Source organism: Anaerobiospirillum sp. NML120449, from assembly GCF_023051105.1.
GTDB lineage: Bacteria > Pseudomonadota > Gammaproteobacteria > Enterobacterales > Succinivibrionaceae > Anaerobiospirillum.
Genome location: NZ_JALKIL010000007.1, coordinates 1 through 115343, shown reverse-complemented (window position 1 = coordinate 115343; position 115343 = coordinate 1). Strand labels below are relative to the sequence as shown.

62 protein-coding genes and 8 tRNA genes (1 of these 70 running past the window's edge) are annotated in these 115343 nt (G+C 51.4%); 39 read left to right on the top strand and 31 right to left on the bottom strand.

Annotation, left to right across the window (positions count from 1 at the left end; genetic code table 11):
• Window positions 1-1604, top strand: the 3' portion of a protein-coding gene (locus MXE41_RS03665; protein ID WP_247099407.1) for a transporter associated domain-containing protein. It extends 232 nt beyond the left edge of the window; 1604 of the gene's 1836 nt are visible here — the last part of the coding sequence; its start codon lies off the left edge, out of view; it ends in the stop codon at window positions 1602-1604.
• A 586-nt stretch (window positions 1605-2190) separates the two neighbouring features.
• Here MXE41_RS03665 and dctP read toward each other — a convergent pair.
• Entirely contained in the window at window positions 2191-4014 is a 1824-nt protein-coding gene (gene dctP, locus MXE41_RS03660) for a TRAP transporter substrate-binding protein DctP (protein WP_247099406.1), read from the bottom strand.
• 757 nt (window positions 4015-4771) lie between these two features.
• The gene (locus MXE41_RS03655; protein ID WP_247099405.1) at window positions 4772-5530 is read right to left on the bottom strand and encodes a hypothetical protein; all 759 of its coding nucleotides are present in this window, start codon (window positions 5528-5530) and stop codon (window positions 4772-4774) included.
• A gap of 1147 nt (window positions 5531-6677) precedes the next feature.
• On the opposite strand from MXE41_RS03655, the gene MXE41_RS03650 reads away from it, so the two are divergent.
• The 4 genes from MXE41_RS03650 (at window position 6678) to MXE41_RS03635 (ending at window position 10904) form a co-directional block, all read left to right on the top strand.
• Window positions 6678-7232, top strand: a complete 555-nt coding sequence (locus tag MXE41_RS03650) for a YceD family protein (RefSeq protein ID WP_247099404.1) — start codon at window positions 6678-6680, stop codon at window positions 7230-7232.
• Window positions 7233-7693: 461 nt separating this feature from the next.
• A complete protein-coding gene (rpmF, locus tag MXE41_RS03645; protein ID WP_246976642.1) occupies window positions 7694-7864 on the top strand; it encodes a 50S ribosomal protein L32 in 171 nt (56 codons plus the stop codon).
• A 681-nt stretch (window positions 7865-8545) separates the two neighbouring features.
• A complete protein-coding gene (locus MXE41_RS03640) occupies window positions 8546-9601 on the top strand; it encodes a hypothetical protein (RefSeq protein ID WP_247099403.1) in 1056 nt (351 codons plus the stop codon).
• 346 nt (window positions 9602-9947) lie between these two features.
• Window positions 9948-10904: a beta-ketoacyl-ACP synthase III gene (locus MXE41_RS03635; protein ID WP_246976648.1), complete on the top strand. Its 957-nt coding sequence runs from the start codon at window positions 9948-9950 to the stop codon at window positions 10902-10904.
• A 371-nt stretch (window positions 10905-11275) separates the two neighbouring features.
• Here the strand turns inward: MXE41_RS03635 and MXE41_RS03630 are convergent, their stop codons facing one another.
• Entirely contained in the window at window positions 11276-11521 is a 246-nt protein-coding gene (locus tag MXE41_RS03630) for a hypothetical protein (RefSeq protein ID WP_247099402.1), read from the bottom strand.
• Between the two features lie 139 nt (window positions 11522-11660).
• Here MXE41_RS03630 and fabD point away from each other — a divergent pair, with 139 nt between their 5' ends.
• The 4 genes from fabD to fabF all read left to right on the top strand — a co-directional run bounded on the left by fabD (window position 11661) and on the right by fabF (window position 16463).
• Window positions 11661-12602, top strand: coding sequence for an ACP S-malonyltransferase (gene fabD, locus MXE41_RS03625; protein WP_247099401.1), 942 nt, complete (start codon window positions 11661-11663; stop codon window positions 12600-12602).
• Between the two features lie 253 nt (window positions 12603-12855).
• Window positions 12856-13611, top strand: a complete 756-nt coding sequence (gene fabG / locus MXE41_RS03620; RefSeq protein WP_247099400.1) for a 3-oxoacyl-ACP reductase FabG — start codon at window positions 12856-12858, stop codon at window positions 13609-13611.
• A gap of 698 nt (window positions 13612-14309) precedes the next feature.
• Window positions 14310-14552: an acyl carrier protein gene (acpP, locus tag MXE41_RS03615; protein ID WP_246976661.1), complete on the top strand. Its 243-nt coding sequence runs from the start codon at window positions 14310-14312 to the stop codon at window positions 14550-14552.
• Window positions 14553-15212: 660 nt separating this feature from the next.
• Window positions 15213-16463, top strand: a complete 1251-nt coding sequence (gene fabF / locus MXE41_RS03610) for a beta-ketoacyl-ACP synthase II (protein WP_246976664.1) — start codon at window positions 15213-15215, stop codon at window positions 16461-16463.
• 296 nt (window positions 16464-16759) lie between these two features.
• On the opposite strand, the gene MXE41_RS03605 is transcribed toward fabF, so the two are convergent.
• Together MXE41_RS03605 and MXE41_RS03600 are read right to left on the bottom strand one after the other, a co-directional pair.
• Window positions 16760-17551: a GntR family transcriptional regulator gene (locus MXE41_RS03605; RefSeq protein WP_247099399.1), complete on the bottom strand. Its 792-nt coding sequence runs from the start codon at window positions 17549-17551 to the stop codon at window positions 16760-16762.
• A gap of 1097 nt (window positions 17552-18648) precedes the next feature.
• Window positions 18649-19782, bottom strand: a complete 1134-nt coding sequence (locus MXE41_RS03600) for a TRAP transporter substrate-binding protein (protein ID WP_247099398.1) — start codon at window positions 19780-19782, stop codon at window positions 18649-18651.
• A 247-nt stretch (window positions 19783-20029) separates the two neighbouring features.
• Here MXE41_RS03600 and MXE41_RS03595 point away from each other — a divergent pair, with 247 nt between their 5' ends.
• Window positions 20030-20212 carry a hypothetical protein gene (locus MXE41_RS03595; RefSeq protein WP_247099397.1) on the top strand — a complete coding sequence of 61 codons (183 nt, stop codon included), beginning with the start codon at window positions 20030-20032 and terminating at the stop codon, window positions 20210-20212.
• Window positions 20213-21998: 1786 nt separating this feature from the next.
• Window positions 21999-22703, top strand: coding sequence for a GntR family transcriptional regulator (locus tag MXE41_RS03590; RefSeq protein ID WP_246976673.1), 705 nt, complete (start codon window positions 21999-22001; stop codon window positions 22701-22703).
• 368 nt (window positions 22704-23071) lie between these two features.
• Here MXE41_RS03590 and MXE41_RS03585 read toward each other — a convergent pair whose 3' ends face one another.
• The 6 genes from MXE41_RS03585 to MXE41_RS03560 all read right to left on the bottom strand — a co-directional run bounded on the left by MXE41_RS03585 (window position 23072) and on the right by MXE41_RS03560 (window position 32845).
• Window positions 23072-23812 (bottom strand): GntR family transcriptional regulator, encoded by a 741-nt coding sequence (locus MXE41_RS03585; protein WP_246976676.1) that lies wholly within the window; start codon window positions 23810-23812, stop codon window positions 23072-23074.
• Between the two features lie 744 nt (window positions 23813-24556).
• The gene (asnS, locus tag MXE41_RS03580; RefSeq protein ID WP_247099396.1) at window positions 24557-25957 is read right to left on the bottom strand and encodes an asparagine--tRNA ligase; all 1401 of its coding nucleotides are present in this window, start codon (window positions 25955-25957) and stop codon (window positions 24557-24559) included.
• 565 nt (window positions 25958-26522) lie between these two features.
• The gene (locus MXE41_RS03575; protein WP_247099395.1) at window positions 26523-27365 is read right to left on the bottom strand and encodes a hypothetical protein; all 843 of its coding nucleotides are present in this window, start codon (window positions 27363-27365) and stop codon (window positions 26523-26525) included.
• Between the two features lie 228 nt (window positions 27366-27593).
• Window positions 27594-28073, bottom strand: a complete 480-nt coding sequence (locus MXE41_RS03570) for a hypothetical protein (protein WP_246976686.1) — start codon at window positions 28071-28073, stop codon at window positions 27594-27596.
• A 1577-nt stretch (window positions 28074-29650) separates the two neighbouring features.
• Window positions 29651-30733, bottom strand: coding sequence for a YeiH family protein (locus MXE41_RS03565; protein WP_246976689.1), 1083 nt, complete (start codon window positions 30731-30733; stop codon window positions 29651-29653).
• A gap of 1200 nt (window positions 30734-31933) precedes the next feature.
• On the bottom strand, window positions 31934-32845 hold the full coding sequence (locus tag MXE41_RS03560) for a LysR family transcriptional regulator (protein ID WP_247099394.1): 912 nt from the start codon (window positions 32843-32845) through the stop codon (window positions 31934-31936).
• Window positions 32846-34146: 1301 nt separating this feature from the next.
• On the opposite strand from MXE41_RS03560, the gene MXE41_RS03555 reads away from it, so the two are divergent.
• From MXE41_RS03555 to rbfA, 4 genes are all read left to right on the top strand, one after another.
• Window positions 34147-34626 (top strand): ribosome maturation factor RimP, encoded by a 480-nt coding sequence (locus MXE41_RS03555; protein ID WP_247099393.1) that lies wholly within the window; start codon window positions 34147-34149, stop codon window positions 34624-34626.
• Between the two features lie 37 nt (window positions 34627-34663).
• Entirely contained in the window at window positions 34664-36190 is a 1527-nt protein-coding gene (nusA, locus tag MXE41_RS03550) for a transcription termination factor NusA (RefSeq protein WP_247099392.1), read from the top strand.
• A 15-nt stretch (window positions 36191-36205) separates the two neighbouring features.
• Entirely contained in the window at window positions 36206-38779 is a 2574-nt protein-coding gene (gene infB / locus MXE41_RS03545; protein ID WP_247099391.1) for a translation initiation factor IF-2, read from the top strand.
• 637 nt (window positions 38780-39416) lie between these two features.
• On the top strand, window positions 39417-39890 hold the full coding sequence (gene rbfA, locus MXE41_RS03540; RefSeq protein WP_246976699.1) for a 30S ribosome-binding factor RbfA: 474 nt from the start codon (window positions 39417-39419) through the stop codon (window positions 39888-39890).
• Window positions 39891-40126: 236 nt separating this feature from the next.
• On the opposite strand, the gene MXE41_RS03535 is transcribed toward rbfA, so the two are convergent.
• A tRNA-Ser gene (locus tag MXE41_RS03535) sits at window positions 40127-40216 on the bottom strand.
• A 998-nt stretch (window positions 40217-41214) separates the two neighbouring features.
• Here MXE41_RS03535 and gdhA point away from each other — a divergent pair.
• A complete protein-coding gene (gene gdhA / locus MXE41_RS03530; protein ID WP_247099390.1) occupies window positions 41215-42567 on the top strand; it encodes an NADP-specific glutamate dehydrogenase in 1353 nt (450 codons plus the stop codon).
• A 2924-nt stretch (window positions 42568-45491) separates the two neighbouring features.
• A complete protein-coding gene (locus MXE41_RS03525) occupies window positions 45492-47105 on the top strand; it encodes a methyl-accepting chemotaxis protein (RefSeq protein WP_247099389.1) in 1614 nt (537 codons plus the stop codon).
• Window positions 47106-47551: 446 nt separating this feature from the next.
• Here the strand turns inward: MXE41_RS03525 and dapB are convergent, their stop codons facing one another.
• From dapB to MXE41_RS03505, 4 genes are all read right to left on the bottom strand, one after another.
• Window positions 47552-48328, bottom strand: a complete 777-nt coding sequence (gene dapB / locus MXE41_RS03520; protein ID WP_246976709.1) for a 4-hydroxy-tetrahydrodipicolinate reductase — start codon at window positions 48326-48328, stop codon at window positions 47552-47554.
• Window positions 48322-48858, bottom strand: coding sequence for a GNAT family N-acetyltransferase (locus MXE41_RS03515; RefSeq protein ID WP_246976712.1), 537 nt, complete (start codon window positions 48856-48858; stop codon window positions 48322-48324). The genes dapB and MXE41_RS03515 overlap by 7 nt, the downstream gene beginning before the upstream one ends.
• Before the next feature lie 409 nt (window positions 48859-49267).
• Entirely contained in the window at window positions 49268-51307 is a 2040-nt protein-coding gene (locus MXE41_RS03510) for a DNA repair protein RecN (RefSeq protein ID WP_247099388.1), read from the bottom strand.
• 727 nt (window positions 51308-52034) lie between these two features.
• Window positions 52035-52970: an NAD(+)/NADH kinase gene (locus MXE41_RS03505; RefSeq protein WP_247099387.1), complete on the bottom strand. Its 936-nt coding sequence runs from the start codon at window positions 52968-52970 to the stop codon at window positions 52035-52037.
• A gap of 1540 nt (window positions 52971-54510) precedes the next feature.
• On the opposite strand from MXE41_RS03505, the gene MXE41_RS03500 reads away from it, so the two are divergent.
• Complete coding sequence (locus tag MXE41_RS03500) at window positions 54511-55800, top strand: NCS2 family permease (RefSeq protein WP_247073741.1); 1290 nt, start codon at window positions 54511-54513, stop codon at window positions 55798-55800.
• 237 nt (window positions 55801-56037) lie between these two features.
• Here MXE41_RS03500 and MXE41_RS03495 read toward each other — a convergent pair whose 3' ends face one another.
• The 7 genes from MXE41_RS03495 to MXE41_RS03465 form a co-directional block, all read right to left on the bottom strand.
• Window positions 56038-57420, bottom strand: a complete 1383-nt coding sequence (locus MXE41_RS03495) for a class I SAM-dependent methyltransferase (protein WP_247099386.1) — start codon at window positions 57418-57420, stop codon at window positions 56038-56040.
• A gap of 26 nt (window positions 57421-57446) precedes the next feature.
• Window positions 57447-57602, bottom strand: coding sequence for a hypothetical protein (locus tag MXE41_RS03490; RefSeq protein WP_247099385.1), 156 nt, complete (start codon window positions 57600-57602; stop codon window positions 57447-57449).
• Window positions 57603-58031: 429 nt separating this feature from the next.
• Window positions 58032-59597: a class I SAM-dependent methyltransferase gene (locus MXE41_RS03485; RefSeq protein ID WP_247099384.1), complete on the bottom strand. Its 1566-nt coding sequence runs from the start codon at window positions 59595-59597 to the stop codon at window positions 58032-58034.
• Between the two features lie 892 nt (window positions 59598-60489).
• Window positions 60490-60579 (bottom strand) — tRNA-Ser (locus MXE41_RS03480).
• Between the two features lie 362 nt (window positions 60580-60941).
• Window positions 60942-64178, bottom strand: coding sequence for a carbamoyl-phosphate synthase large subunit (carB, locus tag MXE41_RS03475; RefSeq protein WP_247099383.1), 3237 nt, complete (start codon window positions 64176-64178; stop codon window positions 60942-60944).
• Between the two features lie 16 nt (window positions 64179-64194).
• Entirely contained in the window at window positions 64195-65334 is a 1140-nt protein-coding gene (carA, locus tag MXE41_RS03470; protein WP_247099382.1) for a glutamine-hydrolyzing carbamoyl-phosphate synthase small subunit, read from the bottom strand.
• A 1336-nt stretch (window positions 65335-66670) separates the two neighbouring features.
• Complete coding sequence (locus MXE41_RS03465) at window positions 66671-67348, bottom strand: hypothetical protein (protein ID WP_247099381.1); 678 nt, start codon at window positions 67346-67348, stop codon at window positions 66671-66673.
• Window positions 67349-67454: 106 nt separating this feature from the next.
• Here MXE41_RS03465 and MXE41_RS03460 point away from each other — a divergent pair, with 106 nt between their 5' ends.
• From MXE41_RS03460 to MXE41_RS03430, 7 genes are all read left to right on the top strand, one after another.
• Window positions 67455-67682, top strand: coding sequence for a hypothetical protein (locus tag MXE41_RS03460; protein ID WP_247099380.1), 228 nt, complete (start codon window positions 67455-67457; stop codon window positions 67680-67682).
• A gap of 551 nt (window positions 67683-68233) precedes the next feature.
• Window positions 68234-68308: transfer RNA gene (locus MXE41_RS03455), tRNA-Lys, on the top strand.
• A gap of 22 nt (window positions 68309-68330) precedes the next feature.
• A tRNA-Lys gene (locus MXE41_RS03450) sits at window positions 68331-68406 on the top strand.
• Between the two features lie 24 nt (window positions 68407-68430).
• Window positions 68431-68506: transfer RNA gene (locus MXE41_RS03445), tRNA-Lys, on the top strand.
• 6 nt (window positions 68507-68512) lie between these two features.
• A tRNA-Val gene (locus tag MXE41_RS03440) sits at window positions 68513-68590 on the top strand.
• A gap of 21 nt (window positions 68591-68611) precedes the next feature.
• Window positions 68612-68687: transfer RNA gene (locus MXE41_RS03435), tRNA-Lys, on the top strand.
• 4 nt (window positions 68688-68691) lie between these two features.
• A tRNA-Val gene (locus tag MXE41_RS03430) sits at window positions 68692-68769 on the top strand.
• 493 nt (window positions 68770-69262) lie between these two features.
• Here the strand turns inward: MXE41_RS03430 and MXE41_RS03425 are convergent.
• From MXE41_RS03425 to MXE41_RS03395, 7 genes are all read right to left on the bottom strand, one after another.
• Window positions 69263-71479 carry an ADP-ribosylglycohydrolase family protein gene (locus MXE41_RS03425; RefSeq protein WP_247099379.1) on the bottom strand — a complete coding sequence of 739 codons (2217 nt, stop codon included), beginning with the start codon at window positions 71477-71479 and terminating at the stop codon, window positions 69263-69265.
• A 198-nt stretch (window positions 71480-71677) separates the two neighbouring features.
• The gene (locus MXE41_RS03420; protein ID WP_246976740.1) at window positions 71678-72397 is read right to left on the bottom strand and encodes a DarT ssDNA thymidine ADP-ribosyltransferase family protein; all 720 of its coding nucleotides are present in this window, start codon (window positions 72395-72397) and stop codon (window positions 71678-71680) included.
• Complete coding sequence (locus tag MXE41_RS03415; RefSeq protein WP_247099378.1) at window positions 72394-73989, bottom strand: 3'-5' exonuclease; 1596 nt, start codon at window positions 73987-73989, stop codon at window positions 72394-72396. Before MXE41_RS03415 ends, MXE41_RS03420 begins: the two co-directional genes overlap by 4 nt.
• Window positions 73990-74294: 305 nt before the next feature.
• Window positions 74295-75440, bottom strand: coding sequence for a DarT ssDNA thymidine ADP-ribosyltransferase family protein (locus MXE41_RS03410; protein ID WP_247099377.1), 1146 nt, complete (start codon window positions 75438-75440; stop codon window positions 74295-74297).
• A 522-nt stretch (window positions 75441-75962) separates the two neighbouring features.
• Window positions 75963-76922: an SPFH domain-containing protein gene (locus MXE41_RS03405; protein ID WP_247099376.1), complete on the bottom strand. Its 960-nt coding sequence runs from the start codon at window positions 76920-76922 to the stop codon at window positions 75963-75965.
• Between the two features lie 314 nt (window positions 76923-77236).
• Window positions 77237-77773 (bottom strand): NfeD family protein, encoded by a 537-nt coding sequence (locus tag MXE41_RS03400; protein ID WP_246976751.1) that lies wholly within the window; start codon window positions 77771-77773, stop codon window positions 77237-77239.
• Window positions 77774-78372: 599 nt separating this feature from the next.
• Window positions 78373-79260 (bottom strand): hypothetical protein, encoded by an 888-nt coding sequence (locus MXE41_RS03395; protein WP_247099375.1) that lies wholly within the window; start codon window positions 79258-79260, stop codon window positions 78373-78375.
• Between the two features lie 764 nt (window positions 79261-80024).
• Between MXE41_RS03395 and guaB the strand changes: the two genes are divergently transcribed.
• From guaB to MXE41_RS03370, 5 genes are all read left to right on the top strand, one after another.
• Window positions 80025-81488 (top strand): IMP dehydrogenase, encoded by a 1464-nt coding sequence (gene guaB / locus MXE41_RS03390; RefSeq protein ID WP_247099374.1) that lies wholly within the window; start codon window positions 80025-80027, stop codon window positions 81486-81488.
• Between the two features lie 693 nt (window positions 81489-82181).
• Entirely contained in the window at window positions 82182-83747 is a 1566-nt protein-coding gene (gene guaA, locus MXE41_RS03385; RefSeq protein WP_246976847.1) for a glutamine-hydrolyzing GMP synthase, read from the top strand.
• Between the two features lie 1534 nt (window positions 83748-85281).
• Complete coding sequence (locus MXE41_RS03380) at window positions 85282-86253, top strand: hypothetical protein (protein WP_247099373.1); 972 nt, start codon at window positions 85282-85284, stop codon at window positions 86251-86253.
• Between the two features lie 331 nt (window positions 86254-86584).
• On the top strand, window positions 86585-87331 hold the full coding sequence (locus MXE41_RS03375) for a DUF4241 domain-containing protein (protein ID WP_247099372.1): 747 nt from the start codon (window positions 86585-86587) through the stop codon (window positions 87329-87331).
• A gap of 525 nt (window positions 87332-87856) precedes the next feature.
• Entirely contained in the window at window positions 87857-91102 is a 3246-nt protein-coding gene (locus MXE41_RS03370; protein ID WP_247099371.1) for a suppressor of fused domain protein, read from the top strand.
• Between the two features lie 401 nt (window positions 91103-91503).
• Here the strand turns inward: MXE41_RS03370 and MXE41_RS03365 are convergent, their stop codons facing one another.
• Window positions 91504-93450 carry a PC4/YdbC family ssDNA-binding protein gene (locus MXE41_RS03365; RefSeq protein ID WP_247099370.1) on the bottom strand — a complete coding sequence of 649 codons (1947 nt, stop codon included), beginning with the start codon at window positions 93448-93450 and terminating at the stop codon, window positions 91504-91506.
• Between the two features lie 2046 nt (window positions 93451-95496).
• Between MXE41_RS03365 and MXE41_RS03360 the strand changes: the two genes are divergently transcribed.
• The 9 genes from MXE41_RS03360 to MXE41_RS03320 all read left to right on the top strand — a co-directional run bounded on the left by MXE41_RS03360 (window position 95497) and on the right by MXE41_RS03320 (window position 114938).
• On the top strand, window positions 95497-99594 hold the full coding sequence (locus tag MXE41_RS03360; protein ID WP_247099369.1) for a virulence factor SrfB: 4098 nt from the start codon (window positions 95497-95499) through the stop codon (window positions 99592-99594).
• A gap of 49 nt (window positions 99595-99643) precedes the next feature.
• Window positions 99644-102721, top strand: a complete 3078-nt coding sequence (locus MXE41_RS03355; RefSeq protein ID WP_247099368.1) for a virulence factor SrfC family protein — start codon at window positions 99644-99646, stop codon at window positions 102719-102721.
• The gene (locus tag MXE41_RS03350) at window positions 102722-103831 is read left to right on the top strand and encodes a hypothetical protein (protein ID WP_247099367.1); all 1110 of its coding nucleotides are present in this window, start codon (window positions 102722-102724) and stop codon (window positions 103829-103831) included.
• A 53-nt stretch (window positions 103832-103884) separates the two neighbouring features.
• Window positions 103885-104538: a hypothetical protein gene (locus MXE41_RS03345; protein ID WP_247099366.1), complete on the top strand. Its 654-nt coding sequence runs from the start codon at window positions 103885-103887 to the stop codon at window positions 104536-104538.
• A 450-nt stretch (window positions 104539-104988) separates the two neighbouring features.
• On the top strand, window positions 104989-107148 hold the full coding sequence (locus tag MXE41_RS03340; protein ID WP_247099365.1) for a vWA domain-containing protein: 2160 nt from the start codon (window positions 104989-104991) through the stop codon (window positions 107146-107148).
• 666 nt (window positions 107149-107814) lie between these two features.
• Window positions 107815-109626 (top strand): ATP-binding cassette domain-containing protein, encoded by a 1812-nt coding sequence (locus MXE41_RS03335; RefSeq protein ID WP_247099364.1) that lies wholly within the window; start codon window positions 107815-107817, stop codon window positions 109624-109626.
• On the top strand, window positions 109626-110831 hold the full coding sequence (locus MXE41_RS03330) for an ABC transporter permease (protein WP_247099363.1): 1206 nt from the start codon (window positions 109626-109628) through the stop codon (window positions 110829-110831). Before MXE41_RS03335 ends, MXE41_RS03330 begins: the two co-directional genes overlap by 1 nt.
• 376 nt (window positions 110832-111207) lie before the next feature.
• Entirely contained in the window at window positions 111208-113118 is a 1911-nt protein-coding gene (locus MXE41_RS03325; RefSeq protein ID WP_247099362.1) for an SUMF1/EgtB/PvdO family nonheme iron enzyme, read from the top strand.
• Between the two features lie 167 nt (window positions 113119-113285).
• The gene (locus MXE41_RS03320) at window positions 113286-114938 is read left to right on the top strand and encodes a hypothetical protein (RefSeq protein ID WP_247099361.1); all 1653 of its coding nucleotides are present in this window, start codon (window positions 113286-113288) and stop codon (window positions 114936-114938) included.
• The last annotated feature ends 405 nt before the right edge of the window (window positions 114939-115343 follow it).

The following is a 115343-nucleotide window of genomic DNA, read 5'->3' as shown; positions in this document are numbered from 1 at the left end:
CGCTCATTGTGAACATGATTGAACCTCTGTTCTATATAGGTTCCAAGGGCATTACAGGACGAGACATCATTCTCTTTATTGGTGGTGTGTTCCTGCTTTACAAAGCTGTACATGAACTGCACTCCAAGCTCGAAGGCTTTGATGAAGAGCTGTCCGTATCCAAGGCTGCAGGTTCTGCCATGTATCTGGTAATTCTGCAGATCATGGTGCTCGACGCCGTCTTCTCCCTGGACTCCATTATTACCGCCGTAGGTATGGTCGACCACGTCTTCATCATGATGTTTGCCGTGATCATTGCCATGACTGTCATGACCATGGCATCACGCTTCATTACCGAATTTGTCGCGCACCATCCAACTCTGGTTATTCTCTGTCTGGGCTTCCTGCTGCTTATCGGCTTCAGCCTGATTGTTGAGTCGCTGGGCTTCCACGTTCCTAAGGGCTACCTCTACGCCGCCATCGGCTTCTCCATCCTCATGGAGATTTTCAATCAGATTGCCCGCAAGAACACCCTCAATCTTGGTGAGGGTAACAGCAAGATCTCCATGCAGAGCCGTGAGATTGCTGCCAACCTGGTATTAAGACTGCTCGGTTCCAACCAGAATCAGGTGCATACCTTAAAGGAAGCCATTGTTTCCCGTACCGGATCCCAGGTCTTTAACAATACCGAAAAGGAAATGGTATCCCGCGTTCTGCAGATCAGCTCCCTGCCGGTAAAGGCTGTAATGACTGCCCGTACTGATGTGAATGCTATCGATATTTCCGACAATATTGATACCATCATCAATGAGCTCAAGACCATGCCAAGCTCCCGCCTGGTAGCTTACAAGGACAGCCAGCGTGATGTACCGCTGGGCTATCTCAAGCGCGATGAGATCCTGGCTACCCGTCTGTTCATGGCCACCGGTGACGTGGTGCTGTCAAGCCGTCAGAGCATTACCTCTGAGGCTCAGGAGGCTGCCCGCAATATAGCTGCTGATCGTGAGCATGCCGACAGCCGCTCGCTGCTGGAAAGCAAGATTCGCGAGCCTCTGTACCTGCCGGAAACCATTTCAGTTACCAAGGCTCTTGAGGAGTTCCGCCGCTCCAAGAAAAACTTTGCTTTCGTATTTGACGAGTTTGGCAACTTCGAGGGTATTGTGACCCTTCATGACATCATGGAGGAGATTGCAGGTGAGCTGCCTGATCAGAGCGAAATCCCTGAGCTGGTATGCACAAGCCCTGGCATTTACAAGATTGATGGTGGCGCTATCCTCAAGGACGTCTCCCGCATTACCGGCTTTAATGTTCCTATTTCAGAGAACTATCACACCATGGCCGGCTTCATTCTTGATTATCTCCAGCGTGTACCTGAGGCAGGTGAGGTTATCTCTCTTACCAAGTGGAAGCTGGAAATACTCAAGGTTGATGAAAATGCCATTGAGAGCGTCATGCTGGTAAACATAGCCAAAGCACGGGAAAATGAGAAAAACCGCGCAGCCGCTCAAGGTGCAGCAGCCACAGGCGCAGCTGCCCAAGGCACTGGCACCTCCGCCACTGGCACCGCCCACACTGGTGATGCCCAGGCTGCAGCCAAAGCACAGCAGAGCGCTACCGGCAAGTAGCAAAGGCGTTCCTCATTTCATCTGACATCAAGCCCTGCAGCTCTGAGGCAAAGCCCTGGAGCTGTCAGTGCTTAAGGCTGTTGTAATCAGCCTGGTAAAGCCCGGATTTATCCGGGCTTTGCTGTTTCTGGGCTAAATTGATTAAATCTGATCTCCTTACTGTATTTTTATACATTAAATATTATCAATGCATTCAATCCGTACATGAGCATTAACAGTTTGGTTGTCTCCAGGGACTTTGTGATTAGTCTGTCAGGTAAGGGAAAGGCAAGAAAATGCATCAGAGGCAGGGCGACAGGCAGCATGGGGTTGTGCACATAGGCATGGATTTGGAGGCTGGGACCGTGCGTATGACGTCTTACCAATGCCTTTGATTGGCGTTTATGGGTTGATGGGGTTAATGGGGATGGGGTTGATGGGTTGATGAGGTTGGTGGTGGTGATGGGGCAGGAGGTTTGCGCCTCCTTCACAGATAGAGGCGCAGTTGGGAGGGGCAGTGTCCTGCCAGATTGTCTGGCAGGACGTGCAGGGCCGTATTCAGGTCAGAGCTGTGATCTTGATGCGGCCCTGTCAGGGCAGCCGCAAGCTACTTTTTGACGCTCTTTGTGGAGCGGGTGCTCTTGTTTGCAGTGGTCTTCTTGCGTACCGGAGTCTTGCTTTTCACTGCAGCCTTGCGGTTGGAGCTCCTGGCTGTGGATTTCTTGCTTGCAGTGCTCTTGTGGCGGGCAGCAGCCTTGCTGGTTGAAGACCTGGCAGAACTCTTTTGGGCAGCGGCCTTGCGAGTTGCAGCAGCATTTTTGGATGGTGCAGCCTTGCGGGTTGCAACAGCCTTTTGGGATGAGGCCGTGGCCTTCTGGTCAGCTTGCCTGGCATCTTTCTTCAGCGCGCCGGCGGCTACTGCTGCAGCTGCAGCACCCGCAGCACCGGCTGCAATGGCTGCGGCAGGCAGACCGTCAGCGGGCATGGTAAAGGCATTGCTGCCTGCGGTTGTACCGGCACTGCCTGGAGTGATTGCATCTACCCCGGCCGCTTGGGCAGCTGATGTGGCGCCGTTTTTATCCTTGCTGTCTGCAGTATTCTCTGTCTTTGCATCTGCTGCAGCTGCTGCTGGGGCGGCACCATCCTTACCGTCTGCTTTGGCAGGAGCGCTTTCCTTGCTGTCTGTTTTGGCGGGAGCTGCCTCTTTGGCGTCATTACTGGCAGCAGGGGCATCCTTTGCTTTGGCAGAGTCAGCTGCTTTGTCTTTGCCAGCCTCTTTTTCCCTGGCGGACTCAGCCTCCCTGGTGTCGGTGGCAGCACCTGCAGCAGCCCCTGCGGGAGCCGCGCCTGCGGCTGCAGGGGCCGCAGCGTCGCCGTTTTCACCATAATTCTTCATGGCTGCGGCCTCGGCAGCTTTTGCAGCACTGACAGCATCGTACTTGAGGGCGGCTTCATTGGCTGCTACAGCCTCATCGTACATTGGCTTGATTGATGGGGTTTCAGCCAGCAGTACATCGTGCAGAGGCATGATCTTTTTGCGGAAAGTGTCGACCTTGATGTCGAGGAATTTCACACCAATGTCCCTGGCTTTGGTACGAGCATCTTCTACAGCCTTATGCCAGGCCTCGAACTCTACTTTCTGGGCCTTGAGGGCAGCCTCATCAAAGATGCGGCGCTCTTCGGCGCTCAGAGAGTTAATGAAGCTGTTGGAGACAACCAGCATGTCAGGGCACATCTGATGACGGGTGTAAGAGTAGAAGCGGGCTATATCGCCATGTTTCTGATCGACCAGGACAATTTCATTGTTTTCAGCACCGTCTACCACGCCCTGCTCAATGGCCTCCCTGGTTTTGCCAAAGCTCATAGGGGTAGCTTCAGCACCAAAGGCATGCATCATGGTGACATTCATAGGGCCAGACTGGACACGGAATTTCTTGCCCTTGAGATCATCGACATCGTAGATAGGGGCAGTAGAGTAGAAATTTCTGGTACCGGCAGTAAAGGCTACTACTGAGCGGAAACCTACATGATTGGCGTTTACTGACAGTCGGGCTGGAATGTCAGGTCGTAAAATGAAGTTTTCGTAGGCACGCTCTGAGGAAAACAGGTAAGGGATGGAGAACAGTGAGTAAAGCTTATCCAGTCTTTCAAGATTTGGGGTGGAGATGATCAGATACTGTACATTACCTTTCTTGAGCTCTTTGAGTACGCTTTCGTTTGTTCCCAGCTGAGCATCTGGATAGATTTTGATCTGGTATTTGTCGCCAAGGCTCTTTTCCACAGCTTCCTTAAAAGCCAGGGCTGCCTTGTGCTCTGGATGGCTTTCCAGCTGCGAATGAGCAAGGATAATTTCTTCGGGCTCTGACTTGCAGCCGGTAATAACCAGGGCAGAAAAAGCCAGAAACAGGGCGGTTAGCGTAAATTTGCGCATAGAAAAGTCAGGTATCCAGGTGAATATCCACAATTCAGGAGAGAGACAGAAAAGATGAATTTTCTGCCATGACACTGCTGAAATTTAACCTCGTAGAATGAGGAGGGCTGTTCCCCGCTTCAGACACTGCAGCTGTCTGCTTTCCTTTGAAGTTCAGGCTTATAAGGTGTGAGTACAGGGAACAGGCAGTATCAGGAGGTACTGATTCAGTACAGGCGTGTACTGATTAAAAAATCACTACAGTATATCCGCCATGTGTCTTGCATAACATTTGCAGTTACAAATGTGTAAGGCATTTAATCAGCCTGCATGCTGCTCAGTCAGTGCAATGCTCCAGATTACCCCTTAAGAAGCCGGAGTTACAGGTTTTGGCCCTGAGGCCAGCAGTGTGAAGACGGTGGCAGCTATGACGCAGGAACGGCAGGGCGTGGGCCAGCCATGCCTGGCATGGGCTGGCCTTGTCTTGCATGGTCGGGCATGACCCTGGCCTTGCCTTGCATGGGCTTGCCTGGCATGAACGCTCTGCTATTGAGGAAGCTGGACAGGTCAGCTTGCCTGACCCTGGGCCTGGGACATGCCAGTGTACCGGTGGGTGCCAGGCGTCAGGTACAAACGGGCCGGCCGGGATATTATCCCAGACCGGCCTGTATGTTAGATTTGGCAGCAGCTGATCCTGTCAGATCCTGACTGGCCGGGCTCATGGTAAAGCCCGTGACGACGCTGTCATTTGCATGGGGTGTAGTTCTGTCGGGCAGGGTTACTTGCTCTCCTGCTTGACAGCAGGTGCGCGTGAACAGTCCAGATTGTTCAGAGCAGCACGACCGGAGATGAAGTAAGGGATCTCATCAATCATACGGTCAATGAAGAGCAGCACGTTTACGGTGCAGCCTTTGCGTGCAGTACGAATAGTCTTCTTGTCGTAAAAAACTGAGTCGTCAATACGCATGTCCAGGAGCATGCCTTTGTTCATGCTGGTAATGAAGAATGAACTGGTGGTAGGGTCAAAGCCGGTAGAAGAAACAGGGATATTGGTAAGGACCACAGGCAGCTTGCGCAGCTCACCGATGAGCTCGTTAAGAGTCTTCTGATTGAGCATGTCCATCAGCTGCTTGTAGGAAATGTAAAGACCGCCCTCACTTGAGAAGCGGGCCTTGTTATTGAAGTAGATACGGTCCTTGCCTGTATTGAAGTTGGCAATGGTCAGAACGCCCAGAATAGGGGTGTTAATCTTGCCTGTGTAGCCAGGGGAACCGGCAGGGAAGATAACAGTAGTGGACTGGTAGAGCTTGTCAAGACGGTTCTGAGTCTGGATCTCGCCTGTGATGGCTGACTGAGTTGGGCCGTCGAGATTCTCACCTTCCCCCAGTACGGCCTGATTGACGGCATAGTGCTCGCTTTTGAACACAGTCTTAATTTCATAAGCCTGGGCGGCCTGGGAGCCGGCAAGCATACCAAGGCACAGAGTGCCGGCAGTCAGCAGTGACTTAACAGCACTGGCAAATTTGGTCTTTCTCATAGTAAAAATCCATCCTTATTCCAGACATTTTCAGATTACCTTTCCGCAGCTTTATCAGTAATGACTGAACAGTTGCCTTGCGGTCATTACACAATGCAGGACAGGTCATACTTATGGCACAGAGTGCTGTGTATCTTTTAAGTTATGACTGAGTCTGCTGATAAGGCTCACCTGCCTGGTCTCACCTGCCGGTCCGGTGCTGTCTGCACAGCTCAGCACAGGCACATATGAATGCAGTAGAGATAAATGGGGAAAGGTCCTGACTGACCGCAGTCTGCCATATGCAGACCCACGGACCGCAGCAGCGCTCCATGGCCCTCAGCATGCTGAGGCGGAGCAGAATCATACTTGAATAAAACGGTAATACTCTGCACAGTGCAGTGCCGCATCAGAGATATATGCACTCTGCAGGCCAACAGCAGCGCGGCCGGGACAGCAGCGCTGCAGGGGCACAGGCGCAGCAGGGGGCATCAGCGCATGGTCTTTCCAGCGCCGGACAGTGTTTCTGCCCGTGCAGGAAAGCCAGTCCAGGTAGATGCTGCCATGCTTGAAGTGAGATTAAGACATATGTCTGTGTTTGGCAAGTTTGCAGTGCATTAATAAGTGCTCCGGTCGCATTAAATGAAAGTATGCCCGTAGCACTGCACCGATCTGATCCTGTCAGGCATGAAGAGATGAAATGTGATCATGTTGAGTTTGGCTCTATCCTTATGGACAGCAGGAGCCCCATGGACTGTCCAGTCCTCAATGCGTCATGACCTTAGGTTATTTCCTGCGGCTGTGGCATGCAGTAAGCTGCCTGCAAAGAAAAAAAGTTATCTGTTTGCCAGGGATGTGATTGCGCATCAGCAGCTGCAAGGTGGTGCCAGGCGTTGCCGGGAACAGACGGTGTTACCTCGCTGGACCTGGAACGGACGGGGCTGGGAGGGTACGAGGGCCTGAGCTGTGGGGAATTGCCAGGTTGAAAACGGGGGAAAGCTCGTGTTCTTATTGCCCCTGTGCATATAAAGAACCAAATTCTATACAGACTTTGCAGAAAGCTTATGCGATAATTACCCGCTAGAGGCTTTATGAGGCTCTGCTGTGTGCTCGTGTGAGTACACAGCAGAGCCTATTTTTATGTCTGGTTGAGCTTTTGGAGGTCCTGATGGAAAACACCAGAGTATTACTGCCTGTTGAGGTTGATATTGACAAGTGCATCTCCCTGAACTCCGCCTGGAAGGGAGCCCGTCTGGACAGTGAGCGTCTGACCCGTTTAAAGGAAAGCTGCGTCAGCATTGAGGGTGATGTTACTGCCACCGTAACTTTTGAGACTGATGCCAATGGCATGCGTATGATTAAGGGTATCTGCGAGGCTGATTTAACCCTGGTCTGCCAGCGCTGCGGTGAAAACTATGTCCAGCACCTGCAGTCCAAAATTAACTTCACCCCTGACTATGACAAAGCTAAAGCCTGTAATATTGAAAACCGCTATGATTTTGTCGAGCCTGGTGAAAACGGCCTGATTAATATCTACGACCTCATCGAAGACGGTCTGATTCTTGAGATTCCTACCGTACCTAAGCATGATGAAGAGGATCCACAGTGTTCCCGTCATGGCGATCAGTGGGAATATGGAGAGCTTGCCGAGGAAGCAACAGCCAGTCCATTTGCAGCTCTGGCAGCCTTAAAGGATTCCCTTGCTGCCAAAGAGAACAAGTAGGGCAGTAAGCTCCGCAGTGCAGGTAAGGTGGTGTCATCTGTGTCGGCAGGTCCGACAGACCTGGCCTGCAATGCAGTGCAGTGCTGCACTGTACGGCACTGACCAGTACTGCGATTTATTGCAGATGTTGAGCTGCTGTCTCCAAATATGAGGCCTGCCTGTCACCGACAGTCAGGCTTCATTCATATGTGCCCGTGGTGCAGAGCTGTGAGGGGCGGGCGCCTGTATGTACATGGAGATGGAGAGGGAGAGTGGGCTGGACAGCAGTGATAAATATGCTTGAAATAATTACTTAATCTCCATATAATATCGCGTCCGTGATCATGGCTTGGGAAAGCCCATTGTTCATGCGATTTAAATTTTTGATCAAAAAGAAACCAGGCATAACAGCCCCGCAGTGGTCTTGAGGACCATATTGCACAGCGGCTCTTATTGCACTTTATAGTATTTAGGAGACTATAATGGCCGTTCCACAGAACCACCAGTCCCGTTCCCGTCGTGACAAGCGTCGTACCCATGATGCCTTAACTGCCCGTCAGTTATCCAAGGATCCACAGACTGGTGAAGTTCACATCCGTCACCACGTAACCGAGACCGGCTACTACCGTGGCAAGAAGGTTATCGAGCTGTAAGCCATTTACTGGCATGCTTTAGCGCTAAAGCATAAGCAGTCCACAGCAGACTGCAACAACGGGGCCTCATGAGCCCCGTTTGTTTTTTCTGCAACTGCAAAAGTCTGCTCCATGAGCCACGGGCTTATGGGGCTGACAGGCGCACTGATTATCCTTTCCCTCTCCTGTTTCCTTTACCTGCTCTTCTTTCCCTTCTCACTTCTGCTTCATTCCTGCTCCTGCTTCCATTCCCGTACCTCTTTCCTGTCTTACTCTCAGCTCTTTCTCCATCATTTGCTCAGAGCTTTATGGGCTGATGCTGCAGGTCCGTCTCTCTGTCCTTATGTCTGAATGCCTTTTACTTCTGGACGCATAGCGGACCACGGTACATTGCTTTGCCTCGAACATCTCATGCCTTGCAAGGACTGGCTGTGTCGGGATGGCCGATGTGGGGCCTGGGAGTGAGCGTTTGTGGCTCAAGGCGGAGCTCTGGAAAAGTGAGCATTGACACGCAATTGTGTTTCCTGTTCTGATAAGCTGTATGCCCGTAAGTGTGCCCACGCTGATTGCACTGGCAGCATGGCTCAGTGGCAATGAAATGTGGGACTGGCGGTTAATGATTTTTTCTTAACCTGCTCTGCATTGTGGTAATGCGGGGCGGGCGCTGCGGCATGGCTTTATCAGATGCAGGACAAGATGGAAATGGCTGGAAAAGACGATCTCGGTAGTACGGTGGAAAATCCGGTAGTAGCGCTGGACGGTACAGGAGGTGACAGCAAGGATACCCGTCCTGTGGTTGATGCCGTGCGCTTTGCCATGACCATGGATCCCTCCTTAAACCTCATCATCTTTGGCAGCTCCCAGCTCAAAAACGATCTGGAGCGTGCTCAGATTAATTCAGGGCGCTATGAGTTCCGTCTGGCCCAGCAGGCCATTCCTCAGGATGAGCATCCGCGCTCAGTACTGCGCAACTTCACAAACTCAGCCATGTTCCGTGCTGTACAGTGCGTAAAAAATGGTGAGGCTCACTCCATGCTCTCAGGCGGTGGTACCGGCCCGCTGGTAACCATTGCCCGCCATTTGCTGGGTGTTCAGAAACTTTCCCCTTCCCAAGCAAAGCTCAAGCAGCGCATTGGTATTCCGGTGCGTGACGGTCAGGTACGTCCATGTTTTGCTGCCCGTATTCCAGCAGGTCCAGGCCGCTTTGCCCTCATGCTTGATCTGGGGGCCAATGCCAACTGTCAGGCCGCCGATCTCTTTGACTTTGCCTGCCTTGGCAGTGCATTTGCCAGCATAGCCCTGGAAATCGACAGTCCCCGTGTTGCCCTGCTCAACGTCGGTACCGAGCAGGACAAGGGATCTGTCATGGTAAGACAGGCCCGCAGCTATCTTGAACAGGTGCGCAGCCTGCAGTTTACCGGCTATATCGAGCCTAACCGCATTTTCCGTGATGATGCTGATGTTATTGTCACTGACGGTTTTACTGGCAATATTGCTCTCAAGGCAGCTGAGGGTGTTGCTGATTTATATGCCAGCTCCACAGGTGTAAAGAAGATCTTTGGCAAAATGGCCCGTCCAGACTGGCTGCTGCCATGGCAGTACAATGGCTCGGTGCTCCTTGGCGTTAACGGCCTGGTCATCAAGTCTCACGCAAGTGCCGGCAAGGAAGCCCTTGCTGTGGCCGTGGTTGAGGCCGCCCGAGCTGCCGGCAAGTCACTCTCTGTACGCATGCAGCAGCATCTGAACTCCGCCCGCTGATGCGGCGCATGCATCCGTAGTGCATGAAGCCTTAGCGCAAGCAGCAGCGCATGCAGCTGTAGCGACTGACGCAGCGCAAGCGCAGCTGGGCCCGACGCAGCACAGCATCGGGCAGCTATGTCAGCTGCATGATGTGGGGCTGTGGGGCTGTGGGGCTGAAATGGATGGAGCGGGGATGTGGTAATACAGGGTGGGCATAGTTTGCTGCAGGGCGCATGGGTATGGGCTTTGAGCGGAGCTGGGGCTGAGATTTTTTGCCTGATATCTACCATAATCCCTATTTTGCTGGCAAAATATGCGATTTAGACTGTGACTTTCTTTAGCCAAGCATCGAGTGGTGAAGCATTTGTATAGCAGAATTTTAGGTACCGGTGGTTATTTACCATCACAGGTCAGAACTAACGCCGATTTAGAGAAGATGGTCGAGACATCCGATTCCTGGATTGTCGAGCGTACCGGTATTCATGAAAGGCGTCTGGCCTCAGACACCGAGACAGCCTCCTTTATGGGTATTGAGGCTGCCCGTAAGGCTCTTGAAGCCGCCGGGCTGGAAGCTTCTGCCATTGATGCCGTTGTCTGCGCCACCACCTCCTCAAAGAATGCTTTCCCGTCTTCAGCATGTGAAATTGCTCTGGGACTTGGCATTCAGGGCGCTATTGCCTTTGACGTGGCTGCAGCCTGTGCCGGCTTCAGCTATGCCTACAGTGTTGCCCACAACATGATTATTACCGGTCAGGCCCGCAACGTGCTGGTTATCGGCTCTGATACCCTGGCCCGTGCCTGTGATCCTCAGGATCGCGGTACCATAATTCTTTTTGGCGACGGTGCCGGTGCTGTGGTGCTTGGTGCCTCTGAAGAGCAGGGCACTCTGGCCGTCAAGCTCTCCTCTGATCCAACCTGCGGCGATCTGCTGCGTCTGCCATTCCCTAAGCGTGGCTGTGCTGATAACAATGATGCCTGGCTTACCATGAAGGGCAATGAAGTTTTCAAGCATGCCGTAACCATGCTGGCCAACCTGGTCAAGGAAACCCTTGAGATGGCAAGTTTAAAAGAAGACGAGCTTGATTTCCTCGTACCGCACCAGGCCAATCTGCGCATTATTGCTGCCACTGCCCGCAAGCTCAAGCTCGATATGTCCCAGGTAATTGTTACCCTGGATCGTCATGGCAACACCTCTGCAGCCTCTGTACCCCTGGCCCTTGATGAGGGCATTCGTCAGGGCCGCATCAAGCGTGGCGACAATCTGCTGCTTGAATCCTTTGGCGGCGGCTTTGTCTGGGGCTCAGCTCTGGTACGCTATTGATAACAGTTCCTGAACGACACATCCCGTGCGTACTCAGGCTTAATAAGGTGTTACCTGAGCAATGTCCAGAGTAACGCCAGTCTGCAGGTATGATGCATAGCCTGCAGGCCTGTTAATGTCCTTATCCTTTTTTCTGATCACTGCCCAAAGTCTGGTGTAGTACCCAGGCCGTACAGCCGGGCGCTGCAGCCTGACCGAGGTGAACAGCCTGACAATGCAGGCTGACCGAGGCGAACAGCCTGACACTGCAGGCTGACCGAGGCGTACAGCCGGGCGCTGCAGCCTGACATTGGCTGCCCGTAGGACTGCACAGTGCAGGAGCAAACTGCGTGTCCAGGCACAGGCCATAGCTTGCCTGTCGCCATGGGGGCTTAAGCAGGCAATGCCGGATCGCTCTGAATGCCGGGCGGCGGATTGCTGGCAGTGACTGTCATTATTGCCTGATCGCTTATGGATACTTGTGAAAGCTGTGAGTATTGTCCACCACAGGTGTCTGTAATGGCGATCAAGGTACATTCCTTGTAAGTTTTATGCTTTTTCCCTGTTGTTACAAAATCAGCCTGTTGATTAGAATCCCTGAGTAAATCATATGCATGACGCATAAGCGTCAGGCTCATGTGTGTCAGAAGACATTGCCTTTGAGGCTTTGAGCCTTTGTGTTCTTTACTGGTCTGATGAAACAGGGATGTGGGCTGCTACAGTTTTTTATTCTTTATCAGGAGTCAGGGCGGCATTTTTGCCAGCCTGAGGATAACTATGAAGTCATTTGCAGTTGTATTTCCAGGTCAGGGCTCTCAGTCCGTTGGCATGCTGGAATCTTTCATGTCCAATAAGATCGTTGCTCAAACTTTTGAAGAAGCCAATGAGGCTCTGGGCTACGACTTAAAGAAAATTGTCCTGACCGGTCCGGATACCGAGTTAAACAAAACTGAAATCACTCAGCCAGCTATTCTGACTGCTTCTGTAGCTGCATGGCGTGCTCTGATGGCTGCTGCCGGTGGCGATCAGCCAAAGGCCTGTGCCGGTCACTCCCTTGGCGAGTACACCGCTCTGGTTGCAGCTGAGGCTATTTCCTTTGCTGATGCCGTACGTCTGGTACGTCTGCGTGGTCAGGCCATGCAGGAAGCTGTTCCAGCCGGTACCGGTGCCATGATGGCTGTTCTTGGTCTTGATGACGATGCCGTTGTAGGCGGCTGTGCTGATGTAAGCAAGGAAGGTGACGCCGTCTGGTCTGCAAACTTCAACACTCCAGGTCAGGTAGTTATTTCAGGTTCAAAGGATGCTGTGGCCCGCGCCGGTGAGTACTTTGCCGAAAAGGGTGCCCGTCGCTGCGTAGCCCTGCCTGTCTCCGTACCTTCACACTGCCCTATGATGCAGCCTGCTGCTGACAAGCTGGCCGCAGCTCTTGCTGATATTGAGCTTTGTGATGCCTCCATCCCTGTATATGCCAACGTACTGGCCCGTCCAGTTGTGGCTCAGGGTGAAATCATTGACTGTCTGGTCAAGCAGCTGGTCGGCTCAGTAAGATGGGTTGAGACCGTGCAGAACATGAAGGCTGACGGTATTGAGGCTCTGATTGAAGTTGGTCCGGGCAAGGTATTAACCGGTCTGAACCGCAAGATTGACAAGACTCTGGTTACCGGCAATATTGCCAGTGACGAGGAGCTGGCCAAGGTTTTAGAAAGCCTTAACGCCTGATTAATCTGACTTCCGTCCCGGCATTATCCTGGCCCTGTTATGGCCGGGCGGGACGGGCAGCTGCAGCTGACTGTCTGGCCTGAAGGCCGGCAGCCCGGTAAGCCTGGCCATGTCATGGCTCATGAGGCTTTGAGCTGCACAGTGCAGCGGCTCTGCGCTGATGCGGGTTTGCTTTGATTTAAGGCGGACTGCAGGCGCAGGGCTGACACGAGTACACAGAGTACATTTAGCTGATCAAATACAGGATTGATTCATGAATTTTAATTTTGCTGGCAAGGTTGTTCTGGTAACTGGCGCCTCACGTGGTATCGGTAAGACTGTTGCTGAGGAGTTTGCAAAGCTCAACGCTACTGTTATTGGTACTGCTACTTCTGAAAGCGGCGCTCAGGCCGTAACCGAGAGCCTGAGTGCTCTTGGTGAGGGCAAGTCCTTTGGTATGGTATTAAATGCCCTGCAGCCAGAGACCTTTGCTGACTTCGTTAAGGCTGCTGAGGAAAAGGCCGGTGCCACCATCGATATTCTGGTGAACAATGCCGGTATTACCCGCGACAATCTCTTCATGCGCATGAAGGATGAGGAGTGGGATCAGGTTATCTCCTGCAATCTGACTGCTGCTGCAAAGCTGGCTCAGCTGACCATGCGTGGCATGATGAAAAAGCGTAATGGCCGCATCATCAACATCACCTCTATCGTAGGTGAGACAGGTAACGCCGGTCAGTGCAACTATGCCGCCTCCAAGGCCGGCATCATCGGCTTCTCAAAGTCTCTGGCCAAGGAGCTGGCTCCACGTAACGTAACTGTTAACTGTGTTGCTCCTGGCTTTATCGAGACTGACATGACCTCTGTATTAAACGAGAACATTCAGGCCGAGCTGCTCAAGTCCATCCCTATGGGCACTATGGGCTCTACTGCTGACATTGCAGCTGCCGTGCTGTTCCTGGCATCTGACGGTGCCCGTTACATCACCGGTACTACCCTGGACGTAAACGGCGGTATGTACTGCAACTAACATCAGCACCGGGCGCGCTTTAAGGACCTGGTTGTGTTCAGGCCGACATAATCTGTGGCCAGGGCGTGACCGCTGCCGGATGTGGCGGCTGAGCCTGGGCGCTGACCGCCGCCGGATGTGACGGCTGATCCTGAGCGTGACCGCCGGCGGATATGGCAGCTGTGGCAGGGCGTGACCGCCGGCGGATATGGCGGCTGTGGCCAGGGCGCTGAGTGCGACCTGGATCATGCGGCGCACCGGCTGAGTTAATTTGTGAACCCTGACAAAGTAATACAATTTCCGGCCCATTTTAACGGGCCTGATCTACCATTAGAGGCTGATATTGTATATAATCAGCCTCGAACAGTTCTTGTCAATTTGATAAAGATGACCTGTAAATATCAGGTTCATTCTGCTGATCATGACAACTGACGTCAGCTCCGGACATGCGGAACGGTTAACGCCGGTACTGTCAGAGAGATATCACCCCGGACGGTGATGGATCTCAGAACGGGTTCCATTTACAGGCGCGGACAATGCTGCGGCACTAACGCGGTAACCAGAGGACTAAAGAGCTTTTCTGGCCGGTCAGCGCTGATCACTGCAGGTGAGGTGAGGCTGTCTCCAGCTGTCACAAAGCCAGTTATTTTTTTATCCCGGCTCTTGTCGGGTGACATTAACTAAAGGACAGAAGTGCCACGGCACTCTGACGGGGAAAAATGAGCGATAACAACATTGAAGAACGCGTAAAGAAGATTATTGTTGACATGTTAGGTGTCAATCCAGAAGATGTCGTTCCTGAGGCATCTTTTGTTAATGACCTCGGCGCCGACTCTTTAGATACTGTAGAGCTCGTAATGGCTTTAGAAGAAGAGTTCGAGACTGAGATCCCTGATGAGGAAGCCGAGCAGATCAACACTGTTCAGGCTGCTATCGACTACATCAAGTCTCACCAGGAGTAATCTCAGTGGCGGATTAGTCCGCTGCTTTCCTGTGTGAATCCGGCGGCGCGACCTGTATCAGGTCGAGCCGTTGGAGACAGTTGTACCTCAATCAGCCATGTGTTCATGGCCATAACAGCAAGCCCCGGCTTGCTTGTTTTGTTTCTGGGCACCTCATTTTTCATACAAGTGACGGTTTTTTTCACAGCAATCTGCATTGTATTTGAGGATTATCCCGTATTGTGGTACTGTTAGCTGTGCTGCGTTTCACGCCTGCAAGGCCTGTTAGAATCAAGTTTGTATCATGGTATGCGGCAGTGAAAAGAGCATACTTACTGTCTGAGAATGCTGCCTGAACTTATCAGGTACAGATGCAGCTGAGACAGGATGACGTCCCGGGAGTTTAAGGGACGTGCACGGAGCCCGGAAATCCGGGACCTGCTGACGCAGACATTGACTGTCGGTGCCCCGCATGACTGTAATTGCGGCTCTTAACACCCGGCACCGGTTTGGGCCTGAGGTCAAAGATAACTGTTTATCCTCAAAAGCATATGCCATTTGCATGCTGATACAGCAACAGAGCATTACAGCGCTGTACATATAACCGGATAACAGCATGACCAGTGCAGGTACGAGTCAATGAAGATAAGTTAGAATTTCTTATTTATGGAGGCACAAACGGTGCAAAAGCGCAGGGTAGTAGTAACCGGTCTTGGCATGTTAAGTCCAGTGGGTAATACCGCTGAGGATTCATGGAAGGCCTTACTTGCAGGTCAGAGCGGTATCTCCACCATTGAGCATTTCGACACCAGCGCCTTTAGCGTGAAAATCGCCGGCCTGATTAAGGGGTTTAACCCTGAGGACTGGGGTATCACCCGTAAAGACGAGCGCAAGATGGATCCGTTCATCCAGTACGGTATTGCTGCCGGCTTAATGGCCTTCAATGATTCCGGCCTGCAGATTACTGATGACAATGCCGAGCGCTGTGGTGTGATGATTGGTTCTGGTATCGGTGGCCTCGGTCTTATCGAGCAGAATATCAATGGTCTGGCTCAGAAGGGTATCAAGGGTATCAGCCCGTTCTTCGTACCTTCCACCATTATCAACATGGTATCCGGCCATCTGTCCATCTTAAAGGGCCTCAAGGGTCCTAACCTTTCCAGCGTAACTGCCTGTGCTTCCGGCACTCACGCCATTGGCCTGTCTGCCCGTTTAATTGCAGCCGGTGATGCTGATGTCATGCTGGCCGGTGGTGCCGAAAAGGCCTCTACCCCAATGGGTATCGGCGGCTTCAGCGCCTTAAAGGCTCTGTCCACCCGCAATGATGAGCCGGAGAAGGCTTCCCGTCCATGGGATGAGGGTCGCGACGGCTTCGTTCTGGGCGACGGCTCCGGTGTAATGGTTCTTGAAGAGTACGAGCACGCCAAGGCCCGTGGTGCCCGCATTTATGCTGAGCTGGTAGGCTTTGGCATGTCTGGCGACGCTTTCCACATGACCGCCACTCCAGAAGATGGCGACGGTGCCCGTCGTGCCATGGCCAACGCCATTAAGGATGCCGGTATTGAACCAGGCGAGATTGGCTATATCAACGCTCACGGTACCTCCACTCACGTAGGCGACATCTCCGAGCTGCGCGCTGCCAAGGCTATCTTCGGTGATGCTCCAGCCAACACTGTCATGAGCTCTACCAAGTCCATGACCGGTCACCTGCTGGGTGCAGCCGGTGCCATTGAGGCCATCATCACCGTACTGGCTGTACGTGATCAGATCTGCCCTCCAACCATCAACCTTGAAAATCCTGCTGAGGAAGTAGGCGGCTTTAACCTGGTTCCTAACAAGGCCCTCAAGCACGATATCAAGTACGCTATCTCCAACAGCTTCGGCTTTGGCGGTACCAATGGTTCCCTGATCTTCAAGCGTATGGAAGACTGATATCAGCCTTGCATGCCGACTCAGTGACCAGGGCCCGGGTCAGACCCTGATCATGTGTCACTGAGCACAGCAAAAAGCCCTGAGCGGATAACCGTTCAGGGCTTTTTGTCAATTAAGGGCCGACATTTATCTCCAGCGCCAGCGCCCCACCGTTGCTTGCCGGCACCGGCAGCTCCGCCCTGACGTTGACAGCACAGCCCTGATTTCATCAGCTCCTGGCTGATGGCGGTAACACCGCCATAAGGTCTGCAGCATGCCATGCTGCATCAGCACCGCCCTGTGGGATGGCTCTGGTTTCAGTCAGCAGGCTGCGCACTTGCTGCCGTACATTCATGGGCAGTGCGTGCACGGCGCTTGACGGTATTCAGGGAGCCGTAGGTGAACCAGTCGCTATAGCGCTCGATAATCTCATGACACAGCTTGATTACATCACGCAGGTGATCGGTTATGCAGTCCTGGCATGCTTCGATTTCACCATTTAACAGGTGGTTGAAAATCAGCTCATGTTCATCAGTGATAACGTCGACAGGGACGAAAGTATCCAGTGAAAGAAAGCGGATACGGTCCATCTGGCCCTTTATGCTCTGTACGGTATTCCAGGCCATGTCAGAACCTGACAGTGAGCACAGGCACTCATGAAAGCGGTCATCAAGAGTAAGGTAAGCTGATCTCATACCGTCATCACGGCGCACATTGCGCTGCTGATCGACAATGCGGCGCAGCTGGGCCATACGGTTCTTTCTGGTATTCTCATCAAGATTGACTATGTTGGCTACACAGGCCTTTTCTATGGCAGCGCGCAGGAATGCAGTGTGCTCAAGCTCATTGACACAGATACGCTCTACTATTGAACCGCGCTGAGGCAGGATGGAGAGCAGGCCTTCATAGCTAAGACGCATCAGTGCCTCGCGTACAGGCTGGCGCGATACGCTGAACTGCTCGGACAGCGAGTTTTCTGAAAGAGTGGTGCCGGGGGTAATGGTCGTATCAGTAATGTGACGGCGCAAAAACTCATAAATCTGGGGACTTATGGCTTTTTGGGGGTTAATACGTATCTTAGGTAATACTACTGTACATGCTACAGACATTACTTTCCTCTTTTCCTTGTAATGCCGTCAGGGAGGCCAGGGCTTTACAGCACAGCCAGTGGCTGTGAGGTTCAGACAGAGGGCCATATGGAGAGCATGAATGTGCAAAGGCACAGAGCACTACTCAGTTGTAGACAGTTGTATTGATTAAGACCTGACGGGCTTTTACCATGTGACTGCCATTCCTGTCTTTCAGGTCGTAACAGTCATATGTATCGAATTGATGTATTGCTTTTGCCACAGGCCTGTCTTTGCATTTGTGCAGACTTGCAGTTACCTGCATCAGAACAGCCACAGGGCAATAATTTCTAAAAACTCATACTTCTGAAAGAAAACGGCTCCGGTCTGGTATCAGCAAGAAGTAACGCCCCTGAGACCTTATGGATATACAAATCCTGGTTATGCGGCTCAGTTATATTGACTGGTTTTCTGATACAAGACAGTTATATGCATGTTTGAATGCTTTGAGGGGAAAAGATCCCTAAGGAATACGGACAGCAATTGCACCTGCACGGCCAGTTAAGGAAAGTTCAGAGCTCCGGCCTTACATACAGGGACAAATATCCTTATGAGCAAATACTATAAAGCATTTTAGTATTTATCGGCAGATTTCTGGACGTTTTAATGAATCCCCATGAAAAATATTGTGCAAATATCGCTGATTTGTCAGTAAATTTTTATATATCACGGTGCTTGCCCAAAGCCGGAAAAATAGCATTTTTCCAGACAAGAGCATGATAAAGCCCATGATTGCGTATTTCGTGCGCACACGTGCACGCACTTCCCTGTCTTTTACATTGTTTTGCGGTGATACACCTGTCTGACAGGTCCCGCCCCGCAGGCGAACCGCGCTGCTCAATTAGTGCAGCATCTGAACAGAGCAGGCAGACTGCGCAGCTGACAGTATGGCGGACATTCAAGAACAATAGCAATGAGTGATCTGCAGGGACAAGGAAAAACAAAGGGGCTGTCTTCAGGACAGCCCCTTTGTTCAGACGGGCCCTCAGGCCCCGAGCTTGACTTGCTGTTGCGCGCCTTTGTCAGCTTAGCGCAGCAGCGGTGCTGCATCAGCCAGCATCGGGGCAAGCAGCATGCTGCTATTTGGCATTTGCAGCTTTGCCTGACTCCGGTGCGGCTTTAACTGGCTCCGGTACATCGTTGGCTGCACCATTGGACGCGTCATCAGCAGCTGAGGCTGCTGCGGCTGTGGCTACAGCTGCATTGTGAGCGTTTACAGGATCAACACTGGCGCAGTATTCACGAATCTGACGGGCTGATGGGACAGCTTTGTCAAACCATTCCCATACTGGTTTGGCAGCCTCAATCATATGAGCCTTGAGTTTGGCATCAGGCACAGTGATCTTCACGCCGTTCTGTCGCAGAAACTCAACAGTATTAGCCTCTTCACGCTCTGAGACATCCCAGTTATAGGCAATGGCGTGGGTCATGCTCTCATCAAAGAGGGCACGTGACTTTTCATCAAGAGACTGGTACCACTTTTCGTTTACCAGGATAAAGGTAGGAGAGAAGACATGGCGGGTTTCGAGCATGTACTTGTTTACCTTCCACCAGTCCATGGACTTGACCATGGCATAAGGATTGTCCTGACCATCTACAGTGCCCCTGGCAAGGGCCTCATAAAGATTGGTAGCTGGCAGAGGTACAGCTTTGGCGCCGGCTGCAGTGAACAGCTTGACGAATACCTCATTGAGGGGAACACGAATCTTCATTTTGGCCATTTCTTCCATGTTGCGCACAGGGAAGCGGGAAGAGACCTGACGGAAGCCATTTACAATCACACCTGCAATACGGGCACCTGAGCGGGCGGTGTAGTTACCCTCAAAGCGCTTCATGCCTCCAGAGAGGAATACAGCACGTGCATGTTCCCAGTTCTTAATGACAAAAGGCTGCTCCCAGCCGCCAATCATAGGCTCATCATTTTTGATAAGACCACCAACCTGCGCTACCTGAATGGTGCCGCGCTTTACCAGAGCCATAATCTTTTCTTCACCGCCAGCAATGGAGTCAGGCTTTAAGGTGACCTTGAATTTGCCGTCAGATGCTAATTCAATTTCCTCCTTAAAGCGACTCATCATCTGGGTGTTTGGGTGATCAGGGCCGAAAAATCCGGCAAAGATAATACGTTGAGGCTTACCATCTGCGGCGCTGACGGGGGATGCAGCCATGAAAAGGGCTGTTCCCAGACAAGCGAGTGTTTTTAAAATCTGCATAATGAAATCTCCTCGTATTGCGGCCAGGGCGGCAGTGTTCAGCAACGTGCAACTGAACTGCAATAAAGACAGAAAATACTTACATGCCTGATTCATATCAGGCAGGGGAAACATCAAGACGGCCTTAAGGCCGCAAGTCCTCAGGCTCAGGTCTGCAATGCAACAGGCTTGCAGAAAACATGTCGCTGCTACGCAATAATTATGGCGCAATGCCAGGGACAACGGTACAGGGCTGCATGCGGATGTCATGAACATCAGTACAGGGCCGCAGGCGGATGCCAGGAACATCAGTACAGGGCTGCAGGCGGATGCCAGGAACATCAGTACAGGGCTGCAGGCGGATGTCATGAACATCAGTACAGGGCAGCAGCGCAAGGCAAGGAGCAGCAGTACAGGGCTGCAAGCGGATGCCAAGAACAGCGGTACATGACTGACGAATGCCAGGAACAGCGGTATATGACCGGCGAATGCCATGGAGCATGATGCAGGGTGCTGGCGCAAGGTCCGGGAGAAACGTCACAGAGCCATGGCCAGGACACTGGCCCTTGCTCTGGCCGTCAGGTCTTGCAGCTGTAATGGGCTGCAAATACGTGCCTGATCGCATGCCGGACAAAAGCTCAGGCATGGACGGTAAGGTATACCTTCCCACAGGTGTTTGAAAAGGGCTGTTATTAATCAGGCGCTACAGCACAGCTCTTTGAGCATTTCTGCCATAGATCGGCTGTTGAGGAATTGCTGTGACCTCGAGTGTCAATTGTACTCAGCCATAAGTTAAGCATGTGGATATGGCTTAAAGCCCGGTAGTCTCAAGTAATAAGGACACGGGCAGAGCAGGCAGCGCTCAGGTCAAAGACGGGATTTAACTGCCGGAAAGACAGGGAATAAACCTGCACAGGTCCTGGTCATAACTTTATGTCACAGAACATGGGCTGTTGCAATACTGCAAGTACTGAAAGGGCATTCAGAGGCCTGAATATCTGCCAGACAGAGCGAACTGTGAGAGCTCTGCCCGTCATGGGCTAAGGGCCACTGCAGCCGGATCCTGCAAGTGTATCTTATATGATAGCTCAAAGCGCGCTTCGACGCCTGGTGCTGCATCACGGATCAGACAACCTGGGAGTACACACCCCACACCTCTGACACTTATCAATCGGTCTTTTCGGTATCAGTGCTCTTATGACCACGGAAAGCATCAACGTTATGTTTTCATGTTTCGGAGGTACATGCTCCGGCGCTCGCCCGTGCGGCTCTGCCATGGAGCCGGGCTTGCTCTGATTATGGCTCTGCAATGGCGCAAGGGCTGATTCGTGATTTGGCTGGCAGAGCTGTGCCTGTCAGTGGGCATGACTATTTGGGCCGGGCATTTGGTATGTGGCAAGGATTTATCCTGTGCTATACAGGCAAAGTCCTTGGCAGCGTAAGGACAGTGACAGCTTCGTATGCTCTACTGTTGCAGATGGCTTTGGCCTCGTGAACGGAGCCAGGCCCTGGATCCAAGATGTTCATTTTGTGGACTGTGCAGTTTAGATTTGCGCTAAAAAGGCGTATGCTAATGGACGGTATTATTTTTGTCCGTGCCAAATTTCGTGCAAAAGCACATGCAGGGGCGCACAAGGCTGGATCCAGCACTTTTAATTAAGTCATTTCCAGGCATGCAGATGCTGCCTGTATCAGGCGCGGTCAAACAACAGGGCGAGCATTGCCATACCCTTTTATTCTCACTGAAGGGCACCTGCAGGATGACCTTGAGAGGGATGTAAAAGGAAGCGGCGCGTCAGCGCTGCGGATGTGATATTGCCTGGGAATGATTTACCGCTTGCTGAAACGGGCTGCAATTGCTCATTTCAGTGTCCTGTTATTTTCCAGTTACTTTTGAATGCATTCCATGCTGTGCAGGATCCCTGGATCCAGCGCAGATACCGGGATTTGTGTTATCACAGACCGGTGCAGGTTTTGCGCTTATGTATTCAAGGTCTTATGCTGCAGTCGCTGATGCGGCGCGTCCATTACAGCAGATGCCATTGCATCAGTGTGCATTGAGGCTGATGGCATTGAGGACGACGCCACTGCAGGGGCCTGCATTGAGGCAGATGCCTGTGCAGAGCCTGCACTGCTGCGTCGGCCTGTTTAAGGATCTGTGTATTCTGCCATTTCGGGCAGCAGTGGTCAGGCCATGATGATGTCAGGCCAGAACAGCAGAGATTCAGGATAACCATATGCAACTTCCACGACTGAGACTCTCAACCAAGACTACGATCTCATCGCAGATTTACGTATTTCTGCGTTATCAGATAACCTCCGCCAATATCAGGCCTGGTGCCACCATTTCTGAAAATGAGCTCTCGGCTCATTTCAAGGTATCCCGCCAGCCGGTGCGTGAAGCCCTCAACTCCCTTGAGCATGATGGTCTGATTTCTGTAATTCCTCAGAAGGGTACTGTAGTTAAGAAGATTTCTGCCAGTGATCTGCGTCAAGTGGTCTTTATCCGCTCTGCTCTGGAGTGCAGCAGTATTGATAACATTGCCAATCTTCCTGTAGGCAAGTACACCCGCATTCTCAACAAGCTCAAGGAAAATTTCCATGAGCAGAAAGAAAAGAGCGATCCGGCCAATGTGGCCGGCACTTTCCTGCCTCTTGATGACAAATTCCACGAGATTATCTGCTCTTTTTCTGACTGCGCCATGACCTGGCAGGTAGTACAGTCCTGCAAGGGACAGCTTGACCGTATCCGTTATCTGGCCATGGGTGTTGAAGCTCCTCTTGACGGTCTGATTGATGAGCATGAGCAAATCATCAGCTGCATTGAGGGCTACGAGTATGACAAGGCCAAAGAAATGCTCCGTGGGCACCTCAACTCAGTAATGGGCACCTACAAATCCATTAAGAAAAAGTATGCCGACTGGTTTGAGCAGGACAGCTGACAGGCGGCTCCCGCCATGCTGTGCAGAGCCGATAACAGGCAGCACCCATCAGTATGAGCATGACAGCTTACAGGCTGTTCCCGCCATGCTGAGCAGAGCCGATAACAGGCAGCACCCATCAGTATGAGCATGACAGCTTACAGGCTGTTCCCACCATGCTGTGCAGAGCCGTTAACAATCCACTCCAATGGCTTAGCAGACTGCTGCAGACAGTTTGAGCAACTGTAAAAACAAAGACCCCGTATCGAGCTATATGCGATACGGGGTCTTTGTCTTCAGGGGCACCAGTCATGTACCCGGGCAGTGGTTGCAGCAGTGGCTGCAGCTGCCCTGTGCGGCTGCAGTCGGGCCGGTTGGGAGGTCGGCTGTCAGTTACGGTAGTCGCTGAACCAGTCTTCGTATTTTGCCTCTGCGATGATGTACTTGTAGATCTCAAGTGGCTGGTTAAGAGTCTGGCGCAGGCCCTCTATTGCGCCTGTAAGATCATTGTTCTTGAGGCACTCAACTATTTTGCTGTGGTCATCGATAATGATCTGATTGTAGTCAGGTTCAGTCAGGGACAGGGCCAGATAGCTGATGCGATCACTTTGAGCGGTAAGGGTGCTCACTGTGTTCCAGGCAAGCTCGGAGCCGCTGATATCACAGATAGCCTTATGGAAAGCGTCATCAAGAGCCATCAGGTTAAGACGGCGGTTTTCATCATCTTCAGGAAGCTCACGGGCCTTGTTGATACTTCTTTCAAGCTGATTGATGCAGGTACGGCGGGAGCGAGGTTCAAGTTCGCCAAAGCGCTTGAGGCAGCCCTCTTCAATACAGTAACGGACAAAGATATTGTGTTCGGTCTGAAGAATGGAGACAGGCCGTACAGTAGTGCCTCTCTGGGGCATGATGGTCACCAGTCCCTCAGTGCTAAGCCGCTGCAGGGCATCGCGTATAGGCTGGCGCGATACACTGAAGTGTTCAGACAGTCCGTTTTCTGAAAGAAGTCCGCCTGGTCTTACTGTAGTGTCTACTATAACCTGACGCAGAAACTGGTAAATCTGAGCGGCAACTGTAGTGCGCTGAGAAAAGCGCATTTTAGGAAGATTGATACTAGGTGAAACTGACATCTTAAGCTCCTGAGTTGTTCGATCTGCATGCATGGTCATGACAGACCATGATGAGCCCTGGCACAGGTTAAGGCTTGATACAGCAATGTGTGATTATAAATGGTCCTGGAACTGTAAATTGTGTCATTGTGCACTGCACGAGTTAAGGGAGCATAAAGCCGTGACCATATGCTGATATATTACCCCACCGCGCACTGGCATTCTAGTTAACAGGAAATAATTTATGGCCTGCATCCGTCATTATCAGCCCGCAAAAGGCTGTTTTTTCCTTGTCCCCACCGTATCTTCAAACCACTCCCCGGCATATGGCATATAAAAGCACGCAAGAGGCACGCTGCCCGTAAAATGCACATACAGACAGAATTTGGGTCATACTGAACAACAAGTATTAGTCTTGTCCTCAGCCTGGTGCAGGCATGATCATGCAGAGGTATTTAATCCTCACAAAGGCATGCTTATCAGAGTGTACATATGGCTTGAAGATATTGCAGTGGCCCGGCTGCAGGATATGGTCTGTGGGAAGGCTATAAGGTGGAGGGGAACAGTCATGAGCACAGTCATGAGCACAGTCAGAGGCGCAGGTGGCCATGACCTGGCATGGTATTTCTGTCCTCTGTACGCTGGGCGGAAAGCAAAAAGCCCGGCAGGGGCCGGGCTTTGTATGCTCAGTGCGTTGCACTGAGCAGGGCTGTCAGCGGATCGGCTGCAGTGCTGTGCAGCCGGCTGCTGATGCGAGGAGCTGAATTAGAAGTCAGCGTTACGTGGGGTACGTGGGAATGGAATGGCGTCACGTACGTTACCAACACCGGTAATGTAGACAATCAGACGCTCAAAGCCCAGACCGAAGCCGGAGTGAGGCACGGAGCCATAGCGGCGCAGGTCACGATACCAGTAGTAGGAGTCCTTGTTAAGGCCCATCTCTTCCATACGCTTGTCGAGCAGCTCAAGACGGTCCTCACGCTGGGAGCCGCCGATAATCTCGCCAATGCCTGGAGCCAGCACGTCCATGGCAGCTACAGTCTTGCCATCGTCGTTCTGGCGCATGTAGAAGGCCTTGATGTCCTTAGGGTAGTTCTTAACAACTACAGGGGACTTGAAGTGCTCTTCAGCAAGGTAGCGTTCGTGCTCAGACTGCAGGTCGATACCCCACTTAACAGGGTACTCAAACTTCTTGCCGCAGTTCTTGAGAATCTCAATAGCGTCGGTGTAGTCAACGCGGGCAAAGTCAGCCTTGATAAAGTCCTCAAGACGGGTGATGGCGTTCTTGTCGACACGCTCGGCAATGAAGGCCATATCGTCAGCACGCTCAGTAAGGATGCGCTTGAAGACATACTTGAGCATGTCCTCAGCTACAGAGGCGCAGCCGTCGAGATCGGTAAAGGCCATCTCAGGCTCGAGCATCCAGAACTCGGCCAGGTGACGGGTGGTGTTGGAGTCTTCGGCACGGAAGGTAGGACCAAAGGTGTAAACCTTGGAATAGGCACAGGCATAGGTCTCTACGTTGAGCTGGCCAGATACGGTCAGGTAGGCGTGCTTGCCGAAGAAGTCCTGGCTGTAATCAACCTTGCCCTGATCGTTCTTTGGCAGATTCTCAAGGTCAAAGTTGGTTACGGTAAACATCTCACCGGCACCCTCACAGTCAGAGGCGGTTACGATAGGGGTGGAGACCCACATGAATCCGCGCTCCTGGAAGAATGAGTGCAGAGCATAAGCCAGGGAGTTACGGATACGCATTACAGCACCGATAAGGTTGGTGCGTGGACGTAAGTGGGCGTATTCGCGCAGGTACTCGACAGAGTGGCGCTTGGCAGACATTGGATAGGTGTCAGGATCCTCTACAAAGCCCAGAACCTGAACCTTGGAGGCCTTGATTTCAACATCCTGGCCCTGACCCTGGGATTCAACCAGCTCGCCTTCGACCATTACTGAGCATGAGGTTGTCAGCTTTAAGATTTCGCTCTCGTAATTGCTCAGATTTGCACCTGCTACTACCTGGATATTATTGAAGCAGGAACCATCATTGACAGCCAGGAAAGAAAAGCCGGCCTTAGAGTCGCGGCGGGTACGAATCCAGCCTCCGATAGTGACTGTATCACCTACAGAACACTGATGGTTTAATACATCTTTAATAGCAACAAGAGACATTATGTGCTCCTAAATTAAAACAACCAGGCCCCGGCATCGGGCTTGTTCAGCACGTGGCCTATTACTTATGTTTTCCCTGCAAATGCAGAAAAAAATCAATCTTACATCGTAAGATAGCACGCCAAACTATGCAAGCTGTTTTTTATCAGCATCACGGCCAAAACAGGAGGCAGTCAGCCGGTCCTGCAGCCATTGCCGCTCTCTGTCCCGGACAGCTGTCCCGGGCTGTCTGAGCAGCTGCTCACAACACTCAGGAGGTTGGAGGCATAGAGGCTCAAAAGTGCGCACAGTCCTTAAGATTCACTGTTGCAGTGCAATTTACAGCTGCTGCAGACCTGGAACAGGGGCATAGCATATGCCCATACTGAATCATGGACATAGCATATGCCCATACTGAATCATGGACATAGCATATGCCCATACTGAATCATGGACAGCAAAACGGCGTGTTCCTGACTGCTACAAAAAGAACAGGGCCGGTTCCTTAAAGAAACCGGCCCTGTTTGGATCTCAAAGGAGCGGGCGCTCATGTACAGGCGCAGCCCTGAGATGCCAGAAAACAAGCTTAAGCATTGTCAGCATCGGTGCTGGCTGCTTCAGCTGCTGCAGCTGACTCAGCTGACTGCTCATCCTGAGCCTGTTCGGCCTGCTGCTCCTGATTTTGTGAGGACTCAGAGGCCTTTTCGGAAGCGTCAGCAACAGTATCTGCTACTGGTTCACCGGCATCAGCTGGAGCTGCAGCAGCTTCGTCAGCAGCTGCTTCAGCGGCGACTACAGAGGCTGCGGCAACGGTAGCTGCGGCAGCGCCGGAGCCGACGCCTGCAACAGCGCCTGCAGAATCAGAGGCAGTTTCAGATGCGCTGGTCTTATCGGTGTTGGCAGCCTGCTCTGGCTGCTGGGACTTGAGAGCAGCACTGTCCTCAACAAAGTGACCGTTCTTGCATTTGATGGTGAACATGCCACGTGGGCGGCCGGTGTTGGCGCCTACAATCAGGGCAGGCAGCATGGTCTGCTTCTTGTCCTGAAGGAAGCGGTTGATTTCGTGTGCCGGAGCCTCACCTACCAGGCGGGACTCAATGTGGATAATGCCAAACTCAGGTACATCAATGGTGCCCTTGATAACGGTAATGCCACGAACAGGCTCGCAGCTTTCTACAGTGGCTTCACAGTAGGTGCCGTTGTTAAGGAGGTTCTTGATACGGCGGCTGATGAAGAAGGACTTGAACGCCATGATGGCAAACAGACCTGACATAAACAGCTGCAGATAGCCGTCCTGGCCCTGGGAGCGCACGTAAAAAGCAAGGGAAAGGGAAATCAGGGTGATAAGAACATAAATCACGCCGAAGATGAACTGAGCTGTGCCTACGCGCGGCTCAAAAGACTGGCTGGACTGAATATGAAAAGCCATGACAATAACCTGTTGTTCTGGAGCAAAGAGATCGGCTCCGTTCCTTATGATTTAACTTTAGTAATGTGGACAGTACCGTAGGCCACTGGCTGGGCCGCAGACCCATGAAGTGCCTCCGCGCAGGCCGTCAGTCGCACTGCCATAAAGGATGTGTCCATAAATCGACCTGGCCATAGGGATGCTCTCTTATGGAGGCCTTTATGGTGCGGTTCGGGATCTAAAGCGGTATTACTTGATGACCTTGACCAGGCCGGTGTAGCTGCTGCTTGGGTTGAAGGCGCTGAGCTCTTCTTCATCTGTAAATCTTACGGTAACAGCGCAGGAGCCCTGCAGGACCAGCAGAGGATTGTTGGTCATGGAGTCAATGGAAGCACTGCCGCTGAGGTTTACAGGAACCTCGAGGGTGAACTTGTGCTTTTCATTTGCTGGAAGAATATCGCCCTTCATGTTCTGGCTGACAGTAGCTGTCTGCACATTGTTTACGAAAACATCAGCCTTAACGCTCTTTATAGGAAGAGAGGTAGCTGACTTGTGCTCCAGGATATAGGTGATGATGAAGTGAGGATTGTCGCCGCTGCCGTCCAGAGCCAGACTTTCAATTTTCAGGCTGGGAGCGCTGGCGCCCTCAGGCAGGGACTGACAGGAAGCTGCAAAAAACGCGGCAGCTGCAAGGCTGATTAACTTAAGGGATTTGAAAAACCTGGCCATGATATCCACAGGAAAAGAGTTGCCAATACAAGGGTAAGAAGCGTCAGGATGATGCAGGAGCAGCTGGAAAAAGCTGAAAATGCAGACGGGACTGTAATCTGGCCTTTGGAGACTTGCAGTCGATAAAGGCAGGTGCAGGTCCTGATGCTCTGGCATTACAGAGCAATGGCGAGCAGGTGCTGCTGGCAGCTATGTGGTCATGGATCCTGGTTGCAGAGAACTTGAAAACACAGGAGCTGCAATACCTTATGATGCTCAGAACCGCTTAACCGGACGCGCAATGGAAAGTAATTTTAGCACTAAAGCCCGGCCAAATTGCGCAGCTTGCGATAAATATGCGCGTCGTCATCGGCATGGATATGGCACTGGTATCAGCATGTTAATCTGCAGTTCAGTGGGGTAAATGAATGTTTGGATAAAGGTATGAACTGTACTGCGGCTGCTGGTCTGGAAGCACTTATTGAGGTCGCAGAACAGGGCGGGTGAATTGGCCGCAAAGTCAGTTTCTGACTGATTTGTGCCGTAAAGATGGTTATGGGGTGCTTTAAGATTTGGAGGCTTTTTATAGAGGGGCTATAGCAGCTGATTTTGAGGGAAGTATGTTGTGAGGCAGTGCCGCAGATGAGGTACATCAGCCTTGCATCTGTGCTTTTACGGATGCATGCCAGTTGACCAGGTGCGCGTGATTTGAGCTTCAGGTTAGAAGTGATGTATAGAACTGATAAGAAGTTATAAGGCTGACTGTGCTGGTCCAATGGCTGGACCATTTGTGTTGTGCACATATGTCTGCGTCAGCAGATGTGGTTGTCAGGTCAGCTCCTGCTGGATTTTATTATCTTAAAGACACTGAAGTTTGTCTGCTGTCAGTGCAAAAGCATGTAATGTATTGCTGATCCGGAACGGGTGATATCCGGATAATGTCTGCTACACAGAAATCTTAAGTCGTTTTTCGTTTTTATGCTGCATCCTTTTAAGAGGAGCGCATGGTGGCATTTTTGTCTGCCATAAATCAGGATGCCAGTCACCCCTATGCAAGATGACTGACGACATTGTAGTTGTTAGTATGTTTTTAATGGAAATCGTTAAAAAATTCAAGCGAAATTTTTACAGACCGGGCTAAATATTTGATCTGAAATAGATATACATGTGATTTTTAACTGAAATCTGTAAGTATGTGAGAATAATAACTTTTTGCTGATAACCCGGGAGGGCCTGAATCTGCCCCTCCTCAGGATCTGCCTTTGACCCAGCCATTAACCTGGCATCTGTCAGTCAGGTCCAGGCCTTATTGCGGTATGGTCATCAGCACACGGATAAAGCAATGTTAACCATATGTTTTGATGGGCAGCTGTGTCTTGATATGCCGGTGCTCAGGAAGCTGATCACCGGCATGCAGTGTTGCATCATCTGGGCTCCGGAAAGTATTGCTGCACCAGCCGGGCTCCGGCGTGCAGTGCTGCATTAGCCGGGCGCCGGCGTGCAGTGCTGCATTAGCCGGGCGCCGGCGTGCAGGGCTGCATCATCTGGGCTCCGGCGTGCAGGGCTGCATCATCTGGGCTCCGGCATGCAGTGCTGCATCAGCTGAACATGGCTGGAACATAGAGTGCCAGGCAGTAGCCTGCGCCCATGAGCCATGCAAAGAGCATCAGTGCCAGGACAAAAGGTCGGGAGCCGGCTGCCTTGAATTTGTCAAAGCTTGTATCTGTGCCAAGGGCGGTCATTGCCATGGTGAGCATAAAGGTGTCTATATACTCAATGGTGCCGTTAAGCGGGATCTCCTTGACGGTTTGAGCACCGCAGGCATCCTGAATAAAGGTGTTAATCACGATTACAACCAGAAATCCTATGGCAAAGTACGGAATGGTTATCTGTGATTTCTGCTGGTGGCTGCTCTGCTCAGCGCGGCGGGCACGCTGCCAGGAAAGGGCCATGGCCATGATTACCAGTACCGGAGCAAGCATCATGACGCGAATCATCTTGGTAATGGTTGCTGTGCCTGCAATGCCCAGGGCATCTGAAGGATCCATGGCATTACCGGCAGCTGCCACATGGGCTACCTCGTGCAGGGTAGCACCGGTATAAATCGCTGTTCCCATGTCACCAAGTGCGTCCAGCCAGCCTGCGTAATACATTGCAGGGTAGAGGAACATGGCAATGGTACCGAAGATAACAACTGTTGACACAGCTACAGCGGTGATGTGACCAGGGCAGCGCACAACAGATTCAGCGCCCAGAACGGCAGCAGCTCCGCAGATAGCACTGCCTGTTGAGGTCATAAGCGCAGTCTGCTCGTCCATTTTGAGCATTTTGCCAAAGAGTATGCCCAGTAAAATAGTGCTGACTACAATAACAAGGTCTACTACAAAGGCAGGAAGACCTACGGCATAGACATCTGAAAGAGTAAGTCTGAAGCCAAAGAGCACAATGCCTGTTCTCAGGATTTGCTTAGTGCAGAATTTGATTCCTGGAACCCATTGCTCTGGCAGCCTGTTTCGTAATGTGTTGGCGTAAACCGTTCCTATAATGATGCCTATGATCAATGGACTCAAAGAGAGTTTCTTAACAGCCTCAAACTGAGCGATATAGAACGAGGCAAAGGAAAAAACGGCAATTAACATCACACCACTCAGGGTGCCGACACGTTGACCTTTGGAAAACATAGGTTGGTCTCATGCAAGTAAAATTAAGGCTTCTGCATTCCTGTGAAGCGATTGACTGGCGGGCCCTGTCAGTGTCATCCCCCTTGGGAACGCCATCAAGATACGCCAAATGCAAAATCAGATCTAATACTATTTGGTAATGCACTATAACATTTTGTTATAACGGCTTAAGAGCCAGGCATAAGAGTAATTGGATGAAAGCCCATAAAAATAAGGATTTGGGTATATAATCAAACGAACACAAAAGATAAAATTGTCCGCATATAAGGAATGGTTTTACTGTCAAATTTTTCCTGGGGAATAATACAATGTATTTAAAAACAGCCCGTTTTTACAGCATTTTTACTTGAAGGCCATGGCAAGGTGCGGGAAAAGAATGTTTTGGGGGAGCTGATTTGATTAGAAATTTACTGATGTGAAATTTGCCATGATTTTGCGAGGTACTGTAATTTGTTTCCCCTCACTATGGTTATCATGAATGCGTGCATCGCAAGCGTTTACGGTTACAGGGTCACAAGGTATAACCGGGTGAATATTCAGGCAGTAAAATCAGGACTGAGCAAATGCCAGTCAAACAAAAGCCCGCAGCTGTAGGGAAAAATTGAAATATTTGCGAGTACTGATAATTTAATCTGTATTGTTGCGCAGCCATACACCGGCATTAGCCTTAGCTGTAAGGAATAACAGTGCGCATACGTTTGCGGAGCTAATATCCTGGGCCTCTGTGCCATAAGTTATACCTGTTACGCAGAGGTGACATACTCCACTTGATTGCAGAGCAACTCCTGTCATTCCAGGTATTGTCCAGCCCAGCCCATCGAGGCCTCGGCAAGCACGCCGTGCGCAAAGATCAAAACAGGCCCATAAATGCGGCGTCACGGTCCAGGGCATGGCTGAGGCCCTTGGGCCCTCTGTGGATATGAGTGTCCATAAACTGAGGTTATCAGTGACAGTGGATATCTGCACTTCTTTGTCTGAGTGGACAGACTGGCAGTGCTGCAGGCCTCAGCAGACAGGCTGACATGGTCGCATATTGCTGCAGTGGACAGGCTGGCAATGCTGCAGAGCACCGCAGCGGCGCAGAAGCGCAGCTGCACTGCTGCAGTGTGCTGCAGCGCCTGTGCTGCGCTGCTTTGTGTGGCAGCAGATTTTTACGGTGGGGATGGGGACTGGACAGGGAAGCTCGAAGTGGCAGGAACTTTAGAATGTGAGCGGGGATGCCTGCTGGGCGAGCTTTTTTACGTAATCGATAAAGCGTATGGTCATAGCCATCTGGGGGCCAGGGGACTGTACAAAACACAGGGAGCGGGTGAACTTGATGTCCTCTACAGTAAGAGGGCGCAGCAGTCCCTGCTGGACCTCGCGGGCAACAGCATAGCGCGAGAGAATACAGAGGTTTTCCGAGTTCTGGGTAAACAGTTTGATGGCCTCGGTATTGCCAAGGTAAATCTTGATGTTGAGGTCCCTGAGCTTGATGCCGCGACTTACAAGGGCATGCTCAATAGCATCAAGGGTACCTGAACCATGTTCACGCAGCACCAGAGGCAGGGTCATGAACTCTTCAATGGTCAGCCGACCATTGAGACCGATTTTGTTTTTGGCTGCAGTAAGTATGGTCAGCTCATCTTCCATAAATGGAGTATAGGTGAAAGTAGGCATGCGGGCGATGCCCTCTATAAGGCCCAGATCAATGGTTCTTTCATCAAGGGAACGCTCGATAAATCGTGAGTTGCCATTGAGCATGGAAATATCTGCGTGAGGGAAGTCCTCAATAAAGCGGGCCAGGTAGGGCGGCAGAACATACTGGGCAATGGTGGTGCTGGCGCCCATGCGCAGCTGTCCCACATGATCGTTATGCAGCAGATGCATTTCATAGTTAAGAGCGTGGTACTCCTGCAAAATGCGATCGGTATGGTGAAGCAGCAGCTCGCCGGCCTCGGTAAGAGCAATCTTGTTGCCCTGGCGTTCAAAAAGCAGGGCCTGGTACTGATCTTCAAGATTCTTGATATGGCGGGTTACTGCCGGCTGGCTGATAAACAGATCCTGGGCTGCCTTGGTAAAGGACAGATTCCTGGCTGCAGAATAGAATACTTTTAGTCTGAAGTCTGGCATAGTTCTGTCCCTCTGAAACAGTCCTGTTTAGACAGGTCAGGCTGTTGTAATCATGGCGTTTTGTGGCCCCGCTGCCATTATCGCGGCCTCATAACATACAGCCTAATCAGCATGCATGCATGCATTCATTCATTCATTCACATTAACCTGCATGCACCTTAACCTGCATGCAATTTTACCTGTATGCATACACCTTAACCCGCATGTATGCAGCTTAAGCTTTATGTAGACAAAGCCGGGCCCATGGCATTACTTACAAGGTGACTTGCTTATGCGCAGCGTATTTTTTGAAATTGCCTTGCATGGTACCTGGCAGTGAAGAGCAGGTCCGGGCATACATGTTATTCCCTGACAGTGGCATTTCAAGCATAGCACAGAGACCATTGAGTATATGAACATCAGTAACTGTTCAGCCTGACAACATAAAGCATAAGTTGGGGACACCTGAGGTGATGATGCAATTGCTGGTGGACGGGATGCTGTCTGGACCGTCTGGCTGAAATCGCATGTATGCCTTATTTGCAGGCTGCTCAAGCCTGCCTTTGTTGCGCTTAAACAGGTCGGAGGGCACTTACTGTTGATGAGTGCCATGGGCAGTTGTAACAACTTATGTGCTGTTATGGGGGGCAGGGCAGCATTTTCAGGGGCCTGAGATCGGTGATTTTCAGGGATTTTGCTTGCATTTGAGCCCCTTAAATGGTATAAATTGAGCCACTTTGGACTGCATATCATTTCCTGTGTTCTGTACAGGCTTCAGTTCGGAGGATGGTGGCTCAAATGACCCGCTGTACGGGACTGTCTGTGATTCATCCCGTAAGTCATTGCCACTACGTCATCGCCCGATGGCGTGCAGGCAGATTTCCTGTTTTCTGACCAGCTGCAAGACCGCAGGCGTCAGAGACATTAAAGTTGCCCTGCAAATCAGGTGCAACTTTTAAAAGAAGCCCCAGTATCGGGGCTTTTTTATTTCCAAAAATCCACTCAGCAGTCTTTCAGGCACATCTTTTCTTCCTTAATTTCAGACTTCATGCACTTTACCGGCACAGTGTTCTTTATGCCTGTAACAGTGCTGTCTGTTTTAAAGCCGCGCAGGCTCAAGCAGTGGATCGGACAAGGGTGAGCATTTGCCTTGTCATGGAAAGATTTCCGGTTAGGTACGGATTGCATCCGGCTGAATGCCGGGACGGGAGCAGAGGCTGCGACGTTTTCAGCCCTGCAGTGAGGGTAAGTCGGAAACTGTGTCTCAGTGATAAAGGACAGCGGTAGATTTCGGCGCAGACCCTGTTTTTTAAGAGGTATTAATGGCTGGAAGTTTAGAGCAGAAGCTTCAGGAGCTCATCGAGCCAATAGTCCAATCATATGGCATGGAGCTGTGGGGACTACGTTATCGTGCCGGTAGAAATACCGCACATTTGCAGATTTTTGTAGAAGGCAAAGACGGTGTAGATGCCGATGCCTGTGGTGAAATCACCAACACGCTGTCACCCCTGCTGGACACAGCTGATTTAATTGATCCGGCCTATATTCTGGAAGTTTCGTCACCTGGAATGGATCGCATTCTTTTTACCAGAGAGCAGCTGGCTGCCAGTACAGGTCAGGAGGTCACAGTTTCTTTAAAGATTGCCTCCGAAGGGCGCAGAAAGATTGAGGGCAAACTGTTAAGTGTTGCCGAGGACGGAAGCTTTACCGTCATGGACAAGAATGCCAGCAGCGAGTTTGTAATCGCTTTTGAGAATGTTTCAGTGGCACGTATTGTCCCGGATTTTTCAGCATTAATTTAGGAGAGATGCTAAGGCATCATCAAAGAGGTTATACCAGATGGGTAAGGAAATCATTGCGATAGCCGAGGCGCTCTCCAATGAGAGAGCAATTCCAAAGGAGAAGATTTACGAGGCTTTGGAAACTGCTTTGGCAACAGCCACCAAGAAGAAGTACACAGTAGATATTGATGTACGCGTTGAGATTGACCATAAGGAAGGCAATTACACCACCTTCCGTCGCTGGGTAGTAGTGGACACCGACGGTCCGCTGGCCAACCCTGCTCAGGAAATCTCCCTGGCTGCCGCCCGTGAAGAATATCCAAACATTGCTGAGGGTGACATCGTTGAGGATGAAATCCCTTCAGTAACTTTTGACCGTATCACCATTCAGACTGCCAAGCAGGTTCTTTCCCAGAAAGTTAAGAATGCCGAGCGTGAGCAGCTTATTGCCGAGCAGCGCGATCGCCTTGGTCACGTTGTAAACGCTACTGTAAAGCGTCCTGGCCGTGAGTTCATGATTCTTGATCTGGGTAATGGTGCTGACGGTATTCTGCGCCGTGATCAGATGATCCCTCACGAGACCTTTGGCCGTGGCGATCGTATCCGCGTTCTGTTAATTGACATCAAGCCTGAGGGCAAGGGTCCACAGCTGGTATGTTCACGTACTGCTCCTGAGTTCCTTGCTGAGCTGTTCCGTATTGAGGTTCCTGAGATTGGTCAGGACGTCATTGAGATCATGGGCGTCGCCCGTGACCCAGGCTCACGTGCCAAGATTTCCGTACGCTCCAAGGACAAGCGCATTGATCCACGCGGTGCTTGTATCGGTATGCGCGGTGCCCGTGTAATGGCCGTTTCTAATGAGCTTTCCGGTGAGCGCATTGATATCGTTCTGTGGGATGAAAACCTCGCCCAGTACGTTACCAATGCCATGGAGCCGGCTGAGGTTTCCCGTATCGTTATTAACGATGAAAGCCACAGCATTGATCTGGCTGTTGCTGACGACAATCTGGCTCTGGCCATTGGCCGTAATGGTCAGAATGTACGTCTGGCCTCCCAGGTTCTGGGCTGGAATCTTCAGGTTAAGGCTGAGAGCGACATGGATCGCGAGCTTGCTGAGGAAGCTGCTCAGATCGTCAAGTTCTTTGTTGAGAATCTCGACATTGACGAGGAGTTCGCTCAGGTTCTGGCCGATGCCGGCTTCCACACTCTTGAGGAAGTTGCATACGTTCCAGCTGAAGAGTTCCTTGAGATTGAGGGACTTGACGAGGAGCTGGTCAAGGCTCTGCAGGATAACGCCCGTAAGGCAATTGCCGCTCATGAGGACGAGCTCAAGAGACAGGGTGCAGACGAATTAATCAAGGTTCCAGGTATTGATACCGAGCTGGCCATTGCTCTGGTTGGCAAGGGTATTAAGACCATGGAAGATCTGGCTGAGCAGGCCATCGATGACCTTCTCGATCTGGGTATCGATGAGCAGCGTGCCGGCGATATCATCATGAACGCCCGCAATCTTACCTGGTTTAAGGATGAGAGCACCGACGGTGAGTCTCAGGAAGAGCCTCAGACCGATGCAGCTCAACAGTAAAGGGGAAAGTAACATATGGTAGATGAGACCAAAACCACTGAGGAAAAGTCTCCTAAGCGCATGTCTTTAAATCGTTCTGCCCACTCAACTGTTAAGGTGCAGGATTCCACCGGCAAGCGTAAGGTTGTACAGGTTGTTCACAAGAAAAAACTGAATTTCGATGCTGAGCAGCTGCGCAAGGAGCAGGAAGAGAAAGAGCGTCTTGAGGCAGAGGCCGCAGCAAAGGCCAAGGCCGCAGCTGAAGCCGAGGCCAAAGCCAGGGCTGAAGCTGAAGCCAAGGCCAGGGAAGAGGCAAAGGCCAAGGCCGCTGCTGATGCTGCTGCCCGCGCTGAGGCCGAGGCCAAAGCCAAAGCTGCTGCTCAGGCTGCAGCAGCTGCCAATGCTGAAAAGGCTCAGGACAAGAACCGCGTAGAGGAAGACGCTGAGACTGCCAAGTTAAAGCGTGCTCAGGAAGAAGAGCAGGCCCGCAAGCTTGAGCTTGAGACTGCACGTCAGGCCGAAGAGGCCCGTCGCCTTGCTGAGGAAAATGAAGAGCGCTGGGCTGCTGAAGAAGAAGAGCGTCGTCGTATTAATGAGTCTGACGGCTTAAGCACCGCTTCTGTTTACGTTCGTGAGGCTGAGGCCCGTCAGGAGCGTGAAGAAGAGAACCGTGGCCGTCACCGTACCAGTGACCGCACTGGCGGCAAGACTGTTACCAAGAAGCGCGAAGACAGCGACACTTCCGGATTTGCAGGCCGTGGTGGCCGTACAGGCAAGAAGGTACAGACCCGCAATCAGCGTTCTGTAAGCGGCGCTGCCAAGGCTAACCAGCAGCAGCACGGCTTCAACCGTCCAGTTGCACCTGTATCACGTGAAGTTATTCTGGGCGAGACCATTACTGTTGCCGAGCTGGCTCAGAAGATGGCCGTTAAGAGCGCCGAGGTTATCAAGTGCCTGATGAAGCTGGGCGAAATGGTAACCATCAACCAGGTTATTGATCAGGGTACCGCTCAGATCGTTGTTGAGGAAATGGGCCACAAGGCTGTTCTGCGTAAGGAGAACGAGCTTGAGGAGTCCCTGCTCGCCGATCGTCAGGTTGACGCCAAGGCTCAGCCTCGTGCTCCTGTTGTTACCATCATGGGTCACGTTGACCATGGTAAGACCTCTCTGCTGGACTTCATCCGCAAGTCCAAGGTAGCTGCCGGTGAAGCCGGTGGTATTACCCAGCGTATTGGTGCTTACCACGTTGATACCCGTGGTTCAGGTATTACCTTCCTTGATACCCCAGGTCACGCCGCCTTTACCGCAATGCGTGCCCGTGGTGCTCAGGTAACCGACATCGTAGTTCTGGTAGTAGCTGCTGACGACGGCGTAATGCCTCAGACTCTGGAAGCTATCCAGCACGCCAACGCCGCCAAGGTTCCTTTAATCGTGGCTATTAACAAGATTGATAAGCCAGGTGCCGAGCCTATGCGCGTTACCAACGAGCTTATTCAGCATGGCGTTATCCCTGAGTCCATGGGTGGCGAGGTGCAGTTCGTTGAGGTATCCGCCAAGACTGGTCAGGGCGTTGATGAGTTATTAGAAGCCATTCTGTTACAGTCTGAGGTTCTTGAGCTGACTGCCGTAGCTGAAGGCCTGGCTTCTGGTGTTGTTATCGAGTCCCGTCTTGATAAGGGCCGTGGTCCTGTTGCCTCCGTACTGGTACGTGAGGGTACTCTGCACAAGGGTGACGTGGTTCTGTGTGGTCTTGAGTATGGCCGTGTACGTTCCTTACGTAATGAAAAGGGTCAGAACCTGGACGACGCCGGTCCATCCGTACCTGTTGAGATCTTCGGTCTGTCCGGTGTTCCTGATGCCGGTGACGAAGTTACCGTAGTACGTGACGAAAAGAAGGCCCGTGAAGTTGCTCTGTTCCGTCAGGGCAAGTTCCGTGAACTCAAGATTGCCAAGCAGCAGAAGGCCAAACTTGAGAACATGTTCAAGGACAACCAGGCTTCCGAGCTCAATGTTGTTCTTAAGGCCGATACTCAGGGCTCTGTTGAGGCTATCTCTGATGCTCTTAACAAGCTGGCTACTGATGAGGTTAAGGTTAATATCATCGGCTCAGGTGTTGGTGGTATTACCGAAACTGACGCCACTCTGGCTACCGCATCCTCCGCAATTATCGTGGGCTTCAACGTCCGTGCTGATGCTCCAGCCCGCCGCGTAATTGAGACTGAGGGTGTTGACCTGCACTACTACAGTGTTATTTACGACCTCATCGATGACGTTAAGAGCGCCATGTCAGGTATGCTCAAGGCTGAGGTTCAGCAGCGCATTATCGGTCTTGCTGATGTGCGTGAAGTATTCCGTCATCCAAAGTTCGGCTTCATCGCTGGCTGTATGGTTACCGAAGGCGTGGTCAAGCGTTCCGCTCCAATCCGCGTGCTGCGTGACAATGTTGTTATCTACGAAGGCGAGCTCGATTCCCTGCGTCGCTTCAAGGATGACGTCAGCGAGGTCAAGAACGGCAACGAGTGCGGTATCTGCGTTAAGAACTACCAGGACGTACGCGTTGGAGACCAGATCGAAGTGTTCGAGAACGTCGAGGTCAAGCGTACTCTGTAGTTACGCTTTACCAGCCCCTGAGGCAGCATAGTACTGCAGCGCAATGTGCTGCAGTCACTGCCGCCAGATGGAGCACGTGGGGCTGCTGTGCCTCCGCCCAAAAACTCATACCCATATGGCTTAATGAGTTGGCAGGGCAGCAGGTGCAGTCAGCCCCTTTCATGAAAAAGGCTTCATGCTTTAGATAAGGATGAGGCTTTTTTTGTATTTCCGGCCCCTCTGCACGCAGAGCAGACGCACCAGCTGTGCCTGACGGCCGTGATGCCTGATAAGGGTCATAAAGCTCAGGGCAGGCACGTACACCGCCTCAGCCCGTATTATGCTGCTGTGCATCCTGCAAGCCTGCACCTGCAGCTTAGCATCCTGCAATTCTGCTGCTGCAGCTGACCTGCATGCTACTTAGCAGCATACATCATGCAGTGGCTCAACATGCAGCTGAGCATCAGGCTAAGCCCAACCCAGGGGCTGTCCTGAGTACTGCAGAGCATGTAAGCAGCAGGGCCAGCCACAGGCTGGCAATGCTCAAGTGCATGAGCCTTGCGGCTAATTGCTGGTTTAACAGCGTGAAATGACCGGAAACAGGCCCGTAACCACTAATACACCAACGTAGGACTACGTGGGTCGTGGAGAAAAGCTTATGGCAAAAAGTTATGGACGCAATGAGCGTATTGCCTCTTCGTTATTACGTGAGGCTTCACGCATTCTTGCAACTGAAATTAAGGATCCGCGCATTCAGATGGCCACAGTGACTGAGGTCCGTGTTGCCCCTGATCTGCGTAATGCAACCATTTTCGTATCCTTCATTGATGACAGTGAGGACAAGGTCAGCGAGGCCATGCAGGTGCTCGATAAGGCCAGGGGCTATATCCGCTCTACCATGGCCTCCCGCCTGAAGATGCGCTACATGCCTAAAATCACTTTCAGCTTTGATACCCTGATTAAGGAAAGCATGCGTATCGATGCCCTTATTGCCAGGGGGCTTGGTGATTCAGATGAGCCAGGCCTCAGGGTAGATGAGGACTACGACGATCCTGATTATGACAATGATCAGGATGATGACAGCAACAGCAACAGGGCTGATGACGGCAACTCTGACAAAGACACTTTATAAATCTTTTGAAGAGAGCAAAACTCAGCTGTCATAGCAAGTTTAAAGAAATTTCCAGCTACTGAGAAAAAGTTCTTAAACCTGGATTTTTTGCTGCATTTCAATGAAAAAACCCTCCTTTCTGTACAGATCGGAGGGTTTTTTTGTTGATTATTGCTGATTTTTGGGATTTCATTTTTTGCTTTTATGTATCTATGAGGCGGGCAAAAAATAAAAGGCCTGAGCCTTTTGAATCCTGATGGCGGATGGAGTGAGATTCGAACTCACGGAGGACGCAAATCCTCGACGGTTTTCAAGACCGTTGCATTCAACCGCTCTGCCATCCATCCGCATCGGTTTTGCGCACATTATACCTGGTTTTAACTGATATGCAAGAAAAACAGGTAAAAAGGGTTCACCGCGCCTGCATACAGGCTTTTGTCGGGGATTTACCGTCCACTATGTCTCGTTTAAGGGGGCAGTCAGATGTAGCACCTGTGCCTGATTCTGCGGCAGTGCCTGTGCACTGGGTCTGCGGCAGTGCCTGTGCACTGGGTCTGCGGCAGTGCCTGTGCACTGGGTCTGCGGCAGTGCCTGTGCACTGAGTCTGCGGCAGAACCTGTGCCTGAGTCTGCGGCAGCACCTGTGCCTGAGTCTGTGGCAGTGTCTGTGCCCTGACTGATCACTGGATAAAGCACAGCAGTATGCAGTGGGCAGGCTCTCATTTAGATTTGTGCGCCGGGTTTGAGGGCTCAGCATGCAGATGCAGCTTCAGCTGCATTTTTACTCAGGGCAGGGCGGGGCAGGGCAGGATGGGCTTTGTTGCTGAAAGTCATCAGTGTTGCTGCCATGTGGTTTGCAGCCAGGGGGTATAGCGGCTGACGTTGTCGATGGATTGCAGCTAATTGGGGCATCCGGCACTGATGTTTATGAATGTGAGGACTGTTGCTGTCATTTGGAGATCAATTTTGGAGAGGTGGTGAGAGCTGTATCTCAGAAATTTGGGGGATATTGCTCACATTATGATGGTTTTGCTGCACTGTTTTTGAAGCGTAATTTTAGAGTCGATCTGGGGGAAATTGAGTGTCAATGATGCTCTGTGCGGAAATATTTAGATTCTCTATTCTGATAAATATAATGTTTGACTTTATTTTGTCCTGGCGAGGGCGTGATTTTTGACTTAATTTTGATCTTGAAAAACCGCGTCCAAATTGGTGCGGTAATTTTCATTTATGGTGCTTAATTCAGGAATTATGGGGCCTGATTCATATTTTTATTGCCCCATAGGGGCGGGGCGCGTAAATTATCACCATCGACTTCAATCTTGCAATTAAACAGGAGACTTTCCATGTCTTATTCACAGCAGGTTTTCTCTGAGCTTTCCGCTCGTTACTCCTATCAGCCAGAATTCTTACAGGCCGTTGAAGAGGTATTAGGTACCTTACAGCCTGCTCTCGACAAGAATCCTGCCTACCAGAAGAATAAGATCCTGGAGCGCATCGTTCAGCCTGAGCGTGTTATCCACTTCCTTGTACAATGGGTTGATGACAAGGGTGAGATTCAGGTAAACCGTGGCTACCGTGTTCAGTTCAACTCTGCTATCGGTCCTTACAAGGGCGGCCTGCGTTTCCACCCAACCGTTAACGAGGGCGTATTAAAGTTCTTAGGCTTTGAGCAGATCTTCAAGAACTCCTTAACCGGTACCCCTATCGGCGGCGGCAAGGGCGGTTCCGACTTCGATCCTAAGGGCAAGTCTGACAACGAAGTTATGCGTTTCTGTCAGGCCTTCATGGTTCAGCTCTATCGCTATATCGGCAACACTATTGACGTACCAGCTGGTGACATCGGTGTAGGCGGCCGTGAAATTGGTTACCTGTACGGTGCATACAAGCGCATCACCACCTCCTACGAGGGTGTATTAACCGGTAAGGGTCTCAGCTGGGGTGGTTCCCTGGCCCGTACTGAGGCTACCGGTTACGGTACTGTTTACTTCGCTCAGGAAATGCTCAAGGAGCGTGGTGACTCTCTTGAGGGCAAGGTCTGTGCTGTTTCCGGTGCCGGTAACGTATCCATCTACTGTTGTGAGAAGCTCTACCAGGTAGGTGCCAAGCCAGTAACCGTATCTGACTCCCGTGGTTCCATTTACGACACCAATGGTATCAACGTTGACGTCTTAAAGCAGGTCAAGGAAGTTGAGCGCGCCTCCTTAACCCGTTACGCTGAGCTGGTTCCAACCGCCAAGTATGTTCCTGTTTCTGAGTATCCAGAGGGCAGACACTTTGTATGGACCGTTCCATGTGATGCTGCATTCCCATGTGCCACCCAGAACGAGCTCTTCCTCGAAGATGCCAAGACCTTATTAAGCAACGGCTGTAAGTGTGTTGCTGAAGGCGCCAACATGCCATCCACCATCGATGCCATCAACGCTTTCCTTGCTGCCAAGATTGCCTACGGCCCAGCCAAGGCTGCCAACGCCGGTGGTGTAGCTACCTCCCAGCTTGAGATGGAGCAGAACGCCTCCATGACTTCCTGGTCATTCGAGAAGGTTGACTCCAAGCTGCACGAGATTATGGTTAACATCCACCGTAATGCTGCTGAAACTGCCCGTGAGTTCGGTGAAGAGGGTAACCTGGTATTAGGTGCCAACATCGCCGGCTTCCGTAAGGTAGCTGACGCAATGATTGCTCAGGGTGTACTCTAATCAGCCATATTCAGCTGACCTGATCAGCTGAGCAAAAGATTGAAGCGAGGGCTCGGGCCACCGGAAACTTTCCGGCAGCCTGGGCTCTTAGCTTTTCAGGGGCTGACCAGCAGCCATAATGGCTTCTAACGTCCAATCCTTTCCTGTCCAGTCACATCTCATCTCATCTTATCGCGTCTAATCTAATTCATTATTCACCATCCTGTCCCAGCTCGTCCCATCCCCTCCATCCCAGCCACATCTCATCTAATCTAATTCATCGTGTCCCACCCCATCACATCCCATCTTGTCCAGGCCCGTCCCATACCCTTTCATCCCATATCATTTCGTCATAACACGTCATTCAATACGCCCAGCACAGCGCATCCTTCAGTCCTGCCAGCACAGCACATTAAATTCAGTAATTTACTCAGCTCTCTCGCTTGCATCAAATCCTTGCTGAGACAGTATTTTCCGATAACGCCTGGACCCGTCCTATGCTGTCTTACTATAAGTTCATTACCCGATGCATGCCATAATCAGTAAATCTCTGTAAATTACTTTATAAAGTGTCATGCAGCTTTTCGTGTCAGAGTTCTTTACTTTTGAATTGGCAGGTTAAGGCGATTAATCGCGACAAGAGTGCGTGTTTCAGTTATTAAATTTCGCAGGCAGCTGCTCCTCCCAGTTTTTCCATGGCTTGCAAGGCATTTCCAGTGATGGCCTGCTGCAAAGCGTATAGCGTTTTACATGGGAATTGGGAGGTGTGCCTTGCGACTGTTCGTACATTTCCGAAATTTCATTTATTCCGTTATCCTGTGATTTACCGTCAGGGCTTTTAGCCTGGCGGTTTGCAGTCGTGTTCAGCTAATTATGGCAATCCCTGTAATATCCAAATTTCCTGTCAGCTGACGGGGAGTTACTTCAGTCCTTTTGCTTGTTTCACCTGCAGGCGTCTGGGGCTGTTCGTAGTGATTTGTTGGAGGCAAGGGTCAGTAGTCTCGTGCCATGGTGATGGTAGCGGGCGAAGCTGACGGGGATGAGGCATGGCTATGGCTATGGCTGTGGTTATGGGTGATGAGGGAAGCTGGCAGTACTTTCTACAGGTACTTTTGGTGGGGGAGTGTCTTTTCTTATAGATAGGAATATGTGTATATTCGGTCTGTATCAAGTCCGCACTGTAGATGCTCATGTTTTCCTGGATGCCGGTGGTACGTGGTTTAGCTTATGCTTCGCGCAATTTGTTTTGTGGTGGTACTTTTTGATTAGGGGGCTGAAACTTTTTATGAATTTATACAGGTGAATCTGATTTGCAAGATGCAAATATTTTTCATCTGTTTTGCGCAAAGCGGCATTCCTGCGTGGTGGGTCATTATGGGTACATGATCAAGCTCACTATAACAATCTATAGATGTAGCTTTAATTTTTTTGTGATGCTATAAATAGCTAATCATTATTCGTCAAATTACATGGAAAGCTGTATCAATAACACCTCATAAGCAGATGATACAGCAGGCGCAGTATACCTGCGCATTGTGGCAAATCGTCATAAATACGGTGTTTTTGAAAAGCTAATTTGATTTGTTGCATCAGTAAGGCGCATTGTCTGATCGCATGTTTACTTGTAGACAAGTGCTTTGCTGAACATTTCAGTACGTGCAAATCAAACATGTTCTCTGATACCTGTCAAAGCAGGGTACAGAAGATTTCTGGAACATGCCGGTTCATTGAAGAGCCGGTGAACACCTGGAGCAATTTCTGAAAGTAACAGCGGTGTGGTCCCCTTGTATATCATGCCGTGTCTGGCTCCATAGAGCCCTGCCTCCTGACATGCGCAACTGTGCGGGTGTGGGGAGTGGCTGATATGGAGGTCCTTATGCAGCTTATGCATTCAGGCATAGTTGAGCTGTTTTTGGACAGACAAATCCGTATACAGCAGTTTTATGTAACAGGCATGCAGGTCCTGAGTTTCCTGGCTGCCTGCCAGTCCCTGCCTGTCAGGGACCAAATTACAGTCGCGAGGACTGTGAGTATTTTGCATGACTAATTCATGCTGCGATTGAGCGCTCTGACTGGTTACAGCAGCGCATCTGTCAGACAGACAAAAGGCAGATCTTCATTTCTTTTTTCCCTTTTCTACGCACCATGGGACAGGTACGCCTGCATCCCACGATTTTTGCCATGCTTGCAATGTACAGGCACGGTCGCCCTGTTGCACCCCAAAAGTTTCTGGTGCTGGTGTTAAATGGCTTAAATATCAGAAAAGGGAAGGTATTAAATGACTGATACGTCAAATTGAAAGAGCTTCAGCTGGTGCTGCCTAAGCGTGATTTTCATGCTGGTCAGACATGCTTCAATGTGCTGATGTTCTGTTGTTTTTTGCTTTTAATTTTGCCGGTGCCCGAAGTTTATTGATTGTGCGCGCCGCAACCTGATGCCTGACCTGGCAAGGAGCTTTATCGTTCTGGCAATGTCGGCTGACAACAAAAGTTTGCATTCATGCAGGCCTCAATACGCGGGACAGGCATGCTCTGGCAACGGCCGTAAGCGCTGCGCTACAGTCGCGGCTCCGTTTTGAGTTCGGGGCGCGGTATGACCAGGTAAGGCCAGGTGCGCTTTTCTTTATTTACTTTACTTTGCTTTTTAGCTGGCAGGATGGACCTTTCGGTACCTGGTGATTAAACAGCTTGCCGGTAAGGGCCACAGGTCAAAAGGTTTCTTTAATTTTGTAGAAAGGATTTCTGCAGATATATCGGGCTGCTGTCTGATGTGCGGCATCTGTCCCCTGTCTCAATATGTTTTCATACAGGAGAGAAGGACGCAGATCTTTCAGAGAGCATGTCCTGATTCCCTTTATTTATTACTGTGTGGTGGGAGTTTCTGCAGTTAAGGCTGTGCCTTGCGCACAGTTATTTTGTTGTGATCAACTATTCTGGATTGTCGTTATGAGTTGGTATTTCAGGCTTCCTATCAAGGTCAAGCTTTTGCTGAGCTTCAGCTGTCTTATTATCCTCACCCTCACCATTACTGGTTCAGCTCTTGTTTCCATGAAAAGGTCTCAGGAAGTAGCTACATACGTGCACTGGACCCTTGAGGAGCGTTATCAGCGTATCAGCCGTGTTAACGATGCCGGACGTAAGCTGCAGAAGTCACTGTTTATTTTCTGTTCTGCCAAGGAGTACGACTTTAAGGCTCCTACCGTACAGGAAATGACTACCATGGCCAGCAATTTCAGACGTTATGCTGATGCTCTGGTTCCTGGCAGCTACCCAAATGAAATTGGCGGAATTAAGCGTGATGCTGCCAAACTGCTTGATATTCTTGAGCAGCGTGTAGTTCCTCTCGTGCGCGATGATAAGGGCCGTGAGGCTATCTTCGTCTATGCCAATGAGCTGGTGCCTGTTTTTTCTGATATGGAAGCCAAGTTCCAGTACCTTAGCAATGGTTTCTTTACTGAAGTATTCCGTCAGGTGGACAGCATTGCAGAGGACACTCCTGTATATATTGTGCTGGTAATCAGTGTTCTGGCTGTAATCTTTTCCCTGATTATTGCCATGATGACCTCCTCTTATATCAAGAGCGCTGTATTCATGGTAATTCAGGATCTCAAGCGTCTTGAGGAGCAGGACTTTTCTGTTCCGGCTCAGAGCAAGTACAACGATGAATTTGGTTACCTCACCAGATCCCTTGAGAGTCTGCGAGTCAATCTTTCGAGTGATATCAATAATCTGGTTAATCTTGCAGATAACCTTGCAGAGGAAATGCATCATGCCAGCGCTCTGGCCGAGCGTCTTGAGCAACATGCTGCCGAAACCGAAAATCGCTCTATCACAGTAGCAGCAGCGGCCAATCAGATGGTAGCTACCACTGAAGAAATTGCCAAGAACTGCGATCGGGCTGCTTCCATTGCCCAGACCTCTGCAGATAAGACTGCTGAGGGTATGACCAAGGCCAAGGAATCCATTAATGCCATTTATGAGCAGTCTGAAATTACAAAGACCAATGGAAAGCAGATTGAGGAGGTGGTTAACCAGTCACGTAGCATTAACAGCATTGTAAATACCATTGATGAGATTGCTGCCCAGACCAATCTGCTGGCTCTTAACGCTGCCATTGAGGCTGCCCGTGCCGGTGAGGCTGGTCGTGGTTTTGCCGTGGTTGCCGATGAAGTTCGTGCTCTGGCCAGCCGTACCAGCTCCTCTACCAGTGAGATTACCGACAAGGTGGATCGCATGGTAAACGTAGCCAATGAGGCCAATGATTCCATGGGCCGCTCTGTTACTGGCATTACTGCACTTGCTGAAAACACCTCTGTGCTTGACCACGTCTTAAATGACATTCTAAATAACGTACAGAATGTAAACAACCAGATCTCTCAGATTGCTGCCTCAGCTGAAGAGCAGAGCACTTCAAGCAACGAAATTTCCGCTTCCATGCAGGAACTGACCAACACCACCAGGGATGTGGCCAAGATTGCTGAGGAAACCAGCGAACTGGTTAACAACTCATTCAATCAGATTGAGAGCTTCAAGGCGCTGATCGGCCGCTTCAAGCTGTAAGGGCCGACAGTGGGCTCAGTTACGTCACAGCCTGTCTGAGCCAGAGCCCGGCGCCAGCTGTGAGCAGGTGCAAGGTTGCTGACGGCCGCTCTCCGGCCTTGCAGGCAGCGCTCAGAGCGGGCCGCCGCAGACCCTGTATCCTGTTATTCATTAAAGATTAACTTTCACCTGAGAGCCCATAAATATGGGCTCTTTTTTTGTCCTTTGACTTTGACCGGACCCTGAAAAAACAAAAGGTCACCATGTAGGTGACCTTCAGTGTTTCGGGCCGGGCAGCAGCCTGGAGCAGCCGGGAAGCCGCCTTGTGCGGCGGGGCCGGGCTGCCTCCTGGGGCTGACTGGCTGCCGCCCTGCGCGGCCGGGCGGCATTCTGGCGTGGACAGGCTGCGCATTGGCGCTGCCTGGGCAGCGCGGCATGCTGCCGGAGCTGCAGTTGCTGCGTCGGGATTAGATCTTGTCCAGGCCCAGTACTTCGTTCATGTTGTACAGGGCTGGCTTGCGGCCAGTAACCCACTTGGCGGCGCGGATAGCGCCACGGGCAAAGGTGGCACGTGAGGTAGCTACGTGCTCGATGCCAACCTGCTCGCCGTCGGTCAGGAACAGGGCCTTGTGCTCGCCTACCACGTCGCCGCCACGAATGGAGCTGATGCCTATGGTGCCGTACTGTCTTTCACCGGTAAAGCCGTTGCGGCCTGCAACCATGACGTCCTTGAGCTTGACGCCACGGGCTTCAGCAGCAGCCTCACCCATGGCAAGTGCGGTGCCGGAAGGCGCGTCTACCTTGTAGCGGTGGTGGGCCTCAAAGATTTCAATGTCAGCATCCTGCATGATGGCAGCGGTCTTCTTAATTAAGGCCAGAATGACATTCACGCCTACGGAGAAGTTGGCGGCAAATACTACAGGAACAGCGCTGGCAGCTGAGTTGATACGGCTCTTTTCCTCATCGGTAAAGCCAGTGGTACCAAGCACTACGGAGCAGCCGTTTTCACGGGCATACTGCAGAACCTTTAAGGAGCAGTCAGGACGAGAGAAGTCGATGAAAACATCAGGAGCAGCGGTGAGCTTCTCTACTGAGTCGACCAGTTCACCATTAAAACCGAGGGGAATCTGAGAGTCACTCCTGGAGATTCCGGAAACAACCTTATATCCTTCCAGTCCCTGGCAGCATTCAAAAATAGCGTGTCCCATGCGGCCTGAAATACCGACGATGCAGACTTTCAGCATATAGAGTACTCCTTTACGTAGACATTTAGATGGCGAACTTTCTCGTCTGTTTTGGTAAATCCATGCTTGAGATAAAAGCGTATGCCTGAGGTATTCATAGGCTCAACACACAGCTTGATCCTTGAGCAGTGGTTGAGATAGCAAACTGTTTCACAGGTAAGCAGCAGAGCGGATGCCAGTCCCTTTCTCATATGTGGAGGGTCAATATACAGGGCATTGATATAGGCTTCTCTGAACTCAGGAATCTGAGCTCCAAGAAAGCCCATAACCCGGCTGTCGTCTTTTCTGTCAACAGCTACCAGTATGGTGTATTTGCCCGAGCGAAAACGCTGGGTCCATACTCTGGTAAGCTCGGGCAGGGTGTAACCTGGTCCTTCAAGTCGGCGCTCAAAAGGAATGGAACGCATCTCTACAGCGGTAAAGAGGGCCACATCTTCCTTGCGGGCAGGGCGTATGTTCCAGAAGCGTCCCTGGGTATTACTGGTTACGTCTCTGTCAGCTGTGATCATTGAGTTCCTGCTGATGTCCAAATCACTTTCCTTGCCTGGTGCACTGTATTTACAGTTCCGTTCTGAATATGCAGCCAGATTGAGGATCCTGGCATGCTGCACAGCAGTTGCTGTCTTTCAGGCAAGTTCTATTGTAAAAATTTTTCCCCAAAATGTCTCAAAAATGCCGTTCAGCCCTTAACTTATAAGAATACTGAGCCCTTTTGGTGCAAAAACAGCAAAGCCTTACTGCCCGGTAACGGACAGTAAGGCTTTGTCATCTTCAGGTACCTGAGGTCAGAATGCCGCTCAATGGGCCTGTGGGGCATTATTTAGCCCTGAGGTTACTTATGGAGCCTGCATCTCATTATGGAGGGGGCTGCTGTGCCTTATTGAGCCCTGAGGTCCCTTATGGGGCTGCCTGAGTATTCAGGGGGCTGAGAGCAACAGGTCAGAGAGTTTCGTTGAGCAGCTCGTAGGCACTGCGGCGGGTGGTTTCGGTAATGACCGATCCACCAATCATGCGGGATATTTCCTCGATACGTCCCTCGCTGTCGAGCATGGTTATGGTGGAGTTAACTCCGCCCTGCTCATTGAATTTGGCCACTACAAACTGGGTGTGAGCCTTTGCCGCTACCTGAGGCAGGTGGGTTACGGTAATGACCTGAACGTACTGCCCCAGCTCCTGAAGCAGGTCGCCTACAGCTGAGGCGGTTCGTCCGGAGATACCGGTGTCGACCTCGTCAAAAATCAGAGTAGGGGTGGATTTGACTGAGGCTGTCAGCACCTCAATGGCCAGAGCAAGGCGTGAGAGCTCACCGCCTGAGGCAACAGCGGCCAGAGGGCGCAAGTCCTGTCCCAGGTTTGCTGAGAACATAAAGCACAGCTCGTCGCGGCCACCCAGGCGAGGACGACCCTCCTCATCACGGCGAATCTGAATGTCAAAGCGGGCATCAGGCATGGCAAGAGTGGTGATCTTGCCTGAGATGCTGGCTGAGAGCTCAGCTGCGGCTTTTATACGGGCCTCTGACAGACGTGAGGCTGCAGCTTCATATTCTGCACGGGCCTTGCGCACTTCTTCTGTCATGGCAGTGATGCGGTCTTTAAGTCCAAGGAACTCAGTTACCTTGCGCTCAATACGATCGCTCATCAGATAGAGCTCACGTGGCAGACAGGAGAAACGGCGGGCCAGGTCATGAGCCTTGCTCATCTTGCCCTCGAGCTCATTGGTGCTCATTTCCATGCCCTGGGAGGCCAGGTCCTCGGCAATGCTGGTGCCTTCTTCAAGATGGAGAATAGCCGACTCAATATTTTCCATAATGCGGGAAATATCAGGGTCAAAGGCTTTGACCTTGTCCATTTCCATGAGGCGCTCACGCAATATGCTCACTACATTGGAATCGCCACCTTCTACTATGGCCCGGAACTGAGCCAGGATATAGCTGAACTGAGCCTGATGCATGGCACGGTCAAACATGGCCTCAAGGTTTTCATAATCACCCTCCTGAAAATCAAGGCGGCGTAATTCCTCAAGGTCATAGCGATCCTGACGGTAGGTAGCAGCTCCCTGTTTTTGCAGATCAGAGAGTTTTACCAGGTCCTGGCGCAGCTTCTGGTAATTGTTAAAGGCGGTATTGACCTCATTTACCAGAGGGCGGAGCTTGCCAAAGTTATCTACAGTCTCAAGCTGATGCTTTTCATCCATAAGGCGGACACTGGCGTGCTGACCATGAATGGCAACCAGGTGCTCACCAAGGTCGCGCAGCTGGGTCAGGGTAGCCATATGACCGTTGATATAGGCTTTGGACTTGCCCTCAGCTGTAACCACGCGTCGCAGCACCAGGTCTCCACATATTTCAGCTGTGGACAGCATCTCAAGACCTACAGCCTGGCCATCAGCCTGGTCACAGGCCATGGCGGCTGCCTCAGCCTCAGCAGCTGCAGCCACAGCAGCTGCTGCAGTGTCTGCAGATTCATCAGCTCCTGCCGGGGCATCTGATGCCTGGGCAGTCATGGATAAGCCTGCTGATCCTTCAGTGCCAGCAGCAACGGACTCCGGCTGTGGCTGGCCCTGGCCCTGGGCCAGGCCCTGGCCATAAGCCTGTGCCTGGTCTGGCGTGGCTGCATGGCTGTGGTGGGCAAGGGCGTTGAGATCTGCTGGTATGGTGGTCTGAGGTCGGGCATTGGCCGCTGCAGCACGGGCAGCTGCCGATCCGTATGGCACCTTGTCATCAAGAAAGCCGTACTCTCCGAGCAGGCCTATAACGCGGGCATTATTTTCAATGGAGAACTGAGCTGAAACCTCCAGCTGCTTTTCTCCCTGACGGACCATATTGGCGTCAGCCTTTGAGCCCAGCACCAGTCCCAGGGCATCAACCACCAGGGATTTGCCGGCACCTGTCTCACCGGTAATGCAGATCATGCCGGGAGTAAAATCTACTTCGGCCTGAACTGACAGGGCAAGATTGCTCAATTTAAGTTGTTCTAACATGGTTGCTCCGCGATCGGGCTGCTGCGCTGGCTCAGCCCCTTAATGATCGAACAGCCCGCCGGGCTGCAGTGCGCGCCTGCACCCTGCGGTGCAGTGAATGCTAATTCTAATCCGAATCGGCCTTTTTCTGGATTACAAATTTATCATAACCAGGTAAAAAATATTTAGAGCATCCCCTTAACTGCAATGCTCCCCTTACCACCAGGCATGCCAGTCAGATGGTTATTACAGCTGCCCATTGAAGCAAGGCTGCCCTCAACCCACATGCTACAGCCATGGGCGCTGACCTGCTGATAAAGCCGTCCTGTATCCGCTGACCGTACGACAGCCATCTGGATACGCAGGCCACGTTCGTGCGGCTGCCATGGCCAGCCATGGCGGCCGGACTATGCATGCCATGCCATACCATGCCAGCCGGACTATACATGCCATGTCATGGCAACAGGACTATACAGGCTGCAGCTGACAAAGCGGGTAGCAGGCAGGGGCAATGATGGCAGGTGTACAAAACAAAAAGGGATCAGTGGAAACTGATCCCTTTTTGTAGGGGCATGCCTTGCTTTGCTTTGTCCTGGCGTGGCCTTTATCTTCGGCAGGCGATTGCCCAGAGCTCTGGCTCAGAGCATGGGCTATGGCTCTGAGCGCGGGGTATTGCTCTGAGCCATGGCTATGGCCTTGGGATTGGCCAGCGTCAGCACCTGCGTCAGCACCTGCATCAGCGCCTGCGTCAGTCAGAAGTGACGAGGCTCTGGCCCCAGCCCAGTTTCTGGCGCAGGATGCTGTAGTAATCGTAGCCCTCAGGGTGGATAAGCTGCAGCGGGGATTCGTGCTGGCTGACGCATACTACGCACTTGGTGTCGGCACGAATGGTTACCTGGCCGTCGCAGTTGACGTTGACCCACTCAGGGACATCTTCTTTGAACTCAAACTCCACTTCAACATTGCGTTTGCCTGGAAGAATGATAGGGGAGCAGTTGAGTGACTGAGGGAACATTGGGACCAGGGAGAGCACATCAAGGTGAGGCTCGATAATAGGACCTCCAGCTGACAGGGAGTAGGCTGTGGAGCCGGTAGGTGTACCGATAATGATGCCGTCACCTCGCAGGGAATACATGAAGCTGCCATCAATGGAGACGCGGCAGACAATCATGTGTGCCAGAATGCCTGAATGAATGACTGTCTCATTCATGGCAAGGGACTGACCAATCTGTTCTTCGGCGCCGTCCTCATCACGACGGAAAACACGCACATCAAGGAGCATGCGGTTTTCGATGGTGTAGCGGCCCTCAACAATTCTGTTCAGGGATTTCTCGAGGTTCTGCGGACTGACATCAGTAAGCAGGCCCAGATGACCACGGTTAATGCCCAGCATGGGCACGTTGAAATCGACCATGGAGCGGGCGGCGCCCAGCAGTGAGCCGTCACCGCCCACTACAATGATCAGGTCAGCATCACGGATGCCGCGACGGGAAATGATAGGAATATCGTCGAGGTTAAAGCCTACGGCGGTGTTCTGATCGATATAGGCTTCCACGGCCAGATTTTTGAGCAGCTTGGCTACTTCGGAAATGGCTCCGCCTACAGGTCTGTGATAGACCTTGGAGACGATAATGGCCTTGGAGATCCTTTTATTAGGGGTGTGGTTATCGGCAACAGAACTCATAGTTTATCCTCGCAAACTATCTCACTTAACCATTACCAGAGCAGCTCGCCTGACCATGCCTGGCACGATGGCTCAGGTCGGGCTTCATGGAAGCCATGCCCCGGTGCATGCATTAATGCCTACATGATACAGGCTGTGCCTTATTGCCCGAAACAGTTCAGGCATAAGTCTGAACGCTGATGCAATGCATTATGGCAGCACCCTCAATGAGCACTGATGCAGCTTTGGTTGTCAACATGGCAGACAGTCCTGTCTTCCACTCCCTGCCTGTCGGGCAGTCATGGTCGCCTCGTACGGTGCCGTGATGAGATGGAGTTCAGCATTTGACAGTTCTCAGGCATACAGTCGTTTGGGCCTGCCTTCGTTTGCTGCCTGCCATGGGGGGCATGGCAGTTCTGCACTGTTCACATCCGTATGAGCTCGGGACTGATCTTTGTACATGGTGCTCTCCAACTGTAAATAACAGTTAAGAGGCAGTCATGCCGCATGGTTAAGGCTGCAGCGGCCGCTTACAGTAGCTGCCCTGGGGCAGTCAGCCGCTGGTGAGTATAGTGATGCTTATCTTAACAGTTGATGATCACGGGGATCATCGCGGGCATACTCATATACCCTTATGCCTGATACTCATTGTGACCTGAGCATCTGGCGGTCTGCTTAGTTTAACCTATTGCCATTTAATTAACAGCGCTGCAATGCGCAAGGAGCGGCGCTGTCTCACTTTTGCGCACGACATTTCCCAGTGGCACAGGGGCATATTCCCACAGAGCTCATACCTCTACATGGACGCGGACAGGGATAGCTACTGGGCTGAAACATGGTCGTGTGCCGGGACAGCGACTGGGCTTAAACATGGTCGTGTGCCGGGACAGCGAGTGAGCTGGAACATGGTCGTGTGCAGGGACCAGCTTCAGGAGTTGGGGCTGGCTCCAGAGGAATGGACATATTCTGGTCGTAGTCTGGATGGGCGGGCGGGATTAGCAGGATTAGCCCAGGTGAATTCAGCCATGTCAGGCGGTGCAGTATTATTGTGACGGGTATAAAAGTCGTGTGTGTACTCCTGGGAGGAGCTTATGGACTGACGGAGCTGGCAGGGGGAAATTTTATGATCAGGGCAGGGCTGATAAATCGGCATAAATCAGCGGGTATAAGTGCATTTGACCATGCTTTTGCAATTGCTAAAAACAGCTGGTAATGATAGTATTGCGCACAAATTTTCAGGCGAATCATGCATGGGAAAACAGCCCTGAGTCAGGTACTTAAACCTTGTGACGCAGCTGCTTTTTCCGGCCTGATACCTGGGTTCCCTTCTTGTTGACAGACAGCGATTCTGTTTCCTCCCTCCTCTTTCTCACTCTCAAATAAACATAAGTTTCAGTGCACACACTTACCAGATCATGCGATTTCTCTGGCTATGGGGATATTGTAAGTTGTGAGGCTGTGCTGAGAGTGTATATATACTGTGAGGGTAATGACGGGGGTTGAGCTGGCCTTATGGCAGGTCGGCGGCATGACAGAAAGCTGCTATCCGGATGTGCTTTACATGTTACAGAAACTGTTCGGTTTTGACCCTAAAGTCCACAGCATTAAGCCAGAGATTCTGGCAGGTATTACTACCTTCCTGACCATGGCTTATATTCTTGCCCTTTCTCCAAACGTACTGGCTGCTGCCGGTATGGACAAGGGTGCCCTGTTCACCACTACTGCAGTTGCTGCAGCATTTTCCACTCTGTTAATGGCCGTTTACGCCAAGCTGCCTTTTGCTCTGGCACCGGGCGTAGGTCTTAATGCTTTCTTTGCCTATACCGTCTGTCTGACCATGGGCTACAGCTGGCAGTTTGCTCTGACCGCCGTATTAATTGAAGGTATTATCTTCATCATTCTGACCATCACCAACATCCGTGAGCAGATAGTAAATGCCATCCCAATGTCATTGAAGTATGCCATCTCTGCCGGTATTGGTCTGTTCATCGCTTTCATTGGCCTGCAGAACTCCCAAATCATTGTCGACAATCCTGCCACTCTGGTGACCCTTGGTGATATCACCCACGGTCCTGCTCTTCTGGGCATGATTGGTATTCTGATTACTTCAGTACTGCTCATTCTCAAGATTCGCGGTGCTCTGCTGCTTGGTATCATCCTGACCACTGTCGTAGGTATTCCTCTGGGCATTACCCATCTTGATGCCGTTATCGGTGTTCCTCCATCAATGGAGCCTATCTTCTTCAAGTTTGAGTTCGACAAGATCTTTACCAGGGAGATGGCCATCATTGTCTTTACCTTCCTCTTTGTGGACATATTCGATACCATCGGTACTCTGGTAGGCGTATCCAACCGTGCTGGCATGATCGACAGCAATGGCCGTATCCCTCACTTGAAGAAGGCCTTCCTGACTGACGCTATTGGTACCACTGCCGGCGCCGTTATGGGCAGCTCCACCATTACCACTTTCGTTGAGTCTGCTGCCGGTGTTGCCGAGGGTGGCCGTACCGGTCTTACCTCCTTTACTACCGCTGTCTGTTTCCTGGTAGCCCTATTCCTTGCTCCATTCTTCCTTGCCGTGCCAGGCGCCGCTACCGCTCCGGTATTAATTCTGGTAGGTCTTATGATGATGAGCCAGGTTCAGAAGATCGACTTTGGTGACTATGCCGAGTCTATCCCTGCATTCATGTGTATCATCATGATGCCTCTGTCCTACTCCATCTCTGAGGGTATTGCTCTGGGCTTAATCTCCTTTGTTCTGCTGCACCTGTTAAGCGGCAAGTTCAAGCGCATTACCATCGCTACCTGGCTGCTTGCTGCTGCTTTTGTGGCCAAGTTCGTGACCATGTAAGACAGCTGCACCAGCCTGACTGCACAGCCCTGTGATTGCCGTGCAGTCATGCAGCACTGCAGTCGTGCATACCAGCTGCCTTTTGCGCAGCTGATGGTCAAAAAATGAAGGTCCTGACATCGCAAGATATCAGGACCTTCTGTCATTACAGGAACGGGATTTTATACGGGCTCATGGAGCGATGCAGGCCAGGGATGCGGACCCTGAAGAGGCGTGCACGTCCTTGTGGCCTGCAGGTCAGATAAGCTGCAGGCCGCTTATGAGAGGCAGCTGCTTGGTGTAGAAGTCCTTGATAAGGTTCTTGATGATCTTGCGCTGCTCGTCCGGGTCAGTGACCGGCTTGCCTTCGTTGTTGAGAGTGTTTTTGCCTGAGGTCAGGATTTCCATAACGTCATTTTCCATGACCTCTCTGTTCTCCGGACGGTTGTGCTTGAGGTAGATCTGAAGCACCATAAGAGTGACCTTGCCTACGCTCAGGGCGCCCTGGGTTACGGGAGATGCAAGGAATGCCAGTGGAGTGTCGTTAAAGTCGTTGATGATGCTGATATTCATGGCGTGGCACTTGTCCACGTTGCGCTTTATGGTCTGCTCATCAGTGATGGCAGGCTCGCAGTTGCCGGAGAATACCAGAGCGTTGACGGCTTCAGATACATGTTCGTCCTTGACCTCGCCTTTAGTGGCGTCACTGACCTTTTCCTTGATCTGGGCAATGGTGTGCGGTTTGTGGTCGCTCAGCACCTTGAGTACAGGCTCATAAACATCCTTGCGCAGCTCAGCCTTGCCAAGACGGGAATCAATTGAGTACTCAAAGTCCTCCATGGCCTTGACCAGCACTACAGCCAGGCTGTTGTATTCACGCTTTTGCTCAGCGGCGGTCATGTGGCATACGCCCTTGGCAAAGAAATCGGCGCGGAACTGGCGGTTGACTATGAAGTCACGCAAGGTCTCATACATAGGAGTGCCACGGAATTGAGCCAGGTACTGCTGCTGTTCAGTCGTGAGGTTGAGGCTGTCCATGAGGTCGGTGCCGTGAGCTGAAATAGCAAAGTTAAGCTTGGCGGACTGCAGTTTTTCAGCCACCACAGAGTGGTGAGTGACATCCCAGTAGCTGTTGAGGTATTCGCCGGAAAGATAGTGGAAGTCGTGCTCCAGAGTCTGCTCAATGCGCTTGGCAAGACCAGGAAATACGGCGGCATAGGAAGGCTTGGCTTCAATAAGCTTGTTTAGTACGTCCTTGAAGGAGTTGAGCTTTTGTTCAGGACTCATGGCGGTGCCCAGAACGTGCTTATTGAGTTCGCTGATGATGTGACGTACAGGCTCGAATACGATAAAGCCTGGTCCGACATTGTAGGAGAGATAGAAGACACCACCTACTTTCAGGTGTCTGCTGACGAAATCTACCACATACTGCTGGTTCTCAGGGGAGATCCATGACCAGATGCCGTGCATGCAGATGAAGTCAAATTCAGGAAGATCGTCGCGCTGAGCGAATTGTTCAAAGCTGTCATCGCTGAGCATGACTGAAGTATTGGCGTTTTGAGCAAAGTTGCGGGCGTGGCTTACCTGAGTAGGGTTGAAGTCATTTCCATACCAGTTGGCATCTGAAGCGGCAGCGTGCATGGTGATGGAAACGCCCTGGCCAAATCCTAGTTCACATGCATTAAACGTGCCACCCCCCCCATGCGCGGAAAGGCCAGTCCCTGTGAGGTAAAAAGGTATCTGGCATACAGAGGGTTGTTCATACGGAAATAGCCAAAAGTGTATTGCAGGTCGGTCTGATAACCCATGGACCATTCAGCCATTGAGATAAGCTCCTGATTGAAGAGGCTATACAGCCTGAAATTTGATTGTATGTCATGCTTGATGGCAGCAGATTTTAGCACAACAATTTTTAAAGGGCTTAAATATAGTCTTTCTCTCCGGCGCATCAAAGCCAATGCTCCTGCACTGACTGGTGGCATATGCGGAGTCTAAAGACAGGACGGGGTATGGTCTGCATCAGACGGACTTCATTCATAAGGCCGGAGACTGTCCGGTGATGGAGCAAACTGGGGCTGTTGCTTTCATCTAATGCAGCAGGTGCAGACAGCGGAATTTATGAGAGTGTGCAGTACAGGGCTGAGCTTGCGGTCAGCAGCAGGCTGGTCATGAAAGGCGGGGAATGAAAAAGCCCGGACCAAGGTCCGGGCTTTTGCTATGAATATCTGGCGCCTGTTTCAGGCGAAAGCAGATCAGATCATGTGCAGACCGTTGATAAGTGGCAGCTGCTTGTTGTAGAAGTCCTTGATCAGGTTCTTGACGATCTTGCGTTGCTCTTCTGGCTCAGTAACTGGCTTGCCCTCGTTGTTGAGAGTGTTCTTACCGGAGGTCAGAATTTCCATGACGTCCTTTTCCATGACATCGTGGTTCTTTGGTCTGTTGTGCTTGAGGTAAATCTGCAGCACCATCAGGGTTACCTTGCCAACGCTCAGGGCGCCCTGGGTTACAGGGGAGGAAAGGAAGGCAAGAGGAGTGTCATTGAAGTCATTGATAATGCTGATATTCAGTGACTTGCACTTTTCCTCATTGCGGGCAATGGTGTCTGCATCGCAGATAGCCGGCTCACAGTTACCGGAGAATACCAGAGCGTTAACAGCCTCGGTGATGTGCTCAATGCTGACCTTACCCTTGGTAGAGGCAGTAACCTTCTCCTTGATTTCACCAATTGTGTGTGGCTTGTGGTCAGACAGTACCTTGAGCACTGGCTCATAAACATCTTTGCGCAGCTCAGCCTTACCAAGACGGGAGTCAATTGAGTACTCAAAGTCCTCCATGGCCTTGACCAGTACTACGGACAGATTGTCGTACTCACGCTGCTGCTCGGCAGGGCCCAGGCGACGTGCGCCCTTGACGAAATAGTCGGTACGGAACTGACGGTTGACGATCAGGTCGCGGCAGGTCTCATAAAGAGGGGTACCACGGTACTGAGCCAGATATTGCTGCTGTTCGGAGGTGAGGTTGAGGCTGTCCATGAGGTCAGTGGCATGGGCTGACAGTGCATACTCAAGCTTGGCAGACTGCAGCTTCTCACAGATTACAGAGTGGTGGGTAACATCCCAGTAGGTATTGAGATATTCGCCTACCAGATAGTGGAAGTCATTTTCAAAGGTCTTGTCGATACGCTTTTCAAGGCCAGGGAATACATTGGCATAGGATGGCTTGACGGCGACGAGCTGCTTGAGGGCATCCTTGACGGTAGCAAGCTTCTGCTCGGCATTCATGTTAGAGCCCAGCATGTGCTTGTTGATCTCACTCATCAGATGGCGCATAGGCTCAAATACGATAAAGCCTGGAGACACATTGTAGGAAATGTAGAATACGCCGCCTACCTTGAGGTGCTTGCTGACAAAATCAATAACAAACTGCTGGTTTTCAGGAGAGATCCAGGACCAGATTCCGTGCATGCAGATAAAATCGAATTCAGGCAGGTCATCACGCTGGACAAACTGCTCAAAGCTGTCATCGCTGAGCATGACAGTAGTTTTAGCGCATTGGGCAAAATGGCGGGCATTGCTTACCTGGACTGGATTGAAGTCATTTCCGTACCAGCTGGCATCTGAGGCTGCGGCATGCATGGTAATGGAAACACCCTGGCCAAAACCAAGTTCACATGCATTAAACGTGCCACCCCCCCCCTGGCCTGGAAAAGCATAGCCCTGGGATGTAAAAAGGTAGTGGGCATATAGAGGGTTATTCATTCTGAAGTAACCGTAGGTGTATTGCAGGTCGGTCTGATAACCCATTGACCAGTCAGACATGATTGAAGCTCCTGTTTGTAGCAAAAGTGCCTGACGCGCCGACGTGCGGCACGGTGCTGTCGTCAGCCATCAGTAAAACGGCAGCGCTCATTATGCTGATACGCCCGGACAGCCAGGCAGCCTGCTGATGCAGGTCAGATAATGTCAGAAAATAGATTTAAATCAGAGTTTCAGTTAAATATGCTGCCACCAGGCAGTCAACTAATAGGTACCTGAAATATGAAGCAATTTGCTGGATGTCGCAGCTGCAGCTGTTTGCAGCAGAAAATGCTGTCGGCAGGTTCCTGCTCTGGTATCAGCAGTGATGGACGAACAGGCTTAGTTCAGCAAAATTAAGCTGATTTTCTATAAATAAAGCCGTGACGGTGAGTCATTTATGAAGGCCCTGATGATATTTCAAAAAGAAAATCAGCTGCCTGGTAACCCAAAAAACGGTGGCTCTGAAAGCGTAAGTATAGGTTAAAGCAGCTATTTTTCAAGTATCTTACCGCCAGAGGCTGCAGAGCATGGAATCTTAATGTTCAAACAGTTGTGTGCACTTATGTGCACTTAACGTATTGGCTGATTTAATAGTTTGTCTAAGAATTTTGTCTGCATTCTATGCCATAGCGTAGTCATGTCAGGCAGGCGCAGCTGTGATGAAGTCAGCTCAGTCTGCAATGCTTGTGGTTTTGTATTGCCAGTGCATGTTAATGTGCTGAGCAGTGGCTTAGCCTGGAGTGGAGTCATGTATGGCGCTGGGCCGGGGCATTGCAGGGTCGGGTATGCTTCTGTGGCTGCTTTGTCCGGGATGATGTTAATAAGATGTGGCAATTGGTGGGAGCTTTGATGGGGTGTGTTGTATCTAGCGTGTGGGCAAAAAATAAAAGGCCTGAGCCTTTTTGAATCCTGATGGCGGATGGAGTGAGATTCGAACTCACGGAGGACGCAAATCCTCGACGGTTTTCAAGACCGTTGCATTCAACCGCTCTGCCATCCATCCGCATCGGTTTGTGGGCACATTATACATGCTTTTAACAAGTATGCAAGACCTGGCTCACAATTTATAAAGATACAGGCCACAGGCTGACCTTGCGGCTCTGACCGGGCTCTCCTGGGCGGGCTTGCCTGGGCGGGCGTCGGGCGGGCGCCGGGCGCCAGCAGCGTCGCCAGGCTGGCACGACGGTGACGGGGCGTGGATGCCTGCCTGGGGCGGTTTATGATGTCCGGAGCAGCTGGCCGGGCATAAATGCGCAGGGCAGGACCTTGCGGCCCTGCCCTGCAAAAGGATGAGTTCAGCTGAGAGTATTACACTTTACCGCTCCAGCTGTCAGGGCCGGAGCGGCGGTGCTTCTCTTCTGGCTGTCAGTCCTTTTTCTTTGCATCCTTAATCATCTGGTGGAGTTCCTGGATTGAGTTTACGGTAGCAAACTCATTTTCACCAATGGCTTCAACAGTAGCAAAGGCTGCGTTGATGGTGGTGCAGTAGCTTACATGGTACTGCAGAGCGCCACGACGCAGAGAGCGTGAATCCAGTACGGACTGACGGCCCTCAGTGGTGTTGATAACCCAGCTGTAGTGACCTGACTTGATGCCGTCGAGAATGTTTGGACGACCCTCAAATACCTTCTTGACGCGGGTTACTGGCAGACCGGCTTCCTTAAGAACCTTGTAGGTACCACCGGTAGCATCCATTTCAAAACCGGCAGCAGCCAGCTTGCGGCCCAGCTCGGCCAGCACAGGCTTGTCGGAATTGCGGATAGACAGCAGGACACGGCCCTTGCGGACGATCTCACTGTTGGAGGCCAGCTGTGCCTTGGCATAGGCCTCGTGGAAGGTGCAGGCGGTGCCCATAACCTCACCGGTAGAACGCATCTCAGGGCCTAAGATAGGGTCAGAACCTGGGAACTTGTGGAATGGCAGAACCACTTCCTTTACAGAGTAGTAAGGAGGAATTACCTGCTCGGTAATGCCCTGCTCAGCAAGGGATACACCGCTCATGATTCGGGCAGCGATTTTGGCCAGAGGCAGAGAGGTTACCTTGGAAACAAATGGTACGGTACGGGCAGCGCGTGGGTTTACCTCAATGAGGTAGATTTCATCATCACGAACAGCCAGCTGTACATTCATCAGACCGCGTACGTCCAGCTCCATGGCCAGATCGCGGGAGATCTTGACAATACGCTCCTTGATTTCCTCGGACAGATGCCATGGTGGCAGTACGCAGGCAGCGTCACCGGAGTGAACGCCACACTCCTCAACGTGCTCCATAATGCCGCCGATTACGACGTCCTTGCCGTCGCATACGGCATCAACGTCAACCTCAATGGCGTGATCAAGGAACTTGTCGAGCAGTACCGGAGACTTGTTGGAAACCTTGACGGCCTCGTTGAAGTAACGGCGCAGATCGTCCTCGTCATAAACCACTTCCATGGCACGGCCGCCCAGTACATAGGATGGACGTACTACCAGAGGATAGCCAATCTGCTCGGCGATGGAAACGGCCTGATTTAAGGAAATGGCAGTACCGTTCTTAGGCTGGAGCAGGTTGAGCTTCTCAACGGCTTCCTGGAAGCGCTGACGATCTTCAGCCTTGTCGATGGCATCAGGTGAGGTACCGATGATTGGTACACCGGCCTGCTCAAGCTTGCGGGCCAGCTTTAATGGAGTCTGACCGCCAAACTGAACGATAACGCCCTCAGGTTTTTCAACACGGGCAATTTCCAGAACGTCTTCAAGAGTTACAGGCTCAAAATACAGACGATCGGAAATGTCATAGTCGGTAGAAACGGTCTCTGGGTTGCAGTTGACCATAATGGTCTCGAAACCGTCCTCACGTAAGGCCATGGAGGCGTGCACGCAGCAGTAGTCGAACTCGATACCCTGACCAATACGGTTAGGGCCGCCGCCTAAAATCATGATCTTGCGACGGTCGCTTGGATTGGCCTCACACTCCTGCTCATAGGTGGAGTACATATAGGCAGTAGGAGTTGAGAACTCGGCAGCACAGGTATCAACACGCTTGAAGGTTGGATAAACCTCATGCAGCCAGCGACGCTCACGAACCAGATCCTCGGTGGTGTTGAGGATTTCTGCAAGACGGGCATCGGAGAAGCCACGGGACTTGAGATCGTGCATCTCTTCGGCGTCAATGGACTTTAAGGTACGGCCTGACAGTGACTTTTCAATGTCGATGAGTTCCTTGATCTGGACCAGGAACCATGGATCGATGTTGGTGTACTCAAAGAGCTCCTCAACAGTCATTTCCATACGGAAAGCATCGGCAATGTACCAGATACGGTGAGCTCCGGCTTCCTCAAGCTCATGGAGCAGCTTGGTGCGGGCTTCCTTGTGGCTCATGTCCAGACGAGGGTCAAAGCCGCTCTTGCCGGTCTCAAGACCACGCAGGGCCTTCTGCAGTGACTCCTGGAAGGTACGGCCGATAGCCATGACCTCACCTACTGACTTCATCTGAGTGGTCAGACGGTCATTGGAGTTAGGGAACTTTTCAAAGTTGAAGCGTGGAACCTTGGTGACTACATAGTCAATGGAAGGCTCGAATGAGGCAGGGGTCAGATTGCCGGTAATGTCATTGCCCAGCTCATCAAGTGTGTAGCCAACTGCAAGCTTGGCAGCTACCTTGGCAATAGGGAAACCGGTTGCCTTGGAGGCAAGGGCTGAGGAACGGGACACACGTGGGTTCATCTCAATGATGACCATGCGGCCGTCCTTAGGATTGATACCGAACTGTACGTTGGAACCGCCGGTCTCAACACCGATCTCGCGTAATACGGCCATGGAGGCGTCACGCATGATCTGGTATTCCTTGTCGGTCAGGGTCTGGGCAGGAGCAACAGTGATGGAGTCACCGGTGTGAATACCCATGGCATCGAAGTTTTCGATGGAGCAGACTATGATGCAGTTGTCCTTGCGGTCACGCACCACTTCCATCTCGAACTCTTTCCAGCCGATCAGGGATTCGTCAATGAGCAGCTCGTGAGTAGGGGAGCTCTCAAGACCCTTGGTACAGATTTCTTCAAATTCTTCAGGATTGTAGGCAATACCACCACCGGTGCCACCCATGGTGAAAGATGGACGGATGATACATGGGAAGCCTACTTCGCTCTGAACCTGCCAGGCCTCTTCAAGAGAGTGGGCAATGCCTGAACGTGGGCAGGAAAGGCCAATCTTCTTCATGGCCTCATCAAAGCGCTCACGGTTCTCGGCCTTGTCGATGGTGTCGGCATTGGCACCGATCATCTCAACGCCGTACTTCTCCAGTACACCATGACGCTCCAGATCAAGGGCGCAGTTAAGTGCAGTCTGACCACCCATGGTAGGCAGAACAGCATCAGGACGCTCCTTTTCAATAATGCGCTCAACTACACGCCAGTCGATAGGCTCAATGTAGGTTGAATCAGCAATATTAGGGTCGGTCATAATGGTAGCCGGATTGGAGTTGACCAGAATGACGCGGTAGCCCTCTTCACGTAAGGCACGACAGGCCTGGGTACCGGAGTAGTCGAACTCACAGGCCTGACCGATAACGATTGGGCCTGCGCCCAGAATCAGAATGCTCTTTATGTCAGTACGCTTTGGCATTTACTTCTCCAGTCCTTTACTTGTGATTTTGACGCATCAGCTCGATGAAGTGATCAAAAAGTGGCTTTGGATCGTGCGGACCTGGACTGGCCTCAGGGTGACCCTGGAAGCTGAATGCAGGTACGTCCAGACGCTCGATACCCTGGAGGGAACCGTCGAACAGGGAGAAGTGGGTTGCCTTGACATTGTCAGGCAGGGTGTCCTTATCAACGCAGAAGCCGTGGTTCTGAGAGGTGATATAGACAGTATTGGTGGCAGTATCACGTACCGGATGGTTGGCACCATGGTGGCCAAACTTCATCTTGATGGTACGGGCGCCTGAGGCAAGACCAAGCAGCTGGTGGCCAAGGCAGATGCCAAATAAAGGAATCTTGTGCTCAATAAAGGTCTTAATAGCCTCAATGGCGTAGGTACATGGCTCAGGATCGCCAGGACCGTTAGACAGGAAAACGCCATCAGGATTGAGCTTGAGGACATCATCAGCAGGGGTTGTGGCAGGTACTACAGTCAGGCGGCAGCCACGCTGAGCCAGCATACGCAGGATGTTGATCTTGACGCCAAAGTCATAGACCACAACATTAAATGGCAAAGAGGCAGGGTCCTGCTTTGCATAGCCTGAACCAAGGGTCCACTCGCCATCGGTCCACTCATAGATCTTGTCGGTGGTAACAACCTTTGCCAGATCCTGACCCTTCATGGAAGGGCAGTCCTGGGCCATTTTTACGGCCTGATCTGGAGTGATGGAGGGATCAGTGGTCAGACAGCCGTTCTGGGCACCCTTTTCACGGAGGATACGGGTAAGCATACGGGTGTCGATACCGCTGATGCCTGGCTTACCATACTTGGCCAGAAAGTCGCTCAGGGAGATTTCGCTGCGGAAGTTGGAGGCTACAGGGGAAAGGTCACGAACAATCAGACCCTGAACACAGACCTTGTCAGATTCCATGTCCTCGGAGTTGATGCCGTAGTTGCCGATGTGAGGATAGGTGAGGGTAACCATCTGACCGGTGTAGGAAGGGTCGGTAAGAATTTCCTGATAGCCAGTCATTGAAGTGTTGAAAACGACTTCGCCAGTTAGGGTGACACCTGAGGCACCAAAGGCTTTGCCTTTGAATACAGTGCCATCAGCGAGTGCAAGGATTGCGGTACTTGCCACAAATACCTCCAATAATTCGAGCTGATAAAACCGACTTGACGGAGAGTGCTGTCAGCATGAACGGACAAGGTTATCAAACCTGATACGGTGCGGTGCATTGAAGTGCAGCGCAGTGCGCAGCCTTATGCGCATCATGGTCCTGCAGGCCCCGGGACAGCAGCCTGAAAAAGTTATGGTAAAAGCAGGCTGATTAAAGGGTGTAACATCGTCAGCCATAAGCGCCATTTGCGAGCAAAAACACGATTTGCATGCAGCATAAACGGGCTAGATGCTGTTACAACTAACCAGATAAAGGGGATGGCCAGGGTCAATGGATTTTATAGGGGCGGGAGCTTAATCTTATCTCCTCGGCCCTTAACTTCTGTTTGACTGGAGCTCAGCATTTACTGAGCTGTAAGCAATTTAATTCAGAAGCGCGACAGCTGCATACTGAGATTTGCCCTGCAGGGCAAATCATGATAACTGTCTGCAATATCCATTGAGAGCTTTGATTAAGCCTGTAATGATGGCTGCAGGAAGCCGATACTCTCAGAAAAACGCCAGAGTCACATCAGAGATCAATATTAGATGCTGCCAGGTGACGGGAGCTGGATAATCTTTGAGTTCATGTGCTGAAAAAACACGACAGCCAAAGTCACGGTTATTTTAGCGAAATTCGTCACAAAATCAAGCAAGCAGCGGCCCAAATCATGCCATGGCCGCCCGCTTTAAGCTACTATTGATCTCTTTTTCCGTTCCGCCCCGTCATTGTGCTCCGCCACTGCCAAATTACAGCCCCTTACAAACTGACAGGCCCATGCCATTCCCGCAAGATCAACCTCAGTGCTGCCACCTTACAGCTCAGCCTGCCAGCCAGAACACGTCCATGCAGCACCGCATGCCAGCCAGAACACGTCCAGCCTGGCAGCTGTGCTGCATTCCATAACAGGGCAAGGCAAGCGGCGCTGCCATCCAGTAAACGGCCAGCGAGTCAGCACCGCATGCCACCAAGAAAACGGCCAGCCTTTGGGCATAGCCTAATTTCCCTGAGCTCAACAGCTAATACGTATGACAGTCAAGTTCGTCTAGCCCACAGTTTTTACGGCCAGAGCCTCCATCCAGTCAGACTTTACTGAAACAGCCAGTGTCCATTGCCCTTGCTGTCTGCCTTGAGGCAGACAGTTGAGGCACGCGCTTGCGTGAGCTGACGGGGCGGCTGTCTTTATCGTCCTGAACCTGATGGACGAAGACAGGCACCTTGCACCTGATCTGCACCGGCTCCAGCAGCTGGGCAGGATGGCCGTATTTATCAGGCAGGGTGCGGCTTACAGCAAAAGGGTCTAATGCCGCTGCAGCATCACTCCTCAAGCATGTTGTTCAGGAAGGTAAAGAAGTCTGGAGCCAGTTCCTCCATATTGTCGATTACGGCCAGGCGGATGCAGTCAGCTTCGGCCTGTTCCATAGCCTGCTCACAGTCATCGTCCAGCTCGTCGTCATCACAGTCAGTATCATCATCGTACTCGTCGTCATCATCCTCTTCATAAAGCTCATCAGTTATGTCAAAGAGGATCTCGTGATCAATCTGGCAGACAGGGCAGCTGTACTGGTCTGGCATATTCTCAAGGTCAATGAAGAGAATGAGGCTGTGCTCCTCGTCCCAGGCAAAAGGCAGAAAGCCTGCTTTTACCAGGGCTGGATTCCATGCATTCTTAAGTCCTGCAAAAGGCTTTGACACAGGGTGTCGGCCAACAGGGTCATCAAAATAATGATGGTAGACAGTGAAATAGGCAATCAGGCATTCAGGAGGGGTGCATCCTATCTCTGAGAACATGCTGAGAACGTCTTTTTCACTGACAGTGGATTCTATGAGCTTCCATTGCTTCCATTCATCCTTGCTGTCAGGATCAAGCCACATGGCCTTATCCTTTTCTTCAAGCGGCAGCTTCAGGGCTCCCTCAAAAGAGGCAGCTTCTTTTTCGTACATGCGCTCAAAGAAGTTGCGCATAAAGTCGCGGCTGTTCTTAACTTCTTCCATAATTGCCTCCCATAAATCAAAGCTGTATGCAGCCTGTTAGCGTACTGCCTGGCGCCAGCAAAAAAACATGCATTCAGTCTCCGTCCTGCCCGCTGACAACAAAAGCATGGGCAGTCAGTTACCGACCTGCCCGCTGACATCAAAAGCAAGGGCAGTCTGTTATCGTCATGCCGGGCACCATCAAAAGCACGGACAGCCTGTTACCGTCGTGCCGGGCACCATCAAAAGCACGGGCAGCCTGTTACCGTCGTGCCAGGCGCCAGCAAAATCCCAGGCAGCCTTTGCAAAGGCCGGGACATTTAAGATCCAGTATGCCCGGCTGCATCATGTCTGAAAAGTACTTATCGGCTGTCCAATTCAGTAGTACCAGTACAGATGGCGTGTCCGCAGAATTTACTATGGATTCTGTTTGTTCTGCCAGCCATAAGTCCGGCAGGGCCACGCATGAAGAAGGCAGTCGAAAGTGAAATTTACTGTCGTCCAGCCTGGGCTCCATTTGGTGTCCTTTGGCAAAGCTCTGCCAGCCACACAGGCACAGAGGTCAGATGCAGGTACAGAGAGCAGATGCGGGCGCCGATGTAGGCATATGCCTGGGGGCTTATGACAGAGGGGCTTACCGACACCGGTAAGGCTGCTTAAGCTAAACACATTTGCCTGTCTGTTAGCTGGTGGCAGCTCCAATGGCCGGTGCTACAGCCCGATCCGGCAGTATCTGAAGCTGGCGGGCTGGCAATATTGTGTCTGAAAAAGGCTTATAAAAGCCAATTGTTAAAAAATCTTCAAATTTTTGAAAAAAGTGCTTGCGTTGATGGATTATTTAAGTAAAATAGCACCCCGTCAGTTCGTAACAGCGAATGTGACAGGAAGTTGAAAGGGCAACCGTATGGGTTGTTAGCTCAGCGGTAGAGCAGTGGACTTTTAATCCATTGGTCGAGGGTTCGATCCCCTCACAACCCACCATCGACTTCTTGCTGTCTTGTCTGGGTCGTTAGCTCAGCTGGTAGAGCAGCGGACTCTTAATCCGTTGGTCGCGGGTTCGATCCCCTCACGACCCACCATTCAAGTCAGCCAATCCCATACGTGGGTCGTTAGCTCAGCTGGTAGAGCAGCGGACTCTTAATCCGTTGGTCGCGGGTTCGATCCCCTCACGACCCACCACGTTATGGATGCTTAGCTCAGTCTGGTTAGAGCATCTGCCTTACAAGCAGAGGGTCATAGGTTCGAGTCCTATAGCATCCACCATTTCAAAAAAGAAATCCTAATGGGTCGTTAGCTCAGCTGGTAGAGCAGCGGACTCTTAATCCGTTGGTCGCGGGTTCGATCCCCTCACGACCCACCATTACGGATGCTTAGCTCAGTCTGGTTAGAGCATCTGCCTTACAAGCAGAGGGTCATAGGTTCGAGTCCTATAGCATCCACCATTTCTTTGGGAACCGCAAGGTTCTTTTCTTTTACCTGCATGTTGTATCTATGTTATGCCGTTAAATCAGGTAAAAATCAGGAATCTTGTCAATCCATGACTAAATCTTGCCGCAACATGGAATCCCGCCTTGCACATCACTCAAGTCCCGTCCGGGCCTGTCCAGTCCTGGCCAGTCCTCCCGCTGCCCCGCCATCCTGCCGCGATCGCGGCTGCCTTTCCTTCCTGGACCTGACAACGGCCACAGTAAACATCTGTCTTTGATCCTGAGCCTGAACCTGACCTGATTCCAGACCGCCGATCGAGCCTGGTGTGAACTTTAAGCCATGGCTGCAGACCTTTGCATAAGGGCCAGGCCATCGGGCCTGCTGTGCTGCAGCAGCATGGCCCTGTTGGCATTGATGGCCCGGGCAGGCTGAAATGGCTTTTGCGGGCTTGGGGCATGTGCCTGACTGAGCTGCACGAGGCGTGCGGCCCGGTCAGGCGCTGGTCTGTCAGCCTCGGGTTTTGCCAAAGACCTCAACTACATTGCCATCGGGGTCCAGGCAGCGAAAGCAGCTCATGCCGCTCTTGCCCCATGGGGCCGGGGTGCTGAGGATCTTGACTCCGGCTGAACTCAGGCGGCTGAAGCTCAGATCCAGATCGGCCACCTCAATGTAGATTAAAGAGCGCAGACCCAGCCAGTCGTCCATACCGGCCTTGCGGCTCAGATAGTCGCTGCTTACCAGCACCAGACCCTGCTCAAAGGATACGGTGCCTGCATTTTTCTTCTTAACCCTCAGACCCAGAGCGTCGCGGTAGAAGGCAAGAGACCTGTCAAATGAGGCTGCAGTGAGCTTGAAGCCGGCCTTAAGGCAGACAGGAGCCGAGCTGACAGCGCCGTCAGTCCGCTCCTGCTGCAGGGGCGGCATCTGCTTTTGTGCTTGTGTCTGAGCTGCCGGGACAGCCACAGCGGCTGACATGCCCGGCGCTGTGGCAGCATCAGCGCCGCCGACAATATGGTTGCCGGCCACAGTCTGATTGCCACTCTCTGAGGGGCTCTGTCTTGGCAGCTGGCCAGCTGACTGTTCCGGGCGGAGTTCACTGTTGTGGCTGTTGCTGACTGTTGCAGGGCTGACTGCATGGCCTGCGCTCTGCGCCGAGCCGGACTCGAGGCCGGGCTCGGGGGCTGGTTCAGGTGCTGGATCGACCTTTATCAGTATGTTGATGTACATAGACTGGCCGTCAGCTGTGACAAGCGCGCAGGTAAGTCTCTGTCTGGCAGGGTTAAAGGCATGGCCGGTGAAGAAGGCTGCATGAGCTGTGCGGCCGTCAGGAAGCATGACCTCACCAATGCTTATGCCCTTGTCCTCACCATTTTCCTGATGTCCCTGGTAATGAGCTTCTGTCAGCGGCAGTGAGTCTGATGGTCCCGGGTACTGGCTGAACAGCCATTTCTTCCACTGGGCAAGCTTCTTTTCTGATGGTACTTCAGCGTTCGGGCTTAAGGTGTAGAGGGCGGGGCCGGCCGGTTCAAGGGGATCTGAGGAAGCTTGTGCAAGCTTGAGGGCATAAGCGCAAAGACAGGCCTCATCCTGAATATGGCTGCGTACCTGCGCAAGCCAGGCACTGCCTTTCATGCAGCCGAGCAGTCCGCCGCACATTGAGGCTATGGTGTCGGTATCCGAGCCTCGGGCAAAGGCCGCGCTTATCACTCCTTCAACCGGCTGGTGCTGCCATGACTGAGCAAGGTATATGGCAGCTGCTGCGGCTACTGTTCCGGCGCCTTTAATCGCCGGGTCAAAGCAGTGCAGTGCGGTCATGACCTGCATGTCCCTCTCATGACCGGCGCCGCCCTGAGCCATGCTCTGTGCAGCAATGGTCAGGTATTGTCTGAGGCTGTCTATGGCCTCGCCCCACTTGCCCATCCAGTCATAGGAGCAGCCGTCAACTCCGGCCGTCCAGTCCTCAGGAAGAACGCCTCTGTCAGGCAGCATTGACCACTGAGCGATATTGCTGAGCATAATGTCAGCTATGTTGATCGGAGCGGAGCGGCCGGGACTGGCATCAGGGGCGGACAGGTCGAGCTGGCAGTGCTGCCCTGCACTGACGGTATTGATGCTGTGTCTTATCATCAGCCACAGAGCGTATCCGTAGGCCAGAGCACCTGCAAGGGCCACAGGGTGGCCATGGGTGGTGATACCGTCGATAAAGATGCGCTCAGCCGTCAGCCTGAAATCGCTGCGAAATCCCCTGATGACATGAGGCAATACCCTCATGGCAACGCCATTGCCGCCGGCCATGAAGTAATCTTCACGGCTCTCAGGCGGCAGGCTCTTACTCCATGGTGCCTGTCCTGCTGCCCAGGCCTTGATGGACCTTTTGGTGGCGCCGCCGCCACCTCTTTCATACATGGCCCAGAAAGGCAGTTCCCTGGTGGTGCTGTGCTCAAACCAGCGCTCACCCATCAGCAGGGAGCGGCTGACACACAGAATCATCTGGGTATCATCAGAGCAGGTGCCCGGCTTCATGCTTTCGCGGTACCGGTAAGCGCCATAACTGCCAATTCTCTGCCAGGAGCGCAGCATGAAGCGCGGGATGCTGTCATCGGCGTCTACCTTGTTGCGGCCGGCTCTTTCCCAGGGCCAGCCCAGAGCATCGCCATATGCAGCTCCCAGCATGGAGCCGATGGCCATATCCTCGACACTAATTTTCATTGGCAGCTCACTCATATCTCAAGCCCGTCCCGTTCAAACCATTGCCCTGCCAGGATGCTGCCCCGGCCGGCCCGGCCATGCCATGCCCGGGCCGGACAGCGGCGGAAGCCGCTGCAGCCATGGCGGACGTGGCGGCCGTATGGCCGCTTTTGAGGCCGTAACGGACGTGGCGGCCTTATGGCTGGGGACAGCATCATTAAGGGCGGGGGCATGTCAGCTCTTGAAGAGCTTCATTTCCGGTTTTGCGGAGTTTTTGATGGCATTGGTCATGGCGACCTTGTCGTAAAACTCAGGGCAGACATACATTGGACACTCAAGCTCTACCTTGAGAATCTTCAGCCTGGTCAGTTCCATCAGGGCCTGTTTTTCACTTTGAAAAACAATGCCTGTGATGTCAGAGGATGATATCTGACCCTGGACCATGACCTCAGCCTGAATGTTGGTCGGAACCTCGTGCATGTGGCGGGAGCCGCGTCTTACAGTGTTGGGGCCGGGCGGACTTACGTCATAAAGTGAGTCAAAGCCCTCGACACCGGAGCATACATATGCGCCGCCGCCGGTTGCGGCATTGCACGGACAGAAACGGCTGCTCTCAAGCCAGATATAGTCAGGCCTGATCAGCAGAACGGCCCAGTCCTTGAACAGAATCTCGCGGCCACGGGCTGTGGTGAAGTAGAAGACATTGGGATATTCAATGCTGCAGCAGATCAGATCTTCATGACGGTCATAGCGGTTCTCATCGCTGGCATTGAAAGGCATTCTGAACTTCTTGAGCGTATTGGTAGCCTGCAGTCCTGACTGGTCGCCAAAGATGTGGGCAAGATTGCGCGACTGGGTGAAGTGACACAGCCTGGTAATCCCGCGTTCTTCAACCAGATCACGTACCTCAACATCAATGTCGGCGCTGTCCAGAGTATTCACATCAGCAATCATACCGAGCCCTCCTGATACAGTGACTGGTCATCAGGCATCATGGCCGTAAGATTGTCCACAAACATAATATGCAGCTCCTCTCTGGCTCTGGTTACAGCTACGTACAGAGTCTTGTACTCCTTGATCATGCGGCTGAATGCATACTTGTCATCTTCAGTGACAGTGCGGGGATCGCTGAAAAAGCCGGCATCCATGTAAGGCAGCACTACCACGTCAAACTCCAGTCCCTTGGCCGAGTGTATGGTGGAAACGTAGATGCCCGGATTATCAGGAGTCATCTTGTCGTTACCGCCATTGGCAATGGTCTGGGATCCGAAAATGCTGTTCTTGACCTCATACATCTGCTTGTGGGTCGATACCAGAATGCCGATACGCTGCTTGCGGGTGTTGAACCTGTCTGTAATGTCCCTGAGCATGTTCATGCGGCTGTCGAACCTGGAACACTTGTACAGGAAAGGCTTCTGGCCATGACCATGAGGAGTGCTGCTGTCACTGAGGTTCTTGTCAGGGCTGTCCTCATCTTCGTAACTTTCAGCAAGGGTACGGGCAAGGTTGAAGATCTCGGCAGTGTTGCGGTAGTTCTCAGTCAGGCGCCATACCTTCTTTATGTTAAGACCGGCCTTCTTCCAGCTGATGCGCGGACCGTAGATCTGCTGAGCTTCATCGACGAAAAAGGTCAGTGAGCCCGGCTTCTTATTTGACTGGGCAGAGTAATGGCTGTTGCTGTCAGCGTCTGTGCTGTCGGCCGGATCAGAGTCGTCCAGATCATAAGAATCGTCATCAGCATCTATCTTAACATCGCCGTCCTCGTAGCTTACAGCCTCAGTAATGCCCAGACCACCGCAGGCACTGCCCAGGGCCCGTATCAGGCACAGAGGCAGGTCCTGTCCCTCGTCGATAATCAGATGACGATAAGGGAAGGATATCTTTCCGGCCTCAAGCTCTCTGCACCAGTCGACAACCACCAGATTCCAGTCATAGTCAAAGCCGCTCTTACGGAGAAGTTTGAGGTAGCTCTCCATCACCTGATACATGTAAGGTCTCTGGGCACGCAGCAGGACATGACGGCCACGGCCGATACGCTCGGCTTCGACATATTCGTCAACCGAGCTGATGCCCATGCGCAGTATCCACTCAATCTCGTCCTTGAAGAACTCAAGAGGGCGCCTGAAGAGGCTGACCTCGCTGTTTTCAGCCATGACTTCGGCTACTGCCTTTGAGATGAGCTCATCGCCATCTTTTGCTGACGGGTAGTTGAAGGAACGCTTGCCCTTGAGGCGGCACAGGTCAGCCACTATCAGCCTGTGATAGTTGGCAGCCGTTACACCATGCCGCCCCGGAACACTCAGACCCTGCTGTCTGATGTAGCCTTCAATGCTGGAGCACAGTGATTTGTTGTAGGTCAGTATCAAAGTGCGGCCGCTGTGCTCAAGACCAGGCTCAGTCATAAACTGTGCCCTTAAAAGAGCCATTGTGGTCTTGCCGCTGCCGGCTACACCCTGTACAACCGAGTGGCCGGTTACCGGCAGGTAGAGCACCTCTCTCTGCCTTTTCAGTGGCCGGATAAAGCCACTGCCGTGTAATGTGTTCATATCATCTCTCTGATGTCGTGATTGAGCCTGGCACCCTGTCACAGCCTGGCTGCCCGACGCACTGCGCGCGCGGGCATAAGCCTGAAGCCATGCAGCTGCTGCGGCTGCTGCATGGCTGCTGCAGCTGCCGCCTGAGCGGCGGCCCAGCCTCATACTAACCTGTGGCCCTGCATCATATGCAGAGCTTTGAGCGGTGCCAGAGCTGTCTTTACGTTGTGATTTCTTCTTACTTTCCTGATGCAAATGGTTGCTTGCCTGCAATTGAGGCAAGGAGGCATTGTGATGTGGGGTTGCTGTGTTGAGGCTTAGCGGTATCGGGTCAGAGTCGGGCTGATGCCCCTGTTGATATTATTGAGCAGGGGATAGGTGACGTAGAACATATGCTCAATGTAGATGGGGATATTGGTGCTTATGTTGTTTGCCGCAAAGCTTTCAATGGCCCGGTCAGCATCCTTTTGGCTCTGGAAAACCATTCCTGTGATATCTGATACTGCAATTCTTTCAGCAATCAGGGCCTCGGCCTGGATATCAGTAGGCGCACAGACCAGCTGTCTGTCAGGTCGGGTAATCTCTGAGCCTGCAGACTTGTCAGCAAACATGGCTCTGAAAGCAGTCGGGCCTTTTGATATGTACTTGCCTTTGCCACGGGAGGCGTTGCAGGGACTGAGCAGAGTTGAGGCTCTCCACAGGTAAGACGGATTAATAAGCAGGACCACCCAGTCATCAGGGCTGCGCTCACGGGCTTTGGCAAAGAAGAAGGCATTGGGAAACTCAATGGAGCAGCAGACACACTCAGGATGGCCTTCCCAGCGGGAGTTATCGCATGGAGTGTAGCTGAGCCCTGTACTGTTCATGTAGCTTATGGGCAGCAGGCCCATGTTACCCTTGAGAATGCCGATGAGATTACTGCACCTGGTAAAGTGACAGAGCTTTGTAATGCCCCTTTGCAGGGCATCTTCTTTGACCTGTTTGTAGATGTAAATAACATTACTGGCAGGCTGAGCTGGAGCCGTGCCTGCAGTGCCCCCGGCAGCGTTACCGGAGGCAGTACCGGCATCTGGATGAGCCGGTGCAGCAGGCGGCCTTCGGGGCGGGGACATCTGTGCATTGGCAGCAGGCTTTGCAGTGCTGGCCTGTTTTGGCTGCAGCTGCAACTGTGGTGTCTGTCTGGACGGTGCCGGTGCCGACCGGGAAAGTGGCCTTGCAGCAGCCTTCTGATTTACCAGTCCTGATCCAGCCTGTGAGTGTAAGGATGGATTGCCGGACTTGCGTGAGCTGCTGCCTGATTGTTTGTTGGACGCCTTATCAAGGGATGCAAGCAACCATACAAAGCCTAAACCGATAATGAGCCATAACGCTATTTCAGCGGCGGCTTGAATAATGGCAAGGAGCACCGGACCGACAATGCAGAGAATGAGCAGGCCAAAAATTATCTTTATTATCTCGCCCATCGTCACCTCTCATTTGGACAAATTTGGCTGCCGGGCAGATCGGCAGGTATTCATTCAGTGAAAGCATAAGTGACATACAGGTATCAGCTGGCAGAGAAAGCTGATATCACTGTACGGACAGGCACAGGCATCATAAAGGCAGAATTCAGACCGTATCCTGTGGATGCTTGATGTTGCTCACTATGATTCAGGTTTGCACCGTCATTTATACAGTATTTGGGGGATTATGACCATGCATTTTGTCGGCTATGAGTGCTGTCTTAACCCATAAGTTGCCAGCGAATGACAAAAATGTGAGCCAGCGCAACGCCTGGCCAGGCTATGAAAACAAAAAAGCCGTCTGTACTGGAGACAGGACGGCTTTTGAGTATGGCCAGCTGCGGTGCAGCATGCAGCCTGCCTGCAGCCACTGGCATTTGATGCAGGCAGGGCGGTCGGTGCGCGGGCGCCGCTCAGGGCGCCCGGTGGCTGCAGCATGGCAAGGCGCCATGGCGCATGGCCTTGATGGCCTGCGCTTCAGGACTAACGTGCTGCTGGTGGAGTGGTATTGTTGTTGCCCTGAACGATCTTCATGGCGGAGCTGATGAGGCTGGTCATGTCACCCAGGTTGGCAGGTACGATGAGGGTGTTGTTGGTACGGGCCATTTCACTGAAGGCCTGAACGTACTTCTCGGCCACGTGCAGGTTAACGGCAGTCATGCCGCCCTTGGCCTCTGTGGCCTCGGCAACTTTGCGGATAGCCTCGGCAGTTGCGGTAGCAATGGCCAGAGTAGCGGCAGCCTGACCTTCAGCCATGTTGATTTCAGCCTGCTTTTCACCTTCGGATCGGGCAATGGCAGCCTGCTTTTCACCGGTAGCAAGATTGATCTGCTCCTGCTTGCGGCCCTCAGACTCGGCGATCAGAGCACGCTTTTCACGCTCGGCGGTAATCTGCTGCTGCATGGCCTGCAGAATAACAGCCGGAGGAGTCAGATCCTTGATTTCATAACGCAGTACCTTTACACCCCAGTTAAGAGCAGCATCGTCAATGGCTGATACTACTTCGGAGTTGATGACGTCACGCTCTTCAAAGGTCTTGTCCAGCTCCATGCGGCCGATGACCGAACGCAGGGTGGTCTGAGCCAGCTGGGTAATAGCGATGACATAGTTGGAGGTACCGTAGCTGGCACGCATAGGGTCAGTTACCTGGAAGAAGAGCACGCCGTCTACACTCAGCTGAGTGTTATCACGGGTGATACATACCTGAGCCGGGGTATCCAGAGGAATTTCCTTGAGGGAGTGGCGGTAGGCCACGTTGTCAATGAAAGGAATTATGAAGTTCAGACCAGGGTTGAGTACGGTGTTGAACTTGCCAAGACGCTCAACTACCCAGGCTGACTGCTGAGGTACTACCTTAATACCTTTGTAGGCAAAGACAACAGCCAAAAATACAAAAACTATGGCAAAAACCAGCGGTGCGGAAATGATGTCGAAAATGGTCATTTTTGTTAAAGGATCGAGTCACGCAGATACCAGTTTTTACTGACCACAGCAGGGCAGTAACAGCATTCTGCAAAGACAATTTCCATCTCCTGATAAGTTAATGTTGACTATTCTGCTGATAAGGACCATGGCATGACTTTCACCATGGATCCTGATTCATGGTCCTGGACACATCAATGGCATGCCATGCAATACCATGCAAAGCCTTGTATGGGAACACCCAGGATGTACAGGCATTGCCCAGGAGGTAAGTAAGCGCTGTTATCTGTCCTGACGTTCAGCGCTGCTGGAGTCCTGTGCTGATAGTGCAATATCTAATTCGGTACGTCTGAGGATGCTGCTTTAGATTGCCCCTGTGGCTGATCAGTGTTGGCGCTTTGTAAATCTGAAGATAAAGTGTCTGATTTGTTCTGTGAAGGATATTCACATACTTTCTGACCAAGGATGAGCTGAGTGCCGTTGACTGCACTGATGATCCATATGCCGGCACTTACCGGGCCTTCAGAGGCAAAGGCCTCCCACTGAGCGCCTCTGTAAGTTACGCGTGCTGAGCCATCTTCCCTGATGCTGGCAGGCTGTACGGTAACTCTCTGACCAATGTCCAGCACGTTATTGCTTTTGTCTCTGGAGGTACGCAGTTTTTTGCGCAGCACGAATGAGAGAGATGCTGCAATAATGGTGACAATACCTGCTGTCATGGCCTGAGCGGTAAAGGTACCATCCATCCATGCAGCAATGCCTCCGGCCAGGGCTCCAAGAGCCAGAGCCATAAGGTAAAAGCTCATGATATTGATCTCTATAATGATCAGGATCAGAGCTGTAACAAACCATGCAATATAGATTGAGCTCATAACCACACTCCTCTAATTAAAACCCCGTGGTCACATGTCTGCATTAAGGGGAGCTAACCACAAAGCTCCATCGGCCATTGTGTTCTTCATACTGCCACTGAATCTTTCCAGCTGTCTGTCAGGGCCATCATGCACATGCAGATATGCTGCCGCCTGCCAGTGCTCAGTGAAGTATGGCTGCGACCAGCCTGAATTCACTGAAGCATGTCATATGACAGCCAGCGCTCAGTGCTGTGTAGCTGCGACCAGCCTGAATTCACTGCAGTATGTCATATGACAGCCAGTGCTCAGTGCAGTATGGCTGCGACCAGCCTGAATTCACTGCAGTATGCCATATGACAGCCAGTGCTCACTGCTGTGTTGCTGCGACCAGCCTGAATTCACTGCAGTATGTCATATGACAGCCAGTGCTCAGTGCAGTATGGCTGCGACCAGCCTGAATTCACTGCAGTCTGTCATATGACAGCCAGTGCTCACTGCAGTCTGGAGGCGTCCTGGCTGTAAACACTTCAGTCTTTGTGCAGCCTGCTGGTACCTCACTGCACTGTTGCTGCATGACCATAATAACGTATGGATCCTGAGGCTTGCCACAGCAAGGCTTACTGTCTGTTTCTGGATTTCTTTACGGCGTTCATAGTAATAAAAAAAGGAACTATGAACATGAATACCATGATTGGCACGGCCTCCTCAATGTTAAAGTTGCCGAGTATCAACATCAGTACGCCCATAGTCCAGAACATAATCAGAGGCAGGAATCTGTTGTCCTTTTTACTTCCTGAAGATCCTTTTGCCATGCCCTGAACATTGTCTGTCATATTGTTACCGGCAGAGCCGCCGGCCTGACCAGGCACAGCACCAGTTAATGCAGCTTGCTGCCGGGCATTATTGCTGCGTCTTTGCACCGGATTCTTCTGCCCGTTAAGGCCGGTAAAATTTCCTGACCCGCCTGAGGCTGGCGCGCCTGCCTGTGCTGAATTACTCTTGGCCGTGCCCATGGTGGCACTGCGGTCAGCCTGGCGTGCCTGAGGGGCGCTTGCGCTGTTGTGAGAGTAAAAAGAGCTGTCCTTGCGGCTGAAATTGCTTTCATTGCGCTCAAATGAGCGGTCCTTGCTTTTAAAGCGCTCTGAGCCTTTGAATGAGCTGCTGGCACGATTGAAATTTGAATCCCTGGTGTGCAGGACTGGCTGCTTGCGACTGAATCTGTTCTGACCGGCTGAAAAGTCTACATTGTGAGCACAGGATCCGCTGGTCAGACTGTTGTTTGCTTTGCGGGCACTGGAGCTAATCTCCTGCATTGTGTTTTCATGCTGTTTGCGAATACTGCGCATGCTTCTGGCAGTGGATCGGGAACCGGCCATATCTCCATTGAGCTTTTGCTCGGCAGCAGCTTTATTAATAGCAGCATTATGAGCTGACAGACTGTGTATTTCGTCAATGAATTTTACGAAGTCGCCATTTTCCGGTTCAAAAAGGGCATTTGTTTTCACTGCCGTCTCCTTTGCTCAACATGATGACTGTTCAAATTAACAATAGCACAGTATCTGCCACTGATATCGCAACGGCCAGTAAAACATTATCAGGTAAGTCTTAGCATCAGCCGGCGCAGCTCACGATGACATATTTCATCATATAAATGAACCATGAAGTCTGCAACTATATAACGGTACTGTAAGCAGGTCCTGGTTGCAGGAGCTTGGGAAAGGCAAGAGCGTACCTTTAATATGGGTGGGACATTGGAAAGACAGGAGCTGCTCGCCTGGGTGGGAGCTTTGGAAGGACAGGAGCGGGGCGGCAGGATAGGAGCTGGACAGCAGGGTGAGGGCTTTGGATGGGCAGGAGCTGGGAGACAGGGTAAGGGCTTTGGAAAGACAGGAGCGGGGCGGCAGGATAGGAGCTGGACAGTAGGGTGAGGGCTTTGGATGGGCAGGAGTGTGACGCAGGGTGAGGGCTTTGGATGGACAGGAGCTGGACAGCAGGGTGGAGGTTTCAGCGTTTTTTCAGAGTTATTGCATTTAACTTCATTAATGGGAGGCGGGAGCGCAGGCCGTCTGGAAATAAATTTTATTTGGCTCCGGGAGGGCATAGATAAGCAAAAGGGGGATGGAAAAGGCGTGGGGTCGGGATTTTCAGGGGGTAGCTGCCAAAACTGTGATCTTTGTGCTTGCAAAATCTGAAAAATTACTTTGTCGGTTATGCGTCATATATCAGTCTTTTTGATATAATCTGCCAAATTTTAGTTAAGGAGGCATTTATGCTGCGCATCGTTGAAGAAGCCCTGACCTTTGATGATCTTTTATTAGTACCAGCACACTCTACAGTGTTGCCAAATACTGCTGATTTAAGCACTTATTTAACCTCCAACATCAAGATCAACATCCCGATGATTTCATCGGCTATGGATACCGTTACCGAGTCCAATCTGGCTATTGCCCTGGCTCAGGAAGGCGGCATCGGCTTCATTCACAAGAACATGCCTGTCGATCGTCAGGCCGAAGAGGTTCTGCGCGTCAAGCGTTTTGAAAGCGGCATGGTTACCAAGCCTGTAACCATTACTCCTGATGCTACTCTGGCTGATGTCCGCTCCCTGACCTCCAAGTACGGCTTTGCCGGCTTCCCTGTAGTTGATGAAGCCAGCAACCTCATGGGTATTATCACTGGCCGTGATGTACGTTTCCTTACCGACCTGAGCTTGAAGGTGGCTCAGATCATGACTCCTAAGGAGCGTCTGGTTACTGTACGCGAGAACACCCCACGTGAGGAAGTGGTAGAGCTCATGCAGAAGAACCGTATTGAAAAGGTTCTGGTAGTTGATGATGCTTTCCGCTTAAAGGGCATGATTACCGTAAAGGACTTCAACAAGGCCGCCAACAAGCCAAATGCCAGTAAGGATGCCCTGGGCCGTCTGCGCGTAGGTGCAGCTATCGGTGCCGGTCCTGGCAATGAGGAGCGTGCCCGTGCTCTGGTTGAAGCCGGTGTTGACGTATTACTGGTTGATTCCTCCCACGGTCACTCCCAGGGTGTATTAGACCGTATTTCCTACTTACGTAAGACCTATCCTGATCTGCCTATTATTGGCGGTAATGTTGCTACCGCTGCCGGTGCCCTGGCTCTTGCCGAGGCCGGTGTCAGCGCTGTCAAGGTAGGTATTGGTCCAGGCTCTATCTGTACTACCCGTATGGTTACCGGCTGTGGCGTCCCTCAGATGACTGCAATTTCCAATGCTGTTGAAGCCTTAAAGGGTACTGATATCAAGGTTATTGCTGACGGCGGTATCCGTTACTCAGGTGATATTGCCAAGGCTCTGGCTGCCGGTGCCAACTGCGTCATGGTAGGCTCCATGTTTGCCGGTACCGAAGAGGCTCCAGGTGAGATTGAAATCTACCAGGGCCGTTCTTACAAGTCCTATCGTGGCATGGGTTCTCTTGGCGCCATGTCCAAGGGTTCTGCTGACCGTTACTTCCAGACTGACAATGCTGCTGACAAGCTGGTTCCAGAGGGTATTGAAGGCCGCGTTGCCTACAAGGGCGCCCTGCGTGGCATTATCCACCAGCAGATGGGCGGCCTGCGTTCAGCCATGGGTCTGACCGGCTGTGCCACCATCGATGAGCTGCGTACCAAAGCTCAGTTCGTCCGCATTACCGGTGCCGGTATGCGCGAGTCCCATGTACACGACGTAACCATCACCAAAGAGGCTCCAAACTACCAGAGCCAGTAATCACAGCATGCTCATGATGCTCAGAATGCTCACAGACTGCAGTAACGGCTGCAGTCGTTGAGAAGCTCTGAGCACAGAGATCTGGTCCATGGCAGCAGTATTAACGGTGGCTGCCGGGCCTGATGCTCAATTCGGCAATTACAGGTTTCTCCTGTAATTGCACCTGCCTGCAAGGTAAAAGTCAGGACATTACCGTAGCAGGCACAGAGCATGACAGTTCAGTAAGGCTGGCCTCCTTAACTAAAAAATCGGCCCTGCTGACCTGAGGAGCCCCGACAGGGATATACCCTGCCGGGGCTTCGTGTATTCAGGTGCGGCAACAGCACTGCTGCCGGAGCAGGCAGCCATGCGGGCAGCCATGCGGGCAGCCGCAGGGCTGGCTGCAGGCCTTTGAGATGTCCAGAAGAGCGGCATTGCTGCCATTGTGCCTGGTTGCATACGGGTTGGGTGCGGCTGCCTGCCGGTCTTATATGGCAGCCTTAGGGGACTGGCGGAGAAAATCAGATAAATTGCCCCTGTTTCGTGCCGCAGGGGGCATGGTAGGGTAAAATTATCCATTTATTGTGTGGCAGTGCCTGAGCGTGCTATTTAAAGCTTATGCATGGGGCCACCAGCAGGGCTGCTGTCAGGCAGCACAGGCTCTGTCAGAGATTACAGGGCTGCAAAACTCACTTTAGATGCAGGTTTATTCCACTGATGACCAATATTCATTCTGAGAAGATCCTGATCCTTGACTTCGGATCACAGGTTACACAGCTGATTGCCCGCCGCGTAAGAGAGATCGGCGTATATTGCGAGATCTATCCTTTCGATGCCGATGTCGAGCGCATGAAGGAATTTGCTCCTCAGGGCATTATTCTCTCGGGCAGTCCTGAGTCCACCACCGAGGAAGGCTCACCACGTGCTCCAGAGTGGGTATTTGAGGCCGGTGTTCCTGTCCTTGGTATCTGCTACGGTCTGCAGACCATGTCTGTGCAGCTGGGCGGTAAAGTAGAGGGCTCTGACAAGCGCGAATACGGCTATGCTGCCATGGATGTAGTTGCATCCTGCCCGCTCTTTGACGGCCTTACCGATCATGAAGGAGCCAGCCGTCTTGACGTCTGGATGAGCCATGGTGACAAGGTAACTGCCGTCCCTGAAGGCTTTGTAACCGTAGGTTCCACCGACACCTGTCCATATGCTGCTGTCTATGATGAAAAGCGCCGTTTCTTTGGTGTTCAGTTCCACCCTGAGGTAACTCACTCAAAGCAGGGCGGTGAATTCCTGCGCCGTTTTGTTATCGATGTCTGCGGCCTGCACGGCCTGTGGTCTTCAGGTGCCATTATCGATGACGCCGTAGAGCGCATTCGTGCTCAGGTGGGCAGCTCCAAAGTGCTGCTGGGACTGTCTGGTGGTGTTGATTCATCTGTTACCGCTCTGCTGCTGCACAAGGCCATTGGCGATCAGCTGGTCTGTGTGTTTGTAGATAACGGTCTTCTGCGTCTTAATGAGGGTCAGCAGGTTAAGGAGATGTTCTCCGGCCTTGGTCTGAACATTGTCTATGCTGATGCCAGCGAGCGCTTCTTAAAGGCTCTTGAGGGTATTTCCGACCCTGAGGCCAAGCGTAAGGCTATCGGCCACACCTTCATTGATGTCTTTGCCGATGAAGCCCGCAAGCTCGACGGCGTTGACTTCCTGGCTCAGGGCACTATTTACCCTGACGTGGTTGAGTCTGCCCAGACCAAGTGTGGCAAGGCTCATGTCATCAAGTCCCACCACAATGTAGGCGGTCTGCCAGAGGACCTCAAGTTCAAGCTTGTTGAGCCTCTGCGTGAGCTCTTCAAGGACGAGGTACGCCGTATTGGTGTTGAGCTGGGCCTGCCAGTCAAGATGGTACAGCGCCACCCATTCCCAGGTCCTGGTCTTGGTGTCCGTGTTCTTGGTGAGGTTAAGAAGGAGTATCTGGATCTGCTGCGCCAGGCTGATGCTATCTTTATGGAAGAGCTCAATTCAAGTGGCTGGTATGACCAGGTAAGCCAGGCCTTTACTGTCTTCCTGCCAGTGCGCTCAGTGGGTGTTATGGGTGATGGCCGCCGCTACGACTATGTGGTCTGTCTGCGTGCAGTAAAGACCATCGACTTCATGACTGCCAAGTGGGCCGAGCTGCCATATGATCTTCTTGGCCGCATTTCCAACCGCATCATCAATGAGGTCAATGGTATTTCCCGCGTCTGTTACGACGTTTCCGGCAAGCCACCAGCAACTATTGAGTGGGAGTAATTCCCCGCTGTCTGCAGGATGAGTGTGCCATGATGCCTCTACCTCTGGTGCTCAGGTGCCCCATGTAGCACTGTTAATGCTGCAGCACGTAAATACAGCAGGCCCGGTCTTCTGTCGCTGCTGTGAGTCTCAGGCTCACAAAGGCTGCAGGACCGGGTCTTGCTGTATTTAGAACATAGGGGCTGAGTGCAGATTAAGGCTGATCCTGGCCTGCGACCATGTGCTGTGGTTACCTGGCGTATGAGGTGATCTGCCAACAGGCGCTTATGCATATCTGCCTGAATTATCAACAAAGCTGTGGTTATGCTGCTTATTGCTGCTGTCATATATTGTCACCAGAGGGGGTTATATGGAGCAGTATCTTTCATACTGAGAGGCATACAGGTGATGATGCGGTACTCATGGGGTACTCTGATGCGCAACGTGCCTATGCAATTTCTGTCCTGGAGCGGTACTTTAGCTGTAAAGGGCAGAATCATGCCTCAATTTTCTGGTCTGCAATGCGCCCTTATGTCATCGCAAACAGCTGTTCCCGGGCTGTTTGAAGCTCTGCAGATTTACGTTGCAGCTCACCCACGATTTCAATGGCTGCTCATATAGCCATGAGCCTTATCATTCCCCTGGAAGCTGTAGACCTGGCACTGCCTGCAAGGCTGTATTCACTGTGCTCTCTCCCTGGCCTTGCTTCGTCATATGGCCCCGATTTCATCATGTTGTCCCATCCAGTGGGGCATTCTTACCTCTCTTCAGCCCTGTGATTGCCCGGGCTTTTTCGTACACTTCCTTCCCGTCCTTTCCCTGCCCTGGTCCATGGGCGCTGATTCCTGTGTTTTTCTGCATTGAGTGCTTTTTAAAGCACGCCTGCCCGCCTTGTTTATGTCTGCAGTGCATCCTGCCGGCTCGCCGTCCGCTATTCATGCCGTCCTGGGCGATTGCCTGACGTCCGGGATGAATGATCGCCGAGCGTGCCGACTGTCTGCCGTACGGGCCGAATGCCTGCCATAAGTGATGAATGCTGACCATTCGGGCTGCATGCTGACCGGACCTTCTGCCTGATGTTCAGTATGGTGATCTGCTAATGTCTGATGCAGTCAGCTAATCAGTTTTATCAGCTTATGTGATGAAGCTCACTTCACTTTTATAACTTTTCTTAATGAGACAAAACTATACTGTGATGGTGACTGATATCTGCAGCAGTAATGTATGTATTAACCTGCTTGCAGGCAGATCATGATGGTCACATGCCGGATGTCTGTAATAATCCTGAATCAGGCTGCCTAAGAGATAAGATTGTTGATGTGCGCATAGTGCTTATGCACCCTGACATTGACATGCTTTGGGGGCCATCAGTTTCTTGATGATCTGCCCTGTGCTATGGGCGCTGGTTCTTTTCAATGCCTGGCCATGCCGGGCTCAGACAGGCTGTGCGGGGCCATGCCAGGCCATGCCGGGACATGCATGGCTGAACCTGGCATGCCAGTACAGTACCAGGCGTGGTTATTTCTGTTGTCATGTTGTTATCTGGAGGCAGATTATGGGGATGAGTGAGCTGATGTTGCCTGAGTTTGATGCTCTGAGTGATGAGCGTCGTCAGCAAATTATGGAGCTGATTGCACAGCACACCGGGGTCCGGCTGCTGCGTATTGAGCGCTTTGAGCGCTGGGGCCGCAGCTGCACTACCGGTGTTTTTGAGGCTCACGGCCGTGAAATGGTACTGGTTCCGGGAGCTGAGGTTACTCTGGGCTGGGATCACTTTGAGCAGGGCCTTGATGAAGATACCACTGAAGAGCTGAACTGTGTCATGGATGAGTATGAGATTGACTGCTCCATACCTGAGCTGGTGGCTCAGGGCATGACTGCTGTACGTTCTTTCACCGCACCTCCGCTGCTGGTGGCCCGCCGATATGAGCCTCTGGGCTGGGAGGAGGTCGATGTTAACGACAAACGTATCCTGCCAAAGTGGAGGAGCAGCCTCAGGCAGCTTGAAAAAGATCATGACAGACGTAGCATTGAAATTCACAAGACGGTACGTTTTGAAAAGAAAGGAGATCAGATCAGGGCATTTCTGGCCCATGAGGTCACCTTAAAGGAGCTCAAAGAGCTGTTGAGCCGTCAGGGCTTTACCATGGCTACGGCTGACGAGTGGGCATGGCTGTGCGGAGGTGGATGCCGCACATTATTTGCCTGTGGTGATTACTTTACATCTGACATGTGTATTAAGTACTTCAAAGAGGATGGTGACGATCGTCCTTATACCCTTGAGGAGCCTAACTTCTTTGGCCTGTCCATAGGCTATGACCCGTACCAGTATGAGCTGGTAGACGCAGAGGAAAGAACAGTATGCGGAGGTGACGGCGGCTGCAATATCTGCGGTGGTCTTGGTCCTTATATGGGTTATCTGCCTGCCTCACCCCATGCCCGTCCTCAGGTAAAAGGTGGTCAGCAGCTCAATATCAACTTTGACTTCTGCCGTCCTGTTATCAGGCTTGATGACCTTAAGCTTTAACCACCAGCCATTGCCCCGGTCTCTGTACCTGTCATATCGTCTCAGGATAAAGTATGCTGCCAGTCTGCAGCGGCCGGGCTGTCAAATTCTGGTGTGCTGGCGTACCTGTCCCCGGCATGTTGACCAGGCGGATCTTCCCCCGGCAGGTCGACCTGGCGGATCTTCCCCCGGAAGGTCGACCTGGCAGGCCTGCCCCGCAGGTCTGGCCCGGCAGGTTGTCCCCTCCCTGGCAGGCTGGACCAGGCTGGGCGAGCTGTTAGAAAGCTTTGAAACAGCCGCTGTCACAGGTCCAGGGGCATCTTTGTTTTTTTGTGTAAGCTAAGGAGATTTTATGAGTGTATCAGCTCAATGGCTGGAAAAGTATGAGGCCATAAAGGAGAGCCTGCGCTGCAGGACAGATCTGGACTCCTATTTCACCCAGGAGCAGATAAAAGGGGTCAGACTTGGAAAAGTAGATCTGGGCATGGTGCGTTTTCCTTCTGGAAAGGTCATTGCCTGCGATCCATTTATCGAGCTTGAAGATGTTCAGCCATTTATTCAGAGTATTGATCCGGGCAGCTATAAGGTTGATCTGTGCATTGCCCTGTATGAGCAATGGGGAAATCGCTGTGCCTGTGCCCGACTGCTTGTTTCTGATGAAAAGCCGGTGTGTTATGAAATGGCCATGACCGGTCAGGAAAATCTTGATGAGGAGTTTGATCCTGATGAGAATGCCATTTTCGGTTTTGGCGTGGATGCCGGTATGGCCTGTATTGCTGATGCCGGAGTGCAGCCTGCCTTCAGCGCCTGGTGGGGTAAGCGTCTTGAGGAGGACGACAGCATCGATCCATACAATGATCTCTTCTGCGATCTGCTGGAGGAGAGCGTCCGTAACATGCCTCAGTATCAGACAGAGGGTGGAGACTGGGTCAAGTGGGAGGTGCCTGACAGCGACTGTGATCTGCCTGTGTTCGCCTCAGGATTTGGTGACGGATATTATGCGGTTTATTTTGGTTACGATGCCGGCGGCAAAGTCTGCGCAGTTTACGTCCATTTTATCGACCTTTACGAGGATGATGAAGAGGACAGTGATGACTGATACCGGGCGTGCGGCAGCCTGACAGAGTCAGGTCAGCAGGTAAGTACTCTTACTGGCCAAAGGGCGTCAGATTAAGGTCGCAATAAGCACTGTACCGCAGTGAAGACATCAGGCGCGATGACCGCAATGGGCAGATAAGACAGCCATAATGAATACAGCTGGCGCTATGACCTCAATGGGCATATAAGACAGCAATAATCGTACTGCTGCATCAACCTTTATGGTCAGCTGGATGTCTGCCTGGTCTAACCCCCTGGTCTTACCGGGCAGATTGGGGCCAGGTACGCTCATGGCCTGGGCAGAGGCAGGGGATTGCCATGCTCAGCCCATGGTCTGGCAGGGCCTGGGTGTTTCGGGGCGACCAGGCAGCGGGGCGTATGATTGCTGGTAAATACAGGCAGGCCGGGCAGGAGCGCATGCCCTGATGGGCATGAACGGCTGTGCATTTGGTCTCAATGACATACAGATCTGAGGCTGGTAAGCACTTCAGAGCGTATTGAGAATATTAAACATTCGGGAGTTGTTATGACACTTGCAGAAAAGTTGCGCAAACTTAATGATGAGGGCTGGTATCAGCGAGTTATTGATAAGGTAGAGGCCCTTGACGAGAACGAACGTACTCCTGAAGTTGATATGGAGATGGTCAGTGCCCTGAACAATCTGGCTGAGCCTGATGATACTGAGATGATTCGAAAGTCATTTGATCTTCTTATCAGGCATCAGGATTACTTCAAGGATGACAAGGACTGGAACTTCAGAATGGGCTTTGCTCTGTGCTATATGGACAGAGAGGGTCGTGCCCTGCCTTTTCTCAGAAAAGCCATGGAGCTTGCCACTGAGGACAAGGAAGACATAGGTGATGCAATCGGTTCATGCATGCGCACCATTTCCATGCCAAGTGACAGAAAACCATTCATAGAGACTGTGGTGTCTGTATGGCAGGATTTTGAGAAGCATGAAGCCCGCCTGCGCGAGCTGCTTTCAGGTGATGTTGTCGGCAATGAAGCATCTCATGGTGATCTGGCTGAGATGATTGAGGAGATCTTTGCCCCTGTCTTTGCGGAAAATATTTTCTTAAGGTCAGGAGTTGACGGCAAATGCAATCTTTATCTTTCAGCAGGTGGACGAAGGGACATACTGTTTGTAAGAAAGTACCTCAAGGATCACGCCCCTGAGTCAGTGCTGAAAAACTGGAATGTTCATGTGGGACGCCCGGCTGAAGATGGCATGAAGCTGATGGTCGAAGGTGTTCAGATTGAGGCCTCTGACGTGCAGGTAAGCATTGAACCTGATGGAAAGCGCTTTAATCTGAACATCTACTGTGAAAAGATGGCTGGTATTGATGAACTTGATGACGATGCTTATCAAAGCCTGCTCTCAACATACATGGAAGGCACACTGGGTGAATTCAACTGCTTTGCCTGGCTTGATGATGTCAACTGCACCAGAGAGCCTCTGAGCGGTTACAGCGTATCTCTTAATGCCGTGAGGGACACCATTATTGGAATGGGCGGTACTGAGTATGCAGATGCAGATGAATATCTGGAGAACTGCTATTCAGTTTACAAGGCCGATCCTGAAAAGGATCCTGAGGCCCCATGGCGTCTTGATACCATGATTGGCATGAGCAATCTTGGAGAACTTATTTCATGCTACATGCACAATGATGTCACCCTGGTGGAGAGCCTGCGTCTTGCCGGCATTACTGCAGGATTTATCTGTATCAGGCTTCCTGAGGCCCAGCGCAGTGGAGCTGATGACGAAGAACAGAAAGATGCTGATTTTGAGCGCGTCCTGAAGCTGCGTGAGAGCTTTGAAAAGACCCTTGGGGAGCTTGCAGATGAGCACGTTCTTACCATTACCGGTCATGCCATAGGCCTGTACTGGCTGTATATCGATTTTCTTGCCTGGAATTCTGATGTGGCCATGGAAGCTTTCCATGACTGCGCTGTCATTCTTGGACTGGAAACTGTCCTTGTCAAGACATGGTACGGTGACAGTCAGGCCATCAGGGTCTGGGAGGAGGGCGAGAAGCCTGAGGTCGATCCTGAGACCGGATCCCTGCTGTCTGAGGATGATATTGAGCTGCTGCACAGCTTTTATGATGATTCAACCGGTTACTTTGCCAAAGCCGCAGCCTGGATTCAGGACTTTGTCAAACAGGGCGTAGATGAGGAGAGATTCACCGACGAACAGGCAAAGCGTGATCTTACTCTGGCTCTTGAGTACTCATATGCCCTGAATAATATGGGCCGCTATGAGGCTTACTGCAGTGTAGCCAAATGGATGCCTTTTTCCCGCTGTAATGCCTCAGGATGCGGTACCTGGTTCTACCGCTACTCTGTAGCTCTCATGTTTAAGGGGCAGCTGGAGAAGGCGCTGGAAATTGCTGAGGAGGGAACGGCAGAGGAACCTGACTATCCATGGATATGGCTGCAGGTGGGCAAGCTGCGCGCTCATTTTGGTAAAAAGGATGAGGCTCTTGAAGCTGTTGAGCGCGGTCTGCAGCTGGTACCTGGTGACAGAGAATTTACTGATCTGCGCAGAGAAATTGAGCAGGGCAGCTCCATAGAAAAGATGGAGTTCCACTGGATCAACAGTGAGCAAGACAGCCAGCTGCAGAGCATGGATGAAAAGGACAGGGAGTTTATTGATAAAAAGCGCAGCATCTCCTGTATCCGTACTGATGAGGAGGGCCTGAAGCGTTTCTGGGAGATTATGGGGACAAGACCTGCCGGCTGGCGTTTTGATGGCAGAGACTGGGTAATGCCATGGACAAGTGGTGACCTGCGTTTTGAAATCCTGTGGCGTATGAGTGAAGGTGCTCTTTCTCATCTGGATGAAAGATGGCTCAGAAACTTTAAGGACTCCCTTGATAAGGGTACTTGGAACGTCTATGAGCACCCTGAAAATGGCAGCCTGAATCTGTCCACCATGCTGGTAAGGATTGATGGATCAATGAGACTTGCCTACCTCAGTGAGGACAAGGAAAAGAGTGGCGGCTTTGATGTAAGGCCGGACGGAAGTATCGATGAAGATACATACTGGCAGCCAGGTGAAAATTCTGATGAGCAGGACGGCAAGGTTCCTGTGCCAGTGGTATACGACACTGATCAGATGAAGATTCTTGAGGCTCACATAGACAAATACTTTGGTGACTCGCCTAATGTCTTCCATGAAATCTTCTCTCCTGACATTCATGTGGATCTGTACATTGTGGAACCGACACCTGAGCGCAATTTTTACACAATTGTGACCATGGGAATGGGTGCAAGGCCTATGGATGTTCCAGAGGAGCTTGCCGAACATAAACTTGAGCGTGCCGAGCTTGTTATCTGCCTGCCTCCTGACTGGAAAGTAGAACATGAAGACATGCAAAATGATCGCTGGTACTGGCCATTCCGCCTGCTCAAGGTACTGGCACGTATGCCAGTCACCTGTGATACCTGGCTGGGCTGGGGCCATACCATTGATAATCAGGAGCCATTCTGTAAACAGACTGGACTCAGTGCCGCCATCCTTACCGGCGTGGTCTGCGCTGCTGACGGTGCACATCTGTGCAAACTCAGTGATACTGAGGAGGTCAATTTCTATCAGGTTATGCCTCTGTACGCTGACGAGATGGAATACAAGGTTAACAATGATGCTGAAGCACTTCTTGACAGGATGGCTGATGTTGATTTCATTGTTGATATGGACAGACCTTCAGTTATTGGCGGTGAAAAGAAGAAGTCACGCCGTGGCCGCCGTGGCCCTTCATACCGCAGCTAACTGATCTCCAGGGCCCAGCGGCAGCTGCTGCAGCTGCGCCAGCAACCTCAGCTGCTGCACACTCAGTACAGCAGCGGCTCCATAAGCTGCAGGGGCCTGTGCCGCTGCAGTGGCCAGCGCCACCGTTGTCGTCCTGGTGTGGGGCATGGGGCAAACGCTGCATTGGCCAGCGCCGCCGCTGTCGTCCTGGTGTGAGCCATGGGGCGAACGCTGCAGTGGCCAGCGCCGCCGCTGTCGTCCTGGTGTGAACCATGGGTCGAGCACTGCTGTGGCCGGGACGGTTAGTCGTAGTGAATATAAATAATTCGTTGTAATACATTTTAGAAAGCGTCTTATTCTGCTTAGAGATAAGGCGCTTTTTTGATCATGCACTAATGGCCTGAGCAAGTCCGGGGTCTCTTTTAGAACAATTCTTCGTACTCTTCTTCCTTCTGACTGTCGTCAAAGTTGATGCTGGAGACATAGGCAGAGCTGTCAGCTGATCCTGCAGGTGGTACTTCATCCATGTTTTGGTCTTTGGTACTGGATTTTGGCTTCCTGTTTGCCCGCTTTGCTCCAGATGCTCCTGCTGCATTGCCTGCAGAACCGGATGCTGCGCTGGAGGATGACAGGCCACTGGATAATTTGCTCTGAACATCTGAGATGCTCATACCCTGCATGTAGCTCATGGTATCTGAAGATGAGGTGTCAGCCGGGGATGGTGAAGACCATGGAGAGCTGCCGCTGTCAGCGCCCGCACCTGTCATAAAGGCAGAAGACAGGCCTGAGCCCGATGGCTGATCTGTCGGTCTATTAGCCTGGGAATATGTGCTCTGAGCAAGGGCTGATGTGTTCTGAGCCAGAGCAGATGTGCTCTGAGTCATGGCTGCTGTACTCTGGGACTGAGCTGATGAGGCCATGGCTGAGACGCTTTGAGCTGCGGCCTCCTTTGCTGCATCATCCTCTGGTGCAGATAAAGCAGGGCCTGAGCTGTCAGCTGCAGAGCATTCCTCGCTCTGGTCCCCCATAACGCTGTCGCAGCCATCACCATGTGCTGAACTGAACCTTGCGATCATGGAGCGATCATGCTCCAGTTCCTGGCGCAGCTCAGGATCATATTGCACCGCGTCCTCAAGCAGCAGTATCAGGCGCGCAGCCTCATTTTTCCTCAGGGTTACACCTTTTTTCATGTGACTGTGATCATCAGACCACACTCTGAGATCGTATTTGGGGGCATTGTTGTTCCAGGAGACCAGACACAGCTCATTTCGCCATCCTGTATTCTGATTGGCTGAAAGAAAGCCGAAGCATTTGACGATTTCAAAGACAAGATCAGGCTTTTCTCTGTCACCATAGTTTCCGGAGCGCTCATAATTGCGATCGTTCTGTCCTGGTCCGCCCCAGGAGCCTCGGTCATTGCTGCGTCCGCGTCCTGCGCCTTGCCAGTTGCGTCCTCTACCATATCGACGTTCATAGCCGCCACTGCTGCCATTGCGACCATAAGCCTGACTGTTGCTGCCCTTCCAGCTGTTATTACGCTCATAATTTCTCTGATCGTCAGCATAATAGTGATTTTGCCCGCTGTCTGAGTCACCATACTGCTGAGCTGCCCCACTGGATCCACCAGCCCCTCCCATGCCGTACTTGTGTAATGGACTGCATCCTGACGACGCTTCAGGAGCGCCACAGGAAATACAAGTGTCCTGCTCATGAGCATATCTGTCATGTCCCAGCTGTGATGACAATGTCTCTGCCTGCTGGTGCAGGTTGTCCATACTGTCCATACCGAACTTGAACAGAGGTGGGCAGGCACACTCCTGCATGCCCTGTAATGTCTGGGCATGCTTTGCAGCCGCTCCGCCGCAACTGCCCAATGGTCCCCCAGCTGTTACTGAGGCGGCAGTTTCTATATAAGCACTACTTGTCATGCCCATGTCAGCATCCTTGCCAAAGGACATCTGTGTCTCATCGCCCGCATCATCATTCACAATAATCTCAGCTGCAATGTCAGCGCTGAAGGTGTTGTCCACGCAGCAGTCCCCGTATACGCCAGCACAAGGGCTGACTCCAGCTTCCCTGGCTGTCAGGGCAGTACCAGCTGACAGGCTTACAACCGTAGACATGGCTATAGGGGCTTCCCTGGCTGCCATGGCTGTCAGGGCAGTGCCAGCTGTCTGTCTTATACTTGTAGACATGGCCATAGGGGCTTTCATGGCTGAGCGGTCAGCACTGGAGCTGCATGAGGCTGCAGATATTGCAGTCCTGTCAGCCATCTCTGTACCGACAGCGGCTACCACAGCCTCAGGCACAGCCTGATGAGGGTCACGGTCAAGGTCGTATACCTGTATGCTGGAGTTAAGGTTTGCCATAGTATTTTCCTCGGGATGGGTACCGTCAGTACACCACATGTCTGTCTGCTAATCAGAGCATGACAGTTTCAGGCAGGTCAGAACCTGAAACTGTCCCTGGCAGCATCAGTCACAGTCACGTCACCGTTGCTGCGCTTTCAGTATGCGCAAAAATCTTCCCGGTTAAAAATATCTGGCCCTTAACTGTAACCCTCCCCTGGCAGTACTCGGCTGCCTTGCCCTGACCAGCCATGCACTGCACAAAACTGCACTGAGCAGCGCTACCTTATCCTGATGCTGTCTTGAACACCTTGAGCTTCTGACAGAGTATTGCTGCTGTCACTGTTGGGTGAGCCCCTTATCTGGCAGCTGGAGCTCTGGTAAGCAGTATCTGTCTTAAGGTATAGAGGTAAGGCAAGGTACTGGCAATGGATAAAGGTACTATGGCCGTGGCTCCCACTGCCAGGTACTTATGAGTAATGAAACAGTGGCGCGTTGGATGGATGGATGGATGGATGGATGGATGGATGGATGGATGGATGGATGGATAGATAGATATATATATAGAGAGAGTGTGTGTGCCTGCCAGTGGCTGTAATATTCACAGAGCAGGCTTGAAGCTATGAGTACTGGCATATATCAGGTAGGGGAGCTGCAGCTCACTTGTTATGGTAACTGTCATGTGCTGATGACGAAGCATACGTGCCAGTAGAGATATGGAAGCGTGCCTCATGCAATGGATTGAGGCAATGTCAGGGAGTGGGCAAGCCTGCCATGCGTGCAGGCGCAGTCAATGAGGGGCAGTCTGGCTATGAGTTCAGGCACTGAAAAGGAGCAGGCAATCCTGCCATACATGCAGCTGTCATGTAGTGGGCAAGCCCGCAATGCGTGCAGGTAGCTGTCTTTGAGCAGGCAAGTCGACCATGGGTTCTGACCGTTATCAGTGAGTTGGACATGGGGGATGATGGCCGCTGGCAGGGAGAGGGCAGGGGCTATTAGCATATCTGTGCTAACAGGCACATATGTGATGGGCATATAGTGAGCTGGAAGAGAGCAGGATAATTTGCGATATTGCTCAGAAAGTGAATCTCAATTGCTGCAGCCCCTGTCTTTATCCTGTCTCTGGGCTGTCTTTATCCTGTGTTTTGCCTGTCTCAGTCCTGTTTATTGCCTGTTAATATAGTTCTGTAATCGCAGCTTAAATCTGTTGTATCAGATCTCCAGCCGCCTGTTTTGAACAGGCTGAACTTACTGTCTGCCCAGCTCATTACTGTCCTTTTGTTCTTATGGTTAATCGGGGCTGCTTTTGAGTGTATTTTTACCGTTTTATTTTCAGTTTATTTTTGCGGGGCAGATGAGGTTGGGGCGGGCGCCGACATGTCGTCAGGTCAACAGGCTGTCAGGTTGTCAGGTTAACAGTTCAGGCAGTGTCAGTTATATGCTTTAGCCTCTGCTATCAGGCAGTATGGCTTTTGATAATCGACTTTGAGGTTTCTGTGGAAGACCTCCTGTCATGTGCTCATATAATGACTGTTGCTGTGCACTATTTGGATGATTCAATGTGCACCAATTTGATGCATATTATTATCCGTATACTGTGCCTGCGCCGGGGTAAGTGTTACGTGCCTGTATACTTGTCTGTATACGTGCCGTCATCATGGTGGACCAGGGGCCTGACCATGGGCCGGGCACCGGTCACGGACTTGACTTTTGACAGTGTCAAAGAGCTCTCACAGACTGTAAATACGGGTTGTTCTGTCCTGAAATGGAGCCACGCGGGAATTTTAACTGTTTTGTGAGAATTGACGTCATGACTGGACATTTCGCTGTGTTAATATGCAAAACTGCACGTAAGTTCAGTATTTGCGGCACTGTCCTCTGCCTGGGCAGGTGCCTGTATCGCCGGACAGTCCCTTTGTGCGGTGAGCCTGGCATCAGTCAGTTCACAGTCAGTCTGCGTTACAGTTAAGTTAATTCTGACAAACATAACATACATGCTGATTTAGAGCGGGAGCAGACTCTGACCCGAAACCTGTTAGAGCAGATCAATAAACAAGGAATCACAATATGTATCCTAAGATTGTGCCTGTGAGTGGCAATATCGAGTTAATACAGAACTCGGGAATTCAATTTGTTGACTACGACGTAATTGCCGACTGGCAAACAGAAGACAAGTACAGCGTTATAAACCGCATTAAAAAGGGATACTTTCTTAAGGGAGAAGATGGCTCCTTTGTAAGACTCCTGCCTAACATGAACGCTGAAAAGGGCATGTACAGCCCTTTTGATAAAGATGTTGAAATCAACGACACCAAAATCACCATGGAGCTTGCTACCTCCCTGGAGCTTTATGAGGGTCTGTGGTTCCCTGTCCCTTATGTAAACAGCTCCAAGAAGAGCAACACTTACCATAAGCTGCCTACCAACTGGGTACGTGCGCGTTTTGTGCGGGTAACTGATAAGAATGCCATTGAAAAGTGCAAGGAACGCAACAGTCAGTACGACCACATCGAAACCGAGGACGTTGAATGCGATCCGCTCAAGGATGTTCCTCGTGACGACCGCTATGTTTTCAGCCCTTTCGAAAGAAAAAGCAAGCCTTGCTACTACCGTGTAGTACTGGCCTTTGACACCGCTACCCAGGAGAACGACTCTCCTGGTTATTTCGCCCCTACAGAAGAAGATGTAGATGCCGGCCACCCCTTTGAGCTTGCATACAGCGCCGACAACTATGCTGATTTTATCTACTCCCGTGATAACAACGGTGGCAGTGACGCTGAGCCGCGCAATGACCGTAACAACTGGATCTGGGAGTGGACCGAGAAGGTTTTCAAAGATCTCTATCGTGAGCGTATTAGAGCCAGAATCGATGACAAGAGCTTTAAAAAACTGCTTGATGAGAAGGAGCATCACCTCCACTATCTGAACGTTCTTGCCTTCATCGGTATGATGATCAATCCTCAGCCTGTTCGCATCATTGCAAACAAGACTGCATCCGCTCCTGTATACCGCTCCAAGGATATAGGTGTCTCCCTGGTTCTTGATATAGGCAATGCCCGATCCTGCGCCATCATGGTTGAGGAGAACTCAGACAGCACTGCTCAGGAAGATGATTTCTCAAACTCATACCCACTGCAGATCCGTGACCTCAACACCCCTGAAAAGGTTTATGAAGGTCCTTTCACCAGCCGTGTTGAGTTTACCCGTGCCAATTTCGACTATGACGGCACTTCTGCTCGTTCAGGCCGTAACAATGCATTCATATGGCCTTCCATGGTACGTGTAGGCGCTGAAGCTGACAATCTTGCCCTTCGCCGTGAGGGCAGCGAGGGCATGTCAGGCATGGTGTCGCCAAAGCGCTACATCTGGAATACAGACGCTAAAGAAAGTGCTGACTGGATATTCAACAGCAAGTCCTACCAGACAGACAGTGCCATCATAGATGGAAGACTGAACAAGGTAAAAGAGAGAGCCTATCTGAGCAGTATTGGCTCATTCTTCACCAGTGAGGGCAAAGCTGTTTTCGCTCTGGACAGCGAGAGACTGAGCAACAGAGAGGTTATGGAGTCAAGGTTCTCCAACAGCTCCATGATGACCTTTATGATTATTGAGATAATCATGCAGGCTCTTACTCAGATGAATTCCGTATCTCAGCGTACCAGCCAAGGGAATGGGCAGGCGGCAGGGGCGCCACGCTATCTTAAGTCCATTATCCTTACCACACCGCCATGCATGAGCGCCGAAGAGCGTGAGCTCTTCCGTGGATGCGTTTACGAGGCGGTAGGTTCTCTGTGGAAGGCCCTTGGCTATGACAGGACAGCCAATGTCGAGTTCAAGACCAATGCCGTCTTAAAGAAAGAAGATGAAGCCAAAGGACTGGAACAGCAAAGATTCATCTATCCTCAGTTGCCTGAGGTAGAGATGGGCTGGAATGAGGCCGAAGCAGGTCAGGTGGTCTATATCTACAATGAGACGCAGAAAACATTCAAGGGACGCTGTAAGGATTTCATTGCCTCAATGCGCCGCTCTGTAAGTGGCAACAGAATTGGTGAAGTGCTTGTTGAAGAAGGCAGGGATCTGATTTCAGCCCGCTTTGCTACCCTTGATATCGGCGGTGGAACTACTGATCTGGTTATCAAGGACTACTCTTTCGTAAAGGATGCTGAAGAGTACAGTGAGGATATTCAGCCACACGATATTTATAAAGATGGCAGCAAGATTGCCGGTGATGACATTCTTTATGATCTGATCCGCAACTGCATTCTGCCAAGAATATCTGAGGTGCTGGAGAGCACTCCCAATATTTACCATGAAAAGCCAATGCTGGCTCTGGTTGGTCAGGATAAGCAGAACAGGATGATGAGAATCCGCTTTGTGCAGCAGATTCTGGCAAGACTGGCCTATAAGCTTCTCTATCATCTGGAGCATCTTGACCCTGAGGCAACTTCACTGGTTATTTCTGCAACTGTCCGTGAGTTCCTTGAGGACAAGGAGGTCAACAGCTCCCTGACTAATAATGACGATCGCATGGGACCTTTTGAGCTGCCATCACCTGAGGTGGAGCGCTTTGTCAACAACATTATCGGTGAGCATGTTGAGGGCTTTTCCATACTTGATATGAACATGAGCTTTGACATTGCCGCGATCAACAGAGCAATCAGCAATGGCAGTGGACGCTTTGACATATGCCGTACTCTGGACAGGTTCTGTGAGATTATCACCACATTCAATGTTGACCTGCTGATGCTGACTGGACGTTCTTCCAAGATCCCTGGTATCAGAGCTTTCTTCATGCAGCGTCTGAACATTCCTGCTTCACGCATAGTAAATATGCATTCATACAGATGCACTGACTGGTATCCGTTTAACCGTGAAGCCAGTTCCATCGGCGACCCTAAGACCACTGCATCTGTCGGTGCTTTGATCAGCCATATGAAGCTTGGTCTTAACAAGTTCCCTAACTTCAGGTTCAACTCGGCCCCATCAGACAATGTCAACACTGCTCATTATGTCGGCATTATGACCAAGAGCACCATCAAGGACGAGTCAGTTCTTTACAGGTATACGGCTGACAGATCACCTAAGAGCGACAGTGATCCGGAAACCAGGTTCAGGGCTGAAGAGTCAAGCAAAAATGGATTTGTACTGAAGTTGCCTATGCAGCTGGGTACCAGAGTTCTTTCAGATCCTACTGTTCCGGCCGCACCTCTGTACAAGCTGGTGTTCCTTGAGGATCCTGACAAGGTCATGGAGGTGCAGAAGGCACGTCTGTTAAAGTACGAGTCTCCTGACTGTAGTTCGGTTAAGAGTCTTTTTGACAAAATGGTAAGCAGTAAAGCAAAGGAAAAGCTCGATAAGGCAATGGAGCTGGCAGGCAAAATTGAACAGCTCAAGAGTGCTGACGGTAATGATGAGATCAATCGTAAGGTTGAGAAGTTCGAGAAAGACCGTACCAGTGAGCTGGACAGTAAGCTGCGGCAGGAATGTAAAGCTAAATACAGTGATCTGAGCCAGTTCTATACCGACCATGAGCCTGCTCCTCCAAAGAAGAGACCTATTATTGGTGGTGTGAGCGAGAAAGAACAGAAACGTTACAACGATGAAGTTCAGGCCCGTGAAAATGCTGCTAAGGTGCTTCAGGATGCGGCCATCGAGGCTGAGTATAAGAAGCTTTATACTGAGAAGGTAACTGCAGTGGTTGAGCGTGAGACTAAAGAGAAGGCCAGTGCTTTAAGCTCTAATTCCAAATCAGAAGCAGATCTGCTTGAATATGATCTTATGGATATTATCGACAGTGCACTTGAGCTTAACATAAAGCATGTACGTGATGAGATTGCTAAAGCAATTGCCGAGCTCAAGCCAAAACTGCAGTCAGGCAGAGAAACTCTGATCGCCAGCATCAAGTGTATTGGTGGCGAGGAAAGTCCATACCCTCTGCACTTCATCAGAATGCTTAATAAGGATCCTAATGAGGATGATGATAATGATCAGGTTCATTATGTTGATACCTTTGACATTGATTCTGTGGAGCTTGAATCAAACGGTCGCTCTTATAAGGAGCTGTTCAAGCTTATGCTCTGGACAGTTGAGGACGGTGCCCCTGATTTCTTTATGAACAGTGGAATCATCTCAGTTACAGGTACAGGCGCAGAAAACAAGCTGTAATTTCATCCGGCCCGCCCTGATGCGCGGGCCTTTGCAGGAATAAAGAATAATGCAAAAGGAACTGATTAATGCAGCTTATGCTGCTCAAATGGCCGGAGTATGGCTTGACCGTAACAGGGGGCTGGAGCCTGATTTAAACGACATGGCTCCGCAGCTTATTGCTGATCTGGCACGTGCTGCCAATTCTGCAGAAAACAATTCATTCAATATCAAACCGAACTCAACTGTAGCCGTATTCGGTCCTTCTCAGGCCGGCAAGAGCTATCTTATTTCCGCCATGGCCGCAGATGAGAACGGCCAGCTGCTGACCCACTGGGATGACATGGAAATCAACTTCATTACTCATCTCAATCCTCCTGGCGGTGATAAAGAGGCTACCGGCATGGTAACCAGACTGACCCGTTGCAAGTCCGACTGCCCGAAAAACTTTCCGGTAAAGCTCAAGGTATTTAAGGAAATAGAGCTGGCCATGATTCTGCTCAACACCTACTACAATGACCTTAAACCATCGGAAATCCGCCCTGTTACCGATCGCTCAATCTATGTAAAGCACCTGCACGCTCTGAACTCTTATGTAGATCAGAAGGCCCGTGAGCTTTTCCGCAGCTATCCGGCTGAAACACTCCAGGAGCTTGATACTGGCGACGCCGACGGCATGGTAATGAATCTTTCGGCCATCAACTCCTTTGATGTTCTCAGGGGCCGTAAGGTCACCATAAACGGCAATACCGAGTTTAACTACATCAGCCCTGATGATGTGGTTGATCTTGCTGACTATGTCAAGGACAACTCAGGCGGCAAGATTGAGGGATGGGATGAGATGCAGGACTTCTGGGAGCTCCTGCGCGACATGCTGCCATTTATGAATCTTGAGGGCCGTATCAGGGCACTGAGTATTCTGTGGAATAACTCTGAAGTCTTTAATGAAACCTTCAGAAAGCTGGCTTCAACCCTGTTGACCTTTGAGGGCCACACCAGTGTATATGCCCCGCGTGAAAGCTGCATAGTCAAGAACGAAGAGGGTGAATGGGATCAGCGCTCTGACGGCACCATTATTGATGTCACCAAGATAAACATGATCTTCAAGACAGCCGAGCCTCTGACCTGTGCTCTGGCAGCCCCGCGCAAGGGCGTTGCCGATGACAGTAACGATGACCGCGAGGTAGCAAAGGAAGTTTCAGTAAACACTTACCTGCTGGGCACTCTGTCCTATGAGATGGTATTCATTCTTGAGGGCAGCAGTAAGCTAGATGCCTTTGATATCCTGGATCTGCCTGGCGCCAGAAGCCGTCTGGAAGCTACTCTCAAGAAAATCGAAGACGATTGCCGTCCACTTATACAGGATTACGATTCAGCTGATCACTCAGGTGCCGAGGTTGCTTTTCAGTTTTTAGTTCGTGGCAAGGTAGCCTATCTGTTTGACCGTTACTCCAAGAACAGGGAAATGGATCAGCTGCTGCTGTGTATTCCCGCTAGCAACCAGCCGAATGTAAACGAGCTAAACACTATCATGAACAGCTGGGTAGCCAATAATGTAGGTGCAACAGCCGAGCTGCGCCACAACTTCAACTACAATCCTCTGACTGTAGCCTGTACCAGATTTGATAACTATCTCATAACCCAGTTTAACAATATCAGAAACGGAATACCTGTTAACATCACTAATGCCACCAGCAAGACTCTGGACTTCCTTAAGATGAGCAGCTGGTTCCTTAACTGGGATTCAGGCAAGTGCTTCAACCGCGTATTCCTGGTACGTAAGCCGCGTCTGGGCAAGGAATCCAATGCCTGGTTTGAGTATGCCGATGATGGTAGGACCGAACTTAAGATTATTGATAACGATGTAGACAAGATCGATAAGATCAAGAAAAGCATTCTTGAGTGCCCTGACTTTATAAATGCCATTGGCCCTGACAAGATTGACACAGTTGTAGAGAACTTCCTTGCCGTGAACAATGGTGGTGCCTCCTTAATTGCCGACTCCATCAAGAGCAATGCTCTTGATCAGAAGAAGCGTACTGAGCTGAGAGCTGATGGCGTAAAGTCCGATCTGCAGAGTGTCATTTCCCGTCTGTCTCTCTTTGCCCGCCGCGAGGGTGCCGAAGCTCTGGAGAAAGCCGCTGTCGAAAGCCGCAAGGTAGCTCTGGGACTGATGCAGTGCAATCTAATTTACCCTTGCTTTGGCCCTATGCGTTCACTGCTTGAGCTCGACTCTGACACCATTGAGAAGTGCTACCGCAAATTGAACGGTACCGGATCCAGGGTAGACGGCTTTATTCAGGCTGTCAGCCGTGCCTATCTTGAAAATCTCAACAGTCTGTGCCGCAAGGGCAATCAGCGTCTGGCCAATCTGGTCTACCTCATTTGCGATAATTATGAGAAGCGTGAGCTCCAGCTGTTCTCTGATTATGAGGATGAGTACCGCGAGGCATTCTCTTTCTGCTGGAATGAGACTGAAAAGCGTTTCAAGACCGTAGATGAGTTCAGAAACGATGTCTTTGCGCTCTTCAACAGCATCTTCAATGAGATAGGCAAGGCTTTTAACTCTCAGCAGGTACGTATCAGATACTATATGTACGAGAAGCTCAAGGACGCTGAAAACTCAGCCTATAAAGGTGATGTCGATATGCGTTTGATGAGCAATGTCATGAGCTCAATTCTCAGTGACTTCAATCTCTATCTGGGTACCAATATGCTGCCTGATGATGAGGAGAAGGAGCGCTATACATCAAAGGTGGCTCCGAATCTGGGCAAGTCCAAGGCCATGGAACGTCAGGAGCTGGCAAAATTTGCTGCTGCTCAGGCAGACAGATCCGGCATCCTGGGCAGAGATAATGGTCCGGTCAACAGCTATGTTCTTTATCAAAATCATGTCAGCAGTGAAAGCTACAAGAATGAACACGATGTGTTCTGCCAGCAGGTCGCAGTTGACGAAAACTGGCCTCTGCCGGTACTGACAAAAGAGAGCACAGGCAATTACGAGTTCAGACTGATCAGTGATTTTGTCTCGGTACTTACCTATATGATGTGTAATGTCAATATTCATTCAGAAAGCAAGTATCAGTTCTCATCTGAGGAGAATAGGCTGCTGTGCAGAATTCTCAGCACCATGGAGAGGTGTGCATAAATGTCCGATTTAGATATCCAGTCTGTTGGAAGCTACAAATATGTAGCTCCGGGCAAGGGTGAGGTCACTGTAGAGGGATTCATTCTGCTGCGCAATGCCAAGGAGCCCAAAATTGGCATTAATATCAAGATCCTGAGCAAGACTGCATCAGGCGAAAAGCCGCTCAAATACTGGCCAGATGAGGGCAATATTGATAAGAATGATGGCTTTATCTTCATTCCAATAGAACGCCTTCATCAGAAACGCCGCTCTCTGACCATTAATCTTGAGAAGGATGTTATCGATCCCATGGCATGGGCAGTCTCTGAAGAGTTTGTCCTTCGTATCAAGGGCAAGGATTACCCAAGCGGTGCTGATAAGCAGTTTGTTTATGAATTTGGCGTAGCCAACGGCAGCCATGATCGCTGTGTTACGGCCAGCTCATCAGTTCCTCCTGAAAAGGATGAAGAGTTTATTCCTAAGCAGCCAACCCAGGCCTCAGAACCTGATCCTGCATCGGCAGGTGCAGCAGCTCAGCCACCAGAGGCTGAGGCTCCAGTTACGGCAGCATCGCCAGTATCTCCTGCACCTGCTGGAGCTCCAGCACCAACTTTTGAGCGTCCAGCAGCTCCTGCTGCAGCTGCAGCCGCAGCTGCGACTCCTGCAGCGGCATCAGGTGGAAGCAGCAGGATAGCCATGATCACTGCTGCTGCCATAGCCGGTATTGCAGTACTGGGTGCTGGTGGCTGGTTCCTTCTGAGCATGCTTAATGCCAAACCTGAGTACAGGCCTTGTGACCTTGGCGAGGCCGGTCGCACTGACAGTGAGATTATCTCCGGATGTCTGAGCAGCAAACCTGCTGATGCCGATCTGCAAAGCCTGCTGGCTCAGTCCATGAAGAACGGGCGCTGTGAGATTGTGCTGCGTCTTCTGCGTACTAAGGGTCGAGCAGATGATGGTGGTAATTATGCCTACATCTATTCTGTTTATGCTGATCCTTCCAGTCAGTACAGCAACGAGTGCATTAACAAGAACGACTCTGATCACCAGTACTGGGCTCAGCGCGTTAAGGACAACAAGAGCTTCAATCCTGAGGCCGCTCAGAAAGTTCTTGAGCAGATTGCCCAGTAACAGGCTAAACTGTTGTTCCTTAGCAGTACAGTACATTGGAGATTTGAAATCATATGCCTGTAGTTGATTCAACTGCCCGTTACAAACATCTTGGTCCGGGCAGGGGCAAAATAGTCATTGAGAATTTCGACCCTGATTCGGCTATCGATGACTACAGGGACGGTCTTGATATTCTGGTCATGGATCGTCACGAAAGACCGCTGGAGTTCTGGGAGTCACCAGCCGAGGACAACTTCCTGCGTATTGTGGCCAAAAACGCCCGTAAGAGAATACGCGAGTTTGAGTTTGAGGTTGACTCTTCCGTGGTTAATCCCATGGCTAACAGTGACAGCAGCGGTGAATATCTGCTCAAGATCAGAGGCAGGAATAATTACATTCTCCGTTTTGTGCTGACCGCCCGTCAGGCCGAGGGCGGTATGCCCGAGGCCAGCACCACTTATTTCACCACTGTCAAAAGGGAGCCTTCACTGGCCCCTCAGGCAATGGCTGAGGATTATCAGTCAGGAAACGATGAGTCTGGACAGGGGCAGCATGCTCGTGAAAATGAACATGCAGCTCATGCCCATGTCTTTGATGAGGCTGCGCTGGAGCGCAGGCGCATCAGGGGCAGCAGAATCATGCTGGTAGTAGGTATTATCTGCGTCATCGGTCTGCTTGCCGGAGCTGCTCTGTTTGTGATGAATCTTATGGACAGCAGAGTAATCTGACGGTGAGACGTCCAGTAACAGGACGGCGACAAAAAGGTTCATAAGGCTCCTGATCAGGGAGTTACTCAGCAACTGACTCTGACAGTGACTCTCCAGATGAATTTGACTGTGAGTCTGATTAATGTCATGGCATGGCATCTGATGCCATGCCGTAACTGTGTGCGGGCGCTGCCACTGTGGCTCTGTCAAAGCAGGCGCTGCCACAGCAGGAGCTGCGAACTTTTAAAGATAAGCGCATACTGTCATATGGCGGTAATGTGAACCTTATTACTTTATAAAGCATTTATTACAGGTGCAGCTGGTCATTGAGGCACGTGCTGAAACTCAAGGCACGTATCCATATCCATATCCTTATAGGCATACGGTCATACTGCTGACCAGATTACTTTATAAAGTATGTTGATGACGGGCGCTGCTCAGGAACGCAGCACTATTTTGAGGAATAACACTGTGTTTAACAGCTTTTTTTCACCTGGCCGCAAGGCCGGTGCTTTGACTGCACTTGCCATGGCAGTTGCTATGGCTGTGACCTCAGGTCAGGCTGCAGCTGCTCAGAGCACTGATCGCAAGCCTTTACTGATGGAAGGCAAAACCACTTTATATCAGCGTGTGCTGTCCACACCAGCCTGTCTGCTGCACGAAAAGGCCGATGCCTCTGATGCCGGCCGCACTGTACCGGCCCTTAGCCAGTACTATGTTTATGGCGAGCAGGGCAATATGTATGAGGTAGGCTCAGATTCTATTGGTACCGTTTCAGGTTTTATGAAAAAGGACTGCGCCGTACCATGGAAGATGCAGCTGGCCCTGATGTTTACCAATCCGGCCAACCGTAATCGTGCTCTTATTTTTGAGCAGGAAACTGCCCTTGATCAGATTATCGACAATGAGGACGGTGCTTCCCGTTATAAGAAACTTTACGATCAGGTAGCCAAGACCAAAACAGCCGATAATGTGATATCCATTGAGCCTGAGGAATATGTTGACTATCAGCAGAAATTCTATCTGCTGCCTATTCTCAACAGTGTTGAGAGCATGTATCCGGATGGCTCGCTTGTGTACAAGCACGAGATTGCTTCCATTACTGCCAAAGAGGCAGCTAATGCTGCAAGTGCAACAACTGCAGAAACTGCAGGCAGCTCAACTGCCGGCAGTGCCGGTTCCCAGGGAGCTGCTGCTGGCAGCGGCACAGCTGCTGATGCTGGTACCAAGACGGCTGCAGCAGGCGCGGATAAGTCGCCGGCAGCCGGAGCTGATCCGGCCGCTCAGGCGGGCGACCCAACCATTGTAAGTTTCAAGTCAGCCGTAGTCTTTGTTATTGACTCCTCCATCTCAATGCGTCCATATATTGAGCGTACCAAGAAGGCTGTCAACAGCATTTACAAGAGCATTGAGTCGGCAGGCCTTAACGACAGCGTTCATTTCGGTCTGGTCTCTTTCCGTGCTGATACCCGTAAGGTGCCTGGCCTTGAGTACACCTCAAAGGTATATCTGCGTCCTGGTGAGGCCTCAACTGCCGAAGAATTCAACAAGAAGGTAGCCAGCCTCGATCAGGCAAAGGTTTCTTCCTCTCAGTTTGATGAAGATGCCTATGCCGGTATCGACCTTGCTCTTAAGGAAGTGAACTGGAATGATTATGGCGGCCGCTATATAGTTCTGATCACTGATGCCGGTGCTATTGGCGGATCCGATCGTGAAAGCTCCACCGGTCTTGATGCCGCCGCCTTACGAATGGAGGCTGATCATTACGGTGCTGCTATCTATACCATGCACCTGCTGACCAGCTCCGGTAAGAAGACCCACAAGAAGGCTCGTGAGCAGTATGAGGATCTGAGCTTTAATCAGGTACTTAACAAGCCACTGTACTATCCAGTCAACGCAGGATCAGTAGAGTCATTTGGCTCCATGGTTGATACTCTGTCCCGCTCTCTTACCAATCAGGTGCAGCTGGCAACTCAGGGTATGATGGCCGCCGGTTCATCACTTTCTGCAACTGAAGAGCAGCCTGCAGAGCCGGCTCCTGAGGAGGCTACCAAGGAGCAGAATGAGGCTCTGCAGGAGGACAGCCGCAAGCTCGGTCTGGCCATGCAGCTTGCCTACCTTGGCCGCGTCAAGGGTACTGAGAGTCCTGAGTTCTTAAAGGGCTGGATGTATGACCGTGATGTTGATGACCATAACAAGCAGGTATGTGCTCCGGTAGTTCTGGTGAACCGCAATCAGCTCAGCGACCTTTACAATCTTGTAAATGGCGTACTACAGGCCGGTATTGCAGGTCAGCTCTCCAGTGAGGACATGTTTACTCAGCTGCAGGCTCTGGCAGCTCAGATGGGCCGCGATCCTTCACAGCTGTCAAAGAGCTCCTCCATTGGTGAAATGGGCATTATGGGTGAGCTGCTCGATGAGCTCCCTTACAAGTCCACCATTGCCTCAATGAATGTTGAGGACTGGAACAATATGGGCTCTCAGGAGCAGGAAGAGCGCGTACGCGCCCTGGAAAACTCTCTGAAGTATATTCAGCACTGTGCTGGCGATAACGACCGCTTTATCCGCCTTAACGAAGATGCTGACAGCTCAGAGGAAGTTTACCCTATCCCTCTGGAGGCTCTGCCTTAACAGTACTGCGTGACGGGAGCAGCCCGGCGCATAAAATCAAGGGCCTGACAGATTTTTCTGTCAGGCCCTGCTGATTGATGGGGGTATGGTTTTTAATCCCGGCTTTGCCAGATGCGTTTTCAGGTCGCAGTCACAGCCATAAGGCCCTGCTTTCCTGCTGGTCCAAAGATGGCAGTTCTGTCCTGCCTTTACCTTGATATGGCTCTTTGCGCTTCCAGCTCAGGAGCAGGGGAATCATGACTGAATAAAACGCTGAAAATGGCGCATTAATGAGGAAAAAACTGTTGAAAAACAGCTTTTATTGCGCATCTGTGCTCAATTTTTTCACATTGTGAGCAGCAGGACAAAATGCCAGGAATAATCTGTTTTTAGGCTGATACACTTGCGCTATCATACATTCATACAAATTACAGTCAGACTTAATTCAGGACATATTCAGGATACCGGCCAGGATAGTCACACATGCTCAGGTGAGCCTGAGGTCCGGCCCATGCCCCGGATCAGGCACGGCCCTGAAAACAGGGGCAGCACGGCATGCTGCACAGCAGGCTGCAGCTGCTGCGGCTAAGGGGCGGTGGTGGCCGGTTAATCACACATAAGGACTGCATAAGGCCAGACAGGGCTGTGCAGATGATGGGTTAATAACTTAATCACAGGAAAAGCGTCATGCTTGAGATTAAAAACCTGAAAGTTGTCAGGGGCTCCTTTAACGTCACTCTGCCAGAGCTTTTCATCGATGATGGAGAGTGCGTTGCTCTTTGTGGCATCTCGGGTTCAGGCAAGTCAACTTTGATGGAGGCCATTGGCCTTCTGACTCCGGCTTTGTCAGTTGAGCAGTTTGTGCTTGATGATATTGAGGTCGATATGCTCAGCAATGGCGATTCAGAGGCTTTGCGTATTTCTGAGGTGGGCATTATGCCTCAGACAGGCGGCCTTTTGCCTTATCTTACAATCAGGGAAAATCTCGTTCTGCAAATTCACCTGGCGCTCAGAAAGAAAATAACCCCGGTTTTCAAAAACAAGCAGGTCTCAAAGCCGGTACCGAATACTACAGTGGCCCTGCAGGAAGCTGAGGAGCGCGCTGCAGCAAGGCGTGCAGCCCGCGAGGCCACTGCAGAGAAGGCCTCTGAGGATCACTCATGGCTGGATACACTTAATGATGAGTGCAGCGTTCTTGACGGAGCCAATGCCCGCTCAGGAACATACATTCAGCTCAGTAACCCTCATGATCAGATAAATGCCCGCACTGGTACCGTTCCTGAAGCCGTGCGCAAAGAAAGCCGTATTCCTTACATCAAGGGTGATGATCGCTACAGTCGTACTCTGAAGATAAGCAATGAGTCCGGTAATGAGCAGTGTGCCAACTTTATGCGCTCTCTTGAGCCTCATATAGAGCGTCTTGGACTTGCCGAACATCTTGACAGGCGCCCTGATCAGCTCTCAATTGGTCAGCGTCAGCGCGCCCTCTTTCTCCGCTCCATTGCTCACAAACCACGTCTGCTGCTCATTGATGAACCTACCTCATCTCTTGACCCTGATACAGCAGCAAGTCTCTTCCGCTCCATAGATGAGATTTCCCAGGAAGCACGTATTTCAGTGCTGCTGGTTACCCACGACATTGGGGCTGCATCCCGTTACCGTCGCTACATCTACGACAAGAATGCTTCATATAAAGAACATTCGGTCTTTGTTGCAGCATCTGACAGTGGCGACAGGCAGCGCATCCCTGATGGTGATGGCCGTTTTATGTCAGGACATGCCATTGATTTTCCGGCCGCCAGCAATTTAAGTCAGAAAGTTCACGGTGGTGATGGAGGCGATGTCGATGAGGATATGCGCAATACTGTCTACAAGAGTGATGAGCAGGGCTTCCATGAGATAAGAGCAGCAGGAGACAGCAGCAGGGCCGGTGATGTGGCCGATGAGCTTTATCGCGGCTATGGCGGATCTTATGATCAGTTCAACTACAGCTCAGCTGCAGGCAGCCATGGAAAGGCTGATGATGATCTGTTCAGAGCAGGTGATGCTGCTGTTCATGGCTTTGGCGGTCGCAGGAAGATAAACGACCGTGTGACCCATTACACCACATCGCTTGAAAATCTTCAGGCACGCCTTAAAAGGCAGAGCAACAGTCAGGATGGTCATAACGTCTATGGAGCTTCACTGACTGAGGCTGGAGCTAATCTTTATACAGGAGCGGTGCATCTTCCTGGCAGTGACTACAGGGGCAGAACAGCCTCTACCCATATTACCGGGCAGGCCGCTGTCAGCGCCATTGCAGCCCAGTCAGGCACGGCCATGGCTGGCGCTGATTTAACCGCAGATATCAGTGCTTATGCCGGGCCTGCCGGTGTGGGCGGACCTGATGGAGAGGCAATGGTCGATCCTCTGCAAAGCAGACCAGGTGGCGGTATGGCAGACAGCGACAGATCGGATCTGTCTGAAAGTCAGAGTCAGCAGACAGGGGGAAGAGTCTGATGTTATTTAAGCTTGCATACAGGGAACTTACCTGGGACCGCATCATGAGCATCTGTCAGGTTGCGGCCATAGCCAGTATTATTGCGCCACTGCTGCTGCTCTTTTCCCTGCGTTACGGCATTCTCGAAGAGCTCAGGGAAAATCTCATGAATGATCCCAAGGTGCTTTCTCTGACTCTCGATACTTCCTATCGTCTCGACAGTGCCTTTTTTAACAAGCTCAAGAGTAATCCAAATGTGGGCTACATTATTCCTGAGGTCACAGCACTCAATGCCCTGGTGGATATCAAATTCCCTGGCGGTGTCAAAAGAGCCGAGGTTATTCCTACCAGCCCGGGCGATCCTGTAGTGCTGGGATCTGATATTGCCTACAGCTCAGACAGTGATGCTCTTGCAGATCATGAGACTTTCATTAACGAGAGTTTTGCCCTTCAGCGTAACCTCAAGCCTGGCGATACCATAACAGCTGTAATTTCCCGTACCCGTGAGGGCATGCGTCAGAGTGCCCGTATTGAACTTACCGTCAAAGGCATTATCAAACAGCGCTTTGTCGACAAGGACAGCATCATGGTTAACCTTGATGTGGTCAACGCCATTGATGATTACCGCAACGGCTATGATCCGGCTTTGCTTACTGACGGCAATTATGTGCGCGAAAAAGACCGTATCTACGCAAAATTCCGTCTTTATGCCCGGGATCTGGCTGCTGTAACACCACTGTATTATTCACTTGTCGAGCGCCATCTTAATGTCACCTCCAAGATTCGTGAGATTGAGAACGTCAATGCCATCAGCAGGGTGCTCAACTTTGTTTTTGGTGTGGTTGCGCTGGTTTCCGTTACTGGTGGCGCCATTGCTCTGGGCGGACTGATTTTCAGCTCACTCAAGGCCCGCCGTCGCAATCTGGTGCTCTTAAGACTGATGGGCCAGACCAGATCAGATATCTATCTGCTTGCCACCATAGAGGCTGTCATTATTTCCCTGGTGGGCTTTGTCCTTGCCTATTTCCTTTACAGCATTGGCTCGGGCATCTTCAATGACTACTTCCACAACCTCATGATGGGACCTGTCATCAGCCGTCTGACCACACTGCACATAGTATCGTTCCTGGGGGCAACAGTAGGTATTGCCTCAGCAATAGCTCTGCTTTCCACCCATTATGTCTTCCTTAAGGTTCAGATAGCAGACATTCTGCGTGAGGCCTGATCTATCTGAGCGAGGCCGATCTCACTGCATGAGGCCTTATTTCTGTTTTCAGGATGTCTGGCTTTATTTGTGAATCAAGGCCTGTCAGGCTTGCCTGACAGGCCTTAAATATAAGAAAAAGCACTGTCCCGGAAAAAATGTTGCTGCCTGTTGGGGCATGCTGTGCACAAAATCACACTTGCCACGGTTATCCCAGGTTTCCGCTGTTAACATTGACCGTGGTTATGGCACTGTTAACTCTGTCCTATGGTGCACATGCTTTACCGGTCATGAGCTCTGACCTTTTTCAAAACAGTTTTCTGCCAGCTCTTCTGAATTATGGTATTTCATGAACGCAGCTACAGTGACCTGCTTTCTTTCCCCGGAGAAAATCATTATGCAAAAGTCCTTACTGTCACAGGCCTGTGCTCTGACCGCGCAGGGGTATAACAGCTTCAGACACCGAGGCACAATGATGCTGCTTGGTGCGCTGCTGGGCATTGGCGTTATGGGCGTTGCTGCCATGACTTCGCCTGCACATGCCGCCAAAGCTGATCAGACATGGAATCCAAAACCGGCACCTGATGATGTGACCGTTGCCATGCCATGCGGCGGATCCATGGTATTTAAAAAGGTTTATACCAGCAATGACAAGAAGCTGGATGACAAGGGCTTTTCAGCAGGCAGTAACAATTCTGATTCCATGCTCTCTCAGTCCCCTAACGGCCGCTATATCCAGGGCGCCTTCCATGATAAGGACGGCTATTACTATCTGATGGCCAAATACGAGCTTACTGAGGCTCAGTACAAGGTGCTCAGCTCCTGGGATGGTGGAAAAGGCAAATGCCCGACAGCAAAATTCACAGTCAAGGACCGTACCCCAAAGACTGGTCTGTCCTGGTTTGATGCTGTCAATCTGACCCGTTCCTATTCTCTATTCCTCTCTGGTGAGGGCGCCTCCAGCGCACCAAAGAGCTCTGACAGCGTTCCTGCCTTTGCCCGCCTTCCTACTGACAGTGAGTGGGAGTTTGCAGCCCGTGGCGGCATGAATGTGTCCTCATCTGAGTTCAGTGCTGACGTCTTTCCCTTTGCTGATGGCAAGACTATTGCCGACTATGCCTGGTTTAAGGGCCAGGGAAGTTCGTCAGATGGCAAGGTGCGTGTAATTGGTCTTAAGGAGCCAAATCCTCTGGGCTTTTACGACATACTGGGCAATGTCTCAGAGATGATGCTAGATCCTTTCCATGCTACCCGTACCGGACGTCTTCACGGTCAGTCAGGCGGCTTTACAGTACGCGGCGGCAGTGTGTTAAGTGGTCCTGATGAGATGATTACAGCCTACCGATCAGAGCGCGCTTACTTTACAAAAGGTAAAGAAACGCAGGGTCGTGACATGGGTCTGCGCATGGTGCTGTCATTACCTTTTACCACTTCCATTAATGAAGTTCGTGACCTCAATGCTCAGGTAGCCAAACTTGGTACAGATGATCTTGCAGATACCAAGGGTGGTGGCAGTGTTAATACTCTGGGTGAGCTCGACAAGATCCTTGCCCAGCACAAGGCAGCTCAGGCCCGTGCCGAGGCCGAAAGCAAGAAAGCTATTGCTCAGGCTGAAGAGGCCCGCAAGAAGGCTGAGACAGCAAAGTCTTCAGCTAAAGCCGGATCCGATGCAGTCAAGGCTGAAAACGAGCAGCTCAAAAAAGAGCTGGCCGCTCAAAAGAGCGAGGCTGACACTGCCCGTAATGAACTCAAGAACATGGGGCAGTATATTCTGACCATGAATCAGAACCTCAACAAGCTGCGCGCCAATATGATTGAGTCCAATGCCCGTCGTGACGAAATGCGTGACCGCGCCATTATCTCCAGTATGCGTCTGGGCGGATACCTTTGCAGCAGCATTGCCAAGGCCGAGGTTGAGCGTGAGCTCAAGGACAATGTTCTGTCCATTCTTACCCGCACCCAAAAGAGCATTCCCTGCAAGGATGATGACAGCAAGTGTCTCAAGCGCAATGCCGAGCAGCTTAGCAAGGCCGAGCAGAATGTAGCCATAGCCCGAGTGACCGTTGACTATCTGCTCTCTTACTATGCCGATCACCTGACTGACACCAACGATACCTTCGATCACAAGTTCATCAAGGCTCAGCTCAAGAACGCTCAGCAGGCCATGGGCAGAAACAACGGTGAACTCCACCGTTACATTGCCCAGTTTGAAACTGATGCTCAAAAGTACCGCAATGGCAGCCGCGATCTTGAGGAAAACAAGAAGCGCTGGCTCAAGCAGTGTCTTGGTATTGCCCGCAACAAGTAGCAGGCACAGGCAGTGCCATGGCATTGACCGCTACAGTCAGCATGCCCAGGCATTGCCGGTAACAGGCAGTACCATGACCAGATGCTTTGGAGCAGGGGCCGGTATAACAGTATCAATGCACTTGCAGCCCCTGTTTTAGCAGCAGCTTAAGCCTTAAGGACAGTCAGATGTTACGTTTTATGCGCCTTGACAGAGAGGCTCTGGCCCCTCAGACGATTGATGCCGTCATGGGCATGTCATCACTGCTCGACACCATCAATGCACCTGATAATGCCCGTAATCTCATTGCCCTTGCTGAGGCTGATGGCACTAAATTCAATTTTTCTACTGTTTACTCAGGCAGTATAAGTACTGTCTTTTCAGTAAATGGCCAGCCTCAGTTTTCTGAGGCGCAAAAGGATGCAGCTGCACACTATGCAGCTCAGAAGGAGGCCCTTACAGCAGCTCTCAACAGTCATTATCCTGAGGGAAGTGAGTCTGTACTGCCGCAAAATGATCAGGTCCTCTCCAGCATTGATTTACTGCGTCTGCTGCTCAAATATCCTCAGCATGTAGCTGTTATTGATGACCGTTACCCGGTAATAGTTCCGGCAATGGAAAGCAGTTATTACTCGTCCATGCTTGGGGCGGCTCGTGAGTTACAGGCAGCTGCTGCCGCAGCCGTGGCAGCCGCTGCAGCCGTGCATCAGACTGCACCATCTGAGCCAGTAACACCAGCACCTGCAGCTGCCCCTGCAGCTGCAGGCACTGCAGTGGCGGCCGGCGCTGCAGCAGGTGGTCTCAGCGGATGTCTGATTGCTGCTCTTACAGGACTGCTACTGCTTTTAATAGCTCTGGGCATTTATTTCTGGCTTTTCTGGCCATGGCCTTTTTATGAGGATAATGCCCTGTCTCCGGTTGATGAGCTTGCCGCGCTTGAGCAGCAGCTTGCCCATGATGAGGCCGTTCTGTTAAAGATCAATGACATGCTGGAAAAGACAGAAGCAATGATTGCTTTTGCCCAGGAGGACAGTCGACTAAATAACCTGGATGCCCAGCTGGCAAAACTGGACAATGATCTGCAAAAGCGCGATGAGATAGAAAAATTGCTCACCAGTACACAGGGGCTGATTGCTGCTGCAGAGAAAACTGAGAAAAATAACATCAAGGATCAGAAAAAATCCCCTGCAACAGCTGCCACCTTTAATGGAAAGCCGCTGCAGAAATGCGAGACCATTATCAGACAGGGAAAAGTTCCACACCTGCTTATTGCTACTGATGGTTCAGGCTCAATGATTAAGCCGCTCAATGATGGCACCATGCGAATAACTGCTGCCATAGAGGCAGCCAATGCTCTGGTAGACAAGGTCGATAAAAACGTTCCTGTCCGTCTGTTTGGCATACAGGGCTGTCCTCTGGCACGAGACTATGGCATCTTCAGTGGTTCCGAGCGCGCCAGACTCAAGCAGGCTATTGCTCAGACCAGTCCAATAAATGTTAGGGGCATGCTGCCCATAGAGGTTCTAACTCCCCTTATCAGCGGACTGACCGGCATGGTCAATTCAGCTCCAAAGGATGTTGAGAGTACAGGTATTCTTATTTCTGATGGCGTAGACACCTGTAAAGGAACTGAAGATCAGGATATTTGCGAAGTAGCCAGAAAGCTTCATAAAACCAGACCAAAGCTCAAAATTCACGTGATCCTCATTGGAGAGGATGCTCCTGATGCCAGGTGTGTTGCTGACATAACAGGAGGCAAGGTGTATCGTCCTGGTAATACAGACAAACTGATATCAGACCTGAAAAATGCAGGAAAAACTCTGGAGAAGGTCTGTTACTGACCCGGCACCTGAGTTCACCTGACATATGTATCAGCTGTCATTAGGGCGCCTGATCATTCCTCTGGTATGCATTCGATACCGAAGGTTCTCATAATCATTTCAGCTCAGCCCCATAATGACCATGTTAAGCAAATAGCAGCCATTCACAGCTTAGCTGTGCTCAGCCTGGCACCATTATGAGCCTGTTCAACTCAGCTCAGCCTGGGGCAGCATGGGGCAGTTAAGCACAGGCCCTTTCAGATAGTGTCAGTCGCTGCTGTTTTATGATTAATTAAAAGCATATAGTCGGACAATGTTTTGGAGGACGCACATTCCATTGGACCTTTTGAACCATGAAAAAAAAATTTTTCTTCAAAAAGTCTACAGGATTGACCTGTAATGTAGCTTCAGCTACCGCCTATTTGC

What these genes read in the sequence shown, in the direction of transcription:
- dctP (WP_247099406.1), bottom strand. Translation starts at nt 4,014, where the DNA reads ATGCGCAAATTTACGCTAACCGCCCTGTTTCTGGCTTTTTCTGCCCTG.
- MXE41_RS03655 (WP_247099405.1), bottom strand. Translation starts at nt 5,530, where the DNA reads ATGAGAAAGACCAAATTTGCCAGTGCTGTTAAGTCACTGCTGACTGCC.
- MXE41_RS03650 (WP_247099404.1), top strand. Translation starts at nt 6,678, where the DNA reads ATGGAAAACACCAGAGTATTACTGCCTGTTGAGGTTGATATTGACAAG.
- rpmF (WP_246976642.1), top strand. Translation starts at nt 7,694, where the DNA reads ATGGCCGTTCCACAGAACCACCAGTCCCGTTCCCGTCGTGACAAGCGT.
- MXE41_RS03640 (WP_247099403.1), top strand. Translation starts at nt 8,546, where the DNA reads ATGGCTGGAAAAGACGATCTCGGTAGTACGGTGGAAAATCCGGTAGTA.
- MXE41_RS03630 (WP_247099402.1), bottom strand. Translation starts at nt 11,521, where the DNA reads ATGAGCCTGACGCTTATGCGTCATGCATATGATTTACTCAGGGATTCT.
- fabD (WP_247099401.1), top strand. Translation starts at nt 11,661, where the DNA reads ATGAAGTCATTTGCAGTTGTATTTCCAGGTCAGGGCTCTCAGTCCGTT.
- fabG (WP_247099400.1), top strand. Translation starts at nt 12,856, where the DNA reads ATGAATTTTAATTTTGCTGGCAAGGTTGTTCTGGTAACTGGCGCCTCA.
- acpP (WP_246976661.1), top strand. Translation starts at nt 14,310, where the DNA reads ATGAGCGATAACAACATTGAAGAACGCGTAAAGAAGATTATTGTTGAC.
- MXE41_RS03605 (WP_247099399.1), bottom strand. Translation starts at nt 17,551, where the DNA reads ATGTCTGTAGCATGTACAGTAGTATTACCTAAGATACGTATTAACCCC.
- MXE41_RS03600 (WP_247099398.1), bottom strand. Translation starts at nt 19,782, where the DNA reads ATGCAGATTTTAAAAACACTCGCTTGTCTGGGAACAGCCCTTTTCATG.
- MXE41_RS03595 (WP_247099397.1), top strand. Translation starts at nt 20,030, where the DNA reads ATGAACATCAGTACAGGGCCGCAGGCGGATGCCAGGAACATCAGTACA.
- MXE41_RS03590 (WP_246976673.1), top strand. Translation starts at nt 21,999, where the DNA reads ATGCAACTTCCACGACTGAGACTCTCAACCAAGACTACGATCTCATCG.
- MXE41_RS03585 (WP_246976676.1), bottom strand. Translation starts at nt 23,812, where the DNA reads ATGTCAGTTTCACCTAGTATCAATCTTCCTAAAATGCGCTTTTCTCAG.
- asnS (WP_247099396.1), bottom strand. Translation starts at nt 25,957, where the DNA reads ATGTCTCTTGTTGCTATTAAAGATGTATTAAACCATCAGTGTTCTGTA.
- MXE41_RS03575 (WP_247099395.1), bottom strand. Translation starts at nt 27,365, where the DNA reads ATGGCTTTTCATATTCAGTCCAGCCAGTCTTTTGAGCCGCGCGTAGGC.
- MXE41_RS03570 (WP_246976686.1), bottom strand. Translation starts at nt 28,073, where the DNA reads ATGGCCAGGTTTTTCAAATCCCTTAAGTTAATCAGCCTTGCAGCTGCC.
- MXE41_RS03565 (WP_246976689.1), bottom strand. Translation starts at nt 30,733, where the DNA reads ATGTTTTCCAAAGGTCAACGTGTCGGCACCCTGAGTGGTGTGATGTTA.
- MXE41_RS03560 (WP_247099394.1), bottom strand. Translation starts at nt 32,845, where the DNA reads ATGCCAGACTTCAGACTAAAAGTATTCTATTCTGCAGCCAGGAATCTG.
- MXE41_RS03555 (WP_247099393.1), top strand. Translation starts at nt 34,147, where the DNA reads ATGGCTGGAAGTTTAGAGCAGAAGCTTCAGGAGCTCATCGAGCCAATA.
- nusA (WP_247099392.1), top strand. Translation starts at nt 34,664, where the DNA reads ATGGGTAAGGAAATCATTGCGATAGCCGAGGCGCTCTCCAATGAGAGA.
- infB (WP_247099391.1), top strand. Translation starts at nt 36,206, where the DNA reads ATGGTAGATGAGACCAAAACCACTGAGGAAAAGTCTCCTAAGCGCATG.
- rbfA (WP_246976699.1), top strand. Translation starts at nt 39,417, where the DNA reads ATGGCAAAAAGTTATGGACGCAATGAGCGTATTGCCTCTTCGTTATTA.
- gdhA (WP_247099390.1), top strand. Translation starts at nt 41,215, where the DNA reads ATGTCTTATTCACAGCAGGTTTTCTCTGAGCTTTCCGCTCGTTACTCC.
- MXE41_RS03525 (WP_247099389.1), top strand. Translation starts at nt 45,492, where the DNA reads ATGAGTTGGTATTTCAGGCTTCCTATCAAGGTCAAGCTTTTGCTGAGC.
- dapB (WP_246976709.1), bottom strand. Translation starts at nt 48,328, where the DNA reads ATGCTGAAAGTCTGCATCGTCGGTATTTCAGGCCGCATGGGACACGCT.
- MXE41_RS03510 (WP_247099388.1), bottom strand. Translation starts at nt 51,307, where the DNA reads ATGTTAGAACAACTTAAATTGAGCAATCTTGCCCTGTCAGTTCAGGCC.
- MXE41_RS03505 (WP_247099387.1), bottom strand. Translation starts at nt 52,970, where the DNA reads ATGAGTTCTGTTGCCGATAACCACACCCCTAATAAAAGGATCTCCAAG.
- MXE41_RS03500 (WP_247073741.1), top strand. Translation starts at nt 54,511, where the DNA reads ATGTTACAGAAACTGTTCGGTTTTGACCCTAAAGTCCACAGCATTAAG.
- MXE41_RS03495 (WP_247099386.1), bottom strand. Translation starts at nt 57,420, where the DNA reads ATGCACGCTGCCGCTTCAGATGCCAACTGGTATGGAAATGACTTCAAC.
- MXE41_RS03490 (WP_247099385.1), bottom strand. Translation starts at nt 57,602, where the DNA reads ATGGCTGAATGGTCCATGGGTTATCAGACCGACCTGCAATACACTTTT.
- MXE41_RS03485 (WP_247099384.1), bottom strand. Translation starts at nt 59,597, where the DNA reads ATGTCTGACTGGTCAATGGGTTATCAGACCGACCTGCAATACACCTAC.
- carB (WP_247099383.1), bottom strand. Translation starts at nt 64,178, where the DNA reads ATGCCAAAGCGTACTGACATAAAGAGCATTCTGATTCTGGGCGCAGGC.
- MXE41_RS03465 (WP_247099381.1), bottom strand. Translation starts at nt 67,348, where the DNA reads ATGGAAGAAGTTAAGAACAGCCGCGACTTTATGCGCAACTTCTTTGAG.
- MXE41_RS03460 (WP_247099380.1), top strand. Translation starts at nt 67,455, where the DNA reads ATGGGCAGTCAGTTACCGACCTGCCCGCTGACATCAAAAGCAAGGGCA.
- MXE41_RS03425 (WP_247099379.1), bottom strand. Translation starts at nt 71,479, where the DNA reads ATGAGTGAGCTGCCAATGAAAATTAGTGTCGAGGATATGGCCATCGGC.
- MXE41_RS03420 (WP_246976740.1), bottom strand. Translation starts at nt 72,397, where the DNA reads ATGATTGCTGATGTGAATACTCTGGACAGCGCCGACATTGATGTTGAG.
- MXE41_RS03415 (WP_247099378.1), bottom strand. Translation starts at nt 73,989, where the DNA reads ATGAACACATTACACGGCAGTGGCTTTATCCGGCCACTGAAAAGGCAG.
- MXE41_RS03410 (WP_247099377.1), bottom strand. Translation starts at nt 75,440, where the DNA reads ATGGGCGAGATAATAAAGATAATTTTTGGCCTGCTCATTCTCTGCATT.
- MXE41_RS03405 (WP_247099376.1), bottom strand. Translation starts at nt 76,922, where the DNA reads ATGACCATTTTCGACATCATTTCCGCACCGCTGGTTTTTGCCATAGTT.
- MXE41_RS03400 (WP_246976751.1), bottom strand. Translation starts at nt 77,773, where the DNA reads ATGAGCTCAATCTATATTGCATGGTTTGTTACAGCTCTGATCCTGATC.
- guaB (WP_247099374.1), top strand. Translation starts at nt 80,025, where the DNA reads ATGCTGCGCATCGTTGAAGAAGCCCTGACCTTTGATGATCTTTTATTA.
- MXE41_RS03380 (WP_247099373.1), top strand. Translation starts at nt 85,282, where the DNA reads ATGGGGATGAGTGAGCTGATGTTGCCTGAGTTTGATGCTCTGAGTGAT.
- MXE41_RS03375 (WP_247099372.1), top strand. Translation starts at nt 86,585, where the DNA reads ATGAGTGTATCAGCTCAATGGCTGGAAAAGTATGAGGCCATAAAGGAG.
- MXE41_RS03370 (WP_247099371.1), top strand. Translation starts at nt 87,857, where the DNA reads ATGACACTTGCAGAAAAGTTGCGCAAACTTAATGATGAGGGCTGGTAT.
- MXE41_RS03365 (WP_247099370.1), bottom strand. Translation starts at nt 93,450, where the DNA reads ATGGCAAACCTTAACTCCAGCATACAGGTATACGACCTTGACCGTGAC.
- MXE41_RS03360 (WP_247099369.1), top strand. Translation starts at nt 95,497, where the DNA reads ATGTATCCTAAGATTGTGCCTGTGAGTGGCAATATCGAGTTAATACAG.
- MXE41_RS03355 (WP_247099368.1), top strand. Translation starts at nt 99,644, where the DNA reads ATGCAAAAGGAACTGATTAATGCAGCTTATGCTGCTCAAATGGCCGGA.
- MXE41_RS03350 (WP_247099367.1), top strand. Translation starts at nt 102,722, where the DNA reads ATGTCCGATTTAGATATCCAGTCTGTTGGAAGCTACAAATATGTAGCT.
- MXE41_RS03345 (WP_247099366.1), top strand. Translation starts at nt 103,885, where the DNA reads ATGCCTGTAGTTGATTCAACTGCCCGTTACAAACATCTTGGTCCGGGC.
- MXE41_RS03335 (WP_247099364.1), top strand. Translation starts at nt 107,815, where the DNA reads ATGCTTGAGATTAAAAACCTGAAAGTTGTCAGGGGCTCCTTTAACGTC.
- MXE41_RS03330 (WP_247099363.1), top strand. Translation starts at nt 109,626, where the DNA reads ATGTTATTTAAGCTTGCATACAGGGAACTTACCTGGGACCGCATCATG.
- MXE41_RS03325 (WP_247099362.1), top strand. Translation starts at nt 111,208, where the DNA reads ATGCAAAAGTCCTTACTGTCACAGGCCTGTGCTCTGACCGCGCAGGGG.
- MXE41_RS03320 (WP_247099361.1), top strand. Translation starts at nt 113,286, where the DNA reads ATGTTACGTTTTATGCGCCTTGACAGAGAGGCTCTGGCCCCTCAGACG.